The organism is Pseudomonas azerbaijanorientalis, from assembly GCF_019139795.1.
Lineage (GTDB): Bacteria > Pseudomonadota > Gammaproteobacteria > Pseudomonadales > Pseudomonadaceae > Aquipseudomonas > Aquipseudomonas laurylsulfatiphila.
This window is the reverse complement of record NZ_CP077078.1, coordinates 4008254-4119839: the sequence shown is the minus strand read 5'-3', so window position 1 is coordinate 4119839 and position 111586 is coordinate 4008254. Positions and strand designations below refer to the sequence as shown.

General features: G+C 61.3%; 112 protein-coding genes and 2 pseudogenes (2 of these 114 cut by a window edge). 56 read left to right on the top strand and 58 right to left on the bottom strand.

Features of this window, described 5'->3' with window-relative positions; all coding sequences use genetic code 11:
* A protein-coding gene (gcsR, locus tag KSS91_RS18295) for a transcriptional regulator GcsR (protein ID WP_217835676.1) crosses the window boundary here: on the bottom strand, positions 1-686 show its 5' portion. 823 nt of this gene lie to the left of the window's left edge; 686 of the gene's 1509 nt are visible here — the first part of the coding sequence; the start codon lies at positions 684-686; its stop codon lies off the left edge, out of view.
* A gap of 69 nt (positions 687-755) precedes the next feature.
* Positions 756-1670 carry a LysR family transcriptional regulator gene (locus KSS91_RS18290; protein WP_015094432.1) on the bottom strand — a complete coding sequence of 305 codons (915 nt, stop codon included), beginning with the start codon at positions 1668-1670 and terminating at the stop codon, positions 756-758.
* A gap of 151 nt (positions 1671-1821) precedes the next feature.
* Between KSS91_RS18290 and speB the strand changes: the two genes are divergently transcribed.
* From speB to KSS91_RS18265, 5 genes are all read left to right on the top strand, one after another.
* Entirely contained in the window at positions 1822-2823 is a 1002-nt protein-coding gene (gene speB / locus KSS91_RS18285; protein WP_104447745.1) for an agmatinase, read from the top strand.
* 69 nt (positions 2824-2892) lie between these two features.
* Positions 2893-4404 (top strand): aldehyde dehydrogenase family protein, encoded by a 1512-nt coding sequence (locus tag KSS91_RS18280; RefSeq protein ID WP_217835675.1) that lies wholly within the window; start codon positions 2893-2895, stop codon positions 4402-4404.
* A gap of 252 nt (positions 4405-4656) precedes the next feature.
* Positions 4657-6231: a purine-cytosine permease family protein gene (locus tag KSS91_RS18275; protein ID WP_126046346.1), complete on the top strand. Its 1575-nt coding sequence runs from the start codon at positions 4657-4659 to the stop codon at positions 6229-6231.
* Positions 6232-6233: 2 nt separating this feature from the next.
* Positions 6234-7922: a choline dehydrogenase gene (betA, locus tag KSS91_RS18270; RefSeq protein WP_217835674.1), complete on the top strand. Its 1689-nt coding sequence runs from the start codon at positions 6234-6236 to the stop codon at positions 7920-7922.
* A gap of 210 nt (positions 7923-8132) precedes the next feature.
* Positions 8133-8591 carry a GNAT family N-acetyltransferase gene (locus tag KSS91_RS18265; protein WP_104447741.1) on the top strand — a complete coding sequence of 153 codons (459 nt, stop codon included), beginning with the start codon at positions 8133-8135 and terminating at the stop codon, positions 8589-8591.
* 13 nt (positions 8592-8604) lie between these two features.
* Here the strand turns inward: KSS91_RS18265 and KSS91_RS18260 are convergent, their stop codons facing one another.
* Positions 8605-8910, bottom strand: coding sequence for an NIPSNAP family protein (locus tag KSS91_RS18260; protein ID WP_126046344.1), 306 nt, complete (start codon positions 8908-8910; stop codon positions 8605-8607).
* 230 nt (positions 8911-9140) lie between these two features.
* On the opposite strand from KSS91_RS18260, the gene KSS91_RS18255 reads away from it, so the two are divergent.
* From KSS91_RS18255 to KSS91_RS18240, 4 genes are all read left to right on the top strand, one after another.
* A complete protein-coding gene (locus KSS91_RS18255; protein WP_217835673.1) occupies positions 9141-9803 on the top strand; it encodes an ATPase in 663 nt (220 codons plus the stop codon).
* A gap of 67 nt (positions 9804-9870) precedes the next feature.
* Positions 9871-10209, top strand: coding sequence for a YgdI/YgdR family lipoprotein (locus KSS91_RS18250; RefSeq protein WP_217835672.1), 339 nt, complete (start codon positions 9871-9873; stop codon positions 10207-10209).
* 261 nt (positions 10210-10470) lie between these two features.
* The gene (locus tag KSS91_RS18245) at positions 10471-10851 is read left to right on the top strand and encodes a DUF1801 domain-containing protein (RefSeq protein ID WP_217835671.1); all 381 of its coding nucleotides are present in this window, start codon (positions 10471-10473) and stop codon (positions 10849-10851) included.
* Between the two features lie 187 nt (positions 10852-11038).
* Positions 11039-11422: a c-type cytochrome gene (locus KSS91_RS18240; protein WP_217835670.1), complete on the top strand. Its 384-nt coding sequence runs from the start codon at positions 11039-11041 to the stop codon at positions 11420-11422.
* A 287-nt stretch (positions 11423-11709) separates the two neighbouring features.
* Here the strand turns inward: KSS91_RS18240 and KSS91_RS18235 are convergent, their stop codons facing one another.
* The 5 genes from KSS91_RS18235 to KSS91_RS18215 all read right to left on the bottom strand — a co-directional run bounded on the left by KSS91_RS18235 (position 11710) and on the right by KSS91_RS18215 (position 14120).
* Positions 11710-12138, bottom strand: a complete 429-nt coding sequence (locus tag KSS91_RS18235) for a nuclear transport factor 2 family protein (protein WP_217835669.1) — start codon at positions 12136-12138, stop codon at positions 11710-11712.
* Entirely contained in the window at positions 12131-12874 is a 744-nt protein-coding gene (locus KSS91_RS18230; protein WP_217835668.1) for an SGNH/GDSL hydrolase family protein, read from the bottom strand. The genes KSS91_RS18235 and KSS91_RS18230 overlap by 8 nt, the downstream gene beginning before the upstream one ends.
* A 27-nt stretch (positions 12875-12901) precedes the next feature.
* Positions 12902-13102 (bottom strand): helix-turn-helix transcriptional regulator, encoded by a 201-nt coding sequence (locus KSS91_RS18225; RefSeq protein ID WP_007988375.1) that lies wholly within the window; start codon positions 13100-13102, stop codon positions 12902-12904.
* Entirely contained in the window at positions 13099-13473 is a 375-nt protein-coding gene (locus tag KSS91_RS18220) for a hypothetical protein (protein WP_103395546.1), read from the bottom strand. The genes KSS91_RS18225 and KSS91_RS18220 overlap by 4 nt, the downstream gene beginning before the upstream one ends.
* A 77-nt stretch (positions 13474-13550) precedes the next feature.
* Complete coding sequence (locus KSS91_RS18215) at positions 13551-14120, bottom strand: acyl-CoA thioesterase (RefSeq protein ID WP_015094447.1); 570 nt, start codon at positions 14118-14120, stop codon at positions 13551-13553.
* A gap of 104 nt (positions 14121-14224) precedes the next feature.
* Here KSS91_RS18215 and KSS91_RS18210 point away from each other — a divergent pair, with 104 nt between their 5' ends.
* Complete coding sequence (locus tag KSS91_RS18210; RefSeq protein ID WP_217835667.1) at positions 14225-15190, top strand: GlxA family transcriptional regulator; 966 nt, start codon at positions 14225-14227, stop codon at positions 15188-15190.
* A 66-nt stretch (positions 15191-15256) separates the two neighbouring features.
* On the opposite strand, the gene KSS91_RS18205 is transcribed toward KSS91_RS18210, so the two are convergent.
* The 7 genes from KSS91_RS18205 to KSS91_RS18175 all read right to left on the bottom strand — a co-directional run bounded on the left by KSS91_RS18205 (position 15257) and on the right by KSS91_RS18175 (position 23892).
* Positions 15257-15829: a chorismate mutase gene (locus KSS91_RS18205; RefSeq protein WP_217835666.1), complete on the bottom strand. Its 573-nt coding sequence runs from the start codon at positions 15827-15829 to the stop codon at positions 15257-15259.
* A gap of 81 nt (positions 15830-15910) precedes the next feature.
* A complete protein-coding gene (locus tag KSS91_RS18200) occupies positions 15911-16201 on the bottom strand; it encodes a DUF7693 family protein (protein WP_225923699.1) in 291 nt (96 codons plus the stop codon).
* A gap of 218 nt (positions 16202-16419) precedes the next feature.
* Positions 16420-17973 (bottom strand): amino acid permease, encoded by a 1554-nt coding sequence (locus KSS91_RS18195; protein ID WP_217835665.1) that lies wholly within the window; start codon positions 17971-17973, stop codon positions 16420-16422.
* Between the two features lie 91 nt (positions 17974-18064).
* Positions 18065-19225: an iron-containing alcohol dehydrogenase gene (locus KSS91_RS18190; RefSeq protein ID WP_217835664.1), complete on the bottom strand. Its 1161-nt coding sequence runs from the start codon at positions 19223-19225 to the stop codon at positions 18065-18067.
* Positions 19226-19228: 3 nt separating this feature from the next.
* On the bottom strand, positions 19229-20620 hold the full coding sequence (locus KSS91_RS18185; protein ID WP_217835663.1) for an aldehyde dehydrogenase family protein: 1392 nt from the start codon (positions 20618-20620) through the stop codon (positions 19229-19231).
* A 7-nt stretch (positions 20621-20627) separates the two neighbouring features.
* Positions 20628-22001 (bottom strand): glutamine synthetase family protein, encoded by a 1374-nt coding sequence (locus KSS91_RS18180; RefSeq protein ID WP_126046330.1) that lies wholly within the window; start codon positions 21999-22001, stop codon positions 20628-20630.
* 301 nt (positions 22002-22302) lie between these two features.
* Positions 22303-23892 (bottom strand): winged helix-turn-helix domain-containing tetratricopeptide repeat protein, encoded by a 1590-nt coding sequence (locus tag KSS91_RS18175; protein WP_217835662.1) that lies wholly within the window; start codon positions 23890-23892, stop codon positions 22303-22305.
* A 227-nt stretch (positions 23893-24119) separates the two neighbouring features.
* Between KSS91_RS18175 and KSS91_RS18170 the strand changes: the two genes are divergently transcribed.
* The 4 genes from KSS91_RS18170 (at position 24120) to KSS91_RS18155 (ending at position 28075) form a co-directional block, all read left to right on the top strand.
* Positions 24120-24872, top strand: coding sequence for an SDR family oxidoreductase (locus KSS91_RS18170; protein WP_217838442.1), 753 nt, complete (start codon positions 24120-24122; stop codon positions 24870-24872).
* Positions 24873-24915: 43 nt separating this feature from the next.
* On the top strand, positions 24916-25329 hold the full coding sequence (locus KSS91_RS18165; protein ID WP_217835661.1) for a cupin domain-containing protein: 414 nt from the start codon (positions 24916-24918) through the stop codon (positions 25327-25329).
* A gap of 95 nt (positions 25330-25424) precedes the next feature.
* Positions 25425-26510 carry an HlyD family secretion protein gene (locus tag KSS91_RS18160; RefSeq protein WP_217835660.1) on the top strand — a complete coding sequence of 362 codons (1086 nt, stop codon included), beginning with the start codon at positions 25425-25427 and terminating at the stop codon, positions 26508-26510.
* A complete protein-coding gene (locus tag KSS91_RS18155; RefSeq protein ID WP_217835659.1) occupies positions 26507-28075 on the top strand; it encodes a DHA2 family efflux MFS transporter permease subunit in 1569 nt (522 codons plus the stop codon). The genes KSS91_RS18160 and KSS91_RS18155 overlap by 4 nt, the downstream gene beginning before the upstream one ends.
* A 147-nt stretch (positions 28076-28222) precedes the next feature.
* On the opposite strand, the gene KSS91_RS18150 is transcribed toward KSS91_RS18155, so the two are convergent.
* The 7 genes from KSS91_RS18150 to KSS91_RS18125 form a co-directional block, all read right to left on the bottom strand.
* Positions 28223-28966 (bottom strand): hypothetical protein, encoded by a 744-nt coding sequence (locus KSS91_RS18150; RefSeq protein WP_217835658.1) that lies wholly within the window; start codon positions 28964-28966, stop codon positions 28223-28225.
* 306 nt (positions 28967-29272) lie between these two features.
* A complete protein-coding gene (locus KSS91_RS18145; RefSeq protein WP_217835657.1) occupies positions 29273-29596 on the bottom strand; it encodes a hypothetical protein in 324 nt (107 codons plus the stop codon).
* 236 nt (positions 29597-29832) lie between these two features.
* Positions 29833-30525, bottom strand: coding sequence for an RES family NAD+ phosphorylase (locus KSS91_RS18140; RefSeq protein WP_217835656.1), 693 nt, complete (start codon positions 30523-30525; stop codon positions 29833-29835).
* Positions 30519-30923, bottom strand: a complete 405-nt coding sequence (locus KSS91_RS18135; protein ID WP_095966432.1) for an antitoxin Xre-like helix-turn-helix domain-containing protein — start codon at positions 30921-30923, stop codon at positions 30519-30521. Before KSS91_RS18135 ends, KSS91_RS18140 begins: the two co-directional genes overlap by 7 nt.
* 97 nt (positions 30924-31020) lie before the next feature.
* Positions 31021-32517: a methyl-accepting chemotaxis protein gene (locus KSS91_RS28585; protein ID WP_217835655.1), complete on the bottom strand. Its 1497-nt coding sequence runs from the start codon at positions 32515-32517 to the stop codon at positions 31021-31023.
* Between the two features lie 320 nt (positions 32518-32837).
* Positions 32838-32972: a hypothetical protein gene (locus tag KSS91_RS28505; protein WP_263986894.1), complete on the bottom strand. Its 135-nt coding sequence runs from the start codon at positions 32970-32972 to the stop codon at positions 32838-32840.
* A 164-nt stretch (positions 32973-33136) separates the two neighbouring features.
* Positions 33137-33334, bottom strand: a complete 198-nt coding sequence (locus tag KSS91_RS18125) for a hypothetical protein (protein ID WP_217838483.1) — start codon at positions 33332-33334, stop codon at positions 33137-33139.
* A 224-nt stretch (positions 33335-33558) separates the two neighbouring features.
* On the opposite strand from KSS91_RS18125, the gene KSS91_RS18120 reads away from it, so the two are divergent.
* Positions 33559-35334 (top strand): S-type pyocin domain-containing protein, encoded by a 1776-nt coding sequence (locus KSS91_RS18120; RefSeq protein WP_217835654.1) that lies wholly within the window; start codon positions 33559-33561, stop codon positions 35332-35334.
* On the top strand, positions 35334-35606 hold the full coding sequence (locus KSS91_RS18115) for a hypothetical protein (RefSeq protein ID WP_126046319.1): 273 nt from the start codon (positions 35334-35336) through the stop codon (positions 35604-35606). The genes KSS91_RS18120 and KSS91_RS18115 overlap by 1 nt, the downstream gene beginning before the upstream one ends.
* A 254-nt stretch (positions 35607-35860) precedes the next feature.
* Here the strand turns inward: KSS91_RS18115 and KSS91_RS18110 are convergent, their stop codons facing one another.
* The gene (locus KSS91_RS18110; RefSeq protein WP_095946406.1) at positions 35861-36133 is read right to left on the bottom strand and encodes a hypothetical protein; all 273 of its coding nucleotides are present in this window, start codon (positions 36131-36133) and stop codon (positions 35861-35863) included.
* A 297-nt stretch (positions 36134-36430) separates the two neighbouring features.
* Here KSS91_RS18110 and KSS91_RS18105 point away from each other — a divergent pair, with 297 nt between their 5' ends.
* The 4 genes from KSS91_RS18105 to KSS91_RS18090 all read left to right on the top strand — a co-directional run bounded on the left by KSS91_RS18105 (position 36431) and on the right by KSS91_RS18090 (position 40300).
* Positions 36431-37789, top strand: coding sequence for an MATE family efflux transporter (locus tag KSS91_RS18105; RefSeq protein WP_217835653.1), 1359 nt, complete (start codon positions 36431-36433; stop codon positions 37787-37789).
* A gap of 202 nt (positions 37790-37991) precedes the next feature.
* The gene (locus KSS91_RS18100) at positions 37992-38663 is read left to right on the top strand and encodes a phosphoribosyltransferase (RefSeq protein WP_217835652.1); all 672 of its coding nucleotides are present in this window, start codon (positions 37992-37994) and stop codon (positions 38661-38663) included.
* Positions 38664-38800: 137 nt separating this feature from the next.
* Entirely contained in the window at positions 38801-39370 is a 570-nt protein-coding gene (locus KSS91_RS18095) for a YceI family protein (protein WP_217835651.1), read from the top strand.
* Positions 39371-39577: 207 nt separating this feature from the next.
* A complete protein-coding gene (locus KSS91_RS18090; protein WP_217835650.1) occupies positions 39578-40300 on the top strand; it encodes a GNAT family N-acetyltransferase in 723 nt (240 codons plus the stop codon).
* A 152-nt stretch (positions 40301-40452) separates the two neighbouring features.
* Here the strand turns inward: KSS91_RS18090 and KSS91_RS18085 are convergent, their stop codons facing one another.
* Positions 40453-40893: a hotdog fold domain-containing protein gene (locus KSS91_RS18085; RefSeq protein WP_015094470.1), complete on the bottom strand. Its 441-nt coding sequence runs from the start codon at positions 40891-40893 to the stop codon at positions 40453-40455.
* A 165-nt stretch (positions 40894-41058) separates the two neighbouring features.
* Between KSS91_RS18085 and KSS91_RS18080 the strand changes: the two genes are divergently transcribed.
* The gene (locus KSS91_RS18080; RefSeq protein ID WP_217835649.1) at positions 41059-41679 is read left to right on the top strand and encodes a TetR/AcrR family transcriptional regulator; all 621 of its coding nucleotides are present in this window, start codon (positions 41059-41061) and stop codon (positions 41677-41679) included.
* A 297-nt stretch (positions 41680-41976) separates the two neighbouring features.
* Here KSS91_RS18080 and KSS91_RS18075 read toward each other — a convergent pair whose 3' ends face one another.
* Both KSS91_RS18075 and KSS91_RS18070 read right to left on the bottom strand, forming a co-directional pair.
* Positions 41977-43107: a DmpA family aminopeptidase gene (locus KSS91_RS18075; RefSeq protein ID WP_217835648.1), complete on the bottom strand. Its 1131-nt coding sequence runs from the start codon at positions 43105-43107 to the stop codon at positions 41977-41979.
* Between the two features lie 164 nt (positions 43108-43271).
* Positions 43272-44375, bottom strand: a complete 1104-nt coding sequence (locus KSS91_RS18070; protein ID WP_217835647.1) for an extracellular solute-binding protein — start codon at positions 44373-44375, stop codon at positions 43272-43274.
* Between the two features lie 110 nt (positions 44376-44485).
* On the opposite strand from KSS91_RS18070, the gene KSS91_RS18065 reads away from it, so the two are divergent.
* Together KSS91_RS18065 and KSS91_RS18060 are read left to right on the top strand one after the other, a co-directional pair.
* Positions 44486-45259: a helix-turn-helix transcriptional regulator gene (locus tag KSS91_RS18065; RefSeq protein ID WP_015094474.1), complete on the top strand. Its 774-nt coding sequence runs from the start codon at positions 44486-44488 to the stop codon at positions 45257-45259.
* Positions 45260-45409: 150 nt separating this feature from the next.
* Positions 45410-48169 (top strand): RHS repeat domain-containing protein, encoded by a 2760-nt coding sequence (locus KSS91_RS18060; protein ID WP_225923698.1) that lies wholly within the window; start codon positions 45410-45412, stop codon positions 48167-48169.
* Positions 48170-48397: 228 nt separating this feature from the next.
* Here the strand turns inward: KSS91_RS18060 and KSS91_RS18055 are convergent.
* Together KSS91_RS18055 and KSS91_RS18050 are read right to left on the bottom strand one after the other, a co-directional pair.
* Positions 48398-48569 (bottom strand): annotated as a pseudogene (locus tag KSS91_RS18055) (transposase); the annotation flags it as partial.
* Positions 48563-49504: a class I SAM-dependent methyltransferase gene (locus KSS91_RS18050; protein ID WP_217835646.1), complete on the bottom strand. Its 942-nt coding sequence runs from the start codon at positions 49502-49504 to the stop codon at positions 48563-48565. The pseudogene KSS91_RS18055 and the gene KSS91_RS18050, both read right to left, overlap by 7 nt.
* A 284-nt stretch (positions 49505-49788) precedes the next feature.
* Here KSS91_RS18050 and KSS91_RS18045 point away from each other — a divergent pair, with 284 nt between their 5' ends.
* From KSS91_RS18045 to KSS91_RS18025, 5 genes are all read left to right on the top strand, one after another.
* Positions 49789-50406: a cytochrome b/b6 domain-containing protein gene (locus KSS91_RS18045; RefSeq protein ID WP_217835645.1), complete on the top strand. Its 618-nt coding sequence runs from the start codon at positions 49789-49791 to the stop codon at positions 50404-50406.
* Positions 50403-51188 (top strand): molybdopterin-dependent oxidoreductase, encoded by a 786-nt coding sequence (locus KSS91_RS18040; protein ID WP_102701954.1) that lies wholly within the window; start codon positions 50403-50405, stop codon positions 51186-51188. The genes KSS91_RS18045 and KSS91_RS18040 overlap by 4 nt, the downstream gene beginning before the upstream one ends.
* Positions 51189-51241: 53 nt before the next feature.
* Positions 51242-51481, top strand: coding sequence for a pentapeptide MXKDX repeat protein (locus KSS91_RS18035; protein ID WP_217835644.1), 240 nt, complete (start codon positions 51242-51244; stop codon positions 51479-51481).
* A gap of 305 nt (positions 51482-51786) precedes the next feature.
* Positions 51787-52194, top strand: a complete 408-nt coding sequence (locus KSS91_RS18030) for a response regulator (protein WP_217835643.1) — start codon at positions 51787-51789, stop codon at positions 52192-52194.
* Between the two features lie 60 nt (positions 52195-52254).
* Entirely contained in the window at positions 52255-52920 is a 666-nt protein-coding gene (locus KSS91_RS18025) for an HAD-IA family hydrolase (protein WP_217835642.1), read from the top strand.
* A gap of 120 nt (positions 52921-53040) precedes the next feature.
* Here KSS91_RS18025 and KSS91_RS18020 read toward each other — a convergent pair whose 3' ends face one another.
* A complete protein-coding gene (locus KSS91_RS18020; RefSeq protein ID WP_217835641.1) occupies positions 53041-53700 on the bottom strand; it encodes a methyltransferase family protein in 660 nt (219 codons plus the stop codon).
* Between the two features lie 70 nt (positions 53701-53770).
* Positions 53771-54715 carry a GlxA family transcriptional regulator gene (locus tag KSS91_RS18015; protein WP_217835640.1) on the bottom strand — a complete coding sequence of 315 codons (945 nt, stop codon included), beginning with the start codon at positions 54713-54715 and terminating at the stop codon, positions 53771-53773.
* A 124-nt stretch (positions 54716-54839) separates the two neighbouring features.
* On the opposite strand from KSS91_RS18015, the gene KSS91_RS18010 reads away from it, so the two are divergent.
* Both KSS91_RS18010 and KSS91_RS18005 read left to right on the top strand, forming a co-directional pair.
* Positions 54840-55631, top strand: a complete 792-nt coding sequence (locus KSS91_RS18010; RefSeq protein WP_217835639.1) for an SDR family NAD(P)-dependent oxidoreductase — start codon at positions 54840-54842, stop codon at positions 55629-55631.
* Between the two features lie 101 nt (positions 55632-55732).
* The gene (locus tag KSS91_RS18005) at positions 55733-56725 is read left to right on the top strand and encodes a pyridoxal-phosphate dependent enzyme (protein WP_217835638.1); all 993 of its coding nucleotides are present in this window, start codon (positions 55733-55735) and stop codon (positions 56723-56725) included.
* On the opposite strand, the gene KSS91_RS18000 is transcribed toward KSS91_RS18005, so the two are convergent.
* A complete protein-coding gene (locus KSS91_RS18000; protein ID WP_217835637.1) occupies positions 56719-57039 on the bottom strand; it encodes a DUF2388 domain-containing protein in 321 nt (106 codons plus the stop codon). The two genes, KSS91_RS18005 and KSS91_RS18000, sit on opposite strands and share 7 nt — an antisense overlap.
* A gap of 131 nt (positions 57040-57170) precedes the next feature.
* Between KSS91_RS18000 and KSS91_RS17995 the strand changes: the two genes are divergently transcribed.
* Positions 57171-58280: an NAD(P)/FAD-dependent oxidoreductase gene (locus tag KSS91_RS17995; protein WP_217835636.1), complete on the top strand. Its 1110-nt coding sequence runs from the start codon at positions 57171-57173 to the stop codon at positions 58278-58280.
* Positions 58281-58352: 72 nt separating this feature from the next.
* Positions 58353-58949: a DinB family protein gene (locus KSS91_RS17990; protein WP_217835635.1), complete on the top strand. Its 597-nt coding sequence runs from the start codon at positions 58353-58355 to the stop codon at positions 58947-58949.
* Here the strand turns inward: KSS91_RS17990 and KSS91_RS17985 are convergent.
* Positions 58870-59790: a LysR family transcriptional regulator gene (locus tag KSS91_RS17985; RefSeq protein ID WP_217835634.1), complete on the bottom strand. Its 921-nt coding sequence runs from the start codon at positions 59788-59790 to the stop codon at positions 58870-58872. The genes KSS91_RS17990 and KSS91_RS17985 overlap by 80 nt on opposite strands.
* Before the next feature lie 213 nt (positions 59791-60003).
* Here KSS91_RS17985 and KSS91_RS17980 point away from each other — a divergent pair.
* The 3 genes and pseudogenes from KSS91_RS17980 to KSS91_RS17970 all read left to right on the top strand — a co-directional run.
* Positions 60004-60289: pseudogene (locus tag KSS91_RS17980) on the top strand (hypothetical protein); the annotation flags it as partial.
* Positions 60290-60291: 2 nt separating this feature from the next.
* Positions 60292-61089, top strand: a complete 798-nt coding sequence (locus tag KSS91_RS17975; protein WP_217835633.1) for an SDR family NAD(P)-dependent oxidoreductase — start codon at positions 60292-60294, stop codon at positions 61087-61089.
* Positions 61090-61115: 26 nt separating this feature from the next.
* Positions 61116-61526 carry an SRPBCC family protein gene (locus KSS91_RS17970; protein WP_217835632.1) on the top strand — a complete coding sequence of 137 codons (411 nt, stop codon included), beginning with the start codon at positions 61116-61118 and terminating at the stop codon, positions 61524-61526.
* A gap of 147 nt (positions 61527-61673) precedes the next feature.
* On the opposite strand, the gene KSS91_RS17965 is transcribed toward KSS91_RS17970, so the two are convergent.
* The gene (locus KSS91_RS17965) at positions 61674-63077 is read right to left on the bottom strand and encodes a sensor histidine kinase (protein ID WP_126052885.1); all 1404 of its coding nucleotides are present in this window, start codon (positions 63075-63077) and stop codon (positions 61674-61676) included.
* Positions 63055-63738 (bottom strand): response regulator transcription factor, encoded by a 684-nt coding sequence (locus tag KSS91_RS17960; RefSeq protein WP_020796732.1) that lies wholly within the window; start codon positions 63736-63738, stop codon positions 63055-63057. Before KSS91_RS17960 ends, KSS91_RS17965 begins: the two co-directional genes overlap by 23 nt.
* Positions 63739-63956: 218 nt before the next feature.
* On the opposite strand from KSS91_RS17960, the gene KSS91_RS17955 reads away from it, so the two are divergent.
* Both KSS91_RS17955 and KSS91_RS17950 read left to right on the top strand, forming a co-directional pair.
* Complete coding sequence (locus KSS91_RS17955; protein WP_083884580.1) at positions 63957-65042, top strand: IS110 family RNA-guided transposase; 1086 nt, start codon at positions 63957-63959, stop codon at positions 65040-65042.
* A 625-nt stretch (positions 65043-65667) separates the two neighbouring features.
* Positions 65668-66597: a hypothetical protein gene (locus KSS91_RS17950; RefSeq protein WP_217835631.1), complete on the top strand. Its 930-nt coding sequence runs from the start codon at positions 65668-65670 to the stop codon at positions 66595-66597.
* A gap of 204 nt (positions 66598-66801) precedes the next feature.
* On the opposite strand, the gene KSS91_RS17945 is transcribed toward KSS91_RS17950, so the two are convergent.
* On the bottom strand, positions 66802-67407 hold the full coding sequence (locus tag KSS91_RS17945; RefSeq protein WP_217835630.1) for a glutathione S-transferase: 606 nt from the start codon (positions 67405-67407) through the stop codon (positions 66802-66804).
* Positions 67408-67776: 369 nt separating this feature from the next.
* Between KSS91_RS17945 and KSS91_RS17940 the strand changes: the two genes are divergently transcribed.
* The 3 genes from KSS91_RS17940 (at position 67777) to KSS91_RS17930 (ending at position 70501) form a co-directional block, all read left to right on the top strand.
* Entirely contained in the window at positions 67777-68181 is a 405-nt protein-coding gene (locus KSS91_RS17940; protein WP_007935965.1) for a TraR/DksA family transcriptional regulator, read from the top strand.
* A gap of 238 nt (positions 68182-68419) precedes the next feature.
* Positions 68420-70024, top strand: coding sequence for a methyl-accepting chemotaxis protein (locus KSS91_RS17935; RefSeq protein ID WP_217835629.1), 1605 nt, complete (start codon positions 68420-68422; stop codon positions 70022-70024).
* 273 nt (positions 70025-70297) lie between these two features.
* Positions 70298-70501, top strand: a complete 204-nt coding sequence (locus KSS91_RS17930) for a hypothetical protein (RefSeq protein ID WP_217835628.1) — start codon at positions 70298-70300, stop codon at positions 70499-70501.
* A 5-nt stretch (positions 70502-70506) separates the two neighbouring features.
* Here the strand turns inward: KSS91_RS17930 and KSS91_RS17925 are convergent, their stop codons facing one another.
* The 3 genes from KSS91_RS17925 to KSS91_RS28315 all read right to left on the bottom strand — a co-directional run bounded on the left by KSS91_RS17925 (position 70507) and on the right by KSS91_RS28315 (position 71516).
* Positions 70507-70743, bottom strand: a complete 237-nt coding sequence (locus tag KSS91_RS17925; RefSeq protein WP_217835627.1) for a DUF2789 domain-containing protein — start codon at positions 70741-70743, stop codon at positions 70507-70509.
* A gap of 132 nt (positions 70744-70875) precedes the next feature.
* Complete coding sequence (locus KSS91_RS17920) at positions 70876-71106, bottom strand: hypothetical protein (protein ID WP_007973761.1); 231 nt, start codon at positions 71104-71106, stop codon at positions 70876-70878.
* A 161-nt stretch (positions 71107-71267) separates the two neighbouring features.
* Positions 71268-71516: a hypothetical protein gene (locus tag KSS91_RS28315; RefSeq protein WP_225923697.1), complete on the bottom strand. Its 249-nt coding sequence runs from the start codon at positions 71514-71516 to the stop codon at positions 71268-71270.
* 412 nt (positions 71517-71928) lie between these two features.
* Here KSS91_RS28315 and KSS91_RS17915 point away from each other — a divergent pair, with 412 nt between their 5' ends.
* From KSS91_RS17915 to KSS91_RS17900, 4 genes are all read left to right on the top strand, one after another.
* Positions 71929-72399 carry a hypothetical protein gene (locus KSS91_RS17915; RefSeq protein ID WP_102701443.1) on the top strand — a complete coding sequence of 157 codons (471 nt, stop codon included), beginning with the start codon at positions 71929-71931 and terminating at the stop codon, positions 72397-72399.
* Positions 72399-72602, top strand: a complete 204-nt coding sequence (locus tag KSS91_RS17910) for a hypothetical protein (protein ID WP_217835626.1) — start codon at positions 72399-72401, stop codon at positions 72600-72602. The genes KSS91_RS17915 and KSS91_RS17910 overlap by 1 nt, the downstream gene beginning before the upstream one ends.
* 118 nt (positions 72603-72720) lie before the next feature.
* Positions 72721-73734: an ABC transporter substrate-binding protein gene (locus KSS91_RS17905; RefSeq protein ID WP_217835625.1), complete on the top strand. Its 1014-nt coding sequence runs from the start codon at positions 72721-72723 to the stop codon at positions 73732-73734.
* A 115-nt stretch (positions 73735-73849) separates the two neighbouring features.
* On the top strand, positions 73850-74287 hold the full coding sequence (locus KSS91_RS17900; RefSeq protein WP_217835624.1) for a DUF3995 domain-containing protein: 438 nt from the start codon (positions 73850-73852) through the stop codon (positions 74285-74287).
* Between the two features lie 157 nt (positions 74288-74444).
* Here KSS91_RS17900 and KSS91_RS17895 read toward each other — a convergent pair whose 3' ends face one another.
* The 7 genes from KSS91_RS17895 to KSS91_RS17865 form a co-directional block, all read right to left on the bottom strand.
* On the bottom strand, positions 74445-74807 hold the full coding sequence (locus tag KSS91_RS17895; protein ID WP_217835623.1) for a Na+/H+ antiporter subunit G: 363 nt from the start codon (positions 74805-74807) through the stop codon (positions 74445-74447).
* Positions 74804-75082 carry a K+/H+ antiporter subunit F gene (locus tag KSS91_RS17890; protein ID WP_015094510.1) on the bottom strand — a complete coding sequence of 93 codons (279 nt, stop codon included), beginning with the start codon at positions 75080-75082 and terminating at the stop codon, positions 74804-74806. The genes KSS91_RS17895 and KSS91_RS17890 overlap by 4 nt, the downstream gene beginning before the upstream one ends.
* Entirely contained in the window at positions 75079-75567 is a 489-nt protein-coding gene (locus KSS91_RS17885; RefSeq protein ID WP_217835622.1) for a Na+/H+ antiporter subunit E, read from the bottom strand. The genes KSS91_RS17890 and KSS91_RS17885 overlap by 4 nt, the downstream gene beginning before the upstream one ends.
* Complete coding sequence (locus tag KSS91_RS17880; RefSeq protein ID WP_217835621.1) at positions 75564-77249, bottom strand: monovalent cation/H+ antiporter subunit D; 1686 nt, start codon at positions 77247-77249, stop codon at positions 75564-75566. The genes KSS91_RS17885 and KSS91_RS17880 overlap by 4 nt, the downstream gene beginning before the upstream one ends.
* Positions 77246-77590: a Na+/H+ antiporter subunit C gene (locus tag KSS91_RS17875; RefSeq protein ID WP_007973781.1), complete on the bottom strand. Its 345-nt coding sequence runs from the start codon at positions 77588-77590 to the stop codon at positions 77246-77248. The genes KSS91_RS17880 and KSS91_RS17875 overlap by 4 nt, the downstream gene beginning before the upstream one ends.
* Positions 77590-80508: a monovalent cation/H+ antiporter subunit A gene (locus KSS91_RS17870; RefSeq protein WP_217835620.1), complete on the bottom strand. Its 2919-nt coding sequence runs from the start codon at positions 80506-80508 to the stop codon at positions 77590-77592. Before KSS91_RS17870 ends, KSS91_RS17875 begins: the two co-directional genes overlap by 1 nt.
* A 266-nt stretch (positions 80509-80774) precedes the next feature.
* Entirely contained in the window at positions 80775-81776 is a 1002-nt protein-coding gene (locus KSS91_RS17865) for a DMT family transporter (RefSeq protein ID WP_217835619.1), read from the bottom strand.
* 15 nt (positions 81777-81791) lie between these two features.
* Between KSS91_RS17865 and KSS91_RS17860 the strand changes: the two genes are divergently transcribed.
* The 6 genes from KSS91_RS17860 to KSS91_RS17835 all read left to right on the top strand — a co-directional run bounded on the left by KSS91_RS17860 (position 81792) and on the right by KSS91_RS17835 (position 90217).
* The gene (locus tag KSS91_RS17860; RefSeq protein ID WP_217835618.1) at positions 81792-82355 is read left to right on the top strand and encodes a helix-turn-helix domain-containing protein; all 564 of its coding nucleotides are present in this window, start codon (positions 81792-81794) and stop codon (positions 82353-82355) included.
* Positions 82356-82369: 14 nt separating this feature from the next.
* Positions 82370-83776, top strand: coding sequence for an FAD/NAD(P)-binding protein (locus KSS91_RS17855; protein WP_217835617.1), 1407 nt, complete (start codon positions 82370-82372; stop codon positions 83774-83776).
* A 375-nt stretch (positions 83777-84151) separates the two neighbouring features.
* Positions 84152-85978, top strand: coding sequence for a DUF1302 domain-containing protein (locus tag KSS91_RS17850; protein WP_217835616.1), 1827 nt, complete (start codon positions 84152-84154; stop codon positions 85976-85978).
* A gap of 11 nt (positions 85979-85989) precedes the next feature.
* Positions 85990-87327, top strand: a complete 1338-nt coding sequence (locus tag KSS91_RS17845) for a DUF1329 domain-containing protein (RefSeq protein ID WP_217835615.1) — start codon at positions 85990-85992, stop codon at positions 87325-87327.
* A gap of 158 nt (positions 87328-87485) precedes the next feature.
* Positions 87486-88835 (top strand): DUF1254 domain-containing protein, encoded by a 1350-nt coding sequence (locus tag KSS91_RS17840; RefSeq protein ID WP_217835614.1) that lies wholly within the window; start codon positions 87486-87488, stop codon positions 88833-88835.
* A gap of 5 nt (positions 88836-88840) precedes the next feature.
* The gene (locus KSS91_RS17835) at positions 88841-90217 is read left to right on the top strand and encodes a DUF1254 domain-containing protein (protein WP_225923772.1); all 1377 of its coding nucleotides are present in this window, start codon (positions 88841-88843) and stop codon (positions 90215-90217) included.
* A 250-nt stretch (positions 90218-90467) separates the two neighbouring features.
* Here KSS91_RS17835 and KSS91_RS17830 read toward each other — a convergent pair whose 3' ends face one another.
* On the bottom strand, positions 90468-92717 hold the full coding sequence (locus KSS91_RS17830) for an Ig-like domain-containing protein (protein ID WP_217835612.1): 2250 nt from the start codon (positions 92715-92717) through the stop codon (positions 90468-90470).
* A 35-nt stretch (positions 92718-92752) separates the two neighbouring features.
* Positions 92753-94099, bottom strand: coding sequence for a hypothetical protein (locus tag KSS91_RS17825; protein ID WP_217835611.1), 1347 nt, complete (start codon positions 94097-94099; stop codon positions 92753-92755).
* Between the two features lie 275 nt (positions 94100-94374).
* Between KSS91_RS17825 and KSS91_RS17820 the strand changes: the two genes are divergently transcribed.
* The 5 genes from KSS91_RS17820 (at position 94375) to KSS91_RS17800 (ending at position 100361) form a co-directional block, all read left to right on the top strand.
* The gene (locus tag KSS91_RS17820) at positions 94375-95820 is read left to right on the top strand and encodes a sensor histidine kinase (protein WP_015094522.1); all 1446 of its coding nucleotides are present in this window, start codon (positions 94375-94377) and stop codon (positions 95818-95820) included.
* 184 nt (positions 95821-96004) lie between these two features.
* The gene (locus KSS91_RS17815; protein WP_041474823.1) at positions 96005-96226 is read left to right on the top strand and encodes a hypothetical protein; all 222 of its coding nucleotides are present in this window, start codon (positions 96005-96007) and stop codon (positions 96224-96226) included.
* 23 nt (positions 96227-96249) lie between these two features.
* On the top strand, positions 96250-97362 hold the full coding sequence (locus KSS91_RS17810) for an SCO family protein (protein WP_217835610.1): 1113 nt from the start codon (positions 96250-96252) through the stop codon (positions 97360-97362).
* Between the two features lie 103 nt (positions 97363-97465).
* The gene (locus KSS91_RS17805; protein ID WP_015094524.1) at positions 97466-98959 is read left to right on the top strand and encodes a sensor histidine kinase; all 1494 of its coding nucleotides are present in this window, start codon (positions 97466-97468) and stop codon (positions 98957-98959) included.
* Positions 98928-100361 carry a sigma-54-dependent transcriptional regulator gene (locus tag KSS91_RS17800; protein ID WP_095967963.1) on the top strand — a complete coding sequence of 478 codons (1434 nt, stop codon included), beginning with the start codon at positions 98928-98930 and terminating at the stop codon, positions 100359-100361. Before KSS91_RS17805 ends, KSS91_RS17800 begins: the two co-directional genes overlap by 32 nt.
* A 16-nt stretch (positions 100362-100377) precedes the next feature.
* On the opposite strand, the gene KSS91_RS17795 is transcribed toward KSS91_RS17800, so the two are convergent.
* Positions 100378-100758, bottom strand: a complete 381-nt coding sequence (locus KSS91_RS17795; protein WP_217835609.1) for a hypothetical protein — start codon at positions 100756-100758, stop codon at positions 100378-100380.
* Positions 100759-100930: 172 nt separating this feature from the next.
* On the opposite strand from KSS91_RS17795, the gene KSS91_RS17790 reads away from it, so the two are divergent.
* The gene (locus KSS91_RS17790; protein WP_217835608.1) at positions 100931-101743 is read left to right on the top strand and encodes a class I SAM-dependent methyltransferase; all 813 of its coding nucleotides are present in this window, start codon (positions 100931-100933) and stop codon (positions 101741-101743) included.
* Positions 101744-101757: 14 nt separating this feature from the next.
* Here the strand turns inward: KSS91_RS17790 and KSS91_RS17785 are convergent, their stop codons facing one another.
* The 10 genes from KSS91_RS17785 to KSS91_RS17740 form a co-directional block, all read right to left on the bottom strand.
* Positions 101758-102066: an addiction module antidote protein gene (locus KSS91_RS17785; RefSeq protein WP_007973802.1), complete on the bottom strand. Its 309-nt coding sequence runs from the start codon at positions 102064-102066 to the stop codon at positions 101758-101760.
* Between the two features lie 259 nt (positions 102067-102325).
* Positions 102326-103021 (bottom strand): GNAT family N-acetyltransferase, encoded by a 696-nt coding sequence (locus tag KSS91_RS17780; RefSeq protein ID WP_015094530.1) that lies wholly within the window; start codon positions 103019-103021, stop codon positions 102326-102328.
* Between the two features lie 307 nt (positions 103022-103328).
* The gene (locus tag KSS91_RS17775) at positions 103329-104102 is read right to left on the bottom strand and encodes a carbohydrate deacetylase (RefSeq protein WP_217835607.1); all 774 of its coding nucleotides are present in this window, start codon (positions 104100-104102) and stop codon (positions 103329-103331) included.
* On the bottom strand, positions 104074-105285 hold the full coding sequence (locus KSS91_RS17770) for a GNAT family N-acetyltransferase (protein WP_217835606.1): 1212 nt from the start codon (positions 105283-105285) through the stop codon (positions 104074-104076). Before KSS91_RS17770 ends, KSS91_RS17775 begins: the two co-directional genes overlap by 29 nt.
* A 4-nt stretch (positions 105286-105289) precedes the next feature.
* The gene (locus KSS91_RS17765) at positions 105290-105979 is read right to left on the bottom strand and encodes a GNAT family N-acetyltransferase (RefSeq protein WP_217835605.1); all 690 of its coding nucleotides are present in this window, start codon (positions 105977-105979) and stop codon (positions 105290-105292) included.
* A gap of 85 nt (positions 105980-106064) precedes the next feature.
* Positions 106065-107984 (bottom strand): hypothetical protein, encoded by a 1920-nt coding sequence (locus KSS91_RS17760; RefSeq protein WP_217835604.1) that lies wholly within the window; start codon positions 107982-107984, stop codon positions 106065-106067.
* Positions 107981-109285, bottom strand: a complete 1305-nt coding sequence (locus tag KSS91_RS17755; RefSeq protein WP_217835603.1) for a lipopolysaccharide biosynthesis protein — start codon at positions 109283-109285, stop codon at positions 107981-107983. Before KSS91_RS17755 ends, KSS91_RS17760 begins: the two co-directional genes overlap by 4 nt.
* On the bottom strand, positions 109282-110283 hold the full coding sequence (locus tag KSS91_RS17750; protein ID WP_217835602.1) for a polysaccharide deacetylase family protein: 1002 nt from the start codon (positions 110281-110283) through the stop codon (positions 109282-109284). The genes KSS91_RS17755 and KSS91_RS17750 overlap by 4 nt, the downstream gene beginning before the upstream one ends.
* Before the next feature lie 12 nt (positions 110284-110295).
* A complete protein-coding gene (locus KSS91_RS17745) occupies positions 110296-111432 on the bottom strand; it encodes a glycosyltransferase (protein ID WP_217835601.1) in 1137 nt (378 codons plus the stop codon).
* Positions 111425-111586: the 3' end of a glycosyltransferase family 2 protein gene (locus tag KSS91_RS17740; protein WP_217835600.1), read on the bottom strand. Its footprint extends 807 nt past the window's final position; 162 of the gene's 969 nt are visible here — the last part of the coding sequence; the start codon falls outside the window, past its right edge; it ends in the stop codon at positions 111425-111427. Before KSS91_RS17740 ends, KSS91_RS17745 begins: the two co-directional genes overlap by 8 nt.

Below are 111586 nucleotides of genomic sequence, written 5' to 3'. Positions count from 1 at the left end.
AGCTCCTTGCCGGTGCCGGTTTCACCCTGGATCAAGAGCGGCGCATCAAGGGCCGCCACCCGTTGCGCGCGGGCCTTGAGCGCGCGGATCGGCGGCGATTCGCCAAGCAGCGCATCGAAGCCTTCGGCATGGTCGTGGTGCAGCGCCGACAGGCGTTCGCCGATGCGATTGGGTTGATACAGGGTGAGCAGGGCGCCGGCGTCGGTGATCGGCATCGCGTCGAGGAGCAAGGTCTGGCCGCCGAGACTGACCTCGTGCATCGGCAGGCGGAAATGATGGGCGATCAGGGTGCGCTGCAAATCGGCATCGTCGAACAGGGCGGTCAGCGACTCACCGGCCGGTTCGCGGCCGCACAGGGCGATCAGCGCCGGGTTGGCCAGCAGCACATGACCACGGTCATCCACCGCCAGCACCGGCTCGGAACTGGCTGCCAGCAAGGCGTCCAGTTGCAGGCGCCGGCGTTGCCCCGGAAGGATGTCGACCATGGTCACGGCCTGCACGCCGCGCACATCGAAAAGGGCTTCGCGCAACTCTTCGAGCACCTCGGCGCCGAGGGTCGGCGCATCGATGTAGACGTTGGGCGGGACCATCTCCACAGCGTCCAGGTTGAAACTGCGTCCACCGAGCAGGGCCAGCACTTCCTGGGTGATGCCGACGCGGTCGATGAAGGTGACGTGGATGCGCATGACGGGCCTGCAAGGTTGGCGAACTAAAATCAGTATGCCCGGCAAAATTTCAATTTGGCGAGTGTCATATCACGGCTTGGCGGTTTTACGGGCGCTGGCGGCCAGGTCCTCGAGGAACGCCTGGAGGATGGGCGGCGGCGCCGTGCCGCGCCGGGTGATCACGTCGAAGGGTGACTTCAGGCGCAGGCTCGCGGCTGCCAGTTGGTGCATCTCGCCGCTCTTGACCCACTGGCTGGCGAAGTGCTCGGGCAGGAAGCCCACATAGGCGCCGGAGATGATCAGGATGGCCGAAGCCTCGATGTTATCGACAGTGGCGGCCGCCTTGCTGACGCCCAGGTGTTCGAGGTCGTATTGCTGCATGTAGCCGCGCACGACGATGCGCCCGGCAGCGACTTCTTCGAGCAGTTCCGCACCTTCAGCCTGGCTGCCAAACAGCGGGTGGCGCCGCCCGCAATACAAGCCCAGGGCTTCCTGGTACAGCGGCGATTGCAGCAGCCCCGGCACATGGATCGGGAAGTGCCCGATGGCCAGGTGCAGGCGACCGTCGAGCACCCGTTCTTCGAGTTCCGCCGGGGTACCGACGTACACGTTCAGGTGCACGTCGTGGCCGCGGGAAACGAAGCGCTGGGTGGTGCGCGGGATCGGCGAGTCGGGATCGGTGATCGTGGTGTCGATGATCCCCAGATTGAGCTTGCCGCTGATGTGCTGCTTGAGCACGTCGGCGTCCATGCAGAAGTTTTCCACCGCCGACAGCAGGCGCTGGGTGGCTTCATGAATCGCCACGCCCTGTTCGGTCAGGCGAAAGCCGCTGCGCCCGCGCTGGCAGAGTTTGACCCCCAGGCGGGTTTCCAGGTGGGTCATCTGCTCGCTGATGGTCGACTGCCCGGCATTGAGCGCCGCCTGCGCGGCCGAGAAACCGCCGCAGCGGACAATCGTGGCAAACACCCTGAGCAGTTTCAGGTCGACATCGTGCAGCTGGATCATCTTGGACCTCCGGCCGGTGGACGCATCGGGAATGCCGATATGAGTATCTGATGTTTAGCATTTTTTCCACGAAAACCTGCGCCCATAGTCTTTCCAACGGCGGTCGCCTTGCAGTCCGCCAGGCCGATAACAAGAAGTGGAGAGGCTAGAAATGTCGAACAACGGTTATGAATCCGGTCGCCTGAACCTGCCATTCGTGGGTCATTGCACCTTTGGCAAATCCCCGGTGTGCACCGATTGGGATGCACTGGATGCCGACGTCGCGGTGCTGGGCGTGCCCAACGACATGGGCACCCAGTGGCGCTCCGGCGCACGCTTCGGACCCCGCGGGATTCGTGAAGCATCGACGCTGTTTTCCTTCGGCCACGCCGGCGCCTACGATCACGAAGATGACGTGATGTACCTCACCGCATCGGATGTGCGCATGGTCGACGTTGGTGATGCCGACATCGTCCACACCGACATGGCCACCAGCAACAAGAACACCGAATACGCCGTGCGCAAGATCCTCGATGCCGGCGTGATGCCGGTGGTGCTCGGCGGCGACCACTCGGTGCACGCGCCGGTGATCAAGGCCTTCGAAGGCCGCGGCCCGATCCACATCATTCACTTCGATGCGCACCTGGATTTCGTCGACGAGCGCCACGGTGTGCGCTACGGCCACGGCAATCCGCTGCGCCGTGCATCCGAAATGAACCACATCGTCGGCATGACCCAGATGGGCATCCGCAACGTGTCCTCCTCCAACCGTGACGACTACGAAGCGGCCCATGAAGCCGGCTCGAAAATCCTCTCGGTGCGCGACGTGCGCCGCCTCGGCGTCGAGGGTGTGCTGGCTCTGATCCCGCAGAACATCAACTACTACATCACCATCGACATCGACGGTTTCGATCCGTCCATCGCCCCCGGCACCGGCACCCCGAGCCACGGCGGCTTCCTCTACTACGAAGTGCTGGAAATCATCCAGGCCCTGGCCAAGCGCAGCAAGGGCAACATCGTCGGTATGGACCTGGTGGAAGTGGCGCCGGTGTACGACCCGACCGGCATGACCTCGATCCTCGCCGCGCAACTGCTGCTCAACAGCATCGGTTTCATCTTCCACGAGCGCGGCAAGGTACGTGCGGCCGCCGAGAGCGAGTCGACTCCAGCCTGATCATCGAAACCACAAAGCTCAGAAACCAGAGCCCCGGCAGGACCTGACTGCCGGGCAGAGAGAATAAAAATGGACACGATCGTCAAGAGTTACCTGCAGAAATTCGGCGTCAGCGAAGCCACCCAGACCTTTCTCAGCAAGATCCAGAAAATGTTCATCGGCGGCGCCTGGGTCGAAGCCAGCGACGGCCAGACCTCCGATGTCATCGAACCTTCGACCGAAGGCCTGATCACCCGCATTCCCATGGGAACCACCGATGACCTGGACCGCGCCGTGCAAGCCGCCCGCGCGCAGTTCGACGGCGGCGCCTGGCGTCAGGCCAAACCGGCCGAGCGCGAGCGCATGATGCAGCGCCTGGCCGACCTGATCGAACAGAACGCTGCCGAACTGGCGGAAATCGAATCGATCGACATGGGCAAATCCGTGGCCTTCGCCAAGGACGTGGACATCCAGGGAACCGTCGATACCCTGCGTTATTTCGCCGGCTGGGCCACCAAGCTGCACGGCCGTACCGTCGAACCTTCGCTGCCGGGCAACTACCTGGCCTATACCCGCAAGGAAGCGGTCGGCGTAGTCGGCGCCATCGTGCCGTGGAACTTCCCGCTGCAGACCATGGCCTGGAAGCTCGGCGCGGCGCTGGCGACCGGCTGCACAGTGGTAGTCAAACCCGCCGAACTGACCTCGTTGTCGGCCCTGCGTTTTGCTGAACTGGTGCAGGAAGCGGGCATCCCCGACGGCGTGATCAACATCGTCACCGGGCGCGGCAGTGTGGTCGGTGCGGCCATGGCCACCCACCCCGGCATCGACAAACTGACCTTCACCGGCTCGACCCCGGTCGGCCAGACTGTCGGCCGCGCAGCGCTGGATGACATGAAGCGCCTGACCCTCGAACTCGGTGGTAAATCACCGGTCATCGTCTGCGCCGACGCCGACATCCCGGCCGCCGCCCAAGCGGTCGCCAATGGCGTGTTTTTCAACTCCGGGCAGGTATGCGACGCCGGTACACGGGCCTATATTCATAGCAGTGTCTACGACCAATTCCTGGGTGAGCTGATCGCCTATACACGCACCCTGAAAATGGCCCCGGGCCTGGACCCGGACTGCTTCATCGGCCCACTGGTTTCGGCCCTGCAAAAGCAGCGCGTGACCGAGTACATCGAGACCGGCAAGGCTGAAGGCGCCAAACTGGTCTACGGCGGACAAGCGATCGATGGCCCAGGCTTCTTCGTCGAGCCGACCATCTTCGCCCATTGCCGCAACGACATGCGCATTGTCCAGGAAGAGATCTTCGGGCCGGTGCTGGTCACCGCACCTTTCGACGATGAAGAAGAGGCCCTGGCCCTGGCCAACGACTCGCCTTACGGCCTGGCTGCCGCACTGTATTCCAACGACCTTGGCAAAGTGCACAGCCTGATCCCGCGCCTCAAGGCCGGCTCGGTCTACGTCAACGCCCACGGCACCCTCGACCCGTCGATGCCGTTCGGTGGCTACAAGCAGTCCGGGTTCGGCAAGGACCTGGGCGCCGAGCAGCTCGATTACCTGCTCGAAACCAAGGCGGTCTGGATCACGCTGCCAGGCTGATGCTGATCAGTTAAGCAAGGAACAATGCAATCCCTGTGGGAGCGAGCTTGCTCGCGATAGCGGACTGTCAGCCAACATCAATGTTGCATGTCACGCCCCCATCGCGAGCAAGCTCGCTTCCACAGGTTTTGCGCCAAAGTTGAAAGCAATTGCACCTTTGAAATTCGGGAACGGCAAGGACGCGCCCCGGGAGTCGTTCCCCCGAAAGAACGCGGTTATCTCGTCATGATCTTCCAACAATAAGAGTCCATCATGAACACTAACGCCAAGTCCGCCCCGAGCGTGTCCAGCCTCGACGAAAAATCCGTCGTCGAGGGGCATTCGATCGACTTTATCCCCGAGAACGAGCGCACCGACAAACTGTCGAGCCAGGGCCCGTTCTGGTTCCTCGGCAATTTCACCTTCTTCACCATGACCATCGGCTTCGTCGGCCCGAGCGTCGGCCTGACCGCGCTCTGGACCACCCTCGCCGGCACGCTGGGCATCATGTTCGGCACGCTGTTCATGGCGTTTCACGGTTCGCAAGGCCCGCACCTGGGCCTGCCGCAGATGATCCAGTCCCGCGCGCAGTTCGGTTATCGCGGGGTGATCCTGGTGCTGCTGGCGACGCTGTTCGTGTTCGCCGGTTTCAACATCGTCAACCTGGTGCTGATGATGCAGGGGCTGCACACGCTGTTCGGTTTCAGCCCTGCGGTGATCGCGGTGGCGGTGACCATCCCGGCGGCGGTGCTGGCGATTCTCGGCCATGACTGGATGCACCGCAGCTTCAAATGGGCGCTGTTCCTGTCGTTGCCGCTGTATGGCCTGGTGACCATGGCGGTGCTGATGGGTTGGGTGCCGGATGCGGTGCTGCCGGCACTCGCGGAAGGCGAAGTGGCCCGTGAGCCGCTGGGCTTCAACTGGACCGGTTTCATTGCGCAGTTTGCGGCGGCCGCCAGCTACAACATCGCCTATGCGCCCTATGTGTCGGACTACTCGCGCTACCTGCCGAAAAACACTTCCAGCGGCAAGCTGATCGCGGTGGTGTTCCTCGGGGCTTCGCTGTCCGGTGCATGGATGATTTCCGTGGGTGGCTGGCTGGCCGATCACCTGCATACCACTGACGTGTTGGTGGCTCTGGGGCAAGTCGGCAACACCGTGTCGCCACTGATGGGCACGGCGGTGGTGGTGGTCACCATCCTGGCGTTCCTGCCTGTGATCGCGATGAACATCTACAGCGCCAAGCTGACCACGCTGACCTGCGTCGACTCGATCAAGCACATCGAACCCACCCGCAAGGCACGCATCCTGGCCATCGGCTTCGTGATCCTGCTGCAACTGGGCGTGGCCCTGAGCATCCAGAGTTCGGGCAAAGGCCTGTCGGTGCTGGGGATCTACCTGGTGGTGATGCTGTACTTCCTGGTGCCCTGGACCTCGGTCAACCTCACCGATTACTTCTTCGTGCGCAAAGGCCGCTACGCCATCCCGCACTTCTTCATGCCCCACGGCAACATCTATGGCAGCTGGGGACTGCGCGGCATCGCCGCCTATGCCATCGGTTTTATCTCGATGATCCCGTTTTTCTACATCTTCGACGGCGTTGAACAGCGCGAGGTGTATGTCGGCCCGCTCGCCAAGGCACTGGGCAGCATCGACATCGCCTGGCTGGTCGGGCTGATTGTCTCGGGCCTGGCGTACTACTGGCTGAGCCGCTCGATAGACCTCAAGCGCGAAGAAGCGGTGATCCAGCAGATCGAGAAAACCTCCCCGCAATACACCACCGGCGACACGCTGACCCACAAACAGCAGCCACTGCCGGTATTCACTGAATCGACGGTCGGGAGATAAGCATGACCACGCAAAAATACGACTACATCATCATTGGCGCAGGCTCGGCAGGTTGTGTGTTGGCCAACCGCCTGAGCGAAGACCCGGCCACCTCGGTGCTGGTCCTGGAGTTCGGCGGCAGCGACAAGAGCGTAGTGATCCAGATGCCCAGTGCCTTCTCGATCCCGATGAACACCAAGAAGTACAACTGGCGCTACGAGACTGAGCCGGAGACTTTCCTCAATGGTCGGCGCATTCACTGCCCACGGGGCAAGGTTCTGGGCGGATCGTCTTCGATCAACGGCCTGGTGTATATCCGCGGCCATGCGCTGGATTTCGACGAGTGGGAATCCCTGGGCGCTGAAGGCTGGGGCTATCGCAACTGCCTGCCGTACTTCAAGCGTGCCGAGAGCTATGAGTCGGGCGGCGACAGCTATCGCGGGCAGACCGGACCCTTGCACACCACCAACGGCAACCACATGAAAAACCCGCTGTACGGCGCCTGGGTCGAAGCCGGCGCAGAGGCGGGCTACATCAAGACCGAAGACTGCAACGGCTACATGCAGGAAGGTTTCGGCGCCATGCACATGACCGTGAAGAATGGCGTGCGCTGCTCCACGGCCAATGCCTATCTGCGTCCGGCCATGGGTCGTCCGAACCTGACGGTGATCACTCACGCGATGACCCGCCAGGTCATCCTCGAAGGCAAACGTGCGGTGGGGGTCATGTATGACCACGGCGGCCAGACCCACCAGGTGCTTTGCAACCGCGAAGTGCTGATCTCGTCCGGCCCGATCGGCTCGCCGCACCTGCTGCAACGCTCCGGCATCGGCCCGGCGGACGTCCTGCGCAAGGCCGGGATCGGCGTGCGCCATGACCTGCCGGGGGTAGGGGAGAACCTGCAGGATCACGCCGAGGTGTACATCCAGTTCGGCTGTAAGGAACCGGTGACCCTCAACAGCAAGATGGACCCGCTGAGCAAGCTGATGATCGGTCTGCGCTGGCTACTGTTCAAGGACGGCCTGGGCGCCACCAACCATTTCGAGGCCGGTGGCTTCATTCGCTCCGAAAAAGGCCTGCGCTGGCCGGACATCCAGTTCCACTTTCTGCCGGCAGCGATGCGCTACGACGGCAACAAACCGATCAAGGGCCATGGCTTCATGGTGCTCACAGGTCCCAACAAACCGAAAAGTCGTGGGTACGTGCGCGTGCGCTCGGCTGACCCGTACGAGCATCCGGAGATTCGCTTCAACTATCTGGAGCGGGAAGAGGACCGCGAAGGCTTCCGTCGCTGCATTCGCCTGACCCGCGAGATCATCGGCCAGAAAGCCATGGACCGCTTCCGCGACGGCGAAATCGCCCCGGGCGCGCAGGTGACCAGCGATGAAGACCTCGACGCCTTCGTGCGCGACAACCTGGAAAGCACCTACCATCCCTGCGGTTCATGCCGCATGGGCGAGGATGACATGGCGGTGGTTGATTCCGAATTGCGCGTGCGCGGCATCGCCGGTCTGCGGGTGATCGATTCGTCGGTGTTCCCGACCGAGCCGAACGGCAATCTCAATGCGCCGACCATCATGCTGGCTGAGCGGGCGTCCGACCTGGTGCGTGGCGTGCAGATGCTGCCGTCAGCGGATGTACCGGTTGGGTTGGTCGAGGGCTGGGAAAGCAGCCAGCGCACTTCACTGCCGGGGCGTAATGTGCGGGTCTGATTGCAACCCGCAATCAATGTGCAAACCTAATGTGGGAGCGGGCTTGCTCGCGAAAGCGGTGTGTCATTCAACATTTATGTCGACTGACACGGCCTCTTCGCGAGCAAGCCCGCTCCCACATTGGGTGGCGGTGCTTTCAGAAAATTTTAAGTCGCTGTTCCGTTGCCATTGCTAGTCTGTAATTCCTTGAGACCGCAATGGAGCACCCTCATGGCTATTCAGGCCCTGCGCGCCGACGCATCGCATATCGACCAGATCGCCCCTCTGTTTGACGCCTACCGGATGTTCTACGAGCAGCCGTCGAACCTGGCGCAGTCGCGCGCCTTCATCGCCGAGCGCATTGCCCGGGATGAATCGGTGATTTTTCTTGCCCGGGACACCGACGGTGAAAACCTCGGCTTCGTCCAGCTGTTCCCGACTTTTTCCTCGATTGACGCCCATCGCACCTGGCTGCTGGGTGATCTGTTCACCACGCCCGCTGCCCGGGGCAAAGGCGTCGGCACCTTGCTGATGAACACCGCCAGGGATTTTGCAAGGCTGGCCGGTGGCAAAGGCATGACCCTGGAAACCGCCACCGACAATTTCACCGCCCAGCGCCTGTATGAATCCCTGGGCTGGGTGCGCGACCCCGGTTACTACACCTACTGCCTGGATCTGAAAAAAGATTGAGTCAGCGAGCCTTTCAGGCAAACACCGGCCGCATGAACGAACGCTCGTAGCTGAGGATGAATTTCCGGTCTTCGGCGTATTTGAACGCCGCGATGCACGCAGGATCGTCCATCGATTGCTGCCGGTAATGTTCGTAGGCCGCCAGGCTCGGGAAAGTGAACAGCGCCAGGGCGATGTTGTTGGCGCCCTCCGAGGGCAAAAAGTAGCCGTGGTGCTGGCCGCCGAACTTCTCCACCAGGGGGATCCACAACTTGCCGTAGTGCTCGAATGCGTCGAGCTGGTAGGGGTCGAGCACGTATTTCAGGTAGCAGGTCACCATTGTTTCGCTCCTTGATCAGGTTTTGGGGGCAGTCGCCACTGTAATCAACAGTGGGCGCCCGGCACAGCCGCTTGTTCGACATTGACCGGTAAGTTTGCGCCAGAGGCCTGTGCTGGCGCCGCCGCACTATTGGTTCAGTCAATAGTCACCATCAAGCATCGCAAGTTCTGTTTTTTGCGCAAAGGCGGAAAATTGCCGGCATTGAACACGCTGCTCAAGGAACCTGCGCGATGAAAATCTTGACCCGACTGGCTTTGATTGTCCTGTTGCTGGGCAGCGTTGCGTCTACCGCATCGGCCTTTGCCGGGGACGCACACGCCTGCCACCTGCCGCCCATCACAGGTAGTCAGGGCGGCTTGCAATACGGTCAGACGGTCGGGGTGCTCTACAGCGAACACACCGTGGAAAACCTGCAATACCTTGAGCAATACCACTCAGTGGCCGTCAATGGCGCGAAGAACGCACTGGATGCGCGAATTCGCCAGGCCTTCGTCGACAGCTCCGATCCGCAACTGGCCATCGATTGGCTGCTGAGTTCGTTGCACAAGAGCTTTCTGTCGGTGACGGTCTACGACAACCTTGATGCCCTGGTGCAGGCCCATCCCGATGTCGTGGTGATGCTCGATACCCACAACCAGTTGCTGACCCAGCGTAACGACCGGGTCGAGGCGCGTTTCGCCGCGCGGTTCTACGACGCCAGCCTGCAATACATCGGCAAGGCCGAAGGCGCGGTGGAAAAACAGCTGCCGTCGGTGTGGGTGCATGACAAGGCCGCGCCCGAGATTGCCGCGCAAATCGAACAGCAACGCGACTTGCAACTGACAGCATTGAAGCAATTCGATGCGTCGTTGAAGGCGCTGGTATCCGCCGGATTAACCGCAGCAACCCATTAACCAGCCCGACGTCCGCGGAACGGCGGGCAAGCCCATTCACCGTAGATTGCTTTTCAGGACCTGATCCATGCGCACTTTTTTTGCCCCGACCCTGGCCTTCGCCTCGCTGTTGCTGGCCGGTTGTGCCACGCCGAACAATCCGACCATGACCTTGCAGACCAGCAAGTCACCCGAGGCGTACACCCATTGCGTGGTGCCGAAGTTGCAGCACGATGCACTGGCGCCCACGGTGTCGCAGACCCAGCGCAGCTACCGGATCGTCGTATCGAGCAAAGTGGCGGCGGACAACGTGCTTGAAACCTACAAGGCCTCGAACGGCGGCAAGGTGTTCCTGTACGAGCGCAAGCTGCTGGCGTCGACCTTCGTGCCGTCCAGTTTCGAGCGTGCGGCGCAGGAATGCCTGTAAGCGCAATTTCAGGCAAAAAAAAGCCGCCGGGAGAGGCAGCAGAAAGATAAAGCACGCATTGGATGAGCTGAGTATGGCGGACGGTGCATGACAATTCGATGACAAATGAACAATTGTGGCAAGGGAGCCTGTCGTATCGGCGTACCGTGCCTGCCGTCTTCCTGGCCTTCAGCGCCGGGCTTGAGGTTCGTCACCGTGAAAAGCCGCCAACACCGTCTACCCTCATCGGTCACAACCATCATGATGAGGGTGCAGACGGTGATGAAAACGGACAAGGTTGAATCAAGCGAAGCCTCGGCGCTGATCGACGAGCGAATCCGGGAGCTGGCCGACTGGCGCGGCGAGACCCTGGCCCGCATGCGCAAGATCATCCGCCAGGCCGACCCCGAAGTGATCGAAGAGTGGAAGTGGCGCGTGCCGGTGTGGTCCCGTGCCGGCATCCTCTGCACCGGCGAGACTTACAAGCAGGTGGTGAAGCTGACCTTCGCCAAGGGCGCATCGCTGGACGATCCGTCGAAGCTGTTCAATGCAAGCCTTGAAGGCAATACCCGACGTGCCATCGATATCCGCGAGGGCGAGCAGATCGATGAAGCGGCGCTGACGGCGTTGATTCAGGCGGCCATTGAACTCAACAAAAAGTAAGCCATGCACAAGTCCCTGTGGGAGCGGGCTTGCTCGCGAAAGCGATAGTCCAGTCACCTACGATGTTGAATGTGAAGGCCTCTTCGCGAGCAAGCCCGCTCCCATAGGGATTGCGTCCATTTGACCACTTGGGGTATCCCCGGCCTGCATGTTCCAATAGCGAGCATTCGCAGACTGGAAACGCAACATGAAGAAAATCGCCGCCCTGGCCCTGGCCCTCAGCGCTGGCCTGTTCAGCGCACCCACCCTTGCTGCGGGCGATGTCCAGGCCGGGGAGAAAGTGTACAAGCGCTTCTGCAGCGGCTGCCATCAGATCGGCGAATCGGCTCGCGCCTTCTTCGGCCCGCAGCTCAATGGCGTGATCGGTCGCCACTCCGCCGTCACCACCGACTACGTGTATTCCGACGCGATGAAATCCGCCAACCTGGTCTGGGATCGCGAAACCCTGATCGCCTACCTTGAAGCACCGAAGAAAGTGGTGCCTGGCACGCGCATGATTTTCTGGGGCCTGAGCGATCCGGAAAAAATCGAAGACCTGTTGGCCTATCTGCAAACGTTTCCGGTGCAGTAATCACTCGCCGGCGGCCTTGTGGAAACCCGATCACCACCGAGTCAGTGTTGCTCAACCTTAACCGCAAGGTGGTGCGGCTCGACATCGACGCGATCTCCGCTGTTGGTGGCGTGATTCACTGCGTGACCAGCCATCAGCCGATAGCGTGAAGACTCCAGGTTGCACACAAAACCTGTGGGAGCGGGCTTGCTCGCGAAAGCGGAGTGTCAGTCAACATCTCTATCGACTGTTTCACCGCCTTCGCGAGCAAGCCCGCTCCCACAAGGGTATTTGTTGAATCAGGTAAGTCAGGCTTTGCTGGCCTTCAGATAAGCACCGAGGCGCCGCCCCATTTCCTCACCCAACGCCTGCAAGCCACTTAGCGGCCGCACCATCACTTCAAACTCGACAATCCTGCCCTGTTCGTTGAAGCGGATCATGTCGATGCCCTTGAGCTCTTTATCGCCGACTCTGGCGCTGAATTCGAGAATCACGTTCAAGCCATCCGCCGTCGCCAGCTCGCGGTGATAGGCAAAATCCTCGAACACGTTCATGACCGTGTTGAGGATCATCGACACCACTGGCGCCCCCGGATACGGCGTGTGCGCCATCGGCGAGCGGAACACCGCCTGCGGATCGAGCAGTTCGGGCAAGGCGCTCAAGTCGCGGTTGCCGAGCATTGCGTGCCACTGCTTCAGGGACGCTGCGACATTGGGGTTCAGGTTCAGCTCAGACATCTTCAACTCCTGTTTTTATTGTTGTGGTGCGAAAGCGTTGATCGATAACCCTGGCGGCATCGTCGGCCCATTGATGGTAGAGCATCGGCCCCGGATGAAAACCATCGCTGGCCATCAAGCCCGGTTCGGGTGCCAGCGGGGTGGTCAGCATCGTGCATTGATCCACGCCTGCGGCCAGATCCGCAAGATGTGCGTTGAAGCGACGCGCCCTGAACCCCAGAAACCAGCGTAGCGGCTGCGGCAGGGCGGGGAACAAATGCATCGGTGGAAGCGGCGAGACCACAATCTGCCTCACCGCGAACCTGTCGCACAACAGCCTCATCAAGCGCTGTTGCCGAGCGAGCCACTGATCCAGGGTGAGCGAGCTGGTGACATCGTTGACGCCAATCGACAACAGCGCCACATCGAACGGCTCGGGGGCGTGCTGTTCGAGCAGCTCCAGCAACCCTTGCGAATCCAGACCGGTGCGCGCCCAGAGTTTCCATGACACCTGATAATCCTCGACCAGGCGCTCCACCAGCCGACCGCTGAGCGCCTCACCTTGAGTCGCCGCACCCACCCCCGCCGCAGCGCTGTCGCCGACAATCAACAACCGCAGAGCATCGCCGCTGCCGGCCACACCCTGGCGTTCACCTTCGGCCTCCGGCAGCTTCGGCGTCACCCGTCGCGTGTACAGGCCCTGCATCAGCAGCAACGGGCCGAGCAGGATTTTGGCGAGGGTTTCCGTATGGCTCATGGGCAGGCGCCTGATTGAAGAGAGAGATTAGCCGGCGAACTCGTCATCGAAAATACTTTCGATAGGCAGCGCAAATGCCCGGGCAATCTGGAACGCCAAGGGCAGGCTGGGATCATAGCGGCCATTTTCGATGGCATTGATGGTCTGCCGCGAAACATTCAACAACGCCGCCAGATCGACCTGCGACCACTTGCGTTCGGCACGCAGTTCCTTGAGACGGTTTTTCATTGGTAGCGCCGCTTGGCCAGTCTGAGCCCGATCATCCACATCAGGCCCATCACTGGCCACACACAGACCCAGGACACATGTGGAAAGCCGACATTCTCCAGAAAGCCGTAGGTGAAGGTCAGCAGCGCCGAAGCGGCAAAGGCAAAACCGAGCGCTTCGTACTGGATACGCAAGTGCATTTCGTCCAGCGTGCGCATGTTGCGCACCACTGCCCAACACATCAGCCCCGCAGGAATCACCGGCAACAGCGTGATGATGATCTTCAGCGCCATGGCCATTTCCTGCTGATCCTTGAGCAGGATGACCGACAAGATCAGCAATACCGAGTACAGCGCCGCCGCGGCACCCATTTCCATGTAATAGCGTTTCATTGCTTCTTCCTGATGTAAAAGACCCTTTACATATTCGCCGGGGATTTCACGTATGTAAAGGGTGTTTTACATCGCGGTCAGCCGACTGTCTCCGGTTGCCGCGCAGGCGGAGCCTCTTGTGTACGCAACTGATGGCTCATGTCGTTGCAGTTACGCGACCAGTCCGTCAACCATGGCGGCATCGACGGCGATTGCTCTGGCAAACCCAGCTCCAGCGCGAATTCACCGGGTGCCACCGTGCCTCTACCCGCGCGGAACAGACCGCGCATCACCACCACGCCGACCACCCGGCCCTTGCTGACGAAACGGTGCTCCATAAAGCTCCACTTGTCGTCCCAGCCAAGCATACGGGTATGTATTTCAAAGGCTTCGAACAGGCGCAACTCTCGGCGGAACTTGCCCCAGGTATCGCCGACAATCGGCACGGCCTTATGACGAAGCGCCACACGAAAGGCCCCGCTGCGCAGTACGTAATCCATTCGCCCGATGTCTGCCAGCGTGAAATAGCGACCGTTGGTGACGTGCCGGTTGAGGTCCAGATCCAGCGGCCACACGCGCATGCGCACAACGGTGGTCGCCGAGGCGTCCACGGGTTTGCGCCACGGGCGACGCAACAGCATGAGGAAAAGTCGAAACCAGAGATTCATAAGTACGCCACCGTTGGGTTGATGGCTGCACTTTAGGCCTTGTAAATCGGCTAAGGTAGGTGCGCAAATGACATTTTACATGCGAAAAGCGCAATGGGGTCGCTATGCACATCACCTTGTTACTGGCGGATCAATGCTCCGCCGCCAGCGCAACCATGGCCCTGGAAGTGCTCAGTGCCGCCAACCTGTTCGCCGATAGCGATCCACCACCGTTCAGGGTGGTCAGCGCTTCGCTCGATGGCGCCGATGTCGCCGCCTGGGGCGGGCAGCGGTTGCATGTGAACCGTTCCACTGGCGAGATCCCGCGAACCGATCTGGTCCTGATCCCGGGATTCCTCTTCACCCTCAAGGACGCCTTGCCGGCCTTTTGCGCCTATGGACCGTGGCTGCGTGAGCAGCACGCCCAAGGTGCGGTGGTGGCTTCCATGTGCACGGCGGCGTTCATGTTGGGTGAGGCCGGGCTATTGAACGGCACCCGTGCGACCACGCACTGGGCTTTTGCCGAGCTTTTCCGTCGCCGCTATACCCACGCGTTGCTGGACGAAGGGCAAATCATTTGCGAGGACAATCGCGTGGTCACCAGCGGCGGCGCGAGTGCGGCCATGGACCTGTTGCTGCACCTGGTGCGTCGCTTTGCGTCACTGGAACTGGCGCAAAAGTGTGGCAAGTACCTGTTGGTCGACTCGGTGCGCAGCGAGCAGTCGGTGTATGTGATGTGGTCAATGCCCAAGAGCCACGGTGATGGCGATATCCTGCGGGTGCAATACTGGCTGGAAGAACACTTCAATCAGCCGTTGTTGATCGATGATGTGGCCCAACAATTCGGCTTCGGCGTGCGCAACTTCAAGCGACGTTTCAAGGACGCCACCGGCTACACGCCGATTGCCTACCTGCAGACCTTGCGCCTGGAAAAGGCCAAGCAATTGCTTGAATCCACACGCATGACACTGGACAGCATCACCTATGCCGTGGGCTACGAGGATGGCAACTCGTTTCGCAGGCTGTTTCAACAACGCGTCGGGCTACTGCCGGCGGCTTACCGCAAGCGGTTCCAAGCGGCAGCGAACTGAAGAGCAAAGCGCGTCCATGAAAGCCCGACAGATCGGGCCGGGCTCTTCGTCTGGATCACTTCGCTGTCATCGACCCACAACACACAATTCGCCCGTCGCACGAATCATCGCCTGGCCATGCAGGTAATCCTTGATCAGCGCCGAGCGTTCGGTGGCCAGCCATTGCGGGCAGTTCGGGTCTTTGCGGTAGGGCAGGAACGCGGCGTACTGCGTGAGTAGCAGGTTCTGCAGTTTGTCGAGGTTGGGCCGGATGTCGTTGTTGAGGTCCGGTCGTGGCGTGTCCGGTGCCTTGTGCGCCGCTTGCCATTGAGCGAGTCGGCCGTATTGCAGCAGTTTGCTGGCTTCGATCTGGGCCGCAATCAGGTCGGCGACATCGTCGGGGTCGAGCTTGCGCTGGTCCGCCTGCTTGCGCGCGTTGGCGATGACTTGCGCTTCCCGGGCATTGTCCTGGACCGGTTTGCCGCTGTCCCACTTGGTCAGCGCCACCAGCTCACTGATGTTCAAGCGCTCGTTCATCGTCGCCAGCAAGGGTTGCAGGGCATCGGGGGCCGGGGGCGTCGTGCCGGCCTGGGCAACGCCAGCGAACAAACCGAGCAGGGTGCAGGCCAGCCAGTGCGAAAGGCGTGGGGAACGGGGCATGGACGGAATCTCCTTGGACGCAGAAATCATTCCGGCTTGTGTATCACAAGTGCGGCCAGGGAACGACAGGTTGCGAATGATTCAGGCCAGCAACCGCTCAATCTGCGCCAGCTCCCAAGTGCTGAGCAAACTCACCGGGTCGGTGCCGAAGCGCTGCCCGCTGTCGAACGCATACTCGCGGCCATCGGGGCATTGGCCGTGCAGGCAGTGGCGCAAGTGGCCGGTGTCGACGTCGAGCAACAGGCGCCAGCCGTCGATGTCGACCTGTACAAGGTTCGACGTGCAGTATTCATCGATACGCTGGAAGGTGCGAATACCCTGGGCGGCATCGCGCAACGGCTGGTAAACCTCGCGGGCGGTGAGGGCGGGCACAGGTGTCTCCGGGATGAAATCGGGGGGCACAGGATAAATCATCGCCATACAAAAAAGCCTGGCAGAGGTGGCTAATGCCAGTCAGCCAAGCGTTGGAACACCACAAACCCTGTGGGAGCGAGCTTGCTCGCGATAAGGCCGGCACATCCAGCATCCATGGCGCCTGACACGCCGCCATCGCGAGCAAGCTCGCTCCCACAGGTTACTCATTGCTCGCTCTATTTCCGGTTCAACGCCGCTTCCGCCGCAGCGATTTCAGCCTGGCGCTTGACGATCATGTCGCCCACCGGTGGCCCCTGGAAGCGTCGGGCTTCAAAACCGAACCAGACGATGGCGGTCAGGACCAGGAAGCCGATGGTGATGTACAGCGCCCAATCGTTCGGTGGCTGGATGCCGATGACGAAAATGATGATCATCGACAGGATCGAGAGGGTGGCGAACACCGAGTACCAGAATCGCCCCATGTTCCATGGCCCCATGGTCGGCCACTTCGACGTCCCGTAGGTGAACAGGCCGAGCACGATGGGGATGGCGAAGGAGAAAAACAGGAAGATCACCGTGCAGGACACCACGATTGTGTAGACCGGCGTTGCCCCGACCGAGATCACCGACGAGCCCCAGTCGAACAGTACGGCAAGGGTGGCACCGGTCCAGATGGCCGCCACCGGGCTGCGAAAGGTCGGCGAGACGGAGGACAGGGCTTTGGAGCAGGGCAGGCCGCCGTCCCGGGAGAAGGCGAAGATCATGCGTGAAACCGAGGTAACGGTGGCCAGCCCGCAGAGTACCTGCGAGATGAAAATTGCCACGAAAAGCACCAGTTTCAAGGTCGGGTTGACCTGGGTGTTCATGGCCCAGAAAAACACGTTCCAGCCTTGCTTGGCCGCTTCGTCCATGCTCGGCAGCATCAGCACGAACGCACTGAGCATCAGCCAGCCGAACAGCAACGACCAGACCACCGACATGACCATGCCACGGGGCACCGACATGGCCGCGTTGCGGGTTTCCTCGGAGGTATGCGCCGAGGCGTCATAGCCGGTGATGGTGTAGATCGGCAACAGCAGGCCGAGCATGAAAACCCAGCCGTTGGAGACCTGCGGCCAGACGCTGCCGCCCGCTTCGCCGGAATAGTTGCCGAAGGTCCACAGCCGTGCGAATTCGTAGCTGGGTGCCGAGATCAGGCAGACGATGGTCAGCGCCAGCGCCGTGGCGAAGATCAGGTAGCCGGAGAAGTCGGTGAGCTTGGCCGTCAGGCCGATACCCAAGTGGTTGCACAAGGCCTGCAGGCCCGTGAGGATTGCCAGGAAAATCACTCTGACCGTGGTCGTGTCCTCCATGCCCAGTGCCGGTCCGAAGGCACCGAAAAAGAAGTAATAGGTGCCGACGTTGATCGCGCCCAGCACCGTGACCAGCCCCAGCAGGTTGAACCACGCGGTCAGCCAGCCAGTGAAGCGGTTACCGAGGATCGAGCCCCAGTGGTAGAGGCCGCCGGCGGTGGGGTAGGCCGAGGAAATCTGCGCCATGGCCATGGCGAATACCCCGGAGATCAGGCAGCCGATCGGCCAGCCGATCCCGATGGATATGCCACCGGCGCCCGAGGTGCCCTGGGCCAGTGAGTTGATGCCGCCGGAAAGGATGCAGATGATCGAAAAGGAAATGGCGAAGTTGGAGAAAACACCCATTCGTCGTGAGAGTTGCTGGGCGTAGCCCATGCTGTGCAGCACCTTGACGTCATCGTCGTGTGTGTCGGTGCCCGGCTGGCTTGTTGGGTTCATTGTTGTGTGCCCCTTTTCAGGTTTTGGACAGGCCGAACTGAGCCGCCGTAGGCTCGACCTTGGTTTTCTGTAGGAGCGAGCAGGCTCGCTCCTACAGACGGCCGTGAAGTGCCGCGTCGAAAATCTTTGCCACACCGTCCCGGGTCAAGGGCAGCGGGTTGCCACCTGCCGAGGGGTCGACAATCGCCATGTCCGCGATCAGGTCCGCCTGCCGGTCATCCACGCCCAGTTCAACCAGCGTATGGGGCACGCCGATGTCCTTGCGCAGCTTGAGGACGAAGGCCAGGAAACTGTCGAACCCCGGCGAGGGCAGGCGCAGGTACGCCGCCAGGCGGGTGATGCGCTCCTCGATGGCCGTGCGATTGAATTGCAGCACATAGGGCATGAAGGTGGCGTTGGTCATGCCGTGATGGGTGTCGTACAGCGCACCCACCGGATGGGAAAGCGCATGCATCCCGCCCAGGCCTTTCTGGAATGCCGTGGCGCCCATGGCCGCCGCCGCGAGCATTTGTGCGCGCGCCTCGAGGTCCGACGGCGTGTGTACGGCTTTCACCAGGGCGTTGGCCACCAGGCGCATGCCTTCCACCGCAATGCCATCGGCCAGGGGATGAAAACCGGGGGCGCAGTACGCTTCCAGGCAATGCGATAACGCGTCCATGCCCGTGCCGGCGGTGACCTTGGCGGGCATGCCGACGGTGAGGGCCGGGTCACTGATGACCACGCGCGGCATCATTTTCGGGTGGAAGATGATGCGTTTGGTGTGGGTGCGCTCGTCGATGATCACCGCCGCACGCCCGACTTCCGAGCCGGTCCCCGCCGTGGTCGGCACGGCAATGACCGGGGCGATGCGGCTGTCGTCGGCGCGGGTCCAGTAGTCGCCGATGTCTTCGAAGTCCCAGACCGGGCGCGTCTGGCCGCTCATGAAGGCAATCAGCTTGCCCATGTCCAGGCCACTGCCGCCGCCGAAGGCGATCACACCGTCATGTTTGCCGGCACGCCAGGCGTCGAGCCCGCCGGCCAGGTTGGCTTCGACCGGATTGGGCTTGAGGTCACAGAACAACGCGACGCCCAGGCCGGCGGTGCGTAGCGCGTCCAGTGCCGCCGTGGTGATCGGCGCACGGGCCAGGCCGCTGTCGGTGACCAGCAAGGGGCGCTCGATACCCTGGCTGCGACAGACGTCGGCCAGCTCGGCGATGCGCCCGACGCCGAACCGAACGCTCGTGGGGTAGTTCCAGTTTCCTGTCAGGTTCATGGTCTACACCTCGTGACGCAGATGAAAGGATTTGGCCCGGGTCAGGTGCTCGTAGCCCAGTGGCGACAGGGTGACGCCGCGCCCGCTGTTCTTCACGCCGGTCCAGGCCAGCGCCGGGTCCAGGTAATCGCAGCGGTTCATGAACAGCGTGCCTGTGGCGATCTGGTTGCCCAGGCGTTCGGCCGCTGCGAGGTCCCGGGTCCAGATGGACGCGCTGAGCCCGAACTCACTGTCGTTCATCAAGGCAAGGGCCTCGTCATCGCTGGCCACCGGCATGATGCCGACCACCGGGCCAAAGCTCTCATCGCGCATGACCGACATTTGATGGCTGACATCGACCAGCACCTGCGGCGCGAGGTAGGCACTGCCCGGCACGTCGGCGGGAAAGGCCTGCGGATCGATCAGCGCCGTCGCGCCCTGGGCCAACGCTTCGGCGATCTGGCCACGAACGAAAAACGCGGCACCCGGTGTCACCATCGGACCGAGGGTGGTGGCTTCGTCCAGCGGGTTGCCCAGCACGTACTGGCGGGTCAGTTCGGCGAAGCGCTCGACAAATACCGGGAAGATTTTCTGGTCGACGTAGATGCGTTCCACGGCGCAGCAACTCTGCCCGGAATTGAAGAAACTGCCGTCCACCAGGTTTTCCACCGCATGCTCGAGGTTGGCGTCAGCCCGCACGTAGGCCGGATCCTTGCCGCCGAGCTCCAGGCCCACGCCGATGAAGCGTCCCGTGGCGGCGCTTTCCATGGCCTTGCCGGCATCGACTGAACCGGTGAAGTTGACCTGCTGTACTCGACCCGAATCAATGATCGCGGCGGTCTGCCGATGATCGAGCAGCAGATTGTGGAACAGGCCGTCCGGCAGATGGGCGCGGCGCATGGCCTCGGCGAAACGCTCGCCCACCAGCAGCGTCTGCGACGCATGCTTGAGGATCACGCTGTTGCCGGCCATCAACGCCGGGATGATCGTGTTAACCGCCGTCAAATAGGGGTAGTTCCACGGCGCGACCACCAGCACCGTGCCCAGCGGCTCGCGTTTGATGTAGCGTCGAAAACCCGCCACAGGCTCCGGCTCTATATCGGCCAGCGCTTGCGGCGCGATGGCGATCATGTGCCGGGCGCGTTCGGCAAATCCGCGCAGTTCGCTGGCGCCATAGCGCACCGGGCGCCCCATCTGCCAGGCCAGTTCCGGCACGATGTCCGCCTGCATCGACAACATCGCGTCCACTGCGGCACTGCAAAATGCTGCGCGTTCGCTCAGTGAGCGGCGTTGCCATGCCGCCTGTGCGCTGGCAGCGGCGGTCAGCGCCTGCTCGACCTGCACCGCATCGGCCATCTCTCGTTCGACGTACACCCGGCCATCGACCGGGGAGATCAATTGCACCTTCGCAGTCATGATGTTCTCAATAGCGCTCGAAGCCGCGCTGCAGTTCCCAGTCGGTGATTCGCCGGTCGTACTCTTTCTGTTCCCACTCGGCGGTGTGCACGTAATGGTCGACCACCTCATCGCCGAACGCCTCGCGCAACATGCCGGAGGCCTTGAGGGCGGCGCTCGCCTCGCGCAGGGTCTTGGACACTTCCGGCAAATGCTCGTCCTGGTAGGCATCCCCTTCGAATGGCGGGATGAGATCGAGCTTTTCGTCGATGCCGGCCAGGCCCGCCGCGATCAACGCGGCGAAGGCCAGATAGGGGTTGAGGTCGGCGCCGCCGATGCGGCATTCGATGCGGATGGACTTGCTGCCTTCGGCACACAAGCGAAAGCCCGCGGTGCGATTGTCGCGGCTCCACACCGCCCGCGTCGGCGCAAAGGTGCCGGCCTGGAAGCGCTTGTAGGAGTTGATGTAGGGCGCGAGAAAGCAGGTGATGTCGTTGGCGTACTTGAGCTGCCCGGCGACCCAGGCACGCATCAGTTTCGACATGCCGAATTCGGCTTTCGCGTCGAAGAACAGCGGCTTTTTCGCGTTCTTGTCCCACAACGAATTATGGATGTGACTGCTGGAACCGGCGGCGTCGTAGCGCCACTTGGCCATGAAGGTGATCGCCTTGCCCTGCAACTGCGCGATCTCTTTGCAGGCGTGCTTGATGATGACGTGGTGGTCGGCCATGGTCATGGCATCGGCGTAGCGGATGTTGATCTCTTCCTGGCCCGGGCCCCATTCGCCCTTGGAGTTTTCCACGGGAATGCCCGAGGCCTGCAGATGCTTGCGAATCGCCCGCAGCACCGGCTCCTCGCGGGTGGTCTGGAGGATGTTGTAGTCCTCGATGTAATGGCCGGCGGTTTTTGGCTTGTGATAGTTGCGCTTGTGGATCGCCTCGTAACTCTCATCGAACAGATAGAACTCGAGTTCCGAGGCAAACATGCCGGTATAGCCACGCTCGCGCAGACGCTCGACCTGCTTTTTCAGAATCGCCCGCGGGCTGTGGGGCAGGTCCTGGCGATGGTGATGATCGAGCACGTCGCACAGCACCAGCGCCGTGCATTCCAGCCAGGGCACGCGCCGCAGGGTGGACATGTCGGGCTTGAGCACAAAATCGCCGTAGCCCTTGCTCCAACTGGCCGCGGCGTAACCCGGCACGGGCTCCATGTCGATGTCGTCGGCCAACAGGTAGTTGCAGCAATGGGTTTCTTCGTGGCCGCTGTCGATGAAAAACTCGACCTGGAAGCGCTTGCCGACCAGGCGTCCCTGCATGTCGACCATGCAGACCAGCACGGTATCGATTTCTCCGGCGGCAGCGGCGCGTTTGAGTGCATCAAAGCTGAGGAGGGGCTCGGTCATCACGGCAATCCTGCGTGAAAGGTTTTGGCCAGTCTGAGATCGCTGTTGCAGACGCTCTCCAGAAACACCCAAAACCTGCAGAACCGAGCATCATGAGCAACGAGTTGCTCAAAGCTTAGCCTACCGTAGCAATGTGCAACTATTGCCAGGTAAAAGCCATCGCACGACCTGGCCCCTGGTCCCCTGTAGGAGCGAGCTTGCTCGCGATGGACTTCAGGACACCGCGTTTAATCAGAAGACCCGCGTCATCGTTGACGACCATCGCGAGCAGGCTCGCTCCTACAGGTCAGGGGTGTCTCCTTTACTCCGGCAATCCCGCCAGTCGTAGTCCATCGACGAAACGGGCGAAATCCTCAGGCCGTTGAATGGGCAGCCAGTCCTTGAGGGTGCACAGGCGCAAAGAGGGATCCAGCGCTTGCAGGCGTTGCATCGCCAGATTCGCTTTGTCCATTCGACCGCCGAGCGCATGACTGGCCGCCACCAGTGCCGCGGCGACCAGCAGGCTGGGCAGGTTACCCAGAGCCTTGTCCGCCCAGGCCGCAGCGGCATCGAAGTGCCCGGCGAAGAAATGCGCCAGCGCCATGCCGACCTGCATCCTGAACATTTCCGGGTCCAGCGGGCTCAAGCGAACGGCATGGTTCAGATGCTCGATGGCCGCGTCCGTTTCACCGCGCAGCGCCCGCAGGATACCGCCCAGAAACCAGGCGGGGGCGAGGTTGGGGTTGAGCAGGCGCGCCCGGTCGAGCAGGGCAATGCCGCCGTCGACTTCGCCGGCGAGATGGGCCAGCGCATGTCCGCCCCGGGTCAATGCGACGGCATCATCGCGGCCCAGGGCCACCGCCAGCCGCGCCAACCGTATGCCCTCGGCGATTTCTGCAGGTCGATCGACCATCCAGCCATTGAGCTTGCGCCAGAAGTGGCACCAGGCAGCCATGCCATAGGCTGAGGCAAATTCTCCATCGAGTTCGATGGCCTGGTAGAACATCGGCAGCGCCTGCTCGATGGCTTCCCGGCTGCCGCTGTGCAGTTTGGCCATGGCCCGCAGGTAGTAGTCGTAGGCGTCCAGGCTTTCCGTCGGCTTGCGCTTGGCGCGTTCGATTTCTGCCCGCTCCAGTTGCGGCGCGATCGCGCCCACGACGCTCTCGGTGATTTGGTCCTGCAGCTCGAAGATATCGTCAAGCAGGCCTTCGAAGCGCTCGGCCCAGATGTGCGTGCCGCTTGTCGCGTCGATCAGTTGCCCGGTAATGCGCAGCTTGTTCCCGCTCTTGCGCACACTGCCTTCGAGCACATAGCGAACGCCCAGCGCCTGGCCAACGCCCCGGGCGTCCACGGTCTGGCCCTTGTAGGTGAAGCTCGAATTGCGCGCGATGACGAACAGCCAGCGAAGACGCGACAGGGCGGCGATGATGTCCTCCACGACACCGTCGGCGAAGTATTCCTGCTCCGGATCACCGCTCAGGTTCTGGAAGGGCAGGACGGTGATCGAGGGTTTGTCCGGCAGGACCAGCGCAGGGGAGGGGGTTGGCTTCGGGGCGGCGGTCGGGCGTTCATCGTCTTCGGGTTGTCGCGCTTGCCCGCTCAAGTCGCCGTTGATCTGGCCAACGAAGCGGTAGCCTTTGCGGGCGACGGTGCGTACCAGGCGCTGCTCCTCACCGGTATCGCCGATGGCCTTGCGCACGGCATTGATGTGGCTGGTGATCGTCGATTCCGAAACGATCCGGTCGCCCCACACCGCCTTGAGCAATTCGTCCTTGCTGACGACGCGGTCGGGATTGTTGACGAACAGCAGCAACAGGTCGAAAACCTGCGGTCCGACGGCCACGACTTGCCCGCGCAGGGTCAGCTCCCGGCGTTCCTGATCGAGTACGTAATCTTCAAAACTGAATGGCAAGACGGGCATCCCCAGGCGGCTGGTTGTGACTGAAAATGATGATACGGCAGCTCGACAGCCGCTGCACCGTCAGCGGCAAGGGGGGCTGGACGACCGTCAGTTGCCTTGGACAAAAATCCAAGCGCTCGCCAAGGCAAACCCAAGCCCGGCGCAAGGACTTGCCTTGCCCGTGCAGGCAATCTCTCTACACCGACGCAATGGTTGCAGTCGACAAGTGGAGAACAGTCATGAAGATCGTCGTCATCGGAGGCTCCGGCCTCATCGGATCGAAACTTGTGAACACCCTTCGCGAGCGCGGCCATGATGCGCTCGCCGCCAGCCCCAGCACGGGCGTGAACAGCATCACCCGCGAAGGCCTGGCCGAAGCGATGGATGGTGCTGACGTGGTGGTCGACGTGGCGAACGCGCCGTCGTGGGAGGACCAGGCCGTTCTCGATTTCTTCCAGACCTCCAGTCGTAACCTGCTGGCCGCCGAAGCCGCCGCCGGGGTTCGTCATCACGTGGCCCTGTCGATTGTCGGCAGCGAACGGCTTCCCGATACCGGTTACTTCCGGGCCAAGGTCGCGCAGGAGGCCCTTATCAAGGCGTCTGGCATTCCCTACACCATTGTGCGTGCCACGCAGTTCTCCGAGTTTGCCGCCGGCATTGTCCAGTCGTTCACCGTCGGCGATGAGATTCATGCTTCGCCGGCGCTGATCCAGCCGATTGCGTCCGACGACGTGGTAGCGGCGCTGGCCGATGTCGTCCTGGCAGCACCGCTCAATGGCACGGTTGAAGTGGGCGGCCCGGAAACCATGCCGATCGACGAACTGGCCAGGCGCTATCTGCGGGCGACCCAGGACAACCGCAAGGTCGTGCCGGATGTACATGCCCGTTACTTCGGCGCCGTGCTCGACGATCAATCGCTGGTCACCGGCAAGAACGCACGCCTGGGGGCGATTCGCTTCGACGACTGGCTGGCCCGGTCGACAGCGCAGTAACGGATCTCACCTCTCATTTCCCTATGCATCCAGGAGACATCCCATGGTTACCCGATTGCTAATGGCCGCTGTGTTCGCAGCGCTCTCGATCAGCACCGCCTCGGCCGCCGAGCCGCCCCCCGGCAAGGTGACGGTGGTGTTCGATCGTCCCATTCCCAATATCCCCGGCAAGAGTATGAGGGGTGTGGTCGTCGAGTATGGGCCAGGTGCCGCGTCACCGGCCCACACCCATCCGAAAACGGCTTTCATCTATGCGACGGTGCTGGAAGGTTCGTTTCGCATCCACGTCAAAGGCCAGCCGGAACATATCTACAAGGTCGGCGAAAACTTCGTAGAGGAGCCGGGTTCCGTGCACCTGGTCAGCGCCAACGCCAGTGACACCCAACCGGCACGCCTGTTGGCGGTGTTCGTCCTCGACACCGAGGAAAAGGTGCTCGTCACACCGATCAAGCAGTGAGCCGATCAACCCGCTCATGAAGGCTCGACAGCCGGGCGGCAGACCCTGCCGCCCCATGGCTGCAGGGTTCTTGGCACTGAACAGGACATGAAAAAATGAACTCGCTCCAGGACAAGGCCACCATTGCCACCGCAACGCCGGTGGTCGTGGTGCGGCGCAGCCAGCGCAAGACCATCGGCCTGTTGCTGTGTGTCGCGGCGGTGGTGGTCGTGGCGGCTTGGGGCGTCATGGCGTATTCCAGTGGCGTGACCTCGACCGACAACGCCTATGTCCGCGGGGATGTCACCTCGCTGGCCGCCAAGGTCGCCGGCTATGTCACGGCGCTCGAGGTCAAGGACAACCAGGCCGTGCGCGCGGGTGATGTGCTGTTCCGTATCGATGACCGCGACTATCGCGCCAGACTTGCGCAAGCCGAGGCCAATGTCAGCGCCGCCCGGGCGAACCTGACCCATGTCGATGCGCAGATCCGGCTTCAGCATGCGCTGATCAGGCAGGCCGAAGCACAAAGACGCTCGGCCACCGCCGACATGAGTCTGGCGGCCAAGACTCACGACCGCAGTCGCAAACTGATCGTCAGCAACGCCGTGAGCCAGGCACTGGTCGATGAAACCGGCACGGCACAATCCAGAGCCGTGGCGTCGGTATCGGCCGCTTCGGCAACGGTCGAGGCCCAACAGCAACGCATCACTGTGTTTGTGGCGCAAAGGGAGGCGGCGATGGCAGCGGTGGCTCAGGCTGAAGCGGCCCGTGATCTCGCCAGAATCGATCTCGATCACACCGTGGTGCATGCGCCGGTGGATGGCGTGGTCGGCAATCGTCAGGTTCGCCTCGGCCGCTTCGTCACGCCGGGTGTCGCTCTGCTCGATATCGTGCCGGTCAACGATGTGTGGGTCGTGGCCAATTTCAAGGAAACCCAGCTCGAACAGATTCGCCCCGGTCAGCCCGTGCGCGTCACGGTCGATGGCTATCCCAATGCGGCACTGGCCGGCGTGGTCGACAGCTTTGCACCGGGCAGTGGCTCGGCCTTCAGCCTGCTGCCGCCCGACAATGCCACCGGGAACTTCGTACGTGTCGTACAGCGCGTTCCGGTGAAGATCCGCCTGGCTGACAATCCGCTACCGGGGCGCATCGTGCCGGGGCTGTCCGCGCGGGTAGAGGTTACGCAAGGGGCCGGCTCATGAGTCGCGCCAGGCCGACGACCGGCGTGCTGCTGATCGCGGGCATCGTCCTGGCCGCGTTGACCGAGGCGATCGCCAGCACCGTGCTCGCCCTCGGACGCAGCGACATCATCGGCGACACCCATGCCACACCTGACGAGTTTGCCTGGCTGGATGTCGGCTACATCGCCCTCAAGCTGATCGGGTTCATGCTCGCCCCTTGGCTGATGCAGCGCTTTTCTCCACGCAACGTGCTCATCGGCGCCACCCTGGTCATGGGCATGGCGTGCTGCGTGGCTGCCGTCAGCGCCTGGCTGGAGCTGCTGATCGCACTGCGCATCCTGCAAGGCTTCGCCGGCGGTGCTTTGCTGGTGGCGGGCCAGGCGATCATCTTTCGCGGTTATCCGCGGGCCCTTCAGCCGATCCTGCAAGCCCTGTTCGCCATGGCGGCCGTGGTTGCGTCCGCGACCCTCGCACCGGCCCTGCAAGGGTGGTTGATCGACAGCCAGTCCTGGGCCTGGATTTTCTTCAGCGTGGTGCCGCTGGCATTGGCAGCGACCGGCCTCTTGCTCATCGCCGACCACTCCATGCCCGCCAGGGGCCGGAAACCTTCGTTTGACTGGCTCGGGTTCTCATTGCTCTCTGCGGCTCTGTTCTGTTTCACCTACGTGCTTAGCCAGGGCAGCCGCTGGGACTGGTTCGAGGAGCCGCGCATCCTGCTGCTGACGGTGCTAGGTACCGCCGCACTGCTGGGCTTTCTCGGCCAACAGGTCCTGGCCGACGGCCAGGGGCTGCTTGACTTAAGCCTGTTCAAATCGAGCGATTTCACCTTTGCCTTTATCGTCAGTTTCGTCGCCGGTGCCGCGCTGTTCGGCAGCGCCTACCTGATCCCGGCGTTCGCCCTGTCGGTACTCGCCTTCACACCGACCGATGCCGGGTTGCTTCTATTGCCCAGCGGCGGTTTTTTTGTCGGGTCGCTGCTCATCGCCGCCTGGTTGTTCCAGGTCCGCCGCGTGCCGCCGGTGGCCACCGTGCCCTTGGGCATCTTGCTGATCATGGCGGCGATGTGGATGCTGTCCGGCTCCACCAGCGAAAGCGGCAGCGATGACATGATGGCGGCCATCCTGCTGCGCGGCCTGGGCCTGGGCTTCCTGTTTCTGTCGATCACACTGATTGCCTTCACCCACCTCAACAGCCGCAACCTGGCCAGCGGCATCGGCCTGTTCAACACAGGACGTCAGCTGGGTGGCCTGATCGGCGTCGCCGGGCTGCAGACCTTGATCGAGCATCACGCAGTCACTAACGGCGCGGTCCTCGGCACCCACGTCACTGCGGGTGGGCACGCGCTCATCGAGCGGCTGACGAGCACAACCGCGATGCTGGCGGGGAAGGGCATGGACCCGGTGACCGCCGGCGGGGCAGCCACCAGCCTGCTGGGCAAGGCTGTGTCTGGTCAAGCCACGGTGATTGCGTTCGACACGGCGTTCTTCGCCGTGGCCCTGCTGTTCGTCTTTGCCGCGCCCCTGCTGGTTGGCATCAAGATTGGCCTGGCGCGCTATGCGAAAGCGCAGGAACAACGGACGAATTGATCACCCGCACGAAAAAGCCCGGCGGTTGAGGCCGGGCTTTTCGTTGAGTCCTGCGGTAATGCACTGCATTCAGACAGCGCGGCTTTCGATCAGACGATCCGAGCCGCCTTCAGCGACTACAGGTTGAGCAGAAGTTGCAGTCGAGCGTTACAACACCTTCAGAACCAGAGGCAAGGAGTCGAAAATATACTCTTCCGGGTTGTCACTAAAGGAGCTGACACGAACTTCTCCGCCTGTCTCTATGAGTTTCAGTACTTCAGGTACTACGACCGTCTTCTCGTCACTTTCCGGATTCCATCTCTCAAGATAAAGGATTCGGCCATCCCGACCGTAGCTCGTCCAGGTGCAGTTAATTGTCAACTTGGGACTGAGTAGAATGGTCAATCCATCGGGGTAATCATGCTGCGAGTTCAGATTTCCATCTTTGGCTTCGGGAGCCTTTGGGGCGGGGATCACGGAACCCGTTAACTTGACGGATGTGACGATGGTTGATTCGGAAGGCCGCGGGGGGCCACCAGCGGCGGGGAAGACCTTATACGTGACCTGAAACCTTCCGAGATTATTGATGAAATAGCACACAAAACTCTTCGGCACTGTGATGTCGATAAAGGATTCAGGATCGCTGACTTTCAGTTCGGTTGAGTATTTTTTCACTATTTCGGTTGAAGTGTTCTCCCAGGTCAGTTTTATGCGGTCGCCGCGCGCCATGCCTGGATAGACCGCCAGTCGAGTAATCGCCCCCGACTCTTCGATCTCGCCTTCATAAAGAATGGTGGTACGTTCATCCCGCTCCATCACCATTGGTGCAGGCAGGAGTTCGACGCTGCCCGTGCGGGATCTATCGTTTTCGAGTTTGGACTTGAGAATCGCATCGTTTTGAAATTCGTTCACGGCGGAAACTCCAAAGAGAAGATTTGATTGCTTCAATTCATCGCAAGGAGTGGAGCAAGTCCCCTCTGTAGACGACAGGTTCATTAGGGGGCACAAGTGGGGGCGTGACAACTGTAACAAATGACAGGTCGTGGCGAAAAACGGGTACCGTTTGTCGCGTGAATATACCTTTGATCCTGAATGAAAGAAGAGCAGGCACTACAGGGGGGGCGCTGAAGTAGTTGGGACTGATTTATTCTATGCGCACGAAAAAGCCCGGCGGTTAAGGCCGGGCTTTTCGTTGAGAACTGCGGTAAAGCCCTGCATTCAGACAGCGCGGCTTTCGATCAGACGGTCGGAGCCACCTTCGGCAACACGGTTTTGCAGGAGCTTGTCGGAACCGCCTTCGGCGACGCGGTTTTGCAGGAGCTTGTCGGAACCGCCTTCGGCAACACGTTTTTCCAGCAGGCGATCCGAACCACCTTCGGCCACACGATTCTCGAGCAGGCGATCAGAACCACCTTCAGCCACACGGCTTTCAATCAGACGATCCGAGCCGCCTTCAGCGACCACAGGTTGAGCAGAGTTTGCGGCGAAAGCGTTAACTGCGAAAACCGAGAAAGCGATGCTGAGGAGGGTCTGGCGTTTCATGATGGTGTGCTCCGGGGTGCTTATGGGTTGGTATGGAGCAGATGTTACGCCGGGGATTTTTTAAGAGAACTTCATTGAACTGATGGTGACTATCGATGCGGTCAATGGATCGCAGATCCATGTGGGAGCGAGCTTGCTCGCGATGGCAGTTTCACATTCAACATCTGTGTCGATTGACACACAGCAATCGCGAGCAAGCTCGCTCCCACAGGTTTTCATGTGCCTGACAACGGGGCTCAAGCCTCGCTGATCTGGCTGACGCTGGTGATCTGCCCATTCCACACCATCTCGTAATGCGCCGTCTGCACAATCGAAGAGACCGGCCTCGGTGTCATCAACGCCCAGCAATGACTGCCCGGCATGCGCACCGAGTGATAACGCAAACCGGGACAACCGGCGTCCCGCACCGCCCGCCCCAGCACGCGGGAATGGCTGTAATCGTCCGACGCATACACCGGATCGGTCAGCGGCAGGGCGGTGGCGTCCTTCATCCCGCCATCGCCAAAGGCACAGGCCAACCCGCGAAACACAAACCGCTCATAGTTCAGGCTCGGCACCTTCGACCAATACAGAGCCTGGTGATGCCGCACTTCGGCCAGCGCCGCTTCCATCGAATCCGCCAGGTACAACACCCCGAAACTGCCGTCACTGAAGCGCGACCCCGCCGGATTCACATGGGTAAACGGCGCGATGGCGTAAGAGCACCCGGCAATCCCGAACGGGATCTCGCTGCGCGCAATCAACTCAAGCTGACCCACTTCATTCTTCAACCGCGGATTGGTCAGCGCCTGAATCTCGAACAGCACCTCAAACTCATCCGCGTCCGCGACGTCATCAAACAACGCTATGGGCGGAAACTTCGAATTGACCAGGCGATAAGCCTGCAACGACTGACCGGCAAACACCGCCAGCTCACTCGCCATCACCATTGCGCACCCCGCAACATGTCGATGCGGCGGAAGGTTTCATACAGCGCAATCATGTCGCCCTGGGCCATGATCTCCAACGGGCTGCGGCCATTGAAAAACTCATTGTCATTGGCCATCGAGGCAAAGCCGTACACGTTGTCCGGGTTGTCGAACACCAGGCGCAACGTCGCATGAATGTTCAGCACAAAACTGATGCGCTGCATCTGGTCCGCATCCAGCGCCACAGCCCACTCCACATCGCGCTGCCGCGCCCGGGTGTAGGTGCTGCGGGAAATGCGCAGGATGCGACAGGCCTGGTCACTGGTGGCTTGCCACTTTTCCAGAATGCTCACCGCGGCGCGCAAGCCGGTGACGCATTGGTTCTTGCTGAAGGATTGGGGTTGCAGGGGGACGGCCATGATCAGTACCTATCTTGAGTCCATAGACTCAAAGATAGGTATTAAGAATCTGTAGAGCAAGTCGGTTCGACCAGCGGACAACCTCCCGCGTCGAGCATCACTGATGAAACGTGCGCCCCAACGCATCCAGCCGAGTCGCAATAGGCGGCAAGCGCCGACTGCTCGACGCCAGCGTCTGCACATCATCCGCCGTGTTCTGCGCGATGCTCTGCACCGATTGCAAGCGCCCGACAATCTCGACACTCGCCGTGGATTGTTCGCGGGTCGTCGTGAAAATTCGCCCATTGAGTTCATCGATCTGCGAGATGTCGCTGCCGACCGCCTGCAACATCGCTGCCGCCAACTGACTGTCCTCGACGCAGCGCTCCACACCTTCGCGACTGTCCTGCATGGCCTCCACGGCTTTGCGGCTGCCTTGCTGCAAGGCCTCGATAATGGTCCGGATTTCCTTGGTGGACACCGCCGTGCGCTGCGCCAGGCTGCGCACTTCATCGGCCACCACGGCAAAGCCTCGGCCTTGCTCGCCGGCACGTGCCGCTTCAATCGCCGCGTTGAGCGCCAGCAAGTTGGTCTGCTCGGCAATGCTGCTGATCACCTCCAGCACCGTACCGATTTGCTGCGCCTGCCCGGCCAGCACCTGCACGGTCTGGTTGGTGCCTTCCAGACGCGAAGCCAGCTGGGTGATTTCCTGCCGCGCGCGGTTCACGCTTTCCTGCCCGCGGGTGATCTGCACACTGGCCTGGCCGGCATGTGCAACGGCATGCTCGACCTGCACCACGATGTGCTCCATCGCATCGCCCATGCGCTGCATCGACCCGGTCATCTGCGCGATTTCCGTCAACTGATGTTTGGCGCCTTTCTCCAGCGTGTTGCTGGCCTTGGCCAACTCCTGGCCCAACTGACCCAAGCCGTTGGAGTCACGCACCACCCCGTCCACCAATGCGGTGATTTGCATCAGGAACTGATCGAACCGCTGCGCCAGCGACACATGCACCCGCGCCTTGTCACCCTGACCGGGATCGGTTGTCAGCTGCGAAGTAGCGGCGAGCATCTTGTCCAGCATGTCCTGGCTCTCCACCGCATCGGCCTGGCTGTGCACCGCCAGATAGAGCAGCGCGACCGTTTCCATCAGCACATAAAAGGCGTGAACGAACACCATCGTCCAGCCACCGTGATGCGCCATCACGAACACCGGAAACCCCTGATGCTGCAACACATGAAACACCACGTGATGCAGCGCAATCGTCACCGCCGCCACCAGAATCGGCAGCCAGTCCCGATAAAACGTCAACACCGCCAACAACGCAAAAATCCCGAAGTGCGACTCAATGACCCCCTCGGCCTGATTGATGTGCAACGCCGCCATCACCATCAAGCCTGTGCCGAGCAAACAGCGCATCAACCGAGAACCGCCGATGGTGCGATACACCAGCGTCAGCAACACGCTGGTACCGCCACCCACCAGCAGCGCCTGCTTGAAGGTGTCGTGCCAGAACGCCAGGCCCACCGCGAAAGCGAACATCAACCAGATCAGGCCCAGCATGATGCGGTCGGCTTTGCGGTAGTGGTCGAGGAAACGAGGGGGGAAGGGCATGTACGCTTACTCCATGTAATCGAACCGGGAAGAAGCAGGGGGTGGACTGATACCGGAAGACAAGCCTGACACCGACCCTGTGGCGAGGGAGCAAGCTCCCTCGCCACAGGATTTTTATCGCTTGAGCCATTGAGGCAAATCGATTGCCGGCATGCACGAGGTGCATTTGAGAAACCGTGTGGAGCGTAGCCCTTGGCCATCATTCTTGGCCGGAACGACGTCGCTTGTGGAAAACAATGTCCGATATAGAGGCAAGTAATGCTGAAGTGACGGGGTGTACGACAGGCTCCATTGCAAAGCCTGTCGTACACCCGAGGCAATTACGACTTCTTCAGCGGATAGTTACCGCGCAAGCCACCGGACTTGTTGCCGGTTTTGCTCGGCAGGTTCGGCACCAACGGACGGGATCTGGGTTGGGGGTTGGAGCGACTTTGGGGTTGAGGTTGCTTGCTCATTGTTCGCCTCCTGATATTCAGGGTTTCGCGAAGTGGTTTACTCGTGAAGTTTAGCTAATTGACTGTGGGCAGGGGCGTTTGGCACTTGGGGGGGAGTGATCAGAACCGTCTTCACGCAGCGCAAACAAAAAGGGCGCCTGATTAGATCTGGCGCCCGTTTTCGCTTACTCCGCTGCTTGTGCTCGCAGGCGTCTGCCAATCACATCCATCAAGTCACAACCATCGCGCAACGGAATGACCAGCAGCTTGGAAAAGTCTTCCAGCACCACCGTGTCGCAACCGAGTTCGAATCGGTAGACAAAGCTCTCCAGCACCTGCGTAACCGTTCGAACACGATATTCGCCATTTTTAAAGGGCTTCATAAAAATAAATCAGTTCTTTTATTTTAGTAGTCCATATATGGCAGATTGAATTCGACAGCTTTTGCTGTGAGTGATTTTCTGGAAAGTCGCAGAGGTTGTTTGGATCTGATGTAACCTTTCGTGCGCGACGTATGTAGTAAATGTTGATGCGTTGAAGTTGCTAGGTGATTGCGGCATAACTGTTGTTCTGTCTATGGAATTAATATTGTTGCATGGAGTGCTATATGCAAAAAGCAGTTAATCATAATTCACCCTTAATAACGTCAGGGTCTCTGCCGGTTAAAGTTGCGGAAGCCTCAGTTTTTCCTTCAAGCTTCGATAGTATTTTGTTTTGGGATAAGACTGTCCCGGCGGTTACTACGCCGTATAGCATTGAGAGCGTCAAAAATACCCGAAACGAATACCAACAATTAGTGGAGATGTTGCTTTCGGTGTACGATCAGATAAAGGATGTTTTTTCGGGTGGAGCCCCGAATATTCGAGGTTATCTAGAGAAATGCATAGCCGCAGCCATTGAGTCCCAAGAGTTAAATGCGTTGGAAGCTGCCTTAAAAAAGAAAGTGGTCATCGTTGAGCTTTTGCAAAGGGTCGAAATGCACGGGAGTTGGGGCGATGCAATATTACATATTGGCGTGGACGCATTGTCACTAGGCAGAGAAACAATTGCCGAGAATTTTGCAGGTGATGTGGAGTCAGAAAAAGATGATGATGAAGTACGACTAAGTTTTTATGAAGAATTCCTGTTATCACTAACTGCCGCCTACGTTAAACGAATTCTAATCGAGGCCGTTCGCATTTTGGAGGACGCTTCCGCAACTGCAGACGCTGAAATCCATCGCGCCTTGGCAAGGGGTGAAGTCGCTTATACCTACAGGCTACACATTGGTAATGACATAGAGGCGGGAACTGTGGCGGGTGCCATTGCCATCCATTTCGCCGAAGGTTGGCCCTTCGAGGCAGTGATCCATAAAGGCATTAAGTTGTTGGCAGGGTTGGGGGAAGCACTTATCAGTCCGGCCACTGCTGTTGGGATAGGGGCCTTGCTCTATTCACCTGCTCTTGCTAACGGCGAACGCTTTCCTCAAACAGTACTCACACTACCCGGTAGCACTTTTTTGCCAAAGCTGCCGCCAAACCTGAGTGAAATCGCCGCTGCCGAAGGAACCATTGACCTTCCTTATCGGATTGTTGGCGACCTTAACCAATACTCACTTGTTGCAACCCCGGTTGGAGGGAGTGTCTCGGCAAAAGTGCCAGTGCGAGCATTGGTGTTCGATCCAACGACCAGCAGCTACAGTTTCACGTCAAACGATACGCCGCCCAATATCCTCAGTTTTCCCATTATTCACTTGGGAAGCAATTCGACAACTTCGCCTGCCCGACCTGCGCAAGTACCGACGTACACTGGAGTGACGCTGTCGCCATTGCTTGTGCAGCCTGAAACCTTTCCCGCGTTCGAATTGCCTGATTTCAGGGATTGCATTTACTGCTTTCCGATCGAAAGCGGTCTGCCGCCAATCTACGTTGTTTTTAATAGTCCTTATGAAGGAGCAACCACAAGGGGGAAATACAGCGGTCGACTTTTCAATCCCGCCAAAGCCGGAGGCCCAATCCTCGATCTCGATTGGACAAGTGCTACCGTGACCCAAGCGGGTATTGACCTGGTCAAATTGCATACGGGACGCTTCATGCCTTCGGATGCCAATGCCATCATGATTGAGCGCTTGGAAAAAATTCTGTTGGGTAAATTGGTGGTCACAGAAGTGGATAAACGCTTCTATACTCATGAAATCAGAGAGCTGGAACGTTTCAGAGCATTAGGTGTGGTAGACGGTGTAGAACCGAATGACGAGGGCGTTATTTGGAATAATACACATGCCGCGACGCTGGAGGATTACAAAGTCAAGGATGCTTTTGAACTGCTCTATACACCTGATGCTATAGAAGCGCATCGAAAGCAAAGTGAGCGAGAGTACAAGGAACTTGGAGGGGTAAAATAATGAGCGTCATTGCAACCATCGTACTTAACGAAAAGCCTGAAGAGGTAATTCTATTTCTTACAAAAAATAAACTAGGCATCTCCCTTCCGCGGCTTGATGGTCTTTATAATCTGGCTAACTGGGCGCATGTGGAGAACAACATAGGGCTATTGAACCTTGTCCATAAAATGTGTGATGCCGGGTTTATCAAATATAGTGGGTGCGGAGTTGTGAGAGGACCCAACTGGAGAGAACCGGCATTCATGCTCGAAGGCAAATATACCTTTGATTGACAGCACCAAGTGCCTGAACGCAGGTGCCAGAGAAGGGTGACAGTAGCCATCATTTCGTGGCCGTCCGGTTCCCTTGTCCAGTCGTTTGAATCATCGAAGGTTTCCCAGGTTGAGCCGCTACCCAGCGGCTCTTCTCTTTGTTACGGGCATATTGAGTATCTTCGCCTGATTGGTTTTTCGCGGCCTCGAATCAAGCTGATGGGTAATCCCTTTCTGGAGTAGCAATAAAACGGGCGCGAGAGCACCCGTTTTTTTTACTCCGCCGCCTGCGCCCGCAGCCGCCGACCAATCACATCCATCAAATCACAGCCATCCCTCAACGGAATGACCAGCAGCTTGGAAAAGTCCTCCAGCACCACCGTGTCGCATCCGAGCTCGGAACGGTAGGCGATGTTTTCCAGCACCTGTGTAACCGTCCGAATCCGGTAATCGGCCATGGCTTGCAGGACGTCGAGTGGGGCTTGGGTGTCGATGAGCAGGGAGGCCGGAACCAGGTCGATTCCGGTGAGGGGCATGTATCGATTCATTTTGAATGATCTCTGTTTGATGGGCTCAAGGCCGTCAGTTGGTCATTCTCTGTGTTCAGGTCGCCAAACCCGGCCGCCATTCTGGGGCGACGGCGCCGACTATAAGCCTCACGAGATCAGCGCGGGAAGGTGAGGCATTCCGAGCTTTGTGTAGGACCTTTGAGGATGAAACTTCAGACCTTTCACCTCAGGTCGCTGGAAATCCAGACACAGACCTGAGATGGTCATCGCCCCTTGGTTTCAGCCACCCACGCTATTCTTAATCATCGCTACTGCCGTCGAGATGGATCTTCGCCCATGCAAACCCCCAACCCCCAACGCCCCCTCTGGAAAACCTACCTGTTTTTCCTCGCCCCGATGGTCCTGTCGAACTTCCTGCAATCCATGTCCGGCACGGTCAACAGCATCTACATCGGCCAGATGCTTGGCACCCAGGCGCTGGCGGCGGTGTCGGGGATGTTCCCCATCGTGTTTTTCTTCATCGCCCTGGTGATCGGCCTCGGTGCCGGCGCGGGGGTGTTGATCGGGCAGGCGTGGGGGGCGCGGGAGACGCATCTGGTGAAGGCGATCGCCGGGGCAACCTTGTTGCTGGGGGTGTTGATCGGGTTGACGGCGGCGGTGGTGGGCAGTGTGTTTGCGCGCTCGGCGTTGGTGGGGTTGGGGACGCCGGCGGATGTGCTGGACGATGCGGTGGCGTATGCCCATGTGATGTTGTGGATCATGCCGTCGCTGTTGGTGTTTGTGCTGTTCACGCAGTTGCTGCGCGGGGTGAGCGATACCTTGTCGCCGTTGTTGGCGCTGGTGGTGTCGACCATGGTCGGGTTGGCGCTGACGCCGGCGTTGATTCGCGGGTGGATTGGCTTGCCGCCGATGGGGATTCAGAGTGCGGCGTTTGCCGGGTTGGTGGGTAACCTGGTGGCGATGGGGTTGCTGGCGTGGCGGCTGATTGGCAAGGGCCATCCGCTGGCGCCGGACCGTGAGTTTTTTGCGGCGATGAAGCTGGACATGGCGATTCTCGGCAAGGTGCTGCGCATCGGTTTGCCCACCGGGTTGCAGATGGTGGTGTTGTCGCTGTCGGAGCTGGTGATTCTGGCGCTGGTGAACCAGCACGGTTCCCAGGCGACGGCGGCCTATGGCGCGGTGACGCAGATCGTCAATTACGTGCAGTTCCCGGCGTTGTCGATTGCGATTACCGCGTCGATCCTCGGGGCGCAGGCGATTGAAGCGGGGCGCATCGAGCGCATGGGGCCGATTCTGCGCACGGGGTTGATGATCAATGTGTGCCTGACCGGTGGTCTGGTGGTGCTCGGGTACTTGCTGTCGCATTGGCTGCTGGCCTCGTTTCTCACGGAAGAAGCGACGCGGAGCATGGCTCAGCACCTGTTGCACATCATGCTCTGGAGCCTGTTGGTGTTCGGTTTCCAGGCGATCATCGGCGGCATCATGCGCGCCAGCGGCACGGTGATGGTGCCGGTGGCGATTTCCATTGTCTGCGTGGTGGGGGTGCAGTTGCCGGCGGCGTATCTGCTGGATGCGAAGTTCGGGCTGCAGGGGGTGTGGATGGCGTTTCCGGTGGCGTATCTGGGGATGCTGGTGTTGCAGACGCTGTATTACAAACGGGTGTGGCAGCATCAGAAGATTGAGCGGTTGGTTTAGTTGGTTTAGTTGGTTTTTTGATTGCCTGTTCGCGGTTGTGGTGGTTCAGTGGTGTAGATGTTGACTGTGCTGACGCTTTCGCGGGCAAGCCCGCTCCCACAGGGACGGTGGTGTTTGTAGTCTTGTGTACACTGAAAATCAGGAACCTCATCAGTGGGCGCAGGACTCACCGACAGGCGCAATCGCCTGGGGAGGTTTTCACATGAGCCCCTTGTCCCATTCCATCCTGCAAGACCGGCCAGCGGCCGGGCGGCGTTTGATCGAGCCGCTGCTGCCTTACGCCAATCGCCCTGATGTCATCGTTCTGGCCTTGCCCCGTGGTGGCGTGCCGGTGGCTTATGAGGTGGCCACGGCGCTGAAGGTTCGCCTGGACCTGATGCTGGTGCGCAAGCTCGGCGTGCCATCCCACCCGGAGTACGCCATGGGTGCGATTGCCAGCGGTGGCATCCGGATTCGTAATGAAGAGGCGCTGCGGGTGCACCCGATTGACCGTGCGGCGTTCGATGCCGTGGTCGAACGGGAAAGCCGCGAGTTGCTGCGCCGCGAGCAGGTCTACCGCGGCACGCGGCCGCCGGTGCAGCTCAAGGATCAGGTGGCGATCCTGATCGACGACGGCCTGGCCACCGGCGCTTCGATGCGGGCGGCGATCCAGGCGCTGGGGCTGCAGGAACCTGCGCGCATCGTGGTGGCGGTGCCGGTGGCACCGATCGAGACGGTGGAGGCGCTGCGCCGCGAGGTGGATGAACTGGTTTGCCCGCTGATGCCCGAGTGGTTCACTTCGATTGGCCATTGGTACATGGACTTTTCCCAGACTTCGGATGCCGAGGTGATCGAACTGTTGCGGCGGGCGTGGCAACGCGAGGCGTGCGGGTAGCGCTGGCGGTCATCGGCAGGTGGTCGCAATTGAACGGCCGAGGTGGAATAAACGCCGGTTGTTTGCTTTAGTCCATCTGGTGCCGGCCTTTGTGTACGGCACGCCAACTCAAGACGGGAGTCCTCCCGGAGAGTGCCATGAAGCTTCGATCCGCGCGTTGCATCGCTCTGGCCGGCACGTTGGTGTTCGGCCTGGCGCCGTTCGCTGACGCCGTTGAATACAAGGAGGTCAACGCCAAGGCCAGTACCTTGAGTTTCACCTATCAGCAGATGGGTTCTAGAACCTACGGCACCTTCGGCAAGTTCAAGGCCAACCTCGACTTCGACACCGATAACCCGGGCGCCGCCCATGCCGCACTGACCATCGACCTGAGCAGCATCGACGCCGGCAGCGACGACGCCAACACCGAGCTGCAAAAACCGGCGTGGTTCGATACCGCGACTTACCCGGTGGCGACGTTCGAATCGACGTCCATCAAGGCGTTGGGCAATAACCGCTACAAATTCACCGGCAAACTGTCCCTGCGCGGGCTCACCCGGGAAGTGAGTGTGCCGGTGCTGCTGAAGTCGGAGAGTTCCATCGGCATCTTCGATGGCCAACTGGTGCTCAAGCGTGACGACTTCAAGATAGGCGAGGGCGAGTGGGCGGACAGTATGGTGTCCAATGAGATCAATATCCGCTTTCGGATGGTGGCGCCACAGCGGTGACGGGAGGTTACCTTCGCAGGCTTGCTCGGGTAGAAGCAGGAGACATCCTTTACGTTTTAAACCGGAGACAGCGTTTACAGGTATGAAATACGGTCAGGAGGTGCTTGACATCCCAGCGCAGCAACATGGACGTGTTTTCGTGCTCGGACCGCAAGTGTCAGGCGCGTTATGATAGGCGGCCCATGCCTCCCGGAGCCTGTCACCGCAATGCCCCTGATCAGCCACTTCAAGACCCCGTGCCCCGAGCACATCAATAGCCAGATCCTGCAGATGGTGGTCGACAACCTGACCGACATCAGTATGGTCGCGATCCCGCCCAGCAACCTGCTGTACAACCTCTATCAATACGCGATCGGCTATGAGGTGCACCTGTACCTGGAGGCGCTGAACGGTGAAAAAGGCATTGCCGTGGAGTTGATCGTTGCCACGGACGAAGACGATCCGCAAAAGGTGCTCGGCTTTTTGCTGTACCTGCCGGTGCAGGACGACCCCGAAGCCTGTGGCGTGGCGTACATGGCTGTACAGGCCGAGTATCGGCGCCAGGGTGTGGCACGACGGATGCTGCGGGAAATGGTCGGCCGCTATCCCCATGCCGAGCTGACCTGCGCGGTGGCCAAGGTGCCGTATTTCGAGGCGATGGGTTTTCAGGTGGTGGGCGTGCGTGCGACCCAGGTGTTGATGAATACCCGCGACCACAGTACCGGTGGCTTGATGGCGCTGCTGGACGTGGCGTCGATCTACAGCTCGCTGGAAGTGCGGCAGATTCATACCTATCTGCTGCAAAAACACGGCAAGCGGGCCATGACCGACGCGGAAAAACAGCGCGACCGGCATCTGGACCAGTTGACGCGCAAGGCCAATGAGTGTGTGCGCGAGCGTTTGGGGGATGAGGCAGTGCCGGCGTCTGGCCCCCGGTTGCGCCTGGTCTGACCGCATTCAACTAAACACCACAATTTCCCTGTGGGAGCGGGCTTGCTCGCGAAAGCGGTGTGTCAGCCAACATTTATGGCAACTGACACGACGCCTTCGCGAGCAAGCCCGCTCCCACAGGGACCGAGTTTTCCGCGAGAGGCGGTCAGCGTTTAGGCCAGCTTCACATTCATGGTAATCCGCGCCGTGAACACCTTCTTGCCCTCGGCATCGTGAATGTCCACCGGCACGATCTTGTCGCCTTCGCAGGTCCAGTCCACTGCATCTCCTTCGGCTACCGCCGTCACATCACTCTTTGCCTTGGCCAGGTATTCGACGCTCATACCCTTGGGAATCCAGCGGGCGCCGGCGGGAATGGAAACGTCGGTCATCATCCCGGCGGCCAGCTCGGCGGCGTTGCACATCGCTATCGCATGCACCGAACCCAAATGATTGGTGATTTCCCGGGCAAACGGCACGTGCACGGTGGCCGAGCCTTTGCGCAAATCCTGGACCAGCGGGTTGATGGTGGAGAAGTAGGGCGCCACCTGGCAGGCCAATTTGCTGAACGCTTCTGGCCCTGCGCTGTTGAACATGCTGAGGAACTGACTCATTTTTTTGCCTCTTGAGGATGATGGTTTACAGAGCAAGTTTCCGTGACAGAATAATGTTCTGTAGCGGAACAGTATTCTGTTGAAAGGAAATCTGTCAACCTAGCACCACTTGTTCGCTGGCAACCGCCAGCCTCCACTCATGACTTTTGCGGACTGTTTTTCAGCATGGATACCGCCGATCTGCTCGAACGCTGCTACCCCGGACGACGCGCCGAACTCAAGCGCGACATCTTCAGAAAGGCCCTGTGCCTGTTCAACGAACAGGGGATCGAGGCCACCACCATCGAAATGATCCGCGCCGAATGCGATACCAGTGTCGGCGCGATCTATCACCATTTCGGCAACAAGGAAGGCCTGGTGGCGGCGTTGTTTTTTACCGCCCTCGATGATCAGGCCCGTTTGCGCGACAGCTACATGGCGGATGCACAAACCACGCAGGCGGGGGTGCACGCGCTGGTGCACAGCTATGTGGATTGGGTCGATAGCCAGCCGGAGTGGGCGCGGTTCCAGTACCACGCGCGATTTGCCGTCACTAAGGGGCCGTTCAAGGACGAACTCGCCACCCGCAACAAGGCGCGCAACAAGCAGTTGCTGGAGTGGCTGGGCGCTCACGGCGATGAATTGGGTGGTTTTCCGGCGGAGTTGATACTGTCGTTGATCATCGGCCAGGCAGACAGTTACTGCCGCGCGTGGTTGTCGGGCCGGGTCAAGGGCAGCCCGAGGGCGTACCGGGACATGCTGGCGCAGGCAGCGTGGCGGTCGTTGTGCGCCCCCGAAACACAATGACTTTTCCCTGTGGGAGCGAGCCTGCTCGCGAAGACGGCGTCACATCCAACATCAATGCTGCCTGACCCACCGCTTTCGCGAGCAGGCTCGCTCCCACAGTGATTTGTGTTGGTTTTCCAGAGACAAAAAAAGAGCCTCAAAGCTCTTTGATGGGGAGGAAGTAGAGCCCTCGAGGCTCAAGATGCGCATGAAGCAGGCGGTGAGCTTGGTAGGGGTTCAGTTCACTCACCACCTACGCAGCGGCTTGCACAAGCAAGCGACTGCGTAAGTTCATCCTAGAAAGACCGAGTGTTTCACTCAAGTACCGCTAGTCGCATCCCCCGGCCAGCCGGCGCTGCGCAACGCCTTGAGCAGGGTTTCGGCATCCAGCCCCGGCACCCCGTGCCCGTTGCCTTCGGCGGTGTCGGCGGCGAGCAGGGCATTGATGATGGCTTCTTCAACGGCTTCGGTGGCGGCCAGGAACAGCTCGCTGATGTGGTCGTTGTTGACCATGCTCAGGTTGTTTGTGGTCGGCGCTTTCTTGCTCTCGTATGCAGCCGGTGGCACGTGATCGTTACCGGTGGCGAAGGCGATGAAGATGTCGCCGCTGTGGTCTTCATTGCCGCCGCCGGTGCGGGCCAGGCCAAGGCTGGCGCGTTGGGCCAGGCGCGTGCACTGGTGTGGCAGCAGCGGCGCATCGGTGGCCAGGCAGACCACGATCGATCCCATGCCCGGATGGGGCAGTGAGGCCTTGAGGAACGGCGAATCGACCTGTTCCATGTAGCGCCCGACCGGATACCCGTCGACGCGCAGTTCGTTACGGATGCCATGGTTGGCCTGGACAATCGCCCCCACTGTCCAGCCACCCTGGGCGCTGTTCAAGCGTCGCGACGCGGTACCGATGCCGCCCTTGAATTCGTGGCAGATCATGCCGCTGCCGCCTCCGACATTGCCTTCGGCCACCGGGCCACCCGCCGCCGAGTGCACGGCTTGGGCTACGTGTTCGGGCTTCACGTGAAAACCGTTGATGTCGTTGAGCAGTCCGTCGAAGGTTTCCAGCACCACCGGCATGTTCCAGTAGAGCCGTCCGTCATCGGCTTGCTGTTCGCGGTCGACCACGATCAGCGCATCGCGCACCACGCCCAGGCTGTGGGTGTTGGTGAAGGCGATGGGGCTGGTCAGCAAGCCCGCTTCGCGAATCCATTCCAGGCCCGTGGCATCGCCATTGCCGTTGAGAACATGCACGCCGGCAAAGCACGGTTGCTGGCTGGTGGAACCGGCACGCGGTTCGATGACGGTCACACCGGTGAGGATGTCGCGGCCGTTGGCCGTGCGTCCTCGTACATCACAGTGGCCGATCCGCACGCCGGGGACGTCGGTGATGGCATTGAGCGGGCCGGGTTGCAGTTGGCCGAATTGGATGTTCAGGTCGCGGGCGCGTGGTTTCATGGGTTTTCTCATTCGATTCGTGGCAGAAAAAAGGGGTATTTCGGGCATCGTAGATCCCCTGTGGGAGCGGGCTTGCTCGCGAAGGCGTAGTGTCAGTCGCTATCAACGTTGGCTGACCCAACGCCTTCGCGAGCAAGCCCGCTCCCACAAGGGTATGCGGTGGGTTATTGGCCGTTTTTGACCTTGCTCCAGATTCGCGTGCGCACGCGCTCGGTCGCCGGCGGCAGGGGCTGGAGGGTGAACAGGGTGGCCATGGCTTCGGCTGACGGGTAGACAGCCGGGTTGTTGCGGGTCGCTTCGGCCACCAGCGTGGTCGCGCTGCGGTTGCCGTTGGGGTAGTTGAGGTGGTCGCTGACCGGGGCGATGACTTCAGGGCGCATCAGGTACTCGATGAAGGCCATCCCTTGTTCCGGGTGCGGGGCGTCCTTGAGCAGCACCAGGGTGTCGAACCACACCGGCGCGCCTTCCTTGGGCAGGCTGTAGGCGATCTTCACGCCGTTGCCGGCCTGCTCGGCGGTGGTCTTGGCTTCGAGCATCGCGCCGGACCAGCCGACCGCCACGCAGATGTTGCCGTTGGACAGGTCGCTGATGAACTTCGACGAGTTGAAGTAGGCAATGTGCGGTCGCAGCTTGAGCAGCAGCGCTTCGGCTTTCTTGTAGTCTTCGGGGTTGGTGCTGTTGGGCGGCAGGCCGAGGTAATGCAGGGCGACCGGCAGCATCTCCGACGGCGAGTCGAGCATGGCCACGCCGCACTCGCCGAGTTTGGCCAGGTTCTCCTCCTTGAACACCAGGTCCCAGGAATCCACCGGCGCCTTGTCGCCCAGTACCGCGCGCACTTTGTCGATGTTGTAGCCGATGCCGTTGGTGCCCCACAGGTACGGCACGGCGTACTGGTTGCCCGGATCGTTGCTGGCCAGTTTCGCCAGCAGATCGGTGTCCATGTTCTTGAAGTCCGGCATCTGCGAGCGGGGCAGTGGGGCGAGGGCACCGGCCTTGATCAGGGTCGGCAGGCTGAAGTTGCTGGCCACCACCACGTCGTAGCCGCTGCGGCTGGTGAGCAACTTGCCTTCGAGCACTTCGGCACTGTCGAAGGTGTCGTAGACCGGCGCGATCCCGGTGTCTCGCTTGAAGTCCTGCAGGGTCGTGGGGCCGATGTAGTCGTACCAGTTGTACACGTGCACGGTCGGGGCTTCGACGGCAAGCGCTGACAGCGACACCGCCAGACAGGCGCCAAACCCCAGATTGAAATACAAGCGGTGACGACTCATGATGCGGCACTCCTGGCCTGTTGCGGCCGGTGGTAATCAGGAGTTTGCAGCGTATCGACCTGGGTGACCTTCACCCATTCCCATCATGGGTTACTCAAAAGGGGTAGTGCGTGGACGCGTTGTTGAAAGAGTTGCCGGTGCACCAGGGGCTGGCGCGGGTCTTTACGACGGTGGGGCGAGACGGCTTCTGGCGGGCGCTGGTCGATACCCTGCGGCTGCTGGTGCCGCTGGACAACGCCCTGGTGGCGCTGATGCGTCCGGGACACGTGCCGCGCCTGCTGATTGATTTCGATGCCAAGGGCAACAGTGCCGAGCAGGAAGAACTGGCGGACTACCGCGCCGGCATGTACCTGCTCGATCCATTCTATCAAGCCGTGTGCGCCGGCATCGCCGACGGCTTGCACAGCCTCGAATCGGTGGCCCCCGACCAGTTCCAGCACAGCGAGTACTACCTGAGTTACTTCAGCACAGTGGTCGGTGGCGACGAGTTGCAATTCATGGTCAACCTCGACGGCGCCGTGCTCGGCCTGTCCCTCGGGCGTTCGACGCGCTTTGGCCTTGAGGATCAGGGGCGCCTGCTATGCGTGCGTGACTGGGTGCTGTCCGCGATGCGCCGACACCTGGATTTGCTGCCTCCGGAAGGGCCGGTCGCCGAACCGCCGGCCGGAGATCTGGCGACCTTGCTCGATCGCTTCGACGCCCGCCTGACCGTGCGGGAAATCGAAACCGCGCGCCTGATTCTCCAGGGCTTCTCCAGCAAGGCCATCGCCCAGCAAATGGGCATCTCCCCGGAAACGGTGAAAGTGCATCGGCGCAATCTCTATCACAAGCTCAACGTGAATGGGCATGGCGAGTTGTTTGCGCTGGTGTTGCAGCCGCGTTGAATCGGCAGACTTGCGTCTCATCCGCTTGAATGGAAAAAGCTTTGCCCACCATGGCGATTTTACGGGCGCAGAACTGTAACTTCTTACAGTTTCGGTCGGGCCTAAAAAGGACCAGTCTGTCCTCAGTCAAAGCGAAGGACCGTCAATGCCGTGAACGCTCATCACCACACCGCGACACCGACGTTGTCGGTCATCGATCCGCGCGCCCTGATGGTTCGCAGCGTCGGCTATTGCCGTCATCCCGACAGCCCGGAGATTGATCCGCGCATCACCCGGCAACGTTTCGACGCGGCGGGGCGGTTGGTCGAGTCGTGGGACCCACGTTTGTGGGGCACGGCGCCGAAGCCGAACCTGGCCACGATCTACGGCTTGAACGGTCAACCGTTGCTGACGGACAGCGTCGACGCCGGATGGCAATTGAGTTTGCCAGATCAGGCGGGTTCGCCCTGTTCGTTCTGGGATGCGCGCGGGAGCCAGCGCCACACCGAGTTCGACGAACAGCAGCGGCCGATCACCGTCACCGAACAGGCTGCGGGAGAGCTGCCACGCGTGGTGGAGCGCTTGACCTACGGAGATTCCGGTCCTGCTTTCGCCGAGCACAACCAATGCGGGCAGTTGATCCGTCATGACGATCCGGCCGGTGTTCAAACCCTCCCCGTCTATGGGCTTGCCGGCGCCGTGCTGGTGGAAGATCGACGCTTCCTCGCAGAGCTGGAAACACCCGATTGGCCCTTGGACATCGATGAGCGCGAGACGTGGCTGGAAGCTCAATCGTTCATCACCCATCACACCTACAATCCCGGTGGTGAGCTTCAGCGACAGATCGATGCGATGGGTAACGTTCGCACCTTTGGCTACGACGTGGCCGGCAAATTGAGTGGAGCCTGGCTGCAAATGGCTGACTCCGGAAAACCGCCGCAACGCCTGGTCAGCGCCATCCGTTACAACGCCCAGGATCAGGTCGAACGCGAAACCGCCGGCAATGGTGTGCTGACCCACGCTGAGTACGCTGCCGATGACGGCCGGTTGATCCGGCTGACGGCGGCGGTCGGCAACCAGCCCCCCTTGCAGGACCTGAATTACGTCTACGACGCGGTCGGCAATATCGTTGAACTGCAAGACCTGTCCCAACCAGTGACCCATTTCAACAACCAGCGCATCGATCCGATCAACCGCTACCGCTACGACAGCCAGTATCAACTGGTCGAAGCCCGGGGTTGGGAGGTCAGCCAGCCGAGCCATGGCCCGGCCCTGCCAATACTGCTGCCCACACCGCTGGACCCCAACCAACGGCGCAATTACACCCAAAGCTTCGAGTATGACCGGGGCGGGAATTTGATCACCCGCCAGCACAGCGGTGCCCCCGGTTTCTCGATGTTCACTTCGGCGTTGAATAATCGAAGTCTCGCGCAACGTGAAGACGGCTCGCTGCCAGGCGAGCCTGAAATCGCTTTGGGTTTCGACGCCTGTGGCAATCAATGGGAATTGCAACGCGGCCAAGCCATGGACTGGGATATCCGTAATCAGTTGAGCCGCGTCACGTTGGTCAAACGCGAAACCGAGCCTGACGACTACGAATGCTACCGCTACGACCGCCCCGGCCATCGCTTGCGCAAAGTGGGATTCGCCCAAAGCAGCGGTCGAACCCTGCGCACCGAGGTCCGTTACCTCCCCGGTCTGGAAATCCACCGCCAGGCCGATGGTGAAGAACATCACGTCGTCAGCATCGAAGCCGGGCGCAGCAACGTGCGGGCGCTGCACTGGCCCGAAGGCGCGCACGATGACCAACTACGTTACAGCCTCAGCGATCACCTCGGTGCCAGCACCTTGGAACTGGACGAAGAAGCCGGCGTGCTGACTCAGGAACACTATTACCCCTTTGGTGGCACAGCCTGTTGGGCAGGGCAAAGTACGTTGGTGGCGAAATACAAAACCATTCGTTATTCAGGAAAAGAGCGGGATGCGACGGGGCTGTATTACTACGGGTATCGATACTATGCGCCGTGGTTGCAGCGATGGTTAAATCCGGATCCTGCCAAAGAAGCTGATGGCATTAACATGTTCTGTTTCGTAGGAAATAATCCGGTCGTCTTTAAAGATCTGTTTGGACTTGTGAAATATAAAGGAAAGCATGATGTGACTGAAATCACCATGAAGCTAAAGGGTGCCAGCTTCCTTGCTCGCGGTCATTCGGAAATAAAGAAAAGGGATCCACTAGCAGCAAAAAATCTGGATGAAGGAATGGAGTTTGCCAAGATTGCTATAGACAGCGCAGTGGATATCTTGGGGGGAGGAAAAGTCTCGGGGAAGTATAAAGAGTTGATCTTTCGAGTATATGGGAAAATTAATGATAAGCCTCAGTTCATGAGTGACTTGTTGCAGGAAGCGAAAACAATACAAAAATCAATTGTTGCCCGGATTGATGGGGAGGAAAAAGAACAGGTCGTGCTAGCTAAAATGAAAGAAGAGATGAACGCATTTGTTGACAGGAAAGACAGTCACGAGCGGATATTTTTTACGGAGGCCGGACTGAGGAAAAATCCACGATACATCGGCATGTCAATTGTTCATGAGTTGGCGCATTTAAAACTTGGCAAGGAAGATCATATTTATTATACGTCCGGTCACGCCATTAACCCTTCGGATAGAAGCCAGAGCGCTTTGGAGGCCGACCTGGTATCGATGGGCGAGAAAGATAGTGTGATAGCGACAAATACGGAGAAACATGTTTCGAGAGCTCAACGCTTAAAACATTTTGGTGTTGATAGTGCCATGGGTATTGAAGCCGCAATGAAAAAGGATCCTGCCTTGCGCGTGAGCGCGTTAATTAACAATGCGGACTCTTTTAGCTTGTTGATTTTTTCATTGGGATATGAGGCTGTTTGGCAAAAAACACTTGCCGCGCAATGAAAAATATTAGCAGTGAAGAGGGTGTTCTGAAGTTTGTGTAAACGGTCATCAGGCGCACACTGCCTTTCCCAAGGAGTCTCAATGACCGAGCCCAAGCGCACTAAGGATGCTTCAATCAACTTGCCGCACGGCGGCGGTAAGTCAGAGCTTCCTTGGCACGCAGCGCTCTTTGCCGAAAAATGACCGATGCATCGTGCATTGAGGGCGTTTTTCGCCCGGCGTCCCGTATCAAGCGCGCAACTTACCCATACCCATCAGCTGCTTTCGAGCCATCCACAGATTCGACAGGGCGAACAATGCGGTCAATTGCGCCGTGTTTTTTTATCAGCCCACGAAAGCGCACATTCACGTAACCAAACTGGCGCTTGATTACCCGAAATGGATGCTCAACTTTCAGCCTTTCAGCCTGAACACCAACGCCTTCAACCCACACTCCACATCCGCATCCGGAAACTCCGGCGGATTCTCCAACCGCTGCTCAAACCGCAGGCTGGGCGCCTCGCGGGTCACGCCATCGATCAGGAAGTCCGCCCCAAACGCCGGGTCGTTCATGCAGGCCAGCACCGTGCCTTCAGGGCTGAGCAATTCCGGCAACCGACGCAGCACCCGCTGGTAATCCTTGGTCAGCAAAAAGCTGCCTTTCTGGAACGACGGCGGGTCGATGATCACCAGGTCGTACGGGCCTTTGCCGATGACTTTGCCCCAGGACTTGAACAGGTCATGGCCGAGAAACGTGACCTTGCCCAGGTCGTGGCCGTTGAGCCGGTGGTTGTCGCGGCCACGGCTCAGGGCCGGGCTGGACATGTCGAGGTTGACCACGTGGCTCGCGCCGCCTTCGATGGCCGCTACCGAGAAGCCGCAGGTATAGGCGAACAGGTTCAGCACCCGCTTGCCCTGTGAATGGGCACGGACCCAGTCGCGGCCGTAGCGCATGTCGAGGAACAGCCCGGTGTTCTGCTTGCGGCCCAGGTCGACCCGGTATTTCAGGCCACCCTCGGTGATGGTCATTTCTTCGATGACTTCGCCCAGCAGCCATTCGGTGGTGCTTTGCAGCAGGTAGCGATGTTGCAGCAACAGCGTATGGGCGCCGGATTGTGCCCACTGATCAGACTGGGTGATCGCCATCAGCACCTGTTTCAAGTCCTCCAGTTGCGTCGCCTCCGGCTCCTTGAACAACGCGACCAACACCACGCCCTGCAACCAGTCCACGGTCACTTGCTCCAGCCCCGGCCAGCAGCGGCCACGGCCGTGGAACAGGCGACGGGTTTCGGCGGGGGCGGCCGCGAGGGCGGTCAGCAGGTGCTGGTCGAGGGTGGCGAGGGCTTCAGGGTTCATCGGGTCGGGTCGGTGGCGTGGAAAGGGGCGGCATTTAACCATAATTGCGCACTCGACGGACCACACAAGTCCTCCTGTGGGAGCGGGCTTGCTCGCGAAGGCGGTGTGTCAGGCAATACAGATGTCGACTGACACACCGCCTTCGCGAGCAAGCCCGCTCCCACAGGTTTTTCGGTGCTCGTCAGGAGCGAGTTATCACGTTTAATTTAACTTTACGTGAGGATTTGGCGATCTTCCGGCTCCCATACTTGGCCCCAACGAACAACAACACAGGGGAGCCGGACATGTCGCAGTCAACTGCTTCACCCAAGGCCAGTCATCCACGCTGGCTACGCATGACCCACTGGCTCAACGCCCTGGCGGTGCTGGTGATGGTCACCAGCGGTTGGCGCATCTACAACGCCTCGCCGATCTACGAGTTCAGCTTTCCCGCGTCGATCACCCTCGGCGGCTGGCTCGGTGGAGCGCTGCAATGGCATTTCGCGGCGATGTGGTTCCTGGCGATCAACGGCCTGATCTACCTGGCCTTCAACCTGTTCAGCGGGCGCCTGAAGCGGCGTTTCTTCCCGGTGTCGCCCAGAGGCGTGCTGCATGACCTGTGGGCCGCCTTGCGCGGAAAACTGGGACACGCCGACCTCAACCATTACAACCAGGTGCAACGCGTCGCCTACCTGTTCGTGATGGTCGATATCACGCTGCTGGTGCTCTCCGGGCTGGTGTTGTGGAAGTCGGTGCAGTTCCCGCTGCTGCGTGAATTGATGTTCGGTTACGAAGGCGCACGCCGGGTGCATTTCTTCGCCATGGCGCTGTTGGTGGCCTTCGTGGCGGTGCATCTGCTGATGGTCGCGCTGGTTCCGAAAACACTGTTGGCCATGATCGTTGGCCGCAAGGAGCAAGCATGAAAAAGCGCATTCAGATCCCCGGACTGGACGAGTCTTCGATCCTCACCGACGCCCGCAAGATCCTCGCCCCGCAAATCGAAGACCGCTCGCGGCGTTCGTTCCTGCTGCGTGGCCTGACCCTCGGTGGCGTGGCCATGTTGTCCGGTTGCAACATCACCGACAACGAAAGCGTCGACACCGCGCTGTCCTCCATGTCGCGCTTCAACGACCGGGTGCAGGGCTGGCTGTTCAACCCCAACGCGATGGCGCCGACCTATCCCGCATCGATGATCACCCGGCCGTTTCCCTTCAATGCCTTTTATGGCATCGACGAGGCACCGACAGTGGAGGAGGAGAGCTATCGCCTGGAGGTCAGCGGCCTGGTCGCCGACAAACGCAGTTGGCGCCTCGAAGAACTGCGTGCCATGGCCCAGACCGAGCAGATCACCCGGCACATTTGCGTCGAAGGCTGGAGCGCGATCGGACGGTGGGGCGGCGTGCGCTTCAGCGATTTCCTCAAGCGCATCGGCGCCGACACCGACGCCAAATACGTAGGCTTCAAATGCGCCGACGACTACTACACCAGCATCGACATGGCCACTGCGCTGCACGCGCAAACCCTGCTCGCGCTGACCTGGGACGGCGCGGTGCTGCCGCGCGAATACGGCTTCCCGATGAAGCTGCGCATGCCCACCAAGCTTGGCTACAAGAACCCCAAACACATTCAGGCGATTTTCGTCAGTAACACCTACAGCGGCGGCTACTGGGAAGACCAGGGCTACAACTGGTTCGGTGGCAGCTGACGAATGCCTGGCCCTTTCACACCTCCACAACCCACGCTCCAAGGAGTTTCATCATGAAAAAGTTGACCACCGTTGTACTGTCCATGTGCCTGGCCGTTGGCGCTGCCTCCGTGTTTGCAGCTGACACGATGAGCAACGACAGCATGAGCAAGGACTCGATGTCCAAGGATGCGATGAAGAAGACCGATTCGATGTCCAAAGACAACATGTCCAAGGATGCAATGTCCAAGGACTCGATGAAAAAAGACGCGATGTCCAAGGATGCGATGAAAAAAAGCGAAATGTCTCAGTAAGTCCAACCACCGCAGACCCTGTGGGAGCGGCGGTGCGACGACTCGACTTGCTCGCGAAAGCGGCGTATCAGTCAACATTGATAGCGACTGACACTACGCCTTCGCGAGCAAGCCCGCTCCCACAGGTTTTTTGTCGCCCAGAACTACCTGAGCCCCGAAAAAGGACATCGATGATTGATCCGGACGCGTGATGCCGGTCACCTGGCTGTATCAAAAATGAATTTCCGCGGTCTGCGCTGCTCATACCTTTAGGCAGCGGATCCAATTCCGCGAAATCATTGAGGCAATCAGGGAGCGGCACGGTCATGAGTCGAGTACCGACGGCGGGCGGACATCGTCCTGACGGGTTGATCCTGGTAGTTGAGGACGACCCGTTGATCCTGGAGTTTCTCTGCGAGATTCTCCAGGAGGAAGGTTTTGTCGTCGAGCCGCAAATCAGTGCGGACGCGGCAGTCATCTATCTGGAACAGCATGCGCCGCAGGTGGGCATGCTGCTGACAGACATCACCATGCCTGGCACGCTTAATGGCGCGGACCTGGCCAACCAGTTCGGCGATCGTTGGCCGGACAAGCCGATCATGATCATGTCCGGTTTCGAAACCCCTGAAAGCTCAGGTGTGCGGCACGCGGTCTCGTTCATCAAGAAACCCTGGATGATCGGTGGGCTGCTCGATTGTGTGGGCCAGACCTTCAAGTCCAAACGACTCAACTGAGCCGTTCGCAGATGCTACATTGCCGGGCAAATCCGTCCGGCAGCTGCGAGGTTCCTTTCCTTGTCCGATCACCCTGTATTCAACTCGACTTACCGTGCCTTTCTGTTCGACATGGACGGCACCGTCCTGACGTCCATTGCCGCTGCCGAGCGGGTCTGGACCACCTGGGCCGTGCGCCATGGTGTCGATGTCGAGTCCTTCCTGCCGACCATTCACGGCGCCCGCGCCATCGACACCATCAGGCGCCTGGGCTTGCCCGGTGTGGATGCCGAGGCCGAAGCCGCGTGGATCACCGAAGCGGAAATCGACGACGTCGAGGGGGTATTCGAAGTGGCTGGCGCGGCGAAATTCCTGCGGTCCTTGCCGGCCAGGCAGTGGGCCATCGTCACCTCCGCCCCACGGGAACTGGCGCTGCGGCGGATGGCGGCGGCGGGGATTCCCGAGCCTGCCGTGATGATCACAGCCGAGGATGTGACTGCCGGCAAGCCTGACCCCGCAGGTTATCGACTCGCGGCCCGGCGCCTGGGTGTGGAGCCTGGGCAGTGCCTGGTTTTTGAAGATGCCACGGTGGGGATTCTGGCGGCTGAAGCGGCGGGGGCGGATTTGGTTATTGTCACGGCGACCCATGAGCAGCCGATCGAGACGTTGCATGGGACGTTGGTCGGGTATGACAGGGTTGCCGCGAGCGTGGATGCCGACGGTCTGATTCGTTTGCAGCTTTTGTGAACGACACATTTCCCCTGTGGGAGCGGGCTTGCTCGCGAAAGCGGCGTATCAGTCAACATTGATAGCGACTGACACTATGCCTTCGCGAGCAAGCCCGCTCCCACAGGGTCCTGCGTTGCTTCAGTAAAGTCCCGGCACCAACCGCCAGGTGCGGGCGCAATAGGCTTCGTATTCGCTGCCGAACTGCGCCCTGAGCAAGGCTTCTTCCGATTGAATCCGGGCGATCAGCGGGATCAGGGTCAACGCCGCCAGCAGCAGGCCGACACTTGAGCGAAACGCCAGCGCCCAGCCCACGGCGATGATCATCATCCCCAGGTAACTGGGGTTGCGCAGGCGCCGGTAAATGCCCTCGGTGACCAGTCGATGCCCCGGCTGGATCGCCACCAGCCCGCTGAAGCGCTTGCCCAGCACAAACACCGGCCACAACCGCAGCGCGCCGCCCGCGATAAACAACAGTGCTCCGAGCCAGCGCACGCCTTCACCTCCAAACGTCCAGAAGTCGATGCGGTCGGTATAGGCCGGCACAAAGCCGCTGAGCACGCCGATCACGCCGAAGACCGCGAGGACCCAGCGATTGCCCCGGTCTTCGCGTTCTCCCGAACTCAGGTTGGCCTCGGTGAACAGCGATGCGATGGCCATGATCAGGGTGGCCAGGGCAACGACGACCAGTGAGCCGTTGCTGAAGAAAGCCGCGAAACCGCCCAGCCCCCAGATCGCCAGGGCGAGGTAGGCGAGGGTGCTGACGACGGCGAAAAAAGCCAGTTTGGCCGAGATTTTCATGGCGCCTCCAAAAAGACCTCCGCTATGTTCAGTGTAGATACCGAGGGTTCCCACCTCAGCGAGGTAGCAATCAAATCACCTCTGCTCGCGCATTGCGCCGGATCACCTGGGGTGGTTGTCCGAAGACCCGCAGGAAGGTCTCACGCATGCGTCGGCGGTCAGTGAACCCGGTTTCCAGGGCGATCTGGTCGAGGTTCAGGCGTCCGCGCTCGAGCAGCTGTCGCGCGGCTTCCAGACGCAGGTTCTCGATGGCCTTGGCCGGTGATTGTCCGGTTTCGGCGCGAAACGCCCGGCTGAATTGCCGGGGGCTGAGGTTGGCCACGTGTGCCAGTTGCTCCACCGACAGGGGCTCGGCGAGGTGTTCCCGGGCGTAGCCGAGCACGGTTTGGATGCGGTCGGATTTCGGCGCCAGTTCCAGCAGCGCCGAATGCTGCGACTGGCCGCCGGCACGGCGGTGGTACATCACCAGTTTCTGCGCCACGGCCCGGGCCAGCTCGGCGCCGTGGTCCTTTTCCACCATGGCCAGTGCGAGGTCGATACCCGCGGTCATGCCGGCCGAAGTCCAGATCGAACCGTCGATCACGTAGATGCGATCAGCCTCGACCTTGATCGCCGGAAATCGCGCCTGCAGTTCCCGGGCGTAGGCCCAGTGGGTGGTGGCTCGCCGTCCGTCGAGCAAGCCGGCCTGGGCCATGACGAACGCCCCGGAACAGATCGACGCGGTGCGGCGCGCGCTGTGGATGCTGGCTTTCAGGTACTCCAGCACGGCCTCGGGCGCCTGTTCGACGATCGAGTCGCCGCCGACCACGATGACGGTGTCGAACACGCGCCCGTCGAAGGCCTCGGTGCAAACGCTCAAGCCACCCGAGGCGCGCAGGTTGTGACCGTTTTCCGACAGCACGCGCACGTCATACAGGGTCTGTGCGGCGCTGAAATTGGCGTATTCGAACACCGGCATGGCGGCCAGCGCCATGGACTGGAAACCCTCGAAAACCACGAACGCCACGCTGATCATCGGCCTGTCCTCAAACGGTTATGTCCGAAAAACGTATTTTAAACGTCATTTGAGACAGGCGTAAGTCCCTTTATAACGGACTGCACCCGGCGAATCTCTCGCCTGACCCTAGAGGAATTGCACCATGGCTCTCTCATCCAAAGGCACTGCACTGATCACCGGTGCTTCTTCGGGCATCGGCGCGGTGTATGCCGACCGCCTGGCCCGTCAGGGTTACGACCTGATCCTGGTGGCCCGCAGCCGGGGCAGACTCAATGCCCTGGCCAAGCATTTGAGCGACCAGACCGGGCGCACCGTGGAGGTGGTGGCCGCCGACCTGACGAACAAGGCGGATTCGCTGCGGGTCGAACAGATCCTGCGCAACGACGCCAGCATCACCGTGCTGGTCAACAACGCCGGGGTCGGTGGCGTCATGCCGTTGCTGGCCAGCCCCGTGGACGACATGGACGCGATGGTCAGCCTCAACGTGACGGCGTTGATGCGCCTGGCCTACGCCGCTGTACCCGGTTTCGTTGCCCGGGGCGCCGGCACCCTGGTCAATATCGCCTCTATCGTCGCCATCGCCCCGGAAATCCTCAACGGTGTGTACGGCGGGACCAAGGCGTTTGTCCTGGCCCTGAGCCAGTCGATGCAGCATGAACTGGCGGATAAAGGCGTACGCGTCCAGGCGGTGTTGCCGGGGGCGACTGCCACCGATTTCTGGAGCGAGGCTGGCAACCCGGTGGAAAATCTGCCGCAGGAGATCGTGATGTCCGCCGAAGACATGGTCGATGCCGCGCTCGCTGGCCTGGCGGCCGGTGAAACGGTGACCATCCCGGGCCTGCACGATGGCAGCCAGTGGGATCGTTACGAAGCCCAGCGCAAGACGCTGTCCGGGTTGTTTGGCAATTGCGTGGCGGCGCCGCGTTACCGCTGAGACTGCCCCCGGACCGGGTGAACTAAACTTGCATGAGAGGACCGTTCACCGCTGGCTCGTCGACCTGTTCGGCGAGCCGGTGGCGTGTAACAGGAACCGACATGCTTCACATCCGCACGCCTTTGATTCTGCACCCTGGCCTCTCGACCCCGACCCGCCGTATCTGGCTGAAACTGGAAAACCTGCAACCTGGCGGCTCGTTCAAGATACGCGGCATCGGATTGCTGTGCAGCCGGGCGGCGCAGCAGGGCAAGCGCAAGGTGGTCTGTCCCTCCGGCGGTAACGCGGGACTGGCCACGGCCATGGCCGCGGCCTGCCTGGGGCTCAAGGCCTGCATCGTGGTGCCGCATACCACCCCGCACAGCACCCGGGCGCGGATCAGCAAGACCGGCGCCGAGGTGATCGAGCACGGCAAGGTCTGGGACGAAGCCAATCAATGGGCCCGGGAACTCGCCCAGGACCCGCGCAGTGAATTCGTGCCGGCCTTCGACCACCCGGTGTTGTGGGAAGGGCACAGCACCATGGTCGATGAAATCCTTGCCGACTGCCCGCCAGTGGATGTGCTGGTGGCATCGGTGGGCGGCGGGGGCTTGCTGGCCGGGTTGCTCACTGGCCTGATTCGTCATCGGCACACCGATTGCCGCATCGTCGCCTGCGAAACCGCAGGCGCGGCGTCGTTCGCCGCGGCTGTGGCGGCCGGGCACCCGGTCAGATTGCCGAAAATCGACACGGTTGCCACGTCCCTGGGCGCCGCGCAAGTGGCCGCCTGGCCGGTCAGGCACATCGGCGATTTCCCCTATGAGTGCGTGGTGCTCAGTGATGATGAGGCGATCATGGGCGTGGTGCGTTACGCCAATGATTTGCGTCAGCTGGTCGAGCCGGCGTGCGGCGTTTCATTGGCGATCGCCTACCTGGATCACCCGGCGATTGCCGACGCCCATGACGTGGTGATCGTGGTGTGTGGCGGGGTGAGTATCAACGCGCAGCTCGTGGCCGGGTGGGCACGCATGTCCACTGGCACGCACGCGAGGCAGGGCTGGAAACGCTATCCCGGTGTCACAAGCCCCACCGCTGGCGATGACGGTCTTCAGTGATTGGCGCCAACACCTTCCTGGACGAGGATGGCGCGGGCCAGGTCTTCGTCGCTTGCGTTGTTAAGGGCGGGATTGTCCTGACGGATCTTTTTCAGCACCGACTCCAGATAAGCACCACGAATCGCACCGCCGCTGGCGATGAAGCTGGAGGCGTCATCCCGGGCGGGAATCATGAGTTTGTGGTCTTTGAACGTTGAGTACAGCGAGGCGGAAACCCCGGCCGAGGTAGCGACATCTTTGGCATCCACATCGGCCAGAGCCGAGCCTGCGGGTAAACAAAGTACCAGTGCAGAGATGATAAATAGGCGGCGCATGACGGTGTCCTCCGACAGCCTGAAGCATAAGGGATGTACCACATAGTTTAGGATACGTGGCAGCCGACGAGAGTTCCGTGGAGTGAGCTCTGTGACGTCGCCGCCGAGAACAGGTGTGGGAGACAGGGTCGTTGAGCGTCGATATTCAAAGCGTGGTGATCGGGGCCGGCGTCGTCGGGTTGGCGGTGGCCAGGTGCCTGGCCATGAGCGGGCGGGACGTGCTGGTGGTCGAGGCCGGGGCGGGCATCGGCACGGGCATCAGCTCGCGCAACTCGGAGGTGATTCATGCCGGTATCTATTACCCGGAAGGTAGCCTCAAGGCGCAACTGTGCGTGGAGGGCAAGCAGCGTCTATACGCTTTTTGCGATGAGCACGCCGTTGAATACCGGCGCGTCGGCAAGCTGATCGTGGCCACCGATGCGCAACAGCGCTCGGCGTTGCAGCGTCTGTTGCAGCAGGGGCGTGTCAATGGTGTCGATGACCTGCAATGGCTGGATGGCCCGCAGGCCCGGGAGCTTGAAGCGGCGTTGTCCTGCGTCGCGGCACTGTGGTCGCCCTCTACCGGCATCGTCGATTCCCATGGGCTGATGCTGGCACTTCAGGGCGACGCCGAGCGGTTCGGTGCGACGCTGGCCTTGCACACGCCGTTGCTGTCGGCCCTGTGCATCGACCAGGGCTTCGAGCTGCACATGGGCGGCAGCGAACCCATGACCCTGCGCTGCCGCGAAGTGATCAACTGCGCGGGGTTGTCCGCTCCCGAGGTGGCGCGCGCTATCGTCGGTCTGCCTGAACAGTGCGTTCCCCAGGCGCATCTGTGCAAGGGCAGTTATTTCAGTCTCAGCGGCCGGGCACCCTTTCGGCACCTGGTGTATCCGGCCCCGGAGAGCGCGGGACTGGGCGTGCACATGACGCTGGACCTGGGCGGGCAGGCGCGCTTCGGGCCGGACGTTGAATGGGTCGAGCACATTGATTACCGCGTCGAACCCCGCCGGGCCGAAGGCTTCTATCAGGCGATCCGCCGTTATTGGCCGGGGTTGCCGGACAACAGCCTGCAACCGGCCTACAGCGGCATTCGCCCGAAAATCAGCGGGCCGATCGAGCCGGCCGCCGATTTTCTCGTCAGCGGTTGCGCCGAACATGGCGTGCCGGGGCTGGTGAATCTGTTCGGCATCGAATCACCGGGGCTGACCAGTTGCCTGGCGCTTGCCGGGCACGTGGTGAAACGCCTCGACGACCGATGATCGGTGCTGGCCCTGCCTTGCGGGCATCGGGTCTATGCTAGGGAGTGCGCTTACTGCCATCGGAGAACTCTGATGATCACCGTACGCACTGCCTGCCTGCTGGCCGATTACAAACGCTGGGCCAATCAGCGTCTGTTTGACAGCCTTGCGGCGCTTCCTCCGGGCGAAGTCAAAAAACAACGGGTGTCGGTGTTCAACAACATGATCGGCACCCTCAATCATGTCTACGTGGTGGATTGCATCTGGCGGGCGCATCTTGAAGGCCGGGGACATGGCTTCAAGACCTCGCACGATCTGCTGCATGCCGACCTGTCGGAACTGCGCCAGGCGCAAAAAGAGATCGATCACTGGTACTGCGACTGGAGCGCCCGGCAAACCGATGCCTCCCTGGACAAACCGGTGGAGTTCACCTTTGTCTCGGGCGAAAGCGGCACCATGAGCGCCGGCGCGATGCTGATGCATGTGGTCAACCACGCCAGCTACCACCGCGGCTGGGTGGTGCAGATGTACTTCGAGATTCCGGCCATGCCACCGGTGACCGACATGCCGGTGTACCTGCGCGAATCCGAGCCGGTGCTCCTGCAGTCGATCAATGCCCCGACGGCGCCGCCGCCATGTGCTGTGCAATTTTCGAACGCAACCAGCGTTCTGCCGGATCGTTATCGCTGACCCCGTTCCAGACCATCGACAGTTCGGACAGGTTGATCTCAAAGGGCGCATCGTCCGCCCGTAACTGGCTGCTGCCTTCGATCAGCGCGCTGGCCGCGTAATCCGGTACGGTGGCGAGCATGTCAGTACCCGCCAGCAAGGCCCGCAAGCCCGCGAACTGTGGCACCGCCAGCACCACCCGCCGCGAACGGCCGATGCGGGCCAGGTCATTGTCGATGGCACCGCTCAGATCCCCGGAAAACGACACCAGTGCGTGAGGACGTTCGCAGAACTCGTCGAGGGTCAGCGGGCCGGGACGGTCATCGCCGCGCAGGATCTTCACACTCAGGTCGCGCAGTTTCTTGCGCTTGGCGTTGGCTGGCAATTCCGTGGTGTAGCTGATACCGACGGAAATCTCGCCGCTGGCCAGCATCGACGACATCAGCAGGAAATTCACCCGGCGCACCACCACCACAACGTTCTGCGCCTCTTCGCGAATCTGCTTGAGCAGCGGCGGAAAGAGCCCGAATTCGGCGTCGTCGGACAGGCCGATACGAAACACCTCGCGACTGGTGGAGGGCTCGAAATCCTTGGCCCGGCTGACCGCCCCGGAAATGGTGTCCATCGCCGGCTGCAACTCCTTGAGAATCTGCAACGCCCGCGGGGTCGGCTCCAGGGTTCGACCGTTGCGCACCAGCAACGGGTCGTCGAACAGATCGCGCAACTTGGCCAGCGACGCACTGACAGCGGGTTGGCCGAGGAACAGTTTTTCCCCGGCCCGGGTCAGGTTCTTCTCGAACATCAGGGTTTCGAAAATTACCAGCAGGTTCATGTCCACGCGGCGCAGGTCGTTGCGATTCATGGTGATGGCTCGGTGGGGGTGGGTTTTTTCAGTAAAGCAGCAAACCCTGCGGAATCTAGCGTTCGCTGAATACCTGTGGGAGCGAGCTTGCTCGCGATAGCGGAGTGTCAGGCGATATATTTTTACCTGATACACCGTCATCGCGAGCAAGCCCGCTCCCACACGTTCGGTGCTTTACTCAGGCGGATCAAGTCGATCCAGCGCCCGGTTCACCGCTTGCGCGAGGAGGACGTGATCAAGGGCTGGGGCCTGGGGGTGAACAAGGTCGAACCCTGCGAGCTGACCCTTGATCTGAGCGAAGCGCAGCCGGACGGTTTTCTGCTGGCCGGTCGCTACACTCTTCCGGACCATGATCGCGCCTTGCAGCGTTTGATGGACGCCGCCCTGGCGCAGCAAGTCGAAATCGTTGTCGGCGGTGATTCCCGCTGCTTTCTGGCAGGCGTTGCGTGAGGCGAAGCTGGTTTCCGAGCGCGCCCCCTTGCCCCTCATTGGAGCTTGAACATGAAGATTGATTTGAGCGCAAAACTGGCAATCGTCAGCGGCAGTACCGCCGGCATTGGCCTGGGCATCAGCCAGGCACTGGCTGAGGCGGGCGCCACGGTGGTGGTGATCGGCCGCGATACGACGAAAGTCGAGCAGGCACTGGCGAGCATCCGTCAGCGTGTTCCTGCTGCGCAATTGCGTGGCGTGACCGCAGACCTGGGCACTGCCGAAGGCGCCGAAAAACTGTTCGCCGCCGAGCCACGGGCAGACATCCTGGTGAACAACCTCGGGATCTTCAACACGGTGGACTTCTACGACGCCCCGGACAGTGAGTGGACGCGCTTCTACGAGGTCAACGTGATCTCCGGTGTGCGCCTGTCCCGGCACTACACACCGGGCATGGTCAAGCAGGGTTGGGGGCGGGTGATCTTCCTGTCTTCGGAATCCGGCGTGGCGACGCCGGCGGACATGATCAACTATGGCGTGACCAAAAGCGCCAACCTGGCGGTGTCCCATGGCCTGGCCAAACGCCTGGCCGGCACCGGGGTGACGGTCAACGCGATCCTGCCCGGCCCGACCTTCACCGATGGCCTGGAAGACATGCTCAAGGACGCCACGGCCGAATCCGGGCGCAGCGCCCGGGACGAAGCCGATGCGTTCGTGCGCAAGGCCCGGCCGACGTCGATCATCCAGCGCGTGGCGGACGTCGAGGAGGTTGCCAATCTGGTGGCCTACATCGCTTCGCCGTTATCCTCGGCTACCACCGGTGCTGCCTTGCGGGTCGACGGCGGTGTCGTCGACAGCCTGGCCATCTGAACCTTATTGATTGGAGAAAGCATTTCATGGCAACTGCAACAGCCTTCATCGACATCCCGGCTTCGGCCGAACAGGTCTGGCAATTGATTGGCGGGTTCAACTCGCTGCCGGACTGGCTGCCGTTCATTCCCAGGAGCGAGCTCAGTGACGGCGGGCGCGTGCGCAGCCTGCAAACGGCGGATGGCGCGGTGGTGATCGAACGCCTGCAAACCTTCGACAACATGGGCCGAACCTACAGCTACTCGATTGAGCAGGCTCCCTTTCCGGCAACTGAATATCTGGCGACGATCAAGGTCGAGGCGCAAGGCGATGGCGCGCGGGTGACCTGGTCCGGGCGGTTTGAACCGGTGGGCGTGAGCAATGAGGAGGTGGAGGCGTTGTTTACCGGGATTTATCAGGGTGGACTTGAGGCCTTGCGGGCCAATTACCCGGCCTGATTCACCCAGCGGAAAACACCACCAATCCCCTGTGGGAGCGAGCTTGCTCGCGATGACGGTGTATCAGGTAAAAATATATCGCCTGACACTCCGCTATCGCGAGCAAGCTCGCTCCCACAGGGGGGGATCATTGTTTGTAAGAGTTTGTCAGGCCTGCGGTATCAAACTCTCCCGACAATCAAGCACCAGCCGCGCGCCGCCCAGTTCGCTGCTGCCCACCTCCAGCGTAAATCCGTGCAGGCTGACAATCGCCGCGACGATGGACAGTCCCAGCCCGAAGCCGGTCTTTTGATTGCCAGCCTCGGCGCGATAGAAACGCTGGAATACCGCTTCACGCTCCGCCTCGGGAATGCCGGGGCCTGAGTCGAGCACTTCGATCCGTGTATGCCCGCCAGCATTGACCCCGCGCAGGATCACCGCACCACCGGGCGGGGTGAATTTGATCGAGTTGCTGAGCAGGTTCGCTACGGCTTCGAACAGCAGCGCCCGGTCGCCATTGAGAGGTGGCAATGACGCGGGCAGGTGCAGCTGGAAAACCAGGCCGTCGTCTTCCGCGAGGGGCAGGTAGAACTCATGCAGTTCCTGCAGCAACGCCACGGGGTCCAGTTGCACGAACCCGGAGCGGCGCCGGCGATCTTCCAGTTCGGAAATCCGCAGCAGGCCACGGAAGCGCGCCATCAGCGTATCGGCTTCGGCCAGCACCAGGTCCAGTTGCATGGCCTGCGGCGAGCCTTCGCCGGCTTGCTGCTGCATGCGGTAAAGCTGTGCGCGCAGACGGGTCAGGGGCGTGCGCAGGTCATGGGCGATGTTGTCGCACACGCCCTTGACCTCGTGCATCAGGCGTTCGATGCGTTCGAGCATGGCGTTGACGATGGCGGCGAGCATGTCCAGTTCGTCACGCCGACTGGACAGTGGCAGGCGCCGGCTCAGGTCGCCCGCGACTATGGCTTCGGCACTGGCCTGGATCCCGCGGATGCGGCGCAACGGCCGGCGCCGCAGCAGATACCAGCCGACGATGCCCGGCAGGATGGTCAGGGTCACCCCCCAGAACAGCGCGTGAAGAATGATGCGGGTCACGGCGAACAGCGAACCGTTGTCGCGCACCAGCACCAGCCAGCGGCCGTCGAGGGTGCGGGTCGCCACGGCGTCGCAACTGTCGGCGGGCAGCGTCTGGTCATCATTGTCGCCGTAGGCATCGCAGTCGCGCAGCATGTGGATCTTGCCATCGAGCGGCAAGCCGTCCGGAATGTAGCGCAGGGCGCCGCTGAGGTAACGGTGCCGGGCATCGAACAGGCCGTAGGCGTCGATGCCGCGGATGTCGAAGGTCATGCTGACGGCGAGGGCGTCCACCAGTTGCTCGCCCGAGAAGCGCGAAAACAGGTGCTGACGTTGCATCAGTGAATGTTTGGCCAGATTGTCCAGATAAGCGGAAACCTCGTAGTACATGACCCCCATGAGAATCCCGCTCCAGATCACGAACAGCGAACTGTAGAGCGCCAGCAAACGGCTGCTGGAAGAGCGCCAGCCTTTAGACGGGTTCGGCAATGACATAACCCGAGCCTCTCACGGTCCGAATCAGTGGGACATTGCCAGGCGGGTCGATTTTCTTGCGCAGACGGCCGATGTGTACGTCGATCAGGTTGGTGCCGGGGTCGAAGTGGTAACCCCAGACTTCTTCGAAAATCATCATCCGCGAGAGGATCTGCCCGGTATTGCGCATCAGGAATTCCAGCAGTTTGTACTCGGTGGGCAACAGCGTCAGCAGTTGACCGTCGCGGCTCGCTTCGTGGCTGATCAGGTTCAACTCCAGGTCCGCCACCCGCAGCGTGGTGGCCTGGGCGGTCACGGTGTTCTGCCGGCGCAGCAGGACTTCGACCCGGGCGGCCATTTCATCGGTGGCGAAGGGTTTGGTCAGGTAGTCGTCGCCGCCGGCGCGCAAGCCGCGCACGCGCTCATCGACGTCGGAGAGTGCGCTGATCATCAGGATCGGTGTCGCCACGCCCATGGTCCGCAGCGTGGTGACGATCGCCAGGCCATCGAGCTCGGGCAACATGCGGTCGAGGGTGATCAGGTCATAGTTGCCGCTGACTGCCCGCTCCAGCCCTTCGCGGCCATTGTCGACCCAGTCGACGTCGAGGCCGTGGCTACTCAGTTCGGCGACAATTTCCCGGGCGGTCACGGCGTCGTCTTCGATGGTCAAGATGCGGGTCATAAGGCTGGCCTGATTTGCAGTTCAATACGAAGTTGCGAGCATTTTGCCAAGAAAAAACTGCGACTTAATAAATTAACTTTCATCTGGGCGGGGTCGCTTCACGCGTTCCCGGGGAATTGTAATTAAATGGACTCGCCCAAGCCGAGGCGTCTGTGCGCCGCGGTGGCATTCTTATAGAAGCCAACGACAGCGAGGGCGAGGCCATGAAAAAGCATACGATGTTCAATCAGTCTTTGTCAGCCGACGAGTCGGCGTGCACGACCGTTGCGGTAGATCTTGCAAAAAAGGTCTTTCAGGTCGCCGGGGAGGATGCTCTCGGCCAGGTAAAATTCGAGGATCGAATCAAGTCCCGCGAGGCCTTCCAGGTATTTCTGCACAAGCTTCCCGAGAGTGTGACGGTCTTGGTGGAAACCGGGCCAGGCGCTCAGGCGTGGGCGCGGTTACTGCAAATACAGGGCAATCCGGTCCGCATCCTGCCGGCCCAGCTTGTTGCCAAACATCGCTGTGGCCCGAAAAATGATCACAACGATGCGTTCGCTATCCTACGTGCAGGCCGCGATAGCACGATTTCAGCCGTTCCGGTCAAGAGCCCGGCGGCGCTCGCGATGCAGGCACTGCACCGAGCTCGACAGGGATATATACGGCGACGCACGGCGGTGGGCAATCAGATGCGCGGTTTGCTGCTGGAACATGGCGTGGCTCTGGCGCAGGGCGAAATGGCGATCAGCCAGCTCGTGCCTCGGATATTGGAAGATGTTACCCAGCCATTGCCCGATCTACTGCGCGAGCTGATCGCCGAACTGCTGGGTGAATGGAGTCAACTGGGTGAACGCGTCAACGTACTGACCGGCCGACTGGAAACGGCGGCGAAAGAGAGTGAGATAGCGAGGCGGCTGATGACTGTGCGCGGTGTTGGTCCAATCATCGCCACGGCGCTGCTGGCCAAGCAGACCGAGCCTGAACGCTTCGCCAACGCCCGGCAGTTTGCCGCGTACTTCGGGTTGGTGCCCAACCAGCACAGCAGCGGCGATAAAATCCGACTGGGCAAGATGTGCAAACATGGCGATGCCTACTTGCGCAGTCTGACGATCCAAGGAGCCCATGCTGTTTTAAGGCAGATACGATCTGACTCACAGCAGCCGGACGACCAACGTCTACAGCGTTGGATCTCCCGCCTGGGGCGCAAGGAGGCGGCAGTGCGATTGGCCAACCGCAACCTGCGCATTCTCTGGGTACTACTACAAAACGATCAGACTTATCATCGCCGGCCGGGAAATGGCCCCGAGGTGGCGATGAGTCACTGATCAATAGCGTTCTGCCACCGGGGCGTTAAGCCGCTCCAACCCATGCTAAAAAACATTGACCCCAGGTCAGACCGTCGCGGATTGATGCCTGGGCTCCTACCGGCCCTTGAGGCCTCACTGTAATCGGCATACCGCGCGCTTATCCAATGTTGGCCAGAAGCCGTTCAAGGCTTCCTCAAACAGGCCTGATACATAGATGCAACCGGGCAGCAGTGTTTAGAAGCAGGTTGAAAGTGGGGGCGAGTCCATACATAGGAGCCAGCCTGCTGGCGATGGACTCAAGTGCGCCACGTTTATCCAGTTCACACGCGTAATCGTTAACGACCATCGCTGCGATGCGGCGACCCGACATGCCAGCTCCCACAAAAGACCGCGTCCGAATCGAAAAACCAGTGAACGCCCCCCCAAAAAAAAGGTTGTCTGACCGCCAGTGGCAACGCAAATAACCCATGCATAAAACCCGTTGGCTAAACCTGATCCTTGCAGTTTGCATGGGGCCGGGAAGTTCAAACTTTCTAAACGATTGAAGCACAACGATTTATTCAAAGTGCGTGACTGGCACGGTGACTGCAATTCCTTTCTCGAAGAGTTGTAACACCATCTTTCTGCCTGGAGCGATACAACTATGAATAGATCCTCTGACGGTTTCTATCCCGCCATGGATGAGTCCACCACGCTGTCCGGCGTGTCCTGGGGCGCGATTTTCGCGGGTGCCGCTGCCGCGGCGGCGTTGTCGCTGATCCTGGTGTTGCTCGGCTTCGGCCTGGGTTTTTCGGCGGTATCGCCTTGGGCCAATGAAGGCGTGAGCGCCAAAGGCCTGGGGATCTCGACCATTGTCTGGCTGGCCTTCACCCAGATTGTCGCTTCGGGACTTGGCGGTTACATCGCCGGGCGACTGCGGGTGAAGTGGGCGTACATGCACGGCGATGAAGTCTACTTTCGCGACACGGCCCATGGTTTTCTGGCCTGGTGCGTGGCGACGCTGGTGACGGCCACGCTGGTCGCCGGGTCGGTCAGCAGCCTGGTCGGCGGCGGTGTGCAGGCCGGGGCACACATGGTCGGCGGTGCCGCCAGTGCCGCGACACAAGCCGTGGGCACTGCGGCGGGCAATACCCAAGGCGATGAGTATGGTTACTTCGTCGACAGCCTGTTCCGTGATGATCGCCCGGTTGCCATCAGCGATGATGCGGCCCGGGGCACAGTCACCCGGATCTTTGTGCGTTCCCTGAGCAGGGGTGAGCTGGCCGCCGAAGACCGGACTTACCTGGCGCAACTGGTCGCGCAGCGGACCAACCTCACTCAGGCCGACGCCGAACGTCGTGTCGATGAGGTCTATGCCCGCACCCAGAAAGCCGTGGCCGACGCCAAGCTGGCCACTCAACAAGCCGCTGACACCGCTGCGAAAGTGGCGGCGTGGACCGCGCTGTGGATGTTCGTTGCGCTGTTGGCCGGTGCGTTTTTCGCCAGCCTTGCCGCCACCTTCGGCGGTCGTCGTCGGGATGCGGTGGTGTATCTGGAAACCGATACCTACGTCACCGCTGCACCGATTCGTTAATCCAGGAGAACTACCATGCGTTCATTACTGCTGTTCTTTCTCGGCGTGCCGATCCCGATCATTATCTTGATTGCGTTGTTTGTGCATTGATTCGACTGCAGAAGCTATAAAGCTTCGCGAGCAAGCTCGCTCCCACAGGGAATCGCGCTTTTCTGTGGGAGCGAGCTTGCTCGCGATGGCGGTCGATGAGGCGAAATGAATCCGTCAGTCAATCGGCGTACTGACAAACACCTCAAGCCCTTCGGCATACGCCGTGAACGCGGCGACCCGCGGAAACTGCGCCGCACTCACCTGATCCGGTACCACCAGGTTGGTGAAGCTCCAGGCTACGGCGAGGGTGATGCCGTCCTGCTCGATCGCACCGTCAGTCTTCAGCGGCTGCTTTTCCAGCTCCCGCTCCAGCGCCGACCAGGCCGCCACCAGTTGTCCTTCGACCCGCTGCACCCAAGGTTCGAATTGAATTTCCGCCGGCCGCAGGTTGCGCTCGTAGTAAAGCTGCACGGATTTTTCGCTGGCGGCCAGCGCCAGGCCGATCAGGCGCAACGCGCGCAGACGCTGAGCCGGTTCGACGGGCATCAGGCTGTTATCGGCCAGGGTTTCCAGGTAGTCGATGATCAGCGTCGAGTCCATCAACACCTCACCGTCATCCAGCACCAGGGTGGGCGCCTTGACCACCGGGTTGATCTGCCGGAATTGTTCGAAGTGGCGGAACACCGAAACCGATTGATGTTCTAGTGTGATTCCCAGGCATTTGGCAGAAATGGCGGCGCGCCTGACATAGGGCGAGTCCAGCATACCGATCAGCTTCATGGTCCTTTCCTTTATATGGCCATTTCGGGAGGACAACCTTAGCTGAGGTTCGCCGTCGTGCAAATGGCAGGGAAAATGGCCTCGTGCAGGCCGTTTGTCTTCTATATACAGCCGCTCGATTGAATTTCTTGCTATAAACGCACTCCGATTACCGCCTCAAAGCCTGCCGTAGAGCATTTTCAGGGCTTTGTCGGACAAATTCGCTGTCTTTTCAGTTGCTGAGGCCTCAAGTCGGCCTTAGACTGCCGCCCCTCGTAAATTGAGTGCCGGGTGGCGCTTGGAACAAACGGCGCCTTTCCGATGGCCTGCCCAGGTCTGCCGGAACGCTCCCTTATTCGCCTTAATGCACGTTTTTTTATAGAGATATCAATGACAAAGGACAAGTTGCTGGCCATGCCGGCGGATGACTACATGAATGCCGAGCAACATGCTTTTTTCTCCGAGCTGTTGCAGAACATGAAAGTCGAAACCCATGAGCGCATCGAACAGAACCGCATCGCCATCGAAAGCCTGGACACCCCGGCCGATCCGGCAGACGCGGCTTCGGTCGAAGAAGAGCGCACCTGGCTGGTGAACGCGATCGATCGCGACCAGCGCATGCTGCCTCAGTTGGAACAAGCCCTTGAGCGCATCAAGGAAGACAGCTTTGGCTGGTGCGACGACAGCGGCGAGCCGATTGGCCTCAAGCGCCTGCTGATCAGCCCGACCACCAAGTACTGCATCGAAGCTCAAGAGCGTCACGAGCAAATCGACAAGCACCAGCGTCAGGCCTGATTCTGTGGGGCAGCCCGGTTAAACCGGGCTGCCTTGAAAAGATCGCAGCCTGCGGCAACTCCTACGCAATTGAAGTAGGGCGTTGTTGCAGGCTGCGATCTTTGTTTTCTGCCGTCTTCGATTTCCCGATTTTTCTATTGATCTGCTGCAAGGTTCGCGACTAAAGGCTCATGGATAATGGCCTTATGCCGGCGTTTAATGCGAAGACAACAATTAGAAGTTTTCCGGGGTGACGATCATGACAAGAGACGGGTCTCTGGCTGCGGCAATGCCTGCACCAGTGCTGTTGCCGAAAAACCGCTGGCTGGCACCGACGCTGCAAAGCATCGCCCTGATGCTGTTGTTATGTGGCATGACGTTGGGCGGTTGGTCGCTCTACCTGGGCCTGCCCCTGGCCGTCCTGATCATCTGGCTGCCTCGCTTGCGTTCGCGCGCGACCCCACTGGCGGCTTCCCCCGACAACGCTGATGCCATCGGCGATTTGACTCGCGATCTTTCCTACACCACCAGCCATAACGCGCTCTCGGCCGCCGGGGTGGCGTTCTCGGTTCGGCAATTGGCGCAAAAGCTGCAATCGCAACTCTCGGCGGCGGCACAGATCGTCAGCAACGCCGAGGTCATGATTACCACCGAACACACTACCTCGATGCTCAGTCGCCAGGCGCTGAGTGCCGCCAGCGAGGCTCATCAATGCGGCGCGGTGGGGCGTACGGAGCTGATCGAGTCCATTGCCCGCATGCACCTGCTCAGCCAGCGCGCCAGCAACAGCCGTGAACTGATCGAAGCCTTGAGCCTGCGCAGCGATGATATCCAGCGCGTGACTCTGGTGATTCAGTCCATCGCCAGCCAGACCAACCTGTTGGCGTTGAACGCCGCCATTGAAGCGGCGCGGGCGGGGGAGCACGGTCGCGGGTTTGCAGTGGTGGCCGACGAGGTTCGCGGGCTTGCCGCGCGCACGGCGACCGCGACGGGCGAAGTCGGCGAGATGGTGGCCGATATCCAGCAACGTACGACACAGGTGGTGGAGCAGATCCGCCAACTGTCCAGCGACCTCGATACCGGCGTCGAGCAGGTCGAGCGCACGGGGCAGCACCTGGAGAACATTGCCCGCCTGGCGGCCAGTGTCGAGTCCCAGGTCGGGGAAATCGCCCGGGGCGCAGACACCAACCGTGAACAGCTCGACAGCCTGTTTCACGCCATCGAGCAGATGCGCAGCGACCTGGCGGTCAGCGACCAGCAGACTCAGCGCCTGGCCCAGGCGGCGGTGCAAATGGAAGGGCAGGCAGAAACCATCAGCGAGCGACTGGCCGAGGTGGGGCTGGATGATTATCACCAGCGGATCTATGACCTGGCCCGGGAAGGCGCGAGCCGGATTGCAGAGCGTTTCGAGGCGGATATCGATGCCGGTCGAATCAGTCTGGACGACCTGTTCGACCGCAACTACCAGGTCATCCCCAATACCAGCCCGGCCAAGTACCAGACGCGTTTCGACCGCTACACCGATCAGGTTTTACCAGCGATCCAGGAACCCTTGTTACCGCGTCACGAAGGATTGGTGTTCGCCATCGCCTGCACTCAGCAGGGTTATGTGCCGACCCACAACCATGCGTTCAGCCAGCCACTGACGGGGGACGCGCAGGTTGATGCCTTGCAGAACCGGACCAAACGCAAGTTCGCCGACCGCACTGGAATCCGCTGCGGCAGCCATCAGAAGGCCGTGCTACTGCAAACCTATACACGCGACACTGGCGAGTTGATGCACGATCTTTCGGTGCCGATCATGCTCAAGGGCCGGCATTGGGGCGGTTTGCGCCTGGGCTACAAGCCGGAAAAGCCGCGCTAGAAACCCCGGGTTGCCGGGTAATGCTGTTCAACTGTAGGAGCGAGCTTGCTCGCGATGGACTCAAGAGCGCCGCGTTTAGTCAGTAAACACGCGGCATCGTTAACGACCATCGTCGGAACGCCGCCCGGAGCAAGCTCGCTCCTACAGTGGATCGGGTTACCGGGCAATTGTTACAAATCCTGCAACTAACCTGTGCAGCGTTTTGCTGTTTCCTCGTCGAAGATTTAACTAGCATACCTATTAATTAGGTTGCTAATTAAGTTCGAGGTCAGCATGCAAGGCAAAGTTGATATCGCGGTCATGATCGGCAGCGGCGTACCTGCCAGTCTGCGCTCCATGGGACGCAAGGTTTGCTGGGTGGTGTTGCTTAATGGCGAGCGCCGGGGCACGGCGTTCTCCAGTCGCGACGAAGCGCAGGAGTGCAAGGCTGCCTGGTTGGCGCAATTGAACGCCGAAAGACCTGGCAGCCAGCATTGAAGGGGTCAGTGGGTCTGATGCATGCGCAGGTTCAGGTCGTCGACCACCCGCGCCCAGTCTGCGTCTTCGCGCAGTTGTTCCTTGAGGAAGCCGGCCTGCTGCGGTGTCCAGAACTCGGCGTCGATGAGCTTCTTGTCGTCGGGCAGGGAGTGGGCGGCAATGAAGTCGTCGATCGCTTTCTGGCTGGAGTCCAGGCCGAGCTGGTCGAACAGGCCTTTCAGGTCGTGTGTCGGTGATTCCATCTTCATCTCCTTGCAGGTCATCAGTCGGGCCGAGGGGCGACGTGCGGTCTCCTGATTTGGAGGGCGCCGCACGGGTGGAGTTCGATCACGATGTTCAAACGCAACACAGAGCATAGACCGCCAATCCGGGTGTCAGGCTTTCAGTGCCCCGGCATCGACCGCCGCCTTCAGTTCCCTGGCCGATTCCTGGGCCGCAATGGCAGCGACATCCGGGGTTTTGAACCAGCGATCTTTTTCGACCTGGTGATAGGTCACGGTCTTGAGCGGAGGTTTGGCGCGCATGACAATCACGGCCTGGAATTCACCCTCGACTTCTCTGGCTTCACCGCGGATAAAAAACTCGCCGATATCAAATTCCGTCACGTTGCAGACTTCCCCTGGAAATACATTGTTGTTGTCAACGCCATCCGATTTGTTGCGGATCCGTTTTATTGGGCGGGCAGTATGGCAGTAGTTGCCCGTCGACGGCTGAGATAAGTCGACGGGCAGACCAAACGTCGTTGAAAATGAGCGCGGCGGGCGTGTCAACCCTTTGATTCAAGAAACCGGGCGAGGGCGCAGGCTTCGTTATGATTGGCTCGGAAACCTCTTACACAGCCTGTAGAAATATCCTTGATGTGAAAGAAGGCAATGCCCGCCATCACCACCTGAAATCGCGGGCGGGGAGGGACGTCGAGAAGCGGTTCAGAGGGGCCGAACGGTATCGGCTGCGAGATCGCTGCTGTTTTCGAGTCAGGCAGCAAGGGATAGGCAAAGTGTGTCAGTGTGCACATATGAAGTCCTTTTCATTGTTTTACCGACGTATGTACGTCGTTTTGGCTAGTCTCCAGGAGCATCGCTGCTCTAGAATCACCCTTGCTGGCGGGTGAATGATGTTTATCTAAAGCAATTTTTTGCTAACGATATGTAGGAAAATTTGTTCTCTTTGTGAGATTTTTCCCCGAAGTTGATAGTCCATAATTTTCTGGCAGCAGGAGGGGCGTTTTCCTTCAGCCTGTGACGAACGCCAGTCAGGACGACGCGAGTGACGTTCCAGTAGTCTTCTCAAGCTTCGTGATAAATGAGTGCACTGCTCATTCAGGACTTCAATCCGGGTTCTCTGGCTACACCTTCGGCATTGCCGCTTTTTTGGCTGTGCGTTTATTTTCGCGTACGGCGCCATTTTTCAGATGTGGGGATGTTTCCTTGGCAGTAAGTAATCTCGATATGCATGCCTTGTTCGTGCTGGGCGATTTGCGCGCAAAGCTGGTCAAGCAGTTTCAGTCACGTTTCGTTTACATCACCGAACAGAACGCTGAAGGCATCTACATTGCCGAAATCGACACCGAATCAGCCCTGGTGGTGGACGACAAACCCGGACTCAAGCTCAAGGTCGGCGATCATTTCAGCGCCTCCGTGCTGCCCAGTCGCGAAGGCGGCAAGCTGGACATCAGGTTCCGCGACATCAAACTGACGGTTTACGGAATTGGCGATTACGCCTTCGTGACCACGGCCGACGGTCAGGGGGTCGTGTTCAAGGAAGGTCACAGCGTGGTGATGGTGTTTGCCGCCCATCAACAGTTGCAGGAAGGCCTGACCAAGACCCTCAAGGCCGTGACCGCCAAAGTGGCCAAGTGGCGCAAGGGCGAGCTGGTGACCTTCAAGGCCAGCGAGTGATGACCCTGACCCGCGCCGACTTCCACGAACAGAACCTGGCCAGCGCTCAAGACGAAGCGCGGCGGCTGTTCGGGCAGAAGTCCCTTCTGCAAGGAGCCTGGCTGAACTGGGTGGCGTCACAGCTTTACCAACTGCAACCGGCGCCATACGCCAGCATGGTCAGACGAGAGCTGGCGCGCTTGCAGGAAACTTCCGAAAACTGATCCACGCACCTCGAAAGCAGGAACCTCTACTACAGTCATTGGACTGAGTATTCAGAGGCTTCGCGGTCTACTGCCAGGCCATCCTGCTATTGCTGTGAACAGCACGAGGTGCAAAAGCATGAACGGATTTCGACGGTTGCTGGCTGCTGTCCTGGCCACTTTCGGTTTGCTGGCGACACCCGCCCCGGTGTTTGCCGCCCAGGCGCCGATCCACTTCGCCGACCTGAACTGGGAAAGCGGCAGCCTGATCACCGATGTCCTGCGCATCATTGTCGAGAAGGGCTACGGGCTGCCCACCGATACCTTGCCAGGCACCACCATCACCCTGGAAACCGCGCTGGCCAACAATGACATCCAGGTCATTGGCGAAGAGTGGGCCGGTCGCAGCCCGGTCTGGGTCAAGGCCGAAGCCGAAGGCAAAGTCGTCAGCCTCGGCGACACGGTCAAGGGCGCTACCGAAGGCTGGTGGGTGCCGGAATACGTGATCAAGGGCGACCCGGCCAAGGGCATCAAGCCGCTGGCGCCGGACCTGCGCAGCGTCAGCGACCTGCCGCGCTACAAGGACGTGTTCAAGGACCCGGAAGCTCCGACCAAAGGGCGTTTCCTCAACAGCCCGATCGGCTGGACCTCGGAAGTGGTCAACAAGCAGAAGCTCAAGGCGTACGGGCTGGAGGACAGCTACGTGAACTTCCGCAGCGGTTCGGGCGCGGCCCTGGATGCAGAGATCAGTTCGTCCATTCATCGTGGCAAGCCGGTGCTGTTTTACTACTGGTCGCCCACGCCGTTGCTCGGCCGCTTCAAGCTGATTCAACTGGAAGAGCCACCGTTCGACGCCGAAGCCTGGAAGACCCTGACCGACGCCGACAACCCCAATCCACGGCCGACCCGTTCCCTGGCTTCAAAGCTGTCGATCGGTGTGTCCACTCCCTTCCAGAAGCAATATCCGCAGATTGCCGAGTTCTTTGCCAAGGTCGACTTTCCGATCGGCCCGCTGAACAAGGCGCTGGCCGAGATGAGCGAGAAACATACACCGCCGCGCCAGGCGGCAGAGGCGTTCATGAAGGCTCATCCGGACGTCTGGCGGGCCTGGCTGCCCAAGGACGTGGCGGATAAAGTCTCCGCCGCCTTGTAGGAGCTGCCGCAGGCTGCGATCTTTTGATCTTGTCTGAAAAAGCAAAATCAAAAGATCGCAGCCTGCGGCAGCTCCTACAATGTTCTGTTCAAATCCCTTTCAAGGATTCCTGACCATGACCTTGCTGTTGGCTCAATGGCTGGTGACGATCTTCTCCGTGATCAGTCTGGTGCATGTGTATTGGGCGTTGGGTGGCGAGTGGGCGGCGGTGGCGGCGGTTCCGCAAGTACCTCAGGAGGGCAGCGCAAGACTGAGGCCGGCGTTCAAGCCGCGAGGCTGGGTCACGCTGGTGGTGGCCGGGGCATTGCTGTTGATTGCCGTGCTGGTGTGCTGGCGGGTGGGTTGGTGGCTGCCGCCCTTGCATCACTGGTCGTTACAGTGGGCGATCAGCGCCATTGCGATCTTGCTGTTTGCCCGGGCCATTGGCGATTCGGAGCTGGTGGGCTTCTTCAAAGAGGTCAAGGGCTCGAAGTTTGCCCGGCTCGACACCTGGGTTTATTCGCCGTTGTGTGTGGTGTTGGGTGCAGGGTTATTGGCGGTGGCCTGGGTCTGATACAGCGACGTTTCTGTAGTGATAGTACTGGCCTCATCGCGAGCAAGCTCGCTCCCACAAGGTTTGGTGTCGGACTCAAAAGGTGTGTACGACGCCCATCACTGTGGGAGCGAGCTTGCTCGCGATGAGGCCGGTCCAGTCGATGCAAATCCTTGGTCTAACTGCCGCTCTCACTCCGCCGACTACTCACCTCCGCCGGCACATCATCCCCGGCCATGCGTTTGCGAAACAGCGCCGCCCGGGCCAGCAGCAAGGTGGTCACGGGCACGGTAATCGCCAGCAGGATCGGAATCAGCCAGGCGTGCAAGACCGGCGCGGACTTGAGCGCCGAAAAATAGATGATCGAAGCCAGCGCCACGCACCAGGCCCCGAGCGTCGAGGCCAGGGCCGGTGGGTGCATGCGCTGGAAGTAATCCTGCATGCGCAGCAGGCCCGTGGCGCCGATCAAGGCAAACAGGCTGCCGAGCACCAGCAGGATCGCCACCGAGATTTCCACCCACAACGACAAGGGCGTATTCATTCGATCACCTCACCACGCAGCAGGAATTTCGCCAAGGCGAAGGAACCGACGAAACCGAACAGGGCGATCAGCAGCGCCGCCTCGAAGTAGGTGTCACTGGCATAACGAATACCCAGCGTCAGCATCATCAGCATCGCGACGATGTACAGGTAGTCCAGCGCCAGGACCCGGTCCTGGGCCGACGGCCCTTTGAACAGGCGGATCAGGGTCAAGACCATCGTCAGGGAAAACAGGAACAGGCTCAGCAGGATCGCGTTCGCCAGCAAGGGGCTCATTCGAAGATCTCCATCAACGGACGCTCGTAGGTCGCCTTGAAGTGCTGGATGAACAGCACCTCGTCGTCCAGGTCGAAGACGTGCAACAGCAGAATGCTGCGGTCCAGCGCCAGCTCCGACCAGACCGTGCCGGGCACCACCGTGGTGATCATCGACAGCGCGGCCAGGCCGTTGGCGTCACGCAAGTCCAGTGGCACCTTGATGAATTGCGAGCGTGGCGGACGGCGACCGGCATTGAGCACACCCCAGGCCACGGCGAGGTTGGACACCAGCACGTCACGCCCGACCAGCAGGACCAGGCGCAGGATCACCCCCGGACGACGGATGCGCACCGGTAGCGGACGCAACCTGCGCATCATCAGCGGCGCGCAGAACCCCAGCGCCGCACCCAGCAGCAGGTTGCCGGGGCTGGTCGACAGGTTCAGCAACAGCCACAGCAGGCACAAGGCCAGCGACAGCAAGGGTGCGGGAAACAGGCGCCTCATGGTTGCACCTCCTGCGGGACCGCCTTGGCCGTGGGGTTCGGTACTACGCGGGTGTCGAGTACCGCCATCACGTATTGCTGCGGGTTGTACAAGGCATCGGCGGCGGCCTGGGTGTAGCGCAGCAGCGGATCGGCCTTGAAGGTCAGCGCAATGCTCAAGCCCAGCAGCGCGAAGATCGGCACGCACTCCAGGCGTCGCAGCAGGGGCGATGGTCGTTCCGCCGGCGTCCAGAAGCGCTGGATGCCCAGGCGCGAGAAGGCGACCAGCGACGCCAGCCCCGACACAATCAACAACACCAGCAGGCCCCACGCGGCGTTGGAAATCGGTGTGTCGCCGCTGTTGCCCAGGCCCAGCGGATTGAGCAGGGCGCCGATCAACCCGAGTTTGCCGATAAACCCGGAGAGCGGCGGCATGCCGATGATCAGCAAGGCGCAGGCGATGAAGCTCAGGCCGAGAAACGCCATGGTCCACGGGATCACCTGGCCGACCACGGCTTTCTGATCGTCGTCGAGGTTGGTGCCTTTGGGGGGATGCAGGGATTCCAGAGGGCGGGGCAGCAGTTCGGCTTCATCTTCGAGCTGTATCTCGTTGGCCGAGCGCGAACGCTCGATCAGTTCGGCCAGCAGGAACAGCGCACTCAACGCCAGGGTCGAGCTGAACAGATAGAACAGCGCTGCGCCCACCAGGTTCGGCTGGGCGAAACCGATGGTCGACAACAGGATGCCCGCCGACACCAGAATGCTCAGGCTGGCCATGCGCTCCAGGCGTTGCGCGGCGAGGATCGCAAGGGCGGCGCAGACGATGGTCGCCATGCCGCCGTAGATCAGCCACTCCCCGCCAAAGAACGCCGATGCCCCGGCCTGGGCGGAGAACAGCAGCGTCCACAGGCGCAGCAAGGTGTAGACGCCGACCTTGGTCATGATCGCGAACATCGCCGCCACCGGTGCGCTGGCCGAGGAATAGGCCGGCACCAGCCAGAAGTTCAGCGGCCACATGCCGGCCTTGGCCAGAAAAGCGACGGCCAGGATCCCCGCGCCGGCGTGCAGCAAGCCCCGGTCAGTTTCGGACACCAGCGGGATTTTTACCGCCAGATCGGCCATGTTCAGCGTGCCGGTCACGCCATAGATCAGCGCCGCGCCAATCAGGAACAGCGACGAGGCCAGCAGGTTGATCGAGATGTAATGCAGCCCCGACGACACCCGTGCCCGACCCGAGCCGTGGAGCATCAACCCGTAGGACGCGGCCAGCAACACCTCGAAGAACACGAACAGGTTGAACAGGTCCGCGGTGAGGAATGCGCCGTAAAGCCCCATCAACTGGATCTGGAACAGCGCGTGGAAACTCGAGCCGGCGCTGTCCCAGCGGGCCATGGCGAACAGCAGGGCACTGACGCCGATGATGCCGGTCAGCACCAGCATCAGCGCCGAAAGACGATCGACCACCAACACCAGGCCGAACGGCACTTGCCAGTTGCTCGGCAGGTACACGCCGATGGAGCCGGGCACACCGGTGGTTTGCGTCCATTGCAACAACGCCACGGCAATGCCCAGCCCGAGCAGGCTGGAGAACAGATTGATCCTGGCCTTGAGCGGCCGGTGCTTCTCGCCGAGCATCAGCATGATCGCGGCCGTCAGCAACGGCAGCAGAATGGGCGCGACGATCAGGTGGGTCATCGCCATCATTCCCTGGGCTCCCGGCCATCCACATGGTCGGTGCCGGTCAGGCCCCGGGACGCCAGCAGCACCACCAGGAACAGCGCGGTCATGGCGAAGCTGATGACGATCGCCGTCAGTACCAGCGCTTGCGGCAACGGATCGGTGTAGTGCAACAGATCCTGCGGCACACCGTCCTTGATGATCGGTTCCTTGCCGATGAACAGGCTGCCCATGCTGAAAATGAACAGGTTGACGCCGTAGGACAGCAGGCACAGGCCCATGACCACCTGGAACGTCCGTGGGCGCAGGATCAGCCACACGCCGGACGCGGCCAGTACGCCGATGGCGATTGCGATGACTTCTTCCATCAGACGGCTCCCGTGGCGGCAACGGATTTAGGCTGGGCAGCGGTTTTGTGACCGCGCACCGATTGGTGGGCGAGGGCGGTGAGGATCAACAGGGTCGAGCCGACCACAACGCCGTACACGCCGACGTCGAAGAACAGCGCGCTGGCCAGGTGAATGTCACCCAGCAGCGGCAACGAAAAATGCCAGGTATGGGTGGTCAGGAACGGATAGCCGACCAGCATCGCACCCAGGCCGGTGGCCGTGGCAATCATCAGGCCCGTGCCCATCCAGCGCAGCGGTCGCAGGCTCATTTGCGCCTCGACCCACTGCGTGCCGGCAACCATGTATTGCAGGATGAACGCCACCGACATCACCAGCCCGGCGACAAAGCCGCCGCCCGGCTGATTGTGCCCGCGCATGAACAGGTAGAACGACACCACCAGCGCCACCGGCAACAGCAGGCGCACCAGCACCGCCGGCACCATCATGAAGCCGAGCGCGGTGTCGCTGGCGTGACGCGGGTTGACCAGGTCGGTGACCACATCCGGTGCGAGCAAGCGTTGCTGGGCCGGCAGTTGCAGGCTTTCTTTCGGCGGACGGAAGCGGCGCAGCAGGGCGTAGACGGTCAGGGCCACGGCCACCAGTACGGTGATTTCACCGAGGGTGTCGAAACCGCGGAAGTCCACCAGCATCACGTTGACCACGTTGCTGCCGCCGCCTTCGGGCAAGGCGCGACTCAGGTAGAAGGACGAAATGTCGTTGGGGGTCTGGCGCGTCAGCATGGCGTAGGACAGCAGCGCCATGCCGACACCGACCACGGTCGACAGCAGCAAGTCGCGGATCCGCCGCACCCGCGCCCGGCGCAGGCTGCCCGGCAACGGCGAGACTTCTTCGATCCGTCGTGGCAGCCAGCGCAGGCCCAGCAGGATCAGCACCGTGGTCACCACTTCGACCGCCAGTTGGGTCAGGGCCAGGTCCGGCGCCGAGAACCAGACGAAGGTGACGCAGGTCATCAGGCCGCAGACGCTGACCATGGTCAGGGCCGCCAGACGGTGATACTTGGCCTGGTACGCCGCGCCAAGGGCACAGGCGATGGCCAGCAACCACAAGGTGACGAAGACGATCGACCCGGGGATCTTCGGCCGGTCGCCCCAGTGCAGGCTGCTGTGCAGCATGGGAATCAAGCCAGCCAGCACGGCGGCGAGCACCACCAGGAACAACTGCATCTGCAGGCGCCGGGTGCCAATCCGCGGCTCCAGGCGGCGGGCCAGGCGCATGCTGGCGACCAGTGCCCATTCGAACAGGTGCTTGCCGTCCAGGCGACCCAAGACGGGCGGACGGTTGAAGCGTCCGCGCTTGAATTGATTGCGCAGCAGCAGGTAGAGCGCGGTGCCGCAGGACAAGGCGATCAGGCTCATGATCATCGGCGCGTTCAGGCCGTGCCAGATCGCCAGGCTGTATTCGGGCAGGGTGCCGCCAACCACCGGTTGCGCCGCCGCGGCGAGCAGCGGGCCGACCACCTGCGCCGGGAAGATCCCCACCAGCAGGCAAGTGAACACCAGCAGCTCGACCGGCGCGCGCATCCAGCGCGGTGGCTCGTGGGGGGTGTGAGGCAAGTCGGTCGCGGGCGGACCGAAGAACACATCCACGGTGAAGCGCAGGGAGTAAGCCACGCTGAAGGTACCGGCGATCGTTGCCACGATCGGCAAGCTCAACTCGACCCAGCGCGTGGCATTGATGAACACGGTTTCGGCGAAGAACATCTCTTTGGAGAGGAAGCCGTTGAGCAACGGCACGCCGGCCATCGAGGCGCTGGCGACCATGGCCAGGGTGGCGGTAAACGGCATCAGCTTGTACAAGCCGCTGAGTTTGCGGATATCGCGGGTGCCGCTTTCGTGGTCGATGATGCCGGCGGCCATGAACAACGAGGCCTTGAACGTCGCGTGGTTGAGAATGTGGAACACCGCGGCGACGGCGGCCAGCGGGCTGTTCAGGCCGAGCAGCAGGGTGATCAGGCCGAGGTGGCTGATGGTCGAGTAGGCCAGCAATCCCTTGAGGTCGTTCTGGAACATCGCGCAATACGCCCCGAGCAACAGGGTGCAGGCACCGGCGCCGCTGACGATGTAGAACCATTCTTCACTGCCCGAAAGCGACGGCCATAGCCGCGCCAGCAGGAACACCCCGGCCTTGACCATGGTCGCCGAGTGCAGGTACGCCGACACGGGCGTCGGCGCGGCCATGGCGTGGGGCAGCCAGAAATGGAAGGGGAATTGCGCGCTTTTGCTCAAGGCGCCGATCAGGATCAGGGGCAACAGGATGGGGTAGAGGGCATGGGCACGAATCAGGTCGCCGGCGGCCAGGACCTTGTCCAGGTCATAGCTGCCGACCACATGGCCGAGCAGCATGACCCCCGCCAGCAGGCACAAACCGCCCGCACCGGTCACCATCAGCGCCATGTAGGCACCGCGCCGGGCATCGGCGCGATGGTGCCAGTAGCCGATCAGCAGGAACGAGAAGAGGCTGGTCAGCTCCCAGAAAAACACGATCTGGATCAGGTTGCCGGAGATCACCAGCCCCAGCATGGCGCCCATGAAGGCCAGGAAAAACGCGAAGAAGCGCGGCACCGGATCGTTCGGCGACATGTAGTAGCGGGCGTACAGCGACACCAGGGTGCCGATGCCCAGCACCAGCAGGGAGAACAGCCAGGCGAAACCGTCCATGCGCAGGACGAGGTTCAGGCCCAGGCTGGGCAGCCAGGAAAACTCTTCGCGAATGACGCCGCCATGGGCGATCTGCGGGTACAGGAATGCGACCTGAACGCTGCCGATCAGGGCGATCAGGCCAGCCAGCAGGGATTCGGCGTTACGGGCATTGTGCGGCAACACGGCCGCCAAACAGCTGCCTATGAAAGGCAGAAGCAGTAGAACTATCAGGGACATAGGCTTCTAATCTGCGGAAGTTTGTGAAGCATCATACGTGCCAGCTCCCGGATCGCCAAACGCCAAGCTGTCGCAGAATCCTACACGGTAGACGGAAAAACCCTGTTTAACATTGTTTCAGAGAGGGGGTGTCTGGACCGGCCCCTTCGCGGGCAAGCCCGCTCCCACAGTGTCCGCGTCGTACACAAGTTATGTGAACACCTCTGAACCTGTGGGAGCGGGCTTGCCCGCGAAGGCGATTTATCTGGCGCTGCGGAACCTGCGGTTTATCGCTGGGTTTCCTGCTCCAGTTCCCGCTCAGACGCCGCCTTACCCTTGGTCTTCAACTCGCTGACAATCACCGCCGCCACAATCAACCCGGCCCCGATCAGGGCAATCGCCGGCAGGCGTTCCCCGGCGATGCGCCCGACAATCCCGGCCCATACCGGCTCGCCGGCATAGATCAGCGTGGCGCGGGTCGGTGACACGCTTTTCTGTGCCCAGTTCATCGCCACCTGAATCGCCGCACTCGCCGCCCCAAGGCCCAGTGCGCTGCACAGCAGCAGCCAGGAGAAATCTGGAATCGCCTCGTTGGTCGGCACCACCATCAGGAACGACAACACCGAAGTGACCGCCAGTTGCACCACCGTCACCCGGCGCACATCGACCTGGCCGGCATAGGTGCTGATCAGGATGATCTCGGCCGCAATGGCCACGGCGCTGATCAAGGTGGCGATTTCACCGGGGCTGAAGTTGAACGACGCACCGGACGGCCCGGACAACAGCATCAACCCGGTAAAGGCCAGCATGATGCCGATGCTGGGCATCAACCCCGGACGCCGCCCCAGCACCAGCCATTGCAGCAATGGCACGAACGGAACATACAGTGCGGTAATGAATGCCGACTGGCTGCTGGGTATGCTCTGCAATCCGACTGTCTGCAAGCCGTAGCCGAGCATGATCGCCACGCCGATGAACGACCCGGCCTTGAGTTCGAACAGGGTCAGGTCGCGCAGGTGACGCCAGGAAAACAGGGCGACGATGCTCGCGGCGGCGGCAAAGCGCAGGCCGACGAAAAACATCGGGCCGCTGACGGTCATCGCATGCTGAACCAGCAGGAAGGTTCCGCCCCAGACCATCGTGATCAGCACCAGCACGCATTCGGCCTTGCTGAACCTTGTGAAACGGGAGGAAGCCTTTGGGGAATTCACCGACGTCATGACCTTGCACGCTACTGGAGGGGGACGCACAATGCGCCGAATGTTGCGCAGTATACTGCCCAACCCCACTCAGTGAGCAATATAGTGCACAAAGATTCTACCCAACGGGCTTCGGTCCTCCAGCACGTCAGCCAAAATGTTCGTCGTTTGCGTCATGCCGCCGACCTGAGCCAGACCGCGCTGGCCGAAAAGTCCGGTGTCAGCCGCCGAATGCTGGTGGCGATCGAGGCGGGGGAAAAGAATGTCAGCCTGACCACCCTCGACCGCGTGGCCGAGGCCCTCGACGTTGCCTTCAGTGATCTGATCCAGGCTCCCGATGCCCGCGATCCCAGCCGTATCAATGAGCTGGCCTGGACCGGCACGATTCCCGGCAGTAAAGCGGTGTTGCTTTCCAAGGCTCAGGCCAGCCGCGAAGTCGAGCAGTGGGAGTGGTGCCTGCAACCGGGCGAGGTGTATCCCTCGGAGCCGGACGCCGATGGCTGGAGCGAGCAGATTTATGTCTTTGAAGGCTGCCTGACCGTTATGCTCGGCGACCGGCCACAGAATATTGCGGCGGGTGAATTCTTCATGTTCGCCAGCAATCAGCCGCACTGTTATCGCAATGACGGGATGGTAGCGGCGCGGTTTGTGCGTAATGTGGTGATCTGAACAGGGAGAGCAGGATGGGTCAGACCTTGAACAATGACGCCGATGTCCTGATTGTCGGTGGCGGCCTCAGTGGTGCGATGCTGGCGGCGCAGTTGATGCGATTGCCGGGCCGGCGTCGGGTGCTGGTGATCGAACCACGGACCGAGTTGGGGCGGGGCGAAGCCTACAGCGCGGTGGAGTTGGGCCATACGCTCAACGGCAACGCGGCGCGGATGAGTGTCGACCCGGACAACCCCGACGACCTGACCCAATGGCTCACCGACTACATTGCCGGCGGTGGCTGGCCGGAATCGGATCAGCAGCACGTGCCAATCAGCGAGCTGTTTCCCCCTCGGGGAATCTTCGGCCTGTACGCTCGGCAGCGCCTCGCAGAAGCCCAGGCGGTGGGTGCCTTGATCGGTTCGACGGTCGAGCATGTGCAGGCCGAGGTGGTCGATTTGCAAGCCGGTGCAGACGCGGTGCGTTTGACCTTGAGCGACGGCCGATGCTTGCAGGGCGCTTTTGCGGTGCTGGCCACCGGGATGTTCCCCGCTGCGCGCACGCCACAAACTCAATCCAGCGGATTGAATGCGGCGGCCCTCGATCCGTGGGACGTGGCAGCCATGCAGCAGCTCGATCCGCAATCGACGGTCATGATCATCGGCTCGGGCCTGACCATGGTCGACGCCGTGGTGTCCCTCGAACAGGCCGGACATCGCGGGCCGATCGAAGTGTTTTCCCGCCATGGGCTGCTGCCCCATGTGCGCCGCCAGCCTCCGGCCTGGGTGGATTTTCTCGCCGAGGATCAGGACATCCGCACACCTCGCCAGTTGCTGCGCGAATTGCGTCGACACTGCCGGGACGCCATCGCCCAGGGCATCGACTGGCAGGCGCCACTGGACACGGTTCGGGCACACATTGGCCGCTTGTGGCATCAGGCAACGGATGTGCAGCGTCGGCAGTTCGTGCGGCATGTGCGGCCCTGGTGGGAAAGCCATCACCACCGCTCGCCACCCTTGAGTGCCGAACTGGTAGCGCGCTTGTATAAAGAAGGACGGTTACGTATTCACGCCGCGTCATACCAGGGCCTTGAGCCTTCGATCAATGGCGGGGTGAGCATCCGCCTTCGACGACGCGGCGAGGCGCAGGCCTGTGTGGTCAGCGGTGCTGCCCTGATCAACTCCAGCGGTATTGAATACGACTGGCGCCGGGTCGCACGACCGCTGCCCCGGCAACTGCTCGCTCGTGGCCTGGTGCGACCGGGGCCGTTGGCCCTGGGCATCGCGGCAGAGGTCGATGGCGCGGTGCTGAACGCGCAGGGGCTGCCCGCCAGCCGTCTGTTTGCCATGGGCCCGCCGTTGCGTGGCATGTGGTGGGAAAGCACGGCCGTCACTGATGTGGCGAGCCAGGCCAAGGCGCTGGCCGAGCGACTGGTGCGCTAAGGCAGGCGAGCTAACGTTCGGCCTGATGAGTGGTGAAGAGCGTTTGTGTACGCCGATCCACTGTAGGAGCGAGCTTGCTCCGGGCGGCGTTCCGACGAAAAAACCGAGAGCACCGCGGGGTGTCAGGCTCCCCGCATCATCGTTGACCTCCATCGCGAGCAGGCTCGCTCCTACAGGCCGGGCGGCGTTCCGTTTTTCCAAAGTGAACCGCCGTACGGGCGGGACCAATAGTCGCCGTTACCTGTACACCTTCAAAAAATACCACCCGCCCCGCAGATCCCCCCGATGAATATTTTTTGTCGGCCATCGCTTGCGTGTCGCGCTCGATAGTTGGGCAACGTGTCCGGGCTGAGCAAACCTGACCGGAGCCCAATAATGATAAAAAAAAGCTCGGCCACAGCCGGAGTCCGCCAACGACTTCACCGGCTTGGCCATTCCCGCCCGCAACCGCTTGCGTTGGCGATTGTTGCCATACTCACGGGGCCGGCCTGCGCCACCACCTTTGACCTCAACGAAGACTGGAGCCTGTCGACCAGGACCAGCCTGAGCCTGGGCAGCAGTTGGTCGACGCAAAATCCCGACAAAAGCCTGATGACCCGCGCCAATGCCTTGCAGGCCCAGGGCGTGAATGCCAATGGCAGCAGCGTCAGCGCCGATGACAACCGGCTGAACTTCGAGAAGGGTGACCCCATCTCGCAGCTTTTCAAGGGTCTCACCGATTTCAGTCTCGATGGCCAGGGCCAGGGCGCGTTCCTGCGCTTCAAATACTGGTACGACCACGCCTATGAAACCGGCAATGGCCGCTTCAAGGATTTCGACGACTCGGGCTGGGACGACTTGTCGAAGTTCAAGGGCTTCCAGGTCCTCGACGCCTACGTCTGGAAAGACTTCCAGGTGGCCGACCATCCGCTGAACGTGAAGGTCGGCAACCAGGTGTTGTCCTGGGGCGAGGCGCTGTTGATCCAGAACGGCATCAACGTGATCAACCCGCTGGACATCTCGGCGTTCAACCGTCCCGGCGTGGAAATCAAGGAAGGCCAGTTGCCGGTGGAGATGGTTTCCTTCAGCTTCGGTCTGACCGACACCACCAACCTCGAAGGTTTCTACCAATACAACTGGCGGCCCAGTGTCCTCGACGGTTGCGGCACTTTCTTCGCCAGCAGTGACGTGATTCAGCCGGGGTGCGGGCCGTTGTACCTGAGCCAGGTGCAGACCGATGATCAGATGCAGGCCGCGGGGTTGTACGCCACCTCCCGGGGCAATGAGTCGCCGTCCGATTACGGCCAGTTCGGCTTCGCCCTGCGCCAGATGATCCCGGCGCTGAACGATGCTGAAGCTGCGATCTACTACATCAACTATCACTCGCGTTTGCCGTATTTCACCCTCGACGCCAGGAACACTTCCTTGCCCGGCACTTTTCCCGGTGGCACCCAGGCGCCGAGTTATGCGGCGGCCTTCCCGGAAAACATTCACCTGTACGGCATCAGCCTCAACGGCGTCGAACCGGTTACCGGGATTTCCCTGGCCGGTGAGCTGAGCTATCGGCCGAACATGCCACTGGCGATCAACGCACCTGACGTCAACGTCGCCGTGATTTCCGGGCCGGGGGGCAGCTCCTGGGTGCAATTGCCGCCCGGTTTCAGCACCACCAATGGCAGCCAGTTCGATGCCTGGGAGCGCAAGGGTGTCTGGCAGATGACCGGCTCGGCCACCCAGGCCATCGACAACGTGCTGGGCGCCACGCGCCTGAGCCTGTTCGGTGAAGCCGGTGTCGTGCACATCGACGATCTGGGCGACGAGCGCCTTGGCCGTAGCGCCGCGTTCGGCCGCAGTGCGCCGCGCAACGGCACGCCGTGCAATACCGTCGCCTCCGGCGTCACCAATCAGTACTGCACCGACAAAGGCTTTGCCACCGAGTGGTCGTGGGGTTATCGCCTGCGCGCGAGCCTCGAATACAGCGATGTGTTGCCGGGCATCAACCTGATTCCGGCCGTCAACTGGCGGCATGACGTCGAGGGTTATTCCTACGATCCGCAAGGGCCGTTCCAGGAAGGCCAGCAAGCGCTTGGCGTGAGCCTGACCGGCGTCTACATGAACGATTACAGCGTGGAGCTGGCCTACAACGCCTTCTTCGGTTCCAACGACTACAGCACCCTCGACGACCGCGATTTCGCATCCGTCAGCTTCAAGGCAGACTTCTGAGGAGAACCGTTATGCGTATGCAATTGTGCGTGCTGGCCCTGGCCTGCACCGTCGGCCTGGCACAGGCCAAAGGCACCGATTCGGCAGCCCTGGGCAAGACCCTGACCCCCATGGGCTCGGAAATGGCAGCCAATGCCGACGGCAGCATTCCGTCCTGGACCGGTGGCCTGGCGAGCAACGCCGGCACCGTCGACAGCAAGGGCGGCTATAGCGACCCTTATGCGGCCGAGAAGCCCTTGTTCACCGTCACGGCGAAGAATGTGGCGCAGTACGAGAAGTTTCTCAGCCCCGGGCAAATCGCCTTGTTCAAGCGCTTTCCCGACACCTACAAGATGAACATCTACCCGACCCATCGCAGCGCCAACCTGCCCAGGGATGTGCTGGCGGCAAGCCGCGACAACGTGGCCAAGACCAGCATGGCCGATGGCGGCAACGGTCTGCATGACTACGCCAGGGGCATTCCGTTCCCGCTGCCCACCGAAGGCCTGGAGGTGATGTGGAACCACATGACCCGTTATCGCGGCGGCAGCTACGAGCGCATCAGCAGCGCCGCACTGGTGCGTGAAAACGGCGCCACCAGCTACGTGCGCAACCAGTCGCTGATCAACTTCGCCGACACAGTCAGTGGCCTGGAGGCGGGCTCCAACGTGCTGTTCATGTTCAAGAGCCGGGTTCTGGAACCGGCGCGTCTGTCCGGCGAAGCGGTGCTGGTGCATGAGCCGATCGACCAGGTCGCCGAGCCGCGTTCGGCCTGGCAATACCTGCCGGGGCAACGTCGCGTGCGCCGTGCGCCGATGATCGCCTATGACAACAGCGCCCGTTACAGCAATGGCCTGATCACCGCCGACAACGTCGACGGCTACAACGGCGCGCCGGACCGTTTCGACTGGAAACTGGTGGGCAAGCAAGAGCTGTTCATTCCTTACAACAGCTACAGGATCGGCAGCCGCGACCTCAAGTACGACGCCGTGATCAAGCCCAATCACGTCAACCAGGACCTGGCTCGCTATGAGAAGCACCGGGTGTGGGTGGTGGAAGCGACCCTCAAGCCGGATGCCCGGCACATCTACGCCAAGCGCCGCTTTTATGTGGACGAGGACAGTTGGCAGATCGCCCAGTCGGACCAGTACGACAGCCGCGGTGAACTGTGGCGCAGCGGTGAACTGCATGCGATTCAGCAGTACGACCACGGCTTCACCTACAACGTGCTGGAAACCTCGTACGACCTGATCTCCGGACGCTATTACGCCGGCGGCCTGGCCAACGAAGAGACCGAACCGATGCGCGTGGGCTTCGCCGCCAAGACCGACGACTACACCCCGTCGGACCTGCGGCGCTGGGCCAAGTAACCCTTCGCCAAACCACCGCAAATCCAATGTGGGAGCGGGCTTGCTCGCGAAGGCGTCGTGTCAGTCGACATCATGAGTGAATGACACACCGCTTTCGCGAGCAAGCCCGCTCCCACAGGGATCTGTGTGTGCCGATGTTTATCTACAGGAGATCTACCGTGCGCTACTGGATATCCGCTCTTGCCCTGGGCGCAAGCCTGGGTACCGTTCACGCTGCAACCCTCGATCAACCCCAGGCGAAGGCACTGGCCCAAGAGGCCTACGTGTTCGCCTACGCTACGGTCGAGCACGACAAAGTGCTCAGCGCCATCGCCGCGAAGCTGCCGTTCAACCGGCTCTACAGCGAACCGCGCTTGCTCGGCCCGCAGGACAACAAAGTGGTGTCGCCGAACAACGACACCTTCTATTCCCGAGCCTTGCTTGATTTGCGCAGCGAACCGATGGTGCTGGACGTTCCGGCCGTGCAGGGGCGCTACTACAGCTTTCAACTGGTCGACATGCGCACCAACAACCTCGACTACATCGGCACCCGCGCCACAGGTGATAAAGCGGGGCGCTACCTGATCGCCGGGCCGGACTGGAAGGGAGAAGTGCCATCGGGTTTCAGCGGCGTGATTCGCTCGCCGAGTCGCCTGGTGTTCCTGTTGGGGCGCACCGAGGTCAAGGGCGAAGCCGATCAGAAAGACGCCGCTCAAGTGCTCAAGGGCTACGCCTTGCAACCACTGTCCACAGTGAGCGGCAGCGCGGCGCCTGAACCCTTGGCAACGCTGCAGCTTCCAGCGTATACGGACACCAAACAGGGGCCGGCGCAGGCGCTGTTCAGCACCTTCAACGCCTTGGCGCCGCTGCATCAGTGGAGCGCCAGCGAGCAGGAAAAACTGGCCCGTTTCGCCGCTATCGGTGTGAAGCCGGGCGCCGCATTCCAGGCGCCGGCGGATTTGCACCAAGCCGTCGCCCAAGGCGCCGAAGCCGGTCGCGAGCAAGTGCGCGCCGCGTCCAGCCAGCTGTCGGTGGAACAGCAGGGCTGGTTGCCGTCGCCGTCCAACGTCGGCAAGTTCGGCGACGACGACCTGACCCGTGCCGCGGTTGCCTGGCGCTACATCTACGCCAACGATGCGGTGGAAGCGCTGTACCCGATGGCGCTGCACGATGCCCAGGGGCAGATGCTCAGCGGCCAGCACGCCTATCGCCTGCATTTCCCTGCAGGGCAATTGCCGCCGGTGAATGCGTTCTGGTCACTGACCTTGTACGACAGCAAGACCCAACTGCTCGCCGCCAACCCGATCCAGCGTTATGCCCTGGGCGACCGCAGCCCTGGTCTACAATACGATGCCGACGGCGGCTTGACCCTGACCCTGCAAGCCGATGCGCCCAAGGATGCGCCGCAGGGCAACTGGCTGCCGACACCGCAAGGTCCGTTCAACCTGCTGTTGCGCCTGTACCTGCCCAAGGGCGGGGCACTGGACGGGAGTTATCAGTTGCCGACGATTGCGAGGATCGAACCGTGAACCTGATGTTCAGTCGCCGCCGGGTGTTGGGCAGCATGGGGGTATTGGGAGGCAGCCTGATGTTTCCACGCTGGTTGCTGGCCGCTGATTCCGATGACCTGCGCCAGATTGCCAAGGAGGCGTGGATTTACGCCTACCCCATGCTCATGCATTACCAGACCATGGAAAAACAGGCGCTCAACGCGTCTGCCCCGGAGTACGTCGGCGGCTTCAACCGCTTGCGTCACTACGGCGAGTTGTTCACCCCGAGCAATCGCGACATCGTCACGCCGAACAACGACACGCCGTATTCCTGGGCCTGGCTCGACCTGCGCAGCGAGCCGCAAGTGCTGAGTGTGCCGGCCGTGTCTGATGACCGCTACTACGTGCTGCAACTGGTCGACCAGTACACCCACAACTTTGCCTATGTCGGCGTGCTCAGCACCGGGCGCGATGCGGGAAATTACCTGATCGCCGGACCCGACTGGCAAGGCCATACACCGGACGGCGTCACGGCCGTGCTGCGCAGCGAAACCGAAATCGTCATGGTGCTTGGCAGAACGGGCCTGAAAAACGCCGGGGACCTGCCGGCGGTACGTGCCTTGCAGCAGCAATACGGTTTGCGTTCATTGCATGAATACGTCGGCAGTGCAGCGCCCGTGGCCGCGCCAGTCATTGACTGGCAACCCTGGGACAGCAAGACCGGGTTGGGGCTTGAGTTTATCCCGGTGTTGAACCAGATCCTCAGCCTGTGTCCGACGCAACCGTCCGAGCAAGCCCTGCGCGCACGCTTTGCGCGGATCGGCATCGTGCCTGGCCAGGGGTTCGACCCGGCGACGTTGCCGCCAGCCACGCGCAAGGCACTGCTCGCCGGGATTCAGGACGCCCAGGCGCAACTGCAAGCCGCGGTGAGCCAGGTGCGTACCACCCTCGGCCTGTTCGGCACGCGCGAAACGCTGGACGGCAATTACCTCAACCGCGCTGTTGCGGCGAATGTCGGCATTTACGGCAACAGTGTGGAGGAGGCCTTCTACACCGGCACTCGCGTGGATAATCAGGGGCAACCCTTGCAGGGCGGGCGACGCTATCGCCTGCGTTTCGCACCGGGTCAATTGCCGCCCGCCAGCGAGTTCTGGTCGCTGACGTTGTATGACTTGCCGGACCGGCAACTGGTGGCCAACCCGATCAATCGTTACGGCCTCAGCAGCCGGGATCATATGCGGATGGACGCGGACGGTGGGTTGACGTTGATCCTGCAGAACGCCACGCCGCCGGAGCAGAGCAACTGGTTGCCGACGCCGGCGAGCGGGGCGTTCACCCTGATCTTGCGCCTGTATGGGCCCGGGCAGCAGGTGGTCAATCAACGCTGGCAAATGCCGGTGGTTGAAGTGGTGTCTGTTTAAGCCGCACCGTCGCTCCTGCATTGGATCCGGTGCCGTCCCGCAACATGGCCTTCAGCCTGATCAGCAGGATTCGCATGCAGGCAAGAGCGTTTGTGTACGCCAACCCACTGTAGGAGCTGCCGAAGGCTGCGATCTTTTGATCTTGATCTTTCGTCCTTTCAACATCGTCAAAAATCAAAAGATCGCAGCCTGCGGCAGCTCCTACAGGGAAACCGGCCCCATCAACCAGCGTGGCTGATGGGGCGCGGGCTCAGTTGGCGATCACCGGCACCGTGCGCACGGAGCCTTGGGACGAGCTGATCGTGGCGGTCGGGCTGGCCGACGGAACCACCGTGGTGGTGTTGTTCAGCGTCAACTTCCAGCGCCCATTCACCGGTACGGAGGTGGTGCCCAGGGTGACCAGCCCGGCAGGAGTAGTGACCTTGACGGTGATGGTGTTGCCGGTGGTCACCGATGAGGTGCCGGCAAAGTCCCAGGTAAAGCGGTTGTTGGAGCGGGCTCTGACCGTTGCGGTGGTCACTGCGAAGGTTTCCGCAACAGGCCGCGGCGAGATTTGCACCGTGACCGTGGCCGGTGTCGTCGACACGGCGCCGAAGCTGTCCCGGGCGAAGTAGGTGAAGGTCGTGGTGAAGGCCGTGGGGACGGAGGCCGGTGGGGTGTAGGTGAGCACCGTGCCGTTGCTGCTGACGGTGCCGCGACCTGTCGGTGGTGGAGTGAAGCTGGCGACGGCCAGCGGCAGGTTGCCTTCCGGATCGGTGTCGTTGGCCAGCACGCTGATCGGGATCGCCACACCCAGTGTCGTGACGGCATCGGCGACCGCCACCGGAGGCCGGTTAGGCGTGACGGTAATGGTCACGGTTGCCGCCGTCGTCGAGGCCAGGCCTTTGACGTCCTGGGCCTTGTAGGTGAAGGTCGCGGTCAGCGGCGCGTTGACCACGGCGGGAGGTGTGTAGACCACCGCCGTGGTGCCGCTCAATGCCACGGTGCCCTGGCCGGCGGCCGGTGGGGTCAGCGCGGTAATGCTCAGCGGCGTGTTGCCATCAGGGTCCCTGTCGTTGGCCAGCAGGTTGAGGGTGATCGGCACGCCGAAGCTGGTACTGCCGGTATCGGCGACGGAGATCGGTGCCTGGTTCGCGCCGGTGTCCGGTGCAGTGCCAACGACTGCGACCGACTCGGTGTCACTGCCGCCGGCGGCGGATTTCACCGTGACGGTTGCAGGTGGTTGGGACAGGTCAGCCACCGTCAGGCGTTGCAGGGTGCCGGTTTTCGACAGCCGTCCGTAACCCTGGGCGACCATGTCCGGTACCACCACTTCGTCTGTGGAGGTGGCCTCGATCAGCAGGCTGTGATTGCTCCAGCTATAACTGGCGGTCTGGATTTTCACCAGGTCCGAGAGCTTGCTCGACACCGTGGTCGGGCGGGTGGTGCCGGCCGGGTTGGTGGCGGTGACCACCACGACCGGCGGCACGGTGCCGTTGGCCAGCAGATGCTGGGCGAAGAATGTGCCGTTGTCATCGCTCACCATGTTGGTCTGGCAAGGCGTCGGCGGCGGACCGGGCACCAGGGCGATGCTTTCGCGAAAGCACAGGGTCGAACCATTGTCGGCTTTGGCGAATACTTCGACCCGGGTGTTGTTGCCCCCCGTGCCGGCGGTGCGCCGGTAGGTGGCACGGCTCATATCCACCGCGGTTTGCGCGCGGCTGTCGAGCACCTTGCCGGCCACGGTGAAGAGGTTGGTCTGCAGGGTCCCGGCCGGGCCCTGGATGCGTACGAAGTTGGTGTTGTTGGGGCTGCCGGTCACGGCCTCGGTGAGGTTCGGGTCGCCGATGAAGGTTTCGATGGCGCCGGTGTCCGGATTAACCGCGGTGTAGGGGCCGTTGACGCTGCGCAGGAACGGCCCGATCGCGCCGTTGACTGCACCGGTGAAAACCCCCGGTGCACCGATGCCGACGTCCCTGGTGATGTTGATCGCACGACGTCCGGGAGTGGTGACGTTGACCGTTTCCACACCATAGGGGTGGGTAATGGTGTAGGTCCCGGCAGTGGGAACATTTATCCGCATGCGAATCCGCGCGAAGCTGATCTGGTCGCCGTCGACCGGGTTGCCGCCGGCAAATGCAGCCTCGATCCCGGCGACATAAGCGTCCATGCCATAGCCGGCGGCATTGTCTGGGATGCTGGTCTCGGCCAGGTACCAGAAGGCTTCGTCCGGCCAGTTATCCGGGAACACCATCGGCTGGGTGTCGTCGAAAATCCCGGGTGTCGGCAGCAGGGTGCACATGTACGCCGGTGGCACACTGGCAGCGACCCGTGTGCTGACGGCGCGGGACTGGCACAGCTCCATCGACAGCTGATTGTTGTCCTGATACCAGATGGGGAATCTCCCGGTGGCAAAGGTGTAAGGGCCGGGATCGACGGCGGCGAGTTGCGCGAAGGCACTGCCGGACAGCAATAGAGTCAGTCCCAGGGCGTTGACCGCCAGGCGTGGCCATTTGTTCATGATGCCTCCTGATGAGGATCCGGGCATGTGGGCGTTCATTGCACGATGACCACTTCTTCGCTATCGCTGCCGCCATTGGATGACGTCACGCGAACCTGGGCTGGCGGAACCGGCGTGATGCCGGTGGCCAGGCTTTTCACGGCGCCGTCGCCACTCAGGGCGCCGATGGCAAGACCGGAGCCGGTGGTAGCGGTGAGCACCGGTGGTGAGGTTTCGTCGCTGGTCGAGGCGGTGATGCTGATTTGCCCGGTGCTCAGGCTGTACTCGGCACGTGAGATCGTCACCAGGTCGGTCAGCGGCATGGGCAAGACGGTCGGCGTGCTGCTGGTGATCGCCAGGTGGTTGTCGGCGCTCACCTGCAAGGTGCTCGGCAGGGTCGGATTGTTCGGCGACTGCGCATACCAGTGGCCGGTGGTGTCCGCTTCGGAGAAGCTCAGGATCGGGTTGTTGCTGGTCAGGGTCACACTGGCCGGTGGCGGTGGGGCCAGCACGAACACATCCTGCTGGGCCACCGGTGCGCTGGCGCCGGCATGTCGCGAGTAGGTGCTGCGTTCGGCGATCACCGGAGTCGGCCGGACCACCGACGACAACTTGCCGGAAACGGCGAAGAGGTTGGTGCGCAAGTCCAGGCCATTGGGGCCTTCGATACGCACGTAGTTGGTGTTGAACGGGCTGCCGGTCACGGCTTCGTTGAGGTTCGGATCGCCGACGAATATTTCCGCCTGGCCCGTGCTCGGGTTGGTCTCGGTGTAGGGGCCGTTGACGCTGCGCAGGAACGGCCCGACGTCACCCTTGAGCGCGCCGTCATAGGTTTTTGGCGCACCGATGCCGATGTCCCGGGTCATGTTAATCGCCCGCCGGCCGGGGGTGTCGATATTGAATACCTCGACGCCATAGGGGTGGGTGATGACATAGGTGCCGGCGACGGGCACGTCGACGCGGATACGGATACGGGCGAAGCTGATCTGATCGCCCTCCAGCGGATCACCCCCGCTGAAGGCGCCTTCGAGCGCCGAGACATAGGTCAGGTCGATGCCTCGGGCGGCGTCGACGATGGTCGTTTCGCCTGTCGCCCAGAACGCTTCGTCGGGGAAATTGGTCGGGAAGACCAACGGTTGGGTGTCGTCGAAAATCCCGGGGGCAGGGATCAAAGAGCACATGTAAGTCGGGGCGCCAGGCGCGCTGGCAACCCTGGAACTGACAGCCTTTGACAGACACAGGTCAAGTGTTCGGCCGTGGGCATCTTGATACCAGGCGGCGAAGTTGCCATTGGCTGGCAGGTAGGGTCCGGGGTCTACGGCAAACAGCGCTGCCTGGGCGATGCCTTGGGCTAGAGCGATCACGCCCAGCGCGGTCGCGGTTTTGCACAGAAAAGGGTGCATGGGTATTCCCTCTGTCGAAGTACCTGCCCTTTGGGGATGGGTCAGCTGACAGCGAGGGGCAACTTCCATACCAATCAGCGAAAACGCCCGGCAGAGGCCTGAACAAAGGCGCTGGCGCAGTCGCGGCCGATAGACCGGGAAGTGATCAAACGGGCGGTTGTCCCCAACATTGGGGCAAAGGGGGCGCAGGGACGCAGGGGAACCGCAGTCCCCAGGTTCGGGCAAACTGTCTTGGGTGGGCTATAAACCAATGGAGGGTTACCGGGAAGGTGTCCATGACCACAATCGCTAAAGTGCTTGCGAGCGAAAGCGAAGTCCGCTTGAGAACGCGCAAGCAGCCGTTCGATCTGCTGCGCTGGTTCTCGCTGATCAGCATGGCGGTGATCGGCACGGTGGTGGTGGCGCTGGGGGCGGTGTCCACGCGGTTCGTGATTACCGAAAGCGTGCAGCGTGATGCGCTGTTGACCTCACAGTTCGTTCAGTCGATTGCCTTGGCCGAGGTACGTCATGTTTCGATTCCCAACGTGCGGACCATGGGCGAGTTGCTCGACCCACGAACAGACAAGGACTTTCCCGACGTCGACCCGCTGGCCCGGGCCAGTGCCCGTGGTGAATTCCTCGACCATATCGAAAAGCTGCCGGACGTGATCCTGGCCAATATCTATGCCCCCGACCGCATGGTGATCTGGTCCACCAATCCGTCCTTGATGGGCACCACGATTCATGACAATGAAGACCTCGAACGGGCATTCAACTCCAGGACTTCCGTGTCGGCCAGTTACCACGATGTGGACAAATCCCGCATGGAGCAGAAGTTCGTGGTGCCACCCAAATTCATCTTCCTCGAGAATTACATTCCCCTGTTCGACGCCGATGGCACCACCGTCACGGCGATGGTCGAGATCTACAAGGAACCGCAGGACCTGATCAACCGCATGGCGCGCGGACTGGTGCTGATCTGGCTGGCGACCGCCCTGGGCGGCGCTTTGATTTACCTGGGCCTGTTCTGGATCGTGCGGCGTGCGGCGATCCTGCTGGCGACGCAGCAGAAGCAATTGATCACCAACGAAACCTTCGTCGCGCTGGGGGAGATGTCCTCGGCGGTCGCCCACAGTCTGCGCAATCCGTTGGCGAACATCCGTTCAAGCGCCGAGCTGGCGATAGAGTTCGACGACGGTCCGGCACACGGCAACATCAACGACATCATTGGACAGGTCGATCGCATGTCGAATTGGGTACGGGAGTTGCTCCAGTCCCTGCGACCGCTCAATGACGAAGCTGAACCGGTGAACCTGGTGGCTGCACTGCACGACAGCCTGCTGGCTTACGAGCAGCAGATCCGCAAGGCCAGGGTCAACGTGGTGTTCGAGCCGGACCAGACGCCCATGGTCCTGAGCGAGCACGTGCAACTGACCCAGATCCTCAACAGCCTGCTGTCCAACGCGGTGGAAGCCATGGACAACGGCGGAACACTGACCATCCGGATCGAGCCGCGCGAAGCCCAGCGTGTCAGCGTGACGGTCAGCGATACCGGCAAAGGCATGAGCGAAGAACAGCGCACCATGGCCTTCCGGCCGTTCTTCACAACCAAGCAGGGCGGGCTGGGCGTCGGGCTGGTGCTGGTCAAGCGGATCATGGAGCGTTTTGGCGGGGCAGTGACCCTCGATAGCCGTGAAGGCGAGGGCACCACCGTCCGCCTTTCATTTAATCTCGTCCCCTGAAAATGGGGATGAACTATCCCCGTTATCGGGTCAAATCCCCAGTCATTTCCCCGGTCGTAGCGCATTGATGTTGATAAGCCATTGTTTATCAAATGTTAATGAATTTGCATAAAACAGTTACAGAACTGGCGAGATCCTTGCAAAACCATCATCACCCCCCTTCACGACATCAAGGCGGCTGGTGATGGAAAAAAAAGCGCAGTGCAGCGAAGAATTCTTCGATTTGCCTGACGGGGTCAAAGACTCACGCAACACCGCGCGGGTGCAGAACGCTCTGTTGCCTGCAGTGCAGGCCCGTTTTGATTCCCCCACTACGCCAGCGGCGCCCTTGCCGTTTCCACCGACGGCCATTGGCCCGTTGCGCCGCACTGCCAACCTTCCTCAATCGCAACGGCTTCAGTCCTGAACTTGAACAGGGAGGGTGTCGACATGAACATGAAGACGCATTCACCACGCTCACGAGCTTTGGGCATGCACCTGGTGCTGATGTTGGTGACCGGTTTGCTGGCCAGCCAGTTGCTGGTCGCCAGCCAGCCATTGTCGACGCCCGCACCGGCTCCGGCAGCCGCTGCCGAACCCGCTGTCGTTGAGGACGCCACCCCGTGGGGCGGCGACTATTTCCCCAACACCCTGCTGACCGACCAGAACGGTAAGCAACTGCGTTTTTTCGATGACATGATCAAAGGCAAGGTGGTGGTGATCAATTTCATTTTCACCACGTGCAGCGACTCCTGTCCCCTGGAAACCGCGCGTCTGCGTCAGGTGCAGAAACTGCTGGGAGACAGGGTCGGCAAGGACATTTTCTTCTACTCCATCAGCATCGACCCCCTGAGCGATACCCCCGAGGTGCTCAAGGCCTATGCGCAACGCTTCCAGGTCGGGCCCGGGTGGAAATTCCTCACCGGGGAATTCGCCGACGTCACCGAGCTGCGGCAGAAACTGGGCCTGTTCATCGACGGCGTCGATAACGGGCGCAACAAGGACCACAACCTGAGCCTGATCGTCGGCAACCAGGAAACGGGCCGCTGGATGAAAGCCTCGCCGTTCGAAAATCCGTGGATTCTGGCCGACCAACTGGCCAACACCCTGCAGAACTGGAAGCAGCCCAGCGTGGAAGAAAGCTACGTCGATGCACCGGAAATTCGTCCGCCAAGCAATGGCGAAGAGCTGTTCCGCACCCGCTGCGCGTCTTGCCACAGCCTCGGCCCAACGGACGGGCAGGGCATCGGTGTGCGCAGCATCGGCCCGGACCTGATCGGCGTGACCCGTCAGCGCGATCCGGCCTGGCTCAACCGCTGGATCCGCGAACCGGATCGCATGCTGGCGGAAAAGGACCCGATAGCGATGCAGCTGTTCGAAAGCTACAACAGGATCTCGATGCCCAACCTGCGGCTGGACAAGAAGTCCGTCCAGTCCATCATCGACTTCCTGCAAGAAGAAACCGACCGTCAGCATCCGCCAGTGGCGCCACTGGCCAGTGGTAGCGAGGAACCTGAACAGCATCACTCAGTCGCGCAACCGAACGTGCCCCAAATGCAATAGCGTCGAAATAGTTTCGTGGGCCGGTCAATTGCTATCAATGTTACCTACACTGACTGGATACATGGCTGCAAAGGCTGGTTTTCAAGAACTCAGGACAGACCCCATGCAGATACTGGAACAACAAAAAGTACCTGCGCCGCAGGCCCCGGCCGCTCCGCGCAAGGGGTGGCTGCCCCAGTTCAACTTGCTGCGCTGGTTCTCCCTGGCCAGTTTTTTCATCATTGGCGTGGTGGCGCTGGGGCTGGGTTACATCTCCACGCGCTTTGTGGTCGATGAAAGCATTGAGCGCGATTCGATGCTGACCGCGCAGTTCATCCACGCCATTGGCGAGGCCGAAGTCCGTCATGCTGGGATTTCGCCGGGCAGGACCATGGGCGAAATGCTCGACCCGCGACTGGACCATGCCTATGCCGACGTCCCTCCCGAATCCCGGGCCACCGTACGCTCCGAGTTTCTCGACCATGTGAAGCATCTGCCGGACATCCTGCTGGCGACGGTGTATGCCCAGGACCGCACCGTGGTCTGGTCGACCAACTCCGAGTTGATCGGCGTGCGCATCGAAGGCGACGATGAGCTGGATGAATCCTTCGAAATGAAATCGCCGGTGTCCACCAGCTACCACGAGATCGATGAAGAGCGTCCCGAGCAGCGTCTGTTGCGCGAACCGGAATACCTGTTCGTCGAGAACTACATCCCGATGTTCAACGCCGACAAAAGCAAAGTGATTGCCATGGTGGAGATCTACAAGGAACCGGTGGACCTGGTGGGTCGCATCCAGCGTGGCTTCAAGGCGATCTGGCTGGCGACCCTGATTGGCGGGGCGGCGATCTACCTGGGGTTGTTCTGGATCGTGCGGCGTGCAGCGATGCTGTTGCAAAGCCAGCAAAAACAGCTGATCGCCAATGAAACCTTTGTCGCCCTGGGTGAGATGTCCTCGGCGGTCGCCCACAGCTTGCGCAATCCACTGGCCAATATCCGTTCCAGCGCCGAACTGGCCCAGGTCATCGCCAGCCAGCCGGCACAGAAAAACATTGGCGACATCATCAATCAGGTCGACCGCATGTCGCGTTGGGTGCGCGAGTTGCTGGTGTCGTTGCGGCCGATGAATGACGATTTTGAAACGGTCGACCTGGTGCTCGCCATCGAAGACACCCTGAGTGCCTTCGAGTCCCTGATCAAGCGCTCGAACGTCGAAGTGCGTTTCTCTCCCGCCAGCGTGCCACCGGTCGTCAGCCACCAGGTGCTGCTGACGCAAATACTCAATAGCCTGTTTGCTAACGCACTGGAAGCCATGCCCAAGGAGGGCATGCTGACGATCGAGATCGATTCCTCGGTGCCCGGCTACTTGAGCATGATCCTGACCGACACCGGCAAGGGGATGTCCAAACAACAACAACAAATGGTCTTCAAGCCGTTTTTCACCACCAAACAAGGTGGATTGGGTGTGGGCCTGGCCCTGGTCAAAAGAATAATGGAGCGGTTTGACGGCTCGGTCGAACTGACCAGCCGGGAGCAGGAGGGAACCCGCGTTTGTCTCAATTTCAAAGTGGCAACGGGAGGGGTATATGGAGCACAGCATTCTGCTGGTCGAGGATGACGAGATCCTCGCCGAGAATATTCAGACTTACCTGGAGCGCAAGGACTTCGAGGTGACCGTCTGCCACTCGGCTGAAGATGCACTGGAGCAATTGGGTTCTTTCGCACCTGACGTGGTACTGACCGACAACTCGTTGCCGGGCATGAGTGGTCACGACCTGATCCAGAAGCTGCGCATCAGCGCGCCGGATCTGAAAGTGATCATGATGACCGGTTACGGCAACGTCGAAGACGCCGTGGTGGCAATGAAAGAGGGCGCCTTTCACTACGTCACCAAACCGGTGGCCCTGCCAGAGCTCAAGCTGCTGCTGGACAAGGCCCTGGCGACCGACCGCATGGAGCGCACGCTGTCCTTTTATCAGGAGCGTGAGGCCCAGAAGTCGGGGGTGCAGGCACTGATTGGCGAGTCGGCGCCGATGGTGTATCTCAAGGGCACCATCAGCCAGTTGCTCGACGCCGAACGGCGGATGGCCAACAGCGATCTGCCGCCGGTCCTGGTGGAAGGCGAGACCGGTACCGGCAAGGAACTGGTGGCCCGGGCACTGCACTTCGACGGCCCGCGCAGCAAAGGCCCGTTCATTGAATTCAACTGTGCTTCGATCCCGTCCAACCTGGTGGAATCAGAGCTGTTCGGCCACGAGAAGGGCGCCTTCACCGACGCCAAGGACCGTCGCATGGGGCTGGTGGAAGCGGCCGATGGCGGCACGCTGTTCCTCGATGAAATCGGTGAAATGGACCTGCTGTTGCAAGCCAAGCTTCTCAAGCTGTTGGAAGACCGGACCGTTCGCCGGGTCGGTTCGGTGAAGGAGCGCAAGGTCGATCTGCGGGTGATCAGTGCCACCAACTGCAATCTCGAACAGATGGTCCAGCAAGGCAAATTCCGCCGCGACCTGTTTTTCCGCCTGCGCATCATTTCAATCAAGGTGCCGCGCCTGTACGCCCGTGGCGCCGATATCCTGCTGCTGGCCCGGCACTTCCTGGGGCTGCATGGCAAACGCTACGGCAAGCCGAACCTGTATTTCAGCAACCAGGCCGAAGAGTTGCTGCTCAGCTACAGCTGGCCAGGCAACGTACGCGAACTGCGCAACATGCTGGAGCAAACCGTGTTGCTGGCGCAAAGCGACACCATCGCTGCCCATCAATTGAACGTTTGCCTGAGCCTGGTGGATGAGCCACCGATGTTCCATCACGAGCCGCAACATTTCAGCGAACAGCGTCCGTCCTACAACGGCGGCGAATCCATGAACCTGCCGGAAGTGGAGCGCGACATGGTGCGCAAGATGCTCGACAAGACGGACTGGAACGTCACCAAATCGGCACGCCTGCTGGGTCTTAGCCGTGACATGTTGCGCTACCGGATCGAAAAGCTCGGTCTTGCCCGCCCGGACAAACGCCAGTGGTAGAGAACGCCCCTGGTGTTCACTGCAATACCGGGCCCTGTCTCAGGCAGGACATCATGCAAGCGGGATTCTCGACTTCCTGGTTCACATACACGCCACGCTCCGGATCGTAGGAGCGGATAAACACCCGGACCGTGGCATCGGCCACGGTTGGCAGGCGCGAGTCGGAAAACACATGCTCGCTTGAAACCGGAATGAAATCCCCGGGCGCGGTCGGGATGTATGAGCCCGGCGGGATGAAGTTCATGGACGGTGGTGCGGGGTGGGCGAAGGGTTGGTCGGCGCCGTAATAGTTGAATTCACTGCTGTATTGAGTGGTGTTTGGAAAGTCGTCGGCGTGGGCAGCAGCGGACACGCTCAGGAAGAAGGCGAGCAGAAGCGTCAGGTCGGTCTTTTTCATGGCAACACCTGCTAAATCGGTTTAACCATATTTCCCCCATGGTCATTAACTATAGCTGGCGCCGTGAGCAGGCGTCGACGCTGCGCGAATTACAAGTTCGCAACAGCTGTCAGTATGGGCTTGATCTAGACTTCGGCCGGTCAATTCGACAACCCGAACCCTGGAGCGTGCAATGGAACTGCCGACAAAAGAACAAGCCATCGCCAGCAACCGCGAGGCCTGGAATGACTCCGCCCGTCACCACAAAGACTCCAGCGAATGGCACGCCTTGTTGAAGGGCGTGGAACAGGCGGATTTTTCCTGCCTGGACGACACCCTGACCGCGTTGCTGGCCCAGACCGGTGTCGACGGCAAGGAGGTGCTGCAACTGGGCTGCAACAACGGCCGCGAAAGCCTGTCGCTGTTCGCCCTGGGTGCGCGCAGCGTGGTGGGCGTCGACCAGTCCGGCGCATTTCTCGAGCAGGCACGGGAGCTGGCTTGCCGCTCGCCCCATGCGCCGCAATTCATCGAAGCGGACATTCACCGCTTGCCTGCGCAACTGCAGGAGCGCTTCGACCTGGCGCTGATCACCATCGGGGTCCTGAACTGGATGCCGGACATCGGCGAATTCTTGCGTCATGTGGCGCGTACCCTGAAGCCGGGTGGCGCGCTGGTGGTGTACGAAACCCACCCGTTCCTGGAAATGTTCGACCCCGAGGCAGCCGATCCTTTTCGTCCGGCCAGTTCATACTTCCGTCGCGAACCGTTCGTGCAGCACGAACCGATCGTCTACGAGGGCAAGATCGAACAGCCGGCCGCGCCGTCCTACTGGTTCGTCCACACCCTGGGCGACCTCTTCGGCGCCGCCATTGCCGCAGGCCTGCAGATCCGTCACTTCAAGGAATACCCGCACTCCAACCGCGAAGAACTCTATGACCGCTATCAGCAGCAGGTGGCGCAGTTGCCGTTGTGTTTTACCTGGGTGGTGGTGAAGCCAGTGACATAACGCGCGGAATCAAATCAGAGGTTTGAGTGATTGACCGTGTGCCCTGGCTGCGCGCAGAGATCTATGCCCAGGGCATGAATGACCTTGAGGACCGTATCAAAACGTGGTTTTGCTCCGGGCGCGAAGGCTTTGTAGAGGCTTTCGCGACCCATTCCCGAGTCTTTGGCAATCTGTGTCATGCCACGGGCTTTCACCACATAGCCGATAGCGCGAAGAAACTCCTCGTTGTCACCGTCTGCCAGTACCTGAGACAGGTACTCGCTAATGGCTTCATCACTGTCGAGCAGTGCCGCCATGTCGAAATTCGTCAAAGTCTGGCTCATGGTCAAACCTCCTTTGCCATTTTTTTTGCGCGTTTGATATCGGCTGCTGGACAAGAATTCATTACTCGAATGTATCCAAATGGATACAGATGAGCAGTCAGACATTTCCGCGATCAGGTGGTTTTTTTCTGAGGAAGTTGTAGGCGACTCTTTCGCGAGCAAGCCCGCCCCCACACTGGATTTGTGAACGACACAGATCAAATGTGGGAGCGGGCTTGCTCGCGAAGGGGGCGACACGGTAAAGCGGATAACCCCGGAATCAAGCCTCGGCCTGCGCCTGCGTCACCACCGGTCGCCCCGGTTTGCGTAGCGGATCCAGGCGTGATCCGCTGTAGCGGGTTTCGCGGAAGAAGCGCCAGCGGCCGAACAGGCCGTAGACGTGGGTGACGCGGCCCTGCTCCTGGTAGCCCATGCGGATGTGCAGTTTCAGGGCCGGGATGTTGTGGGTCTCGCAGACGTCCACCACCTTGTTGCAGCCTTGCAGCGCCATGGTTTCCCAGAGGGCCACCTGGACATCCACGGACAGGCGGGTGCCGAAGTAGGCGCGGGTCATTTCGCCGCCGAATTCGAAGAACTCGCCTTCCTTGACCGGGAACAAGCAGCCGTAATAGTGACGGTCGAAATAATCCCGGGTGCTGGCCCAGATGAAGCCGATCGCATGGCCTTCGTCATCCAGGTACATGAGTCCGGTATGACCTTCGGCGGCGAGCTCGGCCATGGTCCCGACGCGGTCGCCGAAGTGCTTGGCAAACGCCGTGGCGTTTTCCGGGGTGATGGTCACCTGGCGGACGGGAGGATAGGGCCGCAGCTTGTGCGGCGGTACCGGGCTGACCAGGTCGCGCTCCATCCACAGCAACTCCCAATGGAAGAATACATAGCGCTTCCACAGCGTACTGAACGTGCGACCCAGACCCTTGCGCTTGATGTGTTCGTGAAGCTTGTCGAGTACGCTCATGAAGCCCTCCTTTAACCGAGGATTGGTGGTGTGTGGTGAAGGTATTGATGGGTATAGATCACCAGTGGCAATTGCATGGCCGTGTCTTTGTCATCAATATATTTCAAGTTGTGTATCAGTCTTGACACAGTTTTCAGGCGTCAAAATGCTGCTGATCCTGAAGGCTTTCGGAGCTTTCAAGGGGCAAGGAAAAACACCAAACCTGTGGGAGCGGGCTTGCTCGCGAAGGCGTCAGTTCAGGCATCCATGATGTCGCCTGACACGGCCCCTTCGCGAGCAAGCCCGCTCCCACAGGAGGGATTACGGTTCATTCGAGAACAGCCTCGCCAACGGCGGTATAGGCCACCCGCGGCACACCCGGCAAACGCTGTTGCAGCAATTCACTCAACGACTCTCCCGGTTCCAGATAGGCATCGCCGAAGTCGACGCCGAGCCGGTTCGGGTGGGCGACGATTTCCAGCAGTCCGTCGGGCGGCGGCGCGGCGTTGCGCAGATCCACAGGGGTGCACACGTAGTCGGCGGTGGTGCCGGCCAGGTGGCTCAGGCGACGGTTGAGCAGGTCCTTGAACACGCGCTTGGGCAGGCTGAGGTTTTGCCCCAGGTTGCGCGCCAGACGCACGGGCACTCCCTGGCGGGCGGCGAAGCGCGCGACGATCTCGCCGATCGGCCAGATGTTGTGCACGTGTTGATGGGAGTCCAGGTGACTGGGGCGCAAGCCGTTGTCCAGGCAGCGTTGCCACTGGGCTTCGAGTTCTTCGAGCACGGCGTGGCGATCCCGGCGCCCGAGCCAGAGGCGGGTGCGGCGCAGGTTCAGGTCGAACACGCCGGCGCCGTTGCAAAAGGTCGGGCGCTGCACAATGCTCTGGCTCAACGGACGGCCGTAGGTCAGGTTGAAGTGCAGGCCGATGCGGCCTTCGAGCAACGGGTGCCGGGCCAGGACACAGGCCGCTTCGAACGCCGGCATGTTGGCCATGGCGGTGGCGGAGCTGATGAGCCCGGCCTGGAACGCGCCGAGGATCACCGCGTTTTCGCAGGCGCTGAGGCCGAAGTCGTCAGCGTTGACTATCACTTGCCGGGGCATGTTCAGCCTCCTTGAGTTTTTCCGTAGGCGCAGGCGTTTTGACAGCCGCTGTCGAGATGGGCGCCGGGGTTGCGACCGCAGTCGCCGCGCGCCGGGCGCGCCATTGCTGCAATCGGGGTTTGAAGCGTTGCCAGACCCGCAGGGCCAGCCCCAGCACCAGTCCGCCCGGGCGCCAGGAGTAAAAACTCCAGCGCCAGTGTTCCAGTTGTCCGGTCATGCGTTCGTGCAGTTGATGGCTGGAGTTTTCCAGGCTGACCCGCGACGCATCGATCCACTGCCAGTGGTCTTCCAGGCCCCAGCGAATCCACTCATCGAGCAGCACCCGGCCACTGCCCAGGTCGGCATATTGCGGCAGGAACGCCAGGTTGTAGTCGTACAGCCGACCGTGTTCCAGCAAGCCGAGGCGATAGCTGATGCAGCGCCCCTCCAGCTCCAGCACCACCACGCGCACCAGGCCGCGGGCGGCCAGTGCGGTGAAGGCGCGGTCCATCCACTGGCGATGGCGTGCATCGGAAAAAATCCCGACCCCTTCATCGCCTTTCCAGCTCACGGCTTCGACTTCACTGATTTCCTGCAACAGCGGCCCCATGGTCAGCGCGTCGGGGGTAATCCGCCGTACCCGGGCGCCACAGGCGGCGATGCGTTTGCGTGCGCGGCGCAGTTTGTAGCGCGGATCGCCGGAGACTTCCTGGTGGTCGGCCTCGCTGATCAGGTGCACCGGCACTCGACAGCTGAGGCGTTGTTCGGCGGTCGAGCTCAGCGCCTGCCACGGTGCCAGGGCCTGGGCCGTGGCGCCGGCCAGTTCGTTCAATTGCAGCAAGGCATGGGGCAGGCGCTGGCGGATTTGCCTCAGCGCCTTGCCTGAAGCGTCGCCGTCCAGCCTGGTCAGCAGCGCGAGGCGGTCGGCGAGGGGATAGCCCAAATGATGCAGGACCCGAAATGGCACACGCGCAAAGCGCTCCACGGACGCCACCAGCGGCAGGCACAGCGCCAGTTCGTCACCCTGCCAGCCGAGCAGCACGTGCAACTGCTCGCCGGGTTTGAGTGCCTGTTCCGATGCGCATAGCCAGGCCAGGGTGTTGAACGGCGTGTGGTCCGTCACGCACTGGCGCAACGCTTCGTAAGCCGCAGCGGGAAAGTCGTGGCTGCACAGCGAAGTGTGCCATTCGAATCGTAGCGTCATGGGATCACGTCGCCTCGGCAGTGGCAGGTTCACTCGCCGGTTTGCGCAAGGATTCCAGGCGCGAGCCGGTGTAGCGTGTTTCGCGGAAGAAGCGCCAGCGGCCAAACAGTTTGTAGATGTTCATGATCCGTCCCTGTTCGCTGTAGCCGGTGCGTATATGCAGCTTGAGTGCCGGGGTGTTGTGCCACTCGCACACGTCCACCACCTTGCTGCAGCCCTGGGCGTGCATGGCTTTCCACAACTCGGTCTGCAGGTCCATCGACAGCCGGGTACCCCAGTAAGCCCTGGTCAGTTCACCACCGAACTCGAAGAATTCCCCTGGCTTGACCGGGAACCAGCAACCGTAATAGTGCTTGTCGTGATAGTCGCGGGCGGCGCCCCAGATGAAGGCCACCGCGTCACCCTTGTCGTCCAGGTGCATTTGCCCGGTGTAACCCTCGCGGGCCAGTTCGGCCATGGTCTCTACCCGGTCGCCAAAGTGACGGGTGAAGGCCTCGGCGTTCTGCGGGGTGATGTTGACGACCCGCAGTGGCGGGTAGGCCTTGAGTTTGTGCGGTGGCACGGGGCTCACCAGGTCACGTTCCATCCACAGCAGTTCCTGGTGGGAAAACACGAAGTGCTTCCAGATTTTTTTCAGGGTGGCGCTCAGGCCTCTTTGCTTTATGTGTTCGCTGAGTTTGTGTATTGCACTCATGTTGTTGGCTCCTGACGGGATTACCCGTGAGTGGAGTGATTCCTGCGCGCGACGAAATGCCGACACGGCCAAGCACAAGGGGCGGTCATGAGGCGATCCAGCTGAGGGCGAACAGGGTTTGCCCGGGCAGTTCGAAGCTCACGCGACCGTCCCGGCAGTTGAAGGGCGCGTCGCGGCTGCGATTGTCAGCACCGAAGTAACGCAGGGCGCCCTTGCCCAGCGGGCAGGCCACACCGTTGAGGTCGACACGCTGCAAACGCGTGCCCTTGTTCACCCCCAGCAGCGTGCGCTTGAGGTCGTCGGCCATGGCCAGCACATCGACTTCGAAGGCATCGTTGTCCAGGCGCACCACCTGGTGCAGCCAGTGTTGCCGGATGAACTGCTGGGCCAGGCCGACGGGTTTGAGCTCGAAATGTTCATCGCCGAGCACCCGCAGCATGCCCTTGGGGTACTCGGGCTCGTCCGCGGCCTGGAACCAGCCGAGCATGTCGAGCAGACCGTCCTGGGACGCGTTGATCACCACCGAGGCCCACCACAGCGAGGCGTAGTGGGTTTCCTGATCGTAAGGGCTGAGGCTGGCACCGCTGGACATGTTGGTCTGGTCGAGCAACAAGGCCTTGCGCGGCCGACCCTGGGCGTCGAGTCCCACCAGTTCGGCGGCACGGCGCACGCTGTCACGATAGACACGGGTCGCGAGCAGGTCGCGGATCATCCATTCGTGCCAGGCCAGGGCGTCAATCTGCTCGCCGTTGTCTTTGAGCAAGCGCCGGGCCCAATCGATGCCGCGCCGCTCGCTGGCGTGGTCAGACAACGGGCCGTTGATAAAGCGCGAGCTGGCCGGGATGGCGATGCGCACACCGGCCCTGGCGTTGTCGGGGTTGCCGCGTACCTGCCGGGCCATGCTGTTGAACAGGGCCTGGAAACTGGCGTAGTCCGGGTAATTGAGGTTCGGCTCATCGGCAAAACCGATGTAATGCGTGCCCTTGCCGCCCAGGGCGCGGGTCGCGGCCAGCCAGGCCTCGAGGCCGCCATGGCTGGTGCTGTCGAGGTGCAGTTCGGCCTGGCGCTGGCTGCCGGCCAACAGGGTGATGTCCTGGGTGATGCCGAACCGGTCCTGGTACAGGCGACGGAACGCGTCTTCGTAGTGCGGCCGCGTGGCCATGATGTCGACGAGGCTGTAGTAAGTCGCCGCCTGCGGTTTGAGCGCATCGAGCACGGCAAAGCTGGCGGGCGGCGGCATCACGTAGGGCAGGGCGATGCCCAGGTTCGGCGTGTTGCCGAGCAGCTCCTTGTGCAGGGTCAACCGGGTCCGGCCATCGTCCTCGCGCAGCGGCTTGAGCTGTTGCGGATTCTGCGCGAACAGATTGGCCGTGCCATCGAGCCAGAACGCCGCCTTGCCGCTGCCTTGCAGGCGCAGGCGCCAGACCTGGTCGCTGTCGGCGACCGGCAGCTGGGCCTTGTCGAATTGCCAATAGGCGCGGTAGGGCTTGAGGGGCAACGTCAGTTGCTTGCCGTCGCCCACGCGCTGGGCTTGCAGGGCTTCGACGCCATCGTGGAACTTGCCGGCGAGGACGGCGTGTTCCCCGGCCGCGACCTTGAAATACAGCTCGTCGCCGTCACGGGTTTCCGCGCTGAAATGCACTTTGGCCGGTGCGAACAGCGCCACCGTGTGCTCATCGTGCTCCACGCGGTAGCGGCGGAAGCTGTAGCCCGGTATCTCCAGGCGATAACTGCTGGCACCCGGTGCCAGTGGCCAGCGCTGGCTGCCCTGGGTCTCGGCGGCGGCAATCGCCCGTTCGCCCGCAAGCCGGCCCTGGCCATCGAGCAGATACAGATGTTCTTCGTTGGCCCCGGCCTGCCACGCCGGCACCCATTGCACCTTCAGGGTGTCGGGGCGATCCGTTTGCAGGTACAGGCTGCCGTCGCGAATATCGGCCCAGCGCATCGGCCCGGCGTAGGCGTCGACGCTCAGGCCAAGGCTCACCAGCAGCGCGAAATACTTCATGCCGACTTCCGTTGCAGTACCAGCAGCATCGGCGCGATATCGCTGGGCAGGATGATCAGGGTTTGCCAGAGCGGCACCTGGCTCAGGCGGCAATACATCACCAGCAGGGCGACCGTCACCGCCAGGTAGGCAATGGACGAGGCCGCCGCCGCGCCGACGATGCCGTAGGCCGGGATCAGCACCAGGTTCAGCGCCAGGTTGAGCAAGGCACCGAGGCCCATCAGCAACGAAATCGAACCGGGACGATTCTTGCCCAGCAAGTCCAGGCGCAGGATGCTCGCGTAGCACAGCCCGAGCAGGCCTGGCAGCAGGGCGAGCAACGCCGGATAGGCCGGTTGGTAGGCCACGCCGAACAGCGTGACGATCAGCCATTCACCGATCAGCGCCATGCTCAGGCAGGCGCCGAGCATCACCGTGGCCGTCAGGCGCAAGGCCAGCGGCGTGACTTTGTCGATGCCTTCTTCCTGTTGCAGCAGGCGTTTCATCAACGGCGTGGTCACCGCTTCCGGGACGATCAGCAGCAACTCGGCGGCGGCGCTGGCCATGGCGTAGTGACCCAACGCGGCGCTGCCGAGCAGGGCGCCGATGAACAGGTAGTCCGAGCGCAGGATCACTTGCTGGAACAGCAGGTCCGGATGGCTGCGGGCGCTGTAGCGCAGCAGTTCGTTCTGGCTGGCGCGATCCCATTGCAGGGTCAGTGGCTGGTTGCGCTTGAGCCACACCCAACCGACCAGCACCACCAGGCTGATGCCCGCCAGCCAGCTGATCAATGCCGCTTCCAGCGCCGCGCTTTGCCACATCCAGAACAAGGCGAGAAACAGCAACAACGGTACCAGCGATTCGATCAGGCGCAAGACATTGAAGGCGACCACGCCGCCCGAGGCGTTGTGCAAGGTCAGCAAACCGCTTTTGAGCACCGTCAGCGGCACCGCCAGCAGCAACAGCCAGGCGAGCAGGCCCAATTGCGTGGTGATGTCCAGTTCACTGCCGAACTCGCGGGTCAGCGCCACCACCAGCAGGGTCAGCAACGCCGCCAGCAGGCAACCGAACACCAGCACCTGGCTGAGCAGCAATCCCATCGGTCGTTGCTTGGCCGCCTGATAACCCACCGCGGAGTTCAAGCCGCCGCTGGTGGCCGCGCTGATCAGGTCGGGCAGGGTGCTGAGCAAGGCAAACAGGCCGCGCTCGCTGGGGCCGAGAATCCGCGCCAGCAGCACGTTGCGCAGCAAGCGCAAGGCGATCATCGCCAGTTTAGTGCCCATGCTCAGGGCCAGATGCTTGAGGTAGTGGCTGCGGCTCATGGACGTGCCCCACGGTAGATGCGCCAGGACAGCAACTCGGGATTGCGTGCGGTACGCTGGCTGACGCCGAAGCGCGGCAGGGCCAGCGGATCTTCGGTCCCTCGATAAATGCCGGTGCCGGTGCCCAGGGCAAACGGGAAGTCATGCCTGGCCACCTGTTGGCGCACCCGCGCATCGTTGTCGCCATTGGGGTAGCAGTAAACCGGCAACGGCTGGTGGCAGCCGTGGCGCAGCGCGTCGCGACTGCGGCGCAGTTCTTCGTCCAGGCGTTGATCGTCGAGACCGGTGAGGATCGCGTGGCTGGCACCGTGGGGACCGAAGCGCACCAGGCCGGACGCTTCGAGCGTACGCACCTGCTGCCAGTCCAGCGCCTGGGGCAACGACTCCTGCGGGCAGTCGTCGGTTAGGCGATTGAGGTCCGGCGGCGACAGGGTCTTGAGGCTCTGCAGGAAATTCAGCAACGCCAGGCTGCGGCGCTGCTCGTCCGGGTCATCGCACAGTGTCGGCAGCGCACGCCCCGCGAGCTGCAAGCGTTCGATCAGGTGCCGGCGTGCCTGTTCGCCATGGCTGTTCCACAGGGTTTCGCCGATGCTTTCCCACCAGAACCGCTGGCGGCTGCCGATGAAATCGGTGGACAGGAAAATGCTCGCCGGCACCTGGTATTCCTGCAGCAACGGGAAGGCATTCACCGCGTTGTCGCGCCAGCCGTCATCGAAGGTCAGCGCCACTTTCGGACGGTCCGAGCGCGGCGTGCCGGATTGCAGAATGTCCATCAGCGGCACGCAGTCGAAGTGTTTTTTCAACCACGCCAGCAGGTGTTCAAACGCCTTTGGCCCGACGCACAGTTCATTGCGATGGGGCAGTGCGGCGGCCCGGTCGCTGGCCAGCACCCGGTGCAACATCAGGATCACCCCGGCGCCGTGCAGTTGATTGCGCCCGACCGGGGAATTGAGGTACAGCCAGCCACTGGTGCGTTTTAACAATTGCTTGATCGCCATGGCGTGCGCCTCTCATCGATTTTGCTCGGGGTTCCATTGGGCGTAACGCTGACCGCGCAGGAACTGCCACAGGCCGATGCTCATCCCGGCAAGGGTCACCAGAAGGAACGCGGCGAGGCGAAAGGGTTTGGGCAAGCGGTGTTGCGAATCCAGCAGGCCGGCAATGGCAACCGTGTAGCCGAGCAGTTGCGCGATCAGGCTCAGGCGATAGAAGCCGTGGTCTTCCCACAACCAGAAATTGCTCAGCAGCAACGGCAGCAACAGGATCGGCGCCATTCGCCGGATCAGCTTGTGGCTGATCAGGGCAATCGCATACAGGCCGTGGGTCAGCGGATTGAGCAACTCGCGGCGCTGGGCCAGGCTTTGCAGGCCACCGACCGTGACCCGCTGACGGCGGCGGAACTGCTTGTCGGCTTCATCCACGCCCTGGTCGATGACCCGGGCCTGGGGCACGTAGACAATCTTTTTGAACGCCGCCGGCGCGCAGGTGCTGATAAAGAAGTCGTCGTTGACCTCCGCCGGCACCTTCTGGAACAACTCGCGGCGCAGGGCGAGCAATGCGCCGTCGGCGGAAACCATGCAGCCGGTGCGATTTTCCACGTAGCGCAGCCAGCCTTCGTAATGCCGATACAGGCTGTCGCCAATGCTCAGGCCCTTGCCGGTCACCGGGATCACCATGTGCCCGGCGCAGCCACCGACCTGCGGGTCGTTGAGCGGTGCAAGCAGATGGCCGAGGGTGTCGCCGGACCATTGGTTGTCGGCGTCGGTGAACACCAGGATCTCACCGCTGCTTATCGCGACCCCGGCATTGAGCGTCGCCGCCTTGCCCTGGCGGGGCAGGTCGAGCACGCTGATGCGCGGGTCATCGACCCTGCGTGCGCAGGCCACGGTGTCGTCGGTCGAACCGTCACTGGCGAGGATGATGTGCAGCGAGCGGGCCTGGTAGTCCTGGGCCAGCACGGTGCGCAGTTTTGCTTCGATATGCCGCGCCTCGTTGTGTGCGGCAATCACGATGCTCACGTCCATCGGTTGAGCCGGTCCATGACGCGGTGCCCGATAAAGGGGTGCCAGCAACGTCAGTAACAGGGGATAGCCGAGGTAGGCGTAGACCGGTAGCAACAGGCACAACCAGAAAATGAATTCAGCCACGGGCGGGCCTCCTGGCATTCCAATGACAAAGGCTGAGGACCAATCCGGCACCCGCCAGGTGCAGGCGCACCCAGTGCAGGCCCCAGAGTTGCAGGGTCAGACGCATGTCGTGGTGTTTGGCACTCTGGCGCAGGCTCAAGCCCAGGGCGGGCAG

What these genes read in the sequence shown, in the direction of transcription:
- KSS91_RS18235 (WP_217835669.1), bottom strand. Translation starts at nt 12,138, where the DNA reads ATGTCTGAGCTGAACCTGAACCCCAATGTCGCAGCGTCCCTGAAGCAG.
- KSS91_RS17885 (WP_217835622.1), bottom strand. Translation starts at nt 75,567, where the DNA reads ATGAGGCGCCTGTTTCCCGCACCCTTGCTGTCGCTGGCCTTGTGCCTG.
- KSS91_RS17925 (WP_217835627.1), bottom strand. Translation starts at nt 70,743, where the DNA reads ATGGAATCACCGACACACGACCTGAAAGGCCTGTTCGACCAGCTCGGC.
- KSS91_RS17780 (WP_015094530.1), bottom strand. Translation starts at nt 103,021, where the DNA reads ATGAGCGTACTCGACAAGCTTCACGAACACATCAAGCGCAAGGGTCTG.
- KSS91_RS17945 (WP_217835630.1), bottom strand. Translation starts at nt 67,407, where the DNA reads ATGAAGCTGATCGGTATGCTGGACTCGCCCTATGTCAGGCGCGCCGCC.
- KSS91_RS18080 (WP_217835649.1), top strand. Translation starts at nt 41,059, where the DNA reads ATGGATACCGCCGATCTGCTCGAACGCTGCTACCCCGGACGACGCGCC.
- KSS91_RS18110 (WP_095946406.1), bottom strand. Translation starts at nt 36,133, where the DNA reads ATGAATCGATACATGCCCCTCACCGGAATCGACCTGGTTCCGGCCTCC.
- KSS91_RS17950 (WP_217835631.1), top strand. Translation starts at nt 65,668, where the DNA reads ATGAATAGATCCTCTGACGGTTTCTATCCCGCCATGGATGAGTCCACC.
- KSS91_RS17855 (WP_217835617.1), top strand. Translation starts at nt 82,370, where the DNA reads ATGGGTCAGACCTTGAACAATGACGCCGATGTCCTGATTGTCGGTGGC.
- KSS91_RS18115 (WP_126046319.1), top strand. Translation starts at nt 35,334, where the DNA reads ATGAGCGTCATTGCAACCATCGTACTTAACGAAAAGCCTGAAGAGGTA.
- KSS91_RS17850 (WP_217835616.1), top strand. Translation starts at nt 84,152, where the DNA reads ATGATAAAAAAAAGCTCGGCCACAGCCGGAGTCCGCCAACGACTTCAC.
- KSS91_RS17820 (WP_015094522.1), top strand. Translation starts at nt 94,375, where the DNA reads ATGACCACAATCGCTAAAGTGCTTGCGAGCGAAAGCGAAGTCCGCTTG.
- KSS91_RS18095 (WP_217835651.1), top strand. Translation starts at nt 38,801, where the DNA reads ATGAAGCTTCGATCCGCGCGTTGCATCGCTCTGGCCGGCACGTTGGTG.
- KSS91_RS17960 (WP_020796732.1), bottom strand. Translation starts at nt 63,738, where the DNA reads ATGACCCGCATCTTGACCATCGAAGACGACGCCGTGACCGCCCGGGAA.
- KSS91_RS18045 (WP_217835645.1), top strand. Translation starts at nt 49,789, where the DNA reads ATGTCGCAGTCAACTGCTTCACCCAAGGCCAGTCATCCACGCTGGCTA.
- KSS91_RS18090 (WP_217835650.1), top strand. Translation starts at nt 39,578, where the DNA reads ATGCCCCTGATCAGCCACTTCAAGACCCCGTGCCCCGAGCACATCAAT.
- KSS91_RS17880 (WP_217835621.1), bottom strand. Translation starts at nt 77,249, where the DNA reads ATGATGGCGATGACCCACCTGATCGTCGCGCCCATTCTGCTGCCGTTG.
- KSS91_RS18220 (WP_103395546.1), bottom strand. Translation starts at nt 13,473, where the DNA reads ATGAAACGCTATTACATGGAAATGGGTGCCGCGGCGGCGCTGTACTCG.
- KSS91_RS28505 (WP_263986894.1), bottom strand. Translation starts at nt 32,972, where the DNA reads ATGAGCAAGCAACCTCAACCCCAAAGTCGCTCCAACCCCCAACCCAGA.
- KSS91_RS17985 (WP_217835634.1), bottom strand. Translation starts at nt 59,790, where the DNA reads ATGAATCGCAACGACCTGCGCCGCGTGGACATGAACCTGCTGGTAATT.
- KSS91_RS18255 (WP_217835673.1), top strand. Translation starts at nt 9,141, where the DNA reads ATGAAAATCTTGACCCGACTGGCTTTGATTGTCCTGTTGCTGGGCAGC.
- KSS91_RS18105 (WP_217835653.1), top strand. Translation starts at nt 36,431, where the DNA reads ATGCAAACCCCCAACCCCCAACGCCCCCTCTGGAAAACCTACCTGTTT.
- KSS91_RS18135 (WP_095966432.1), bottom strand. Translation starts at nt 30,923, where the DNA reads ATGGCCGTCCCCCTGCAACCCCAATCCTTCAGCAAGAACCAATGCGTC.
- KSS91_RS18160 (WP_217835660.1), top strand. Translation starts at nt 25,425, where the DNA reads ATGAACTCGCTCCAGGACAAGGCCACCATTGCCACCGCAACGCCGGTG.
- KSS91_RS17895 (WP_217835623.1), bottom strand. Translation starts at nt 74,807, where the DNA reads ATGAATACGCCCTTGTCGTTGTGGGTGGAAATCTCGGTGGCGATCCTG.
- KSS91_RS18205 (WP_217835666.1), bottom strand. Translation starts at nt 15,829, where the DNA reads ATGCCCCGTTCCCCACGCCTTTCGCACTGGCTGGCCTGCACCCTGCTC.
- KSS91_RS17970 (WP_217835632.1), top strand. Translation starts at nt 61,116, where the DNA reads ATGGCAACTGCAACAGCCTTCATCGACATCCCGGCTTCGGCCGAACAG.
- KSS91_RS18215 (WP_015094447.1), bottom strand. Translation starts at nt 14,120, where the DNA reads ATGAATCTCTGGTTTCGACTTTTCCTCATGCTGTTGCGTCGCCCGTGG.
- KSS91_RS17965 (WP_126052885.1), bottom strand. Translation starts at nt 63,077, where the DNA reads ATGTCATTGCCGAACCCGTCTAAAGGCTGGCGCTCTTCCAGCAGCCGT.
- KSS91_RS17870 (WP_217835620.1), bottom strand. Translation starts at nt 80,508, where the DNA reads ATGTCCCTGATAGTTCTACTGCTTCTGCCTTTCATAGGCAGCTGTTTG.
- KSS91_RS18225 (WP_007988375.1), bottom strand. Translation starts at nt 13,102, where the DNA reads ATGAAAAACCGTCTCAAGGAACTGCGTGCCGAACGCAAGTGGTCGCAG.
- KSS91_RS18210 (WP_217835667.1), top strand. Translation starts at nt 14,225, where the DNA reads ATGCACATCACCTTGTTACTGGCGGATCAATGCTCCGCCGCCAGCGCA.
- KSS91_RS18165 (WP_217835661.1), top strand. Translation starts at nt 24,916, where the DNA reads ATGGTTACCCGATTGCTAATGGCCGCTGTGTTCGCAGCGCTCTCGATC.
- KSS91_RS18085 (WP_015094470.1), bottom strand. Translation starts at nt 40,893, where the DNA reads ATGAGTCAGTTCCTCAGCATGTTCAACAGCGCAGGGCCAGAAGCGTTC.
- KSS91_RS17935 (WP_217835629.1), top strand. Translation starts at nt 68,420, where the DNA reads ATGACAAGAGACGGGTCTCTGGCTGCGGCAATGCCTGCACCAGTGCTG.
- KSS91_RS18240 (WP_217835670.1), top strand. Translation starts at nt 11,039, where the DNA reads ATGAAGAAAATCGCCGCCCTGGCCCTGGCCCTCAGCGCTGGCCTGTTC.
- KSS91_RS18265 (WP_104447741.1), top strand. Translation starts at nt 8,133, where the DNA reads ATGGCTATTCAGGCCCTGCGCGCCGACGCATCGCATATCGACCAGATC.
- KSS91_RS18250 (WP_217835672.1), top strand. Translation starts at nt 9,871, where the DNA reads ATGCGCACTTTTTTTGCCCCGACCCTGGCCTTCGCCTCGCTGTTGCTG.
- KSS91_RS18000 (WP_217835637.1), bottom strand. Translation starts at nt 57,039, where the DNA reads ATGCGCCGCCTATTTATCATCTCTGCACTGGTACTTTGTTTACCCGCA.
- KSS91_RS18195 (WP_217835665.1), bottom strand. Translation starts at nt 17,973, where the DNA reads ATGAACCCAACAAGCCAGCCGGGCACCGACACACACGACGATGACGTC.
- KSS91_RS18185 (WP_217835663.1), bottom strand. Translation starts at nt 20,620, where the DNA reads ATGACTGCGAAGGTGCAATTGATCTCCCCGGTCGATGGCCGGGTGTAC.
- KSS91_RS18020 (WP_217835641.1), bottom strand. Translation starts at nt 53,700, where the DNA reads ATGAAAATCTCGGCCAAACTGGCTTTTTTCGCCGTCGTCAGCACCCTC.
- KSS91_RS18140 (WP_217835656.1), bottom strand. Translation starts at nt 30,525, where the DNA reads ATGGTGATGGCGAGTGAGCTGGCGGTGTTTGCCGGTCAGTCGTTGCAG.
- KSS91_RS18035 (WP_217835644.1), top strand. Translation starts at nt 51,242, where the DNA reads ATGAAAAAGTTGACCACCGTTGTACTGTCCATGTGCCTGGCCGTTGGC.
- KSS91_RS17910 (WP_217835626.1), top strand. Translation starts at nt 72,399, where the DNA reads ATGACCCTGACCCGCGCCGACTTCCACGAACAGAACCTGGCCAGCGCT.
- KSS91_RS18050 (WP_217835646.1), bottom strand. Translation starts at nt 49,504, where the DNA reads ATGAACCCTGAAGCCCTCGCCACCCTCGACCAGCACCTGCTGACCGCC.
- KSS91_RS18290 (WP_015094432.1), bottom strand. Translation starts at nt 1,670, where the DNA reads ATGATCCAGCTGCACGATGTCGACCTGAAACTGCTCAGGGTGTTTGCC.
- KSS91_RS17810 (WP_217835610.1), top strand. Translation starts at nt 96,250, where the DNA reads ATGAACATGAAGACGCATTCACCACGCTCACGAGCTTTGGGCATGCAC.
- KSS91_RS18170 (WP_217838442.1), top strand. Translation starts at nt 24,120, where the DNA reads ATGAAGATCGTCGTCATCGGAGGCTCCGGCCTCATCGGATCGAAACTT.
- KSS91_RS17900 (WP_217835624.1), top strand. Translation starts at nt 73,850, where the DNA reads ATGACCTTGCTGTTGGCTCAATGGCTGGTGACGATCTTCTCCGTGATC.
- KSS91_RS17755 (WP_217835603.1), bottom strand. Translation starts at nt 109,285, where the DNA reads ATGAGCCGCAGCCACTACCTCAAGCATCTGGCCCTGAGCATGGGCACT.
- KSS91_RS17975 (WP_217835633.1), top strand. Translation starts at nt 60,292, where the DNA reads ATGAAGATTGATTTGAGCGCAAAACTGGCAATCGTCAGCGGCAGTACC.
- KSS91_RS17800 (WP_095967963.1), top strand. Translation starts at nt 98,928, where the DNA reads ATGGAGCACAGCATTCTGCTGGTCGAGGATGACGAGATCCTCGCCGAG.
- KSS91_RS17890 (WP_015094510.1), bottom strand. Translation starts at nt 75,082, where the DNA reads ATGAGCCCCTTGCTGGCGAACGCGATCCTGCTGAGCCTGTTCCTGTTT.
- KSS91_RS17835 (WP_225923772.1), top strand. Translation starts at nt 88,841, where the DNA reads ATGTTCAGTCGCCGCCGGGTGTTGGGCAGCATGGGGGTATTGGGAGGC.
- KSS91_RS17760 (WP_217835604.1), bottom strand. Translation starts at nt 107,984, where the DNA reads ATGAAGTATTTCGCGCTGCTGGTGAGCCTTGGCCTGAGCGTCGACGCC.
- KSS91_RS18260 (WP_126046344.1), bottom strand. Translation starts at nt 8,910, where the DNA reads ATGGTGACCTGCTACCTGAAATACGTGCTCGACCCCTACCAGCTCGAC.
- KSS91_RS17790 (WP_217835608.1), top strand. Translation starts at nt 100,931, where the DNA reads ATGGAACTGCCGACAAAAGAACAAGCCATCGCCAGCAACCGCGAGGCC.
- KSS91_RS18245 (WP_217835671.1), top strand. Translation starts at nt 10,471, where the DNA reads ATGAAAACGGACAAGGTTGAATCAAGCGAAGCCTCGGCGCTGATCGAC.
- KSS91_RS18100 (WP_217835652.1), top strand. Translation starts at nt 37,992, where the DNA reads ATGAGCCCCTTGTCCCATTCCATCCTGCAAGACCGGCCAGCGGCCGGG.
- KSS91_RS28315 (WP_225923697.1), bottom strand. Translation starts at nt 71,516, where the DNA reads ATGTGCACACTGACACACTTTGCCTATCCCTTGCTGCCTGACTCGAAA.
- KSS91_RS18070 (WP_217835647.1), bottom strand. Translation starts at nt 44,375, where the DNA reads ATGAGTCGTCACCGCTTGTATTTCAATCTGGGGTTTGGCGCCTGTCTG.
- KSS91_RS17845 (WP_217835615.1), top strand. Translation starts at nt 85,990, where the DNA reads ATGCGTATGCAATTGTGCGTGCTGGCCCTGGCCTGCACCGTCGGCCTG.
- KSS91_RS28585 (WP_217835655.1), bottom strand. Translation starts at nt 32,517, where the DNA reads ATGCCCTTCCCCCCTCGTTTCCTCGACCACTACCGCAAAGCCGACCGC.
- KSS91_RS18120 (WP_217835654.1), top strand. Translation starts at nt 33,559, where the DNA reads ATGCAAAAAGCAGTTAATCATAATTCACCCTTAATAACGTCAGGGTCT.
- KSS91_RS17940 (WP_007935965.1), top strand. Translation starts at nt 67,777, where the DNA reads ATGACAAAGGACAAGTTGCTGGCCATGCCGGCGGATGACTACATGAAT.
- KSS91_RS17805 (WP_015094524.1), top strand. Translation starts at nt 97,466, where the DNA reads ATGCAGATACTGGAACAACAAAAAGTACCTGCGCCGCAGGCCCCGGCC.
- betA (WP_217835674.1), top strand. Translation starts at nt 6,234, where the DNA reads ATGACCACGCAAAAATACGACTACATCATCATTGGCGCAGGCTCGGCA.
- KSS91_RS17955 (WP_083884580.1), top strand. Translation starts at nt 63,957, where the DNA reads ATGTTCAATCAGTCTTTGTCAGCCGACGAGTCGGCGTGCACGACCGTT.
- KSS91_RS17825 (WP_217835611.1), bottom strand. Translation starts at nt 94,099, where the DNA reads ATGCACCCTTTTCTGTGCAAAACCGCGACCGCGCTGGGCGTGATCGCT.
- KSS91_RS17875 (WP_007973781.1), bottom strand. Translation starts at nt 77,590, where the DNA reads ATGGAAGAAGTCATCGCAATCGCCATCGGCGTACTGGCCGCGTCCGGC.
- KSS91_RS18155 (WP_217835659.1), top strand. Translation starts at nt 26,507, where the DNA reads ATGAGTCGCGCCAGGCCGACGACCGGCGTGCTGCTGATCGCGGGCATC.
- KSS91_RS18040 (WP_102701954.1), top strand. Translation starts at nt 50,403, where the DNA reads ATGAAAAAGCGCATTCAGATCCCCGGACTGGACGAGTCTTCGATCCTC.
- KSS91_RS18230 (WP_217835668.1), bottom strand. Translation starts at nt 12,874, where the DNA reads ATGAGCCATACGGAAACCCTCGCCAAAATCCTGCTCGGCCCGTTGCTG.
- KSS91_RS18190 (WP_217835664.1), bottom strand. Translation starts at nt 19,225, where the DNA reads ATGAACCTGACAGGAAACTGGAACTACCCCACGAGCGTTCGGTTCGGC.
- KSS91_RS18005 (WP_217835638.1), top strand. Translation starts at nt 55,733, where the DNA reads ATGCTTCACATCCGCACGCCTTTGATTCTGCACCCTGGCCTCTCGACC.
- KSS91_RS17775 (WP_217835607.1), bottom strand. Translation starts at nt 104,102, where the DNA reads ATGCCCCGGCAAGTGATAGTCAACGCTGACGACTTCGGCCTCAGCGCC.
- KSS91_RS17765 (WP_217835605.1), bottom strand. Translation starts at nt 105,979, where the DNA reads ATGAGTGCAATACACAAACTCAGCGAACACATAAAGCAAAGAGGCCTG.
- KSS91_RS18015 (WP_217835640.1), bottom strand. Translation starts at nt 54,715, where the DNA reads ATGATCAGCGTGGCGTTCGTGGTTTTCGAGGGTTTCCAGTCCATGGCG.
- KSS91_RS18280 (WP_217835675.1), top strand. Translation starts at nt 2,893, where the DNA reads ATGGACACGATCGTCAAGAGTTACCTGCAGAAATTCGGCGTCAGCGAA.
- KSS91_RS17750 (WP_217835602.1), bottom strand. Translation starts at nt 110,283, where the DNA reads ATGGCGATCAAGCAATTGTTAAAACGCACCAGTGGCTGGCTGTACCTC.
- KSS91_RS18075 (WP_217835648.1), bottom strand. Translation starts at nt 43,107, where the DNA reads ATGAAACCACGCGCCCGCGACCTGAACATCCAATTCGGCCAACTGCAA.
- KSS91_RS17770 (WP_217835606.1), bottom strand. Translation starts at nt 105,285, where the DNA reads ATGACGCTACGATTCGAATGGCACACTTCGCTGTGCAGCCACGACTTT.
- KSS91_RS17795 (WP_217835609.1), bottom strand. Translation starts at nt 100,758, where the DNA reads ATGAAAAAGACCGACCTGACGCTTCTGCTCGCCTTCTTCCTGAGCGTG.
- KSS91_RS17930 (WP_217835628.1), top strand. Translation starts at nt 70,298, where the DNA reads ATGCAAGGCAAAGTTGATATCGCGGTCATGATCGGCAGCGGCGTACCT.
- KSS91_RS18010 (WP_217835639.1), top strand. Translation starts at nt 54,840, where the DNA reads ATGGCTCTCTCATCCAAAGGCACTGCACTGATCACCGGTGCTTCTTCG.
- KSS91_RS17815 (WP_041474823.1), top strand. Translation starts at nt 96,005, where the DNA reads ATGGAAAAAAAAGCGCAGTGCAGCGAAGAATTCTTCGATTTGCCTGAC.
- KSS91_RS18145 (WP_217835657.1), bottom strand. Translation starts at nt 29,596, where the DNA reads ATGAAACGCCAGACCCTCCTCAGCATCGCTTTCTCGGTTTTCGCAGTT.
- KSS91_RS17785 (WP_007973802.1), bottom strand. Translation starts at nt 102,066, where the DNA reads ATGAGCCAGACTTTGACGAATTTCGACATGGCGGCACTGCTCGACAGT.
- KSS91_RS17990 (WP_217835635.1), top strand. Translation starts at nt 58,353, where the DNA reads ATGATCACCGTACGCACTGCCTGCCTGCTGGCCGATTACAAACGCTGG.
- KSS91_RS17905 (WP_217835625.1), top strand. Translation starts at nt 72,721, where the DNA reads ATGAACGGATTTCGACGGTTGCTGGCTGCTGTCCTGGCCACTTTCGGT.
- KSS91_RS18030 (WP_217835643.1), top strand. Translation starts at nt 51,787, where the DNA reads ATGAGTCGAGTACCGACGGCGGGCGGACATCGTCCTGACGGGTTGATC.
- KSS91_RS17830 (WP_217835612.1), bottom strand. Translation starts at nt 92,717, where the DNA reads ATGAACAAATGGCCACGCCTGGCGGTCAACGCCCTGGGACTGACTCTA.
- KSS91_RS18125 (WP_217838483.1), bottom strand. Translation starts at nt 33,334, where the DNA reads ATGAAGCCCTTTAAAAATGGCGAATATCGTGTTCGAACGGTTACGCAG.
- speB (WP_104447745.1), top strand. Translation starts at nt 1,822, where the DNA reads ATGTCGAACAACGGTTATGAATCCGGTCGCCTGAACCTGCCATTCGTG.
- KSS91_RS18180 (WP_126046330.1), bottom strand. Translation starts at nt 22,001, where the DNA reads ATGACCGAGCCCCTCCTCAGCTTTGATGCACTCAAACGCGCCGCTGCC.
- KSS91_RS18275 (WP_126046346.1), top strand. Translation starts at nt 4,657, where the DNA reads ATGAACACTAACGCCAAGTCCGCCCCGAGCGTGTCCAGCCTCGACGAA.